Here is a 115343-nt window from a genome sequence, read left to right as displayed (position 1 = left end):
ATGATTATTATGACAGCAGTGCTCCCCTTGCATCACGAAAGGATACAGAAGCTAAATTTAAGAATCTGGTAAACGGTATCTATCCGCAGATATGTTCAAAGAATATCAAGCAGGTCATGCGGAAACAGGCAGAAGCGGGAAAGTACCATGGTTCGGTTCCTCCTTATGGTTATATGTTTAAAAATGAGGATAAGACGGTACTGCATCTGGACAGAGAGGTGTCCGGAAATGTACGTTTTATCTTTGATAAAAGATTAGAAGGTGAAAAGTATTCAGAAATTGCTAAAATGATGAACGAAAAGGGAATAGAAACCCCTACGGCGTATCTTCTTAAAAAGGGATATTCATTATATAATACACAATGCCTTCCGGTATGGAACAGCCATATGGTAAGGAAAATTCTATTAAATCCAATCTATGCAGGCATCATGACAAACCATAAAAGTGAAAAAAAAGATTTGAGCACAAAATCCTGTGTCCGTCTTCCAAGAAAAGATTGGATCTATGTTCCAGGAACTCACGAAGCCATTGTGACAGCAGATGAACTTGATAAGGTTATGGGAATGGTGGAAACAGGTGCTGCGTATCATGGACCGCAGAAAATACCCAAAAATATATTCCGATATAAGCTGAAATGCGGATATTGTGGACGTGCCCTCCGGGTAAGAAGCGAGAATAAAACGCCTGCGATGGGCTGCAGTACATCCAAAGTCAGTCAAAACACAAAATGTTATGCCGGACAATATAAAACAGCAGAGTTTGAAAAGCTTTTCTTAAAGCTGGTTCAGCGGGAAGCTGCCCTTGCAGAAGATACATTGAAACAGATAAAACAGGTCAGTAAAACCCAGAATCTTTCAAAACTGAAAAGCCGTAAAAAAGGCTGTGAAGAAAAGGTGCAGAAAGTAAAACAGCAAAAGATGGAATTCTATGAAGCTTTCGTGGATGGTAAAGTGACAAAAGAAGGATATTTAAGGAAGAAAGAGCTGCTTACACAGAAGGAACACCGGTATAAAGAATTAATAACCGAGCTTCAGGAACAGATTATTCAAGCAGAGGAAAAAAGAAAACTTGCGAAATCACCGGAACTTCTTGCTTTTTCTAAATGCAAAGACCTGACAGAGCTTTCTTATGAAGTGATACAGGAACTGGTGGAGGTAATCTATTTCTATGACCCGGAACATATTGAAGTAATCTGGAAATACCGGGACGAATTTTTAGAGGCAGAAAAAGCTTTGGCTGAATGAAAAATAGTATGGAATATAGGCAGAGAAAAGGGAAGAACGCAGTGCGGACTTCCTTTTTTCTGCCTATAAAGTCAAATAGAGGATAGTAAAAATGGAAAGGAAGGTTTTCCTATGTATCTTGAAAAACCTATTGAAGAACTGATGAAACTTATTGAGGAAAGCGGGTATTCAACTTATGCTTCCTGGAAAATACAGCATGAGATGGAGGAAGCTAAACGGCTTTATGATTATTTGATTGAAGTTCAGGGGGTACCGGATGAAGAAACCCTTAAAAGGGGTATGTCCGTTGTGGTGGTACGGTATTATTTGTTTCTACTTAACCGTTTAAAATATATTCTTCCCTATGATGCCATGGGCTGCCAGTTTTCGGTTCCTTTATTTTTACTGGAAGAATTCCGGGATGAAAATATTCTTGAAAAAATCAAAAATTTTGGTGGTATATACACCTGGTTGGAAAGTTGTGAGTTGGAACACGAAATTCAGAAGTTCATTACAGTGCATCTTGATCCACGTGGAATCATCCTTTATATGGACATACTAAGCCACCGGCAGGATAAGAATGATATTATGCCGGAACCGGCAGTTAAACTCTCAATGGAAAAATGGATAACAAAGAAGAATGGAACAGAGTATGCTTGTTCGTAAAATTTCTGGCTGAAAACAGCAGACTAAAATAAAAAATGAGGAGGAAGGTCATGGTCAAGGAAAGAATACTTGCAGTTCCCTATACAACGGTTTTTATTGCACAGCTTCCAAAAGAAACACAGGATATCATCCGGGAGGATATGAAGCTGCACGCAAGGGAAAACGGATACCGCCTGGAATGGGATGCCGAAGCCAGGGATTATATTGGAATGACCCGGCGGTTTTGTGACATTGAAGAGATATATGCACATACGAAAGTGGATTTTTGTGAACCGGGTGAGGATATCGAACCATATGAAAGAAGCCAGCAGCGGAACATTGTTTTAAAACTCCCGGAGGATGATATAAAAGATTTATGTGCGAAAGCAGGAAGAAACGGTATGACTGTATCGCAGCTTCTTGAAAATTTTGTTTCAGACCTTGTAGGCGGTTCCAGAACAAACGGCTCAGATGAGAGAATGTATGCAAACCAATGGTTTGAACGGTGCTGGTTCAGTTTTGAACCGGAGCAGACATTTCTTAGTTACCTGCTTGACTGGGGACAGATTGAATATGCAATAGAGGACTGGACGGAGCTTGAGGATTACAAAGGTCAGGATACCCTGGATGAATATGATAAGGAGGAGATGGAAAGCCTCAAAGAATCTTTGGATGAACTGTTTGAGGAATATCAAAGTGCCAATAAGAATCCAGCAGATTCCACTTTGGAAGAGGGTATGCAAAAGGTTATAAAATGGGATAAGGAACGTCAGATGCTTCTGGCAGGAAACCCGGTGGAAAGAAGAAAAGAAAGATAAAAACGTCTTAATTGGGTTGGAAGGAGAATAAGAAATGAGCTTTATTAGTAGTGCGGAACTTGTTATTTTACGAAAGATGTATCCGGAGGGATGCAGGGTGTCCCTGGAAAGAATGGTTGATGAACCGTATGCAAAATTGCACCCTGGTGATCTTGGGACTGTAAGGAATGTTGATGATGCGGGGCAGATACATATTTCCTGGGATCAGGGGAGCAGCGTAGCCGTTATATATAAAGTAGATAGCTGTAACTGCTTGATGACGAAAGAACAGATGGATGAAACCCTTGCACAGATGAAAAGAATACCATTTGAGAATATGGACAGACTGCAGGCATGGATGGAAGAGAAACTTCTTCCGGTATTTCCAAAACTGTTTTTCAGACCGGCAATAAATGGTGAATTGTTGGTGGAGATGGGGTGCAGTGCATTCACATTGAAAAATGCAAGGATAACGGTTGGATTCACTCAGGATGCACAGGGACATATTTTCATAGACAGATGTAAACTTGGAATGGCGGTAACAGAAAAAAAGGAAATAGGAAAGGCAGCAAAACAAAAATAGCTTATGCAAAAGAAGGAGTTAAATGCAGTTTGGGAAGAAATGTTGACAAACTGGTAAAACCAACGTAAACTTTATTTTGCAGAAAGTGACAATTTTTTTTGGTAATTACTTGACACAATGGGGCAAGTCTACGGTGGCGAAGCTGATTGCCGGGTATTGGGATGTTACATCCGGCAGCATTACCCTCGGCGGCCATGAGCTGAAGGATATGCCGCTGTCTGAAATTGCAGACCAGATTTCCTATGTATCTCAGGACAACTACCTGTTTAACCGCAGTATCCGGGAGAATATCCGCATGGGAAGACCCAGTGCCACGGACGCAGAGGTGGAGCAGGCAGCCAAACAAAGCGGCTGCGACGCCTTTATCCGCAAGCTGAATAATGGCTATGATACGGTTGTCGGCAGCGCCGGTTCCCATCTTTCCGGCGGTGAACGCCAGCGGATTGCCATCGCCCGCGCCATGCTGAAGGACGCACCGATCATCATTTTGGATGAGGCAACAAGCAGCGTTGACCCGGAGAATGAGGATGAATTGCAGCGTGCTATTGAGGCACTGACCCATGACAAGACTATCATCATGATTGCCCACCGGTTGAAAACCGTTCGCAACGCCGACCAGATCCTTGTGCTGGACAATGCACACATTATCCAGCGCGGCACTCATGCAGAGCTGATTCGGCAGAATGGCCTGTATGCCGATTTTGTATCGGCCAGACAGGAGGCCATCGGCTGGAAGCTGGCTCAGTAAAGGAGGACTTATGAACCTTTATGCATCTGGAGAAGATTATTTAGAAGCAATTTTGGTTCTCTATAAAAAATTTGGAAGCGTCCGCTCGGTAGACATCGCTCGACATATGGAAGTATTAAGTGAGCTGTATACATTAACCAAAGATTTTTGTAACATTATATTCTCAAAAAATGCTGCAAAATTAGACGAATGGATCAATACAGCACAAAAATATGATATTTCTGAATTTCAAACATTTATAAACGGTGTAAAAAAGGACTTAACTGCTGTAAAAAACGGAATCATATATTCGTATAATAACGGCTTGCAGAAGGTAGTGTAAATAAAATCAAAATTATAAAACGAATAATGTATGGCAGAAACAGTTTTGAATTATTGAAAGCGGAAGTGTTATTTGATGAACTTTTTCACGATAAATTCAACGCTTACGTTTTTCCAGCTTTTCCAGGAGCAGGTGGAAGCATAAACGATGGAATATTGGATGCTGCACTCACACCGAAGCTAATACGGCCAACAACATTTGCAGAGATATCGGGAAATACATCTGAAAGAGCGAAACAGTTTTCAAAGATATTAAAACATTCCCATATACCATATCAGCAAGGTAAAAGATATGTATATGTGGCAGCTTTGCCATCTGGCTATGGTAGTTCCGATTGCAGATGCATATTATGAAGCAGATTGCCTGGAAAAAGCAGGAAAAGAATGGAAGACCGAGAGAAAAACAGCAAAAAGACTGAAAAGAAATTTTTGCTTTTTAAAGAAAAAGTTTACCTGCCGATAAGATTGCTAAAGCCGTTAAGATTGGTGTTGATATTGTACAGAAATGGATTGATGAGAGCATGAGAGTCGCACATTAGAGCGTGTCTGAAAAATCATTCCCGCAATCTGCACGCCCCACTTTGCGGTATATTTTGCCCGAATTCAGTTGCCGTAGCCCGCTACGGCGCCCTCATCCGGGCAAAATTTCCCACAAATTGTGACATACATCTTGCGGAAAGCATTTTTCAGACACACTCTAGCAAATACTGAATTACAATGAAGCTGCCAGAAGATATAATTTTCTGGTGGCTTTTTTTCTGATATCACTGTATATAAAAATATGATAGAATGCAGGTCCTACGATGTCAATTCCTTTTGTAGATGATTCCGGAAACATCAGGAGGCAGGTATCAGACATTGTATTTGCAAATTCTGTTGGACGTGTCTGGAATGAACCTGGTAAGACAAAAAGATGGCAAATCAGAGAAGCGTTGATTTTACGCAGGATAACACAAGACAAAACAAGATAAAATTTAGTTCGTCAAGATAAAATGCTTGACAGCACATTGTAAATAGGTTAATATAGTCAAGGTGATTACAGATGGAGAAGTTTGTAGAGCAAGGTTATTTATATGATTTTTATGGAGAACTTCTGACAGAGAGACAGCAGCAGGTTTATGAGAGCGTGGTGCTGGAGGATTACTCGCTGAGTGAAGTCGCAGAGGATCTGGGCATCAGCAGACAGGGTGTGCATGATATGATCAAGAGATGCAACAAGACCCTTGAAGAGTATGAACAGAAGCTTCATCTTGTAGAGAAATTCCTGAATATACGGGCGCAGGTAAAGCAGATCCGTGTACTTGCCCGGGAATATCATTCCGATGAAATTGTAAATATTTCCAATGAGATTTTAGAGGAGTTATAACATATGGCATTTGAAAGCTTGACAGATAAACTGCAGAATGTATTTAAGAAGTTGCGAAGCAAGGGCCGCCTGACAGAGGAGGACGTTAAGCTTGCCCTTAAGGAAGTAAAGATGGCTCTGTTAGAGGCAGACGTAAACTTTAAGGTTGTGAAGCAGTTTACTAAATCTGTACAGGAGCAGGCAATCGGACAGGACGTTATGAGCGGTCTGAATCCGGGTCAGATGGTGATCAAGATTGTTAATGATGAACTTGTGAAATTAATGGGAAGTGAGACAACAGATCTGCCTCTTCGCCCGGGAAATGAGATCACAGTGTTCATGATGGCAGGTCTGCAGGGTGCAGGTAAGACCACCACAGTTGCGAAGCTTGCAGGTAAGCTGAAATCCAAAGGTAAGAAACCTCTTTTAGTAGCCTGCGATGTTTACCGTCCGGCGGCTATCACACAGTTGCAGGTCAACGGCGAGAAACAGGGCGTGGAAGTATTTTCCATGGGAGATAAGCAGAAGCCTGTGGATATTGCGAAAGCAGCCATAGAGCATGCGAAGGCAAATCAGCAGAATGTCGTACTTATCGATACAGCCGGTCGTCTTCATGTTGATGAAGATATGATGCAGGAACTTGCAGATATCAAGGCGAACATTCAGGTAGATGCAACCATCCTCATTGTAGATGCGATGACCGGACAGGATGCGGTAAATGTGGCAAGCACATTTGCTGATAAAGTAGGAATCGACGGTGTTATTCTTACCAAGATGGATGGTGATACCCGAGGCGGTGCAGCCCTTTCTATCAAGGCAGTAACCGGTAAGCCTATTCTGTATGTAGGTATGGGCGAGAAACTTTCTGATCTGGAGCAGTTCTATCCGGAACGTATGGCTTCCAGAATCCTTGGTATGGGTGATGTCATGAGCCTGATCGAGAAAGCAGAAGCTTCCATCGATAAAGAACAGGCGCAGGACATGCAGAAGAAGTTAAAGAAAATGGACTTTGACTTCAACGATTACCTTACCAGTATGGAACAGATGAACAAGATGGGCGGTATCGGCAGTATCCTGAATATGCTTCCAGGTATGGGCGGTAAGATGAAGGATATTGAGGGAATGATCGATGAGAAAGCCATGGACAGAACCAAGTCAATTATCCTTTCCATGACACCTCAGGAGAGAAGTAATCCGTCAATCCTGAACATTTCCAGAAAGAACCGTATTGCCAGAGGTGCAGGAGTAGATGTCTCTGAAGTAAACCGTCTGGTGAAACAGTTTGAGCAGAGCAAGAAGATGATGAAACAGATGCCTGGTCTTATGGGCGGAAAAGCCGGTAAGCGCAGCGGTGGATTTAAACTTCCGTTCGGACTGTAATTGATAAGTTAGCGAAGCGGATAACGCTTTGACATAAAAGTTACTGTTTCATAGCTGAACAGTAATATAACATAAGAAAACAATATATTTTATTTAATGGAGGAAAAGAAACAATGGCAGTTAAAATCAGATTAAGAAGAATGGGACAGAAGAAAGCACCTTTTTATAGAATCGTAGTTGCAGATTCCCGTTGCAAACGTGATGGAAGATGTATCGAAGAAATCGGAACATACGATCCAAACCTTGAGCCAAGCGCTGTAACAGTTGATGAAGAAGCAGCTAAAAAATGGCTTGCAGCAGGAGCTCAGCCTACAGATGTTGTAGCAAAAATCCTCAAAGATGCCGGAATTGAAAAATAATTCAGATATACCAGGATAAGGTATTTCTGCAGCGTCCGTAGGGGACGGGTCAGGGAGGTATGTAATGAAAGAATTAGTGGAAGTAATTGCAAAATCTCTTGTTGAAAATCCGGATGAAGTAGTTGTTACTGAGACAGAAAAGGAAGACGCGATCATCGTTGAACTGAAAGTCGGACCTGCTGACATGGGCAAGGTTATCGGACGGCAGGGAAGAATTGCGAAAGCGATCCGAACTGTGGTAAAAGCAGCTTCTTCAAAAAGCAGCAAAAAAGTGATTGTAGATATTCTGCAATGAAAATAAGGGTCAGGAGCTGTGGAACATCCCATGGCTCCTGATTTGGGTTTAAGCGGATTTGGAATATGGATCAGCATTCGCTGTGAGCAGGTATAAAAGCAGAATGCAAATGACGTATGATATGAAAATTATAGGAGTCAGCAGATGGAAGATTTATTAAAAGTTGGTGTGATCACTACGACACACGGAATACGCGGGGAAGTAAAAGTATATCCTACCACAGATGCAGACAGATTTCTGGATCTGGAATATGTTCTGCTTGACACAGGCAGAGAGAAAAGAAAGCTTGAAATAGAGAATGTTAAGTATTTCAAGAACCTTGTAATCCTGAAATTCAGGGGAATTGATAATATTAATGATATAGAGATGTATAAAAAAAGAGAACTCTGGATCCCGAGAGAAGAAGCGCAGGAGCTGGAAGAAGATGAATATTACATTGCAGACCTGATCGGTATGGATGTAGTTCTCGAAGACGGAAGCAAATTTGGAACTCTGAAAGATGTAATGGAAACAGGCGCTAATGATGTCTATGTAGTAGAGGATGCCAAAGGCGAAGAAATTCTGCTCCCTGCTATCAGGGAATGTATCCTTGATGTGGATGTGGAGAAGAATGTAATGACCATTCATCTGATGAAAGGATTAATATAAATGAATTTTCATGTTTTAACCCTGTTTCCGGAGATGATTGAAAATGGCATGAATACCAGCATTACCGGACGTGCGATCACAAAAGGTCTCCTCACACTGGAGGCAGTGAACATTCGCGATTATGCATTCAATAAGCACCAGAAAGTGGATGATTATACCTATGGTGGCGGTGCCGGAATGCTGATGCAGGCAGAACCGGTTTACCTTGCTTATGAGGCGATTGCAAATCGTACGGCAAAAAAGCCAAGAGTTGTATATCTGACTCCTCAGGGGCAGGTATTTAACCAGGCTATGGCCAGAGAAATGGCGCAGGAAGAGGATCTGGTATTCCTTTGTGGACACTATGAGGGAATTGATGAGCGTGTTCTGGAGGAAATCGTCACAGATTACGTATCTATCGGAGATTACGTGCTTACAGGCGGCGAACTTCCTGCAATGGTCATGATGGATTCCATTTCAAGAATGGTTCCGGGTGTACTGAACAATCAGGAGTCCGGTGAGACAGAATCCTTTGCAGGAAACCTTCTGGAGTATCCGCAGTACAGCCGTCCGGAAGAGTGGCATGGCAAAAAGGTACCGGAGGTTCTTATGTCCGGTCATCACGCAAACATAGAAAAGTGGCGCAGAGAGCAGTCAATTTACCGCACGGCAAAAAGACGCCCGGATCTTCTTAAGAAAGCTGATCTGACAAACAAAGAATGGAACTATGTGCGCCAGTTAAGGAAACAGTGGAAGGAAGAAGAGGAGCAGATAAAATGAAAACATCAGATTTTTATTATGACCTTCCTCAGGAACTGATCGCTCAGGATCCTCTGGAGGACAGAAGTTCATCCAGACTGATGCATCTGTCTTTAAAAGACGGCAGCATTGAACATCGTCATTTTACAGATGTTCTGGATTATCTGGAAGAGGGAGACTGCCTGGTCATCAACGATACAAAGGTAATCCCTGCCCGGTTATACGGACATAAAGAAGAGACAGGAGCACTGATCGAGATCCTGCTTCTGAAGCGAAGAGAGAATGATATCTGGGAGTGTCTGGTAAAACCCGGAAAGAAGGCACGCCCGGGTGCTAAGATCACATTTGGAAATGGTATTTTAAAAGGTGAGATCATTGATGTGGTGGACGAGGGAAACCGTCTGATCCAGTTCCATTATGAAGGAATCTTTGAAGAAATCCTGGATCAGCTTGGCGAAATGCCTCTGCCGCCTTATATTACACATAAACTGAAAGATAAGAACCGTTATCAGACAGTTTATGCAAAGAACGAAGGCTCCGCAGCAGCACCGACAGCAGGATTGCACTTTACTAAAGAGCTTCTTGAAAAAGTAAAGGAAAAAGGCGTCAATATCGCTCATGTGACTCTTCATGTAGGTCTCGGAACTTTCCGCCCTGTTAAAGTAGATGACGTGGAAAGCCACCATATGCATTCCGAATTCTACATAGTAGAGGAGGATCAGGCAAAGTTGATCAATGACACAAAGAAGGCAGGTAAACGTGTAATAGCAGTAGGAACCACAAGCTGCAGAACACTGGAATCTGCAACAGGAGAAGATGGAATTCTGAAATCCGGAAGCGGTTGGACAGAGATCTTTATCTATCCGGGCTATCATTTTAAAATGATCGATGCCCTGATCACAAACTTCCACCTGCCGGAATCCACACTTGTGATGTTGGTGTCTGCGCTGGCAGGCAAGGAGAACATCATGCATGCCTATGAGACTGCAGTGCAGGAAAAGTACAGATTTTTCTCTTTTGGAGATGCTATGATTATCATATAATGTCACCCAAATAATTATATCAATCAATTATCTGGTTATGAGCAAGTAGCGAAGAGGATGCTTTTATCTGCCTGATAAAAGCATAGTAAAAATATAAAAAAGAGCTGAGAAGTCCTTGACTGGATTTTTCAGCTCTTTTGAAGTATTGATGTGATTTTGGATGAATGAAGGCTCCATTTATTCGGCGTCCGAATTATCAGTATCATAGGATTCGTCGTATGTCTCTGCGTCTGTGTCATCTGAAGCTGAACTGTTCATATCAACGATATCGCTATCTGAAGCAGCTGTATCTGCAGAACTGCTCTGGGAGTCATTATTACTGTTATATTTTGCAGTAAAAGTACTGCCTTCTGCAGTAGAAATCCAGGAACTCCGCTCATTGATTTTTCCAAGGATTCTTGTTGCCTCATCACCTTCTGCCGGAGTTGGCTGATAATTATTATATCCATCATAGGCAGCAGAAGAAATGGAGCAGGGAATGATATTGGTCACGTTGTCTTTTTTTACCCCATCGGCATCAATAGTAAAGGTCTGCTGGTAGATCATGGTGTCCATATCACTTGGAGAACTGTTGCCGCCGAAGCAGAAGTTTCCGAGGCTGTATACAATATTTCTGCCTTTATAAGTTTCAATGCCCTGAAGTACATGCGGATGATGTCCGCATACAAGATCAGCGCCTTCATCGATCGCGATGCGTCCAAGTGTTGTCTGGTTGCTGTCCGGAACGGTTTCCGTTTCATTACCCCAGTGGAAGATCACAACGATCAGCTGTGCCCCGTCTGCCTTTACTTTTGCAATATTGTCTTTTAACTGCTGCTCGCGTTCAAGATGGTCATACAGTTCATAGATACCGACTAATCCCACTTTAATTCCCTTTACATCCATAACAGCAGTTTCATCATATCCGAAATGCACAATCCCTGCGTCGTCCAATGCTGCCAGAGTATCATTGAAACTCTGCTCACCATAATCATGACTGTGATTGTTAGCGGTATTTACGGCTTCTACAGATCCACTTGTCAGAATAGAGGCATAGGATGCAGGTGCTTTAAACGCAAATGTTTTATCCTCCCGTTCATCAGAATCGGTGAGTGTTCCCTCAAAATTCGCAATAGTCAGATCATCTGTGGAGAAAATATCTTTTACATTCTGCAGGAAATAATCTGCACCGTAATTTTCATAATAAGCATTTAAGCTGGTATCATAATCAAAAGTTTCATCTGTGCCAAGAGTGCAGTCACCGACAACGCTGAGTGTCAGAGAAACAGGAGAAGATACTGTAGCATTGGAGGAATCCGTGTTCTGAGAATCTGAGGATGCTTTCTGGCTGTTGTCCTTAGAAGCGTTCATGGAAACAGTTTTTTTGGCTGCTGCCTGTCTGGAACTCATATAGTTGCTGCATCCGCGGATACCTGCCAGAATAAGTATAAAAACCAGAACAAAGATACCGATACCTGTTGCAATCAGCAATTTTTGCCTTTTTTCCTGATAGTATTTTGATTTTTTGTAGATGTCTTTCCTGCGTGCAGAAGAAGATTTCGTCTGGCTTCGCTTGTTGGATTGTAGGCTCATATGTATAGTTCTCGCTTTCGTTTATAATAGATTAGAGATATAGTATTAAAAAAATATTAAAGAGACCGGGCAGTTAAAATATCTGAACAGATGATCAGAATTAACAAAAAATAAATCGTAATTGCTATAGGATATATTCAAAGTATATAGAGAATTCACAGAATCGTCAAGAAATAAGTCTTTTCATAAAACCGTATTTTTGTTATAATACCATGACAAAAGGTTACATAAATATTACAGACAGAAAAAAGAGATGTGTTATCCTAAAGCGTATGAAACATGCTCTGAAAGCACTCAAAGATAATGAGAGATGGGTACGTGAGATAGCACTTCTCAGGAAAGAATATGAGGAAAAATAAAGATGAAAACATTGATATTCAACGGTTCACCGCGAAAGAACGGTGAAACTGCATATATGATCCGGACTCTGCAGGAAAATCTTGGAGGGGATTTTAAGGTGGTTAATGCCTACAGGGCAGATATCCGCCCGTGTATAGACTGCAGATGGTGTTTTGACCATGCAGGATGCGCAGTCAAAGATGAATGGCAGGAGGTTCTTTCGTACATTGAAGAATGTGACCATATTATTATGGCATCTCCTGTATATTTTGAGGAGGTTACGGGAATGCTTCTTGCTGTGATGAGCAGACTGCAGACCTATTTCAGTGCAAGATATATCCGTAAAGAAGAACCTGTTCCTAAGAAGAAAACAGGAGCAGTTCTGCTGACAGCAGGAAGTATCGGACCCAGAGAAAAAGCGGAAAGTACGGCAGAGATGCTGCTTCGTCAGATGAGTTGTGACAGTCTGGGGACTGTATATGTGAACCGTACAGACAAAGTGCCGGTCAGAGACAGAGAAGATATCATACAGGAAATAAAAGATCTGGCAGGCAGATTGAGAACAGCAGAATAAATATTATCTGAAAATGAAACACCATTTGTGTTATGTGGAACAGACGAAAGGATGATTAAAATGAAAAAAATAAAATACTTTATGATTACAGGAATGCTTTTGGCATCCATCGGTCTTGCCGGATGTGGGAAGAAGTCAGAAGATGATATTACAAATAAGGAAATTTATCAGGATGATCTTGAACCGCTGACAGAAGAAGAGCTGAATGAAATGGATGCAGATACTTCTGACGAGGATATGAAACAGATTGATGAGCCTGAGGAAGAAACCGCTGACATTACAGATACTACAGATGCAACAGAAACTACAGATAAAGCAGAAACTTCAGATTCTTCTGCAAAAAAATCTGCGGATAAAACTGAAACATCAGATTTTGCAGATACAACAAAATCAGAAACTAAAACGAAAACTGAAAAATAATCACAAGGGGGCTGTCGCTGGAATTATTATTGCGACAGCCCCCTGATCATATTTCTGTAATTATCAGGAAAGAACCTCGTTCTTCAGTTCGTTCCCATCCATAAATGCTTTCGCATTTTCGAGAGTAGTCTCGGCAATGTTAGTCAGTGCTTCTTTTGTAAAGAATCCCTGATGAGAAGTCATCACTACATTCGGGAAGGAGAGCAGGCGCTGGGTAATGGAGCTCTGCAGAATACGCTCGGACATATCCTCGAATACGAAATCAGTTTCTTCTTCATAAACATCCAGTCCTACTGCAAAGAACTTATGATCACGGATTCCGGAGATCAGGTCCTCTGTCTTGATCAGGCCGCCGCGGGAAGTGTTTACAAGAATTACACCATCTTTCATTTTGGCGATAGTTTCTTCATTGATGATGTGTTTGGTTTCTTCTGTAAGCGGGCAGTGAAGACTGATGAGATCACTGGTTGCCAGAAGCTCATCCAGAGATACATATTCCAGATAATCCAGGCTCTTATTCGGGAAAAGATCGTAAGCGATAACTCTCATACCAAAACCTTTGCAGATTTTTGCCATTGCCTGGCCGATTTTTCCGGTACCAATGATTCCGGCAGTTTTCTGATAGAAATTAAGTCCCATCAGACCACTTAAAGAGAAGTTGTTTTCGCGGCATTTGATGTATGCTTTATGTGTGTGGCGGTTTGCTGTCAGCGCAAGTGCCATTGCATGCTCAGCCACAGCTTCCGGAGAATATCCCGGAACACGCAGAACCTTCATTCCGAATTTGTGAGCAGTTTCCAGATCTACATTGTTATATCCTGCGCAGCGCATAAGGATCAGTTTTACACCCTGAGCATTCAGCTCCTCGATAACAGGAGTGCTCAGATCAGCGTTTACAAAAGCGCAAATTGCCTCATATCCTTTTGCAAGGGAAGCAGTTTCTTCATGAATATTTGCTTCAGTAAATTTAATTGTAATTCCCGGATAGGAAGGAAGAAGCTTCTCGAAAAATTCTTCGTCGTAGTTTTTTGTGCCGTAAAATAAGATTTTCATAAATGTTAGCTCCTCTCTGGCTGTATACCTGTATGGTATACTCACCGTGAAAATTATAATATCAGTGTTTATAGCAATCCTCATAAATAATGCATCTTAATCCAGACCATCAGAGTGTGAAATCCTGCTATAGTAAAACAAATCGAATAATGTTAAAATAATAACAATCTTCTGACGATTCACATTATAACCGATTTATCGGAAAAAGAAAAGGCTATTTTGGATAAAATTTCTCAAGTATCTATAAAAATACAATCTGAGAGAGTATGAAGATACTGTAAATAGGAATTGCAAATTATGCTTTATTATGAAAAGTATGTACAGAAAGACAAAAGATATGCAGGATAAAAAAACATTTTGCGGGATATTACCGGTGAACAGTAAAAATTATGCTGCTGTCAACAAACATAAAAAAATGATATGTTGACAGCAGCATAATTATAAATGACAGTTGCTATTTTCCGAGAGAGTACAGATCTTCATAGAATTCCGGATAGGAAATTTTAACGCAGTCCCCATCTTTGATAGTAAGTGTACCGTCACAAATTGTACCTGCAACAGCAAAGGACATGGCAATACGGTGATCAAGATAAGAATTGATCTCGGCACCATGAAGTGGCTTTCCTCCATGGATGATCATTCCGTCATCAGTCGGCTGAATATCAGCTCCCATGCGTTTCAGTCCTTCTGTTACCACTGCGATACGGTCGGATTCTTTTACCTTCAGCTCCTGTGCGTCCCTGATAACAGTAGTCCCCTCTGCAAAAGCTGCCATTACAGCGATCATCGGGATTTCATCGATCAGTGTGGGGATGATCTCACCCTCAACAGTGGTTCCGTGAAGACTGCTTGTGCGGATCAGCAGGTCAGCGGTAGGCTCACCCTCTGTACTTGCATTCAGCAGAGTAATATCAGCCCCCATAGCCCTGCATACACGAAGCATTCCGTCTCTGGTTGGATTAATGCCTACATTTTTAAGAAGAATCTCACTTCCGGGAGTAAGAAGCCCTGCTGCGATAAAGTAAGCAGCAGAAGAAATATCTCCGGGAACTTTAATCTCGCGTCCGTTCAGTACAGGCTCCGGTTCAATAGAAGCAGTTGTTCCCTGGGAAGTCACATTTGCGCCGAAATAATTCAGCATGATTTCTGTATGATTTCTGGAAAGTACCGGCTCAGTAACGCTGGTGATCCCATCTGCATACATACCAGCCAGAAGCACGCAGGATTTTACCTGTGCGGAAGCAACCGGTGACTGATAATGAGCGGCATGTAAAGGCTTTCCTGTAATACGCAAAGGTGCGCATCCATTGCCCCTCAGACTTACGATATCAGCGCCCATAGACAGAAGAGGAGTCATAATCCTTTTCATTGGACGGGACTGAATGGAAGCGTCACCGTTTAATTCGCTGGTAAAAGACTGTCCTGCCAGAATTCCGGAGATCAGTCTTGTGGTAGTCCCGCTGTTTCCCACATCCAGAGTTTCAGACGGAGCACTGAGTCCGTGAAGTCCCTTTCCATGAACGAGGATTTCGGAAGCATTTCTTTCAATATCGATTCCCATTTTCCGGAAACAGGAGATTGTAGAGAGACAGTCAGCTCCCTCAAGAAAATGTGTGATCTTTGTAGTACCCTGTGCAAGAGAACCGAACATAACTGCACGATGAGAAATGGATTTATCTCCGGGTACAGTGAGTTCTCCTCTGAGGTTTGTCTGTTTTTTTATTTCCATGTTTGATTCCTGCCTGTTTTTATAATATTTCTGTATTTCCCTGCAGTTATTTATAGCAATCTGCTTTTGACAAAATATTTTTGAAATGAATGTCAAAGGGTGATCTGTTTAGAGCGTGTCTGAAAAAGGCTTTCTGCAAGATGTGCGTCACAATTTGTGGGATATTTTGCCCGGATGAGGGCGCCGTAGCGGGCTACGGCAACTGAATTCGGGTGAAATATCCTGCAAAGTGGGGCGTGCAGATTGCGGGAATGATTTTTCAGATACGCTCTAGCGTTCGTAGACAATATAATTTCTTTTTTTAAGGAGTGCGGCACCCTTTTCCATAGAGATTCCGTCGTAGAATTCAATTTTGAGGACACCTTCCTCGAATTCACGGTTGTGAATGATACCGATATTTTTAATGCTGATCTTCTCCATCGCAAGGATAGTGGCAATCGTAGCAATACCGCCGGCCTCATCCGCAATATCAAGATACAGGACATAAGCTTTTTTCAGCAGACCATTGTCTACCACATCAATAGAATCACGGTAATCCCTGGAACTTGCAAACATCTGATATAGACTCCTGGAGTCCTTGTTATCCACAAAACATTTGATCTGAACCAGCAGGCGGATGTAGTCATCCAGAACATTGGAGATATTCTGATTATTTTCCACACAGATCTGCTCCCACATAATTGGAGAAGAAGAAGCAATACGTGTGATATCACGGAAACCTCCGGCTGCAATCGTTTTCATGTATTCCTGATCACTGTCCAGCATATTGACAAGATTTACCAGTGCAGAAGCGATAATATGAGGCAGATGGCTGACTCCGGCAGTGATGAAATCGTGTTCTTCACTTGTAAGGACCATCGGGATCGCACCAAGGGAAGAAATCATCTCTGTGAAATCTGTCAGGCGTTCCAGTGCAACTTCACCGCCCGGAGTAATAATATAGTAAGCATTCTCAATCAGACGGTCACTGGAAGCTTCGAATCCGGTCTTCTCAGAACCGGCCATTGGATGACCTCCGATAAAACGGGATTCCATTCCAAGACGTTCTACTTCTTTATGGATAATGCCCTTGACACTTCCAACATCTGTGAGGATCGTGTCAGGACCGATATTGTCTTTGAAATATTCAAGATATTTTACATTAAATTCTACAGGAGCACACAGGAAAATATAATCGCAGCTCCTGAAACGTTCATCATGTTCTTCGCATACAGCATCGATCATATTGCTGCTTACTGCTGCAGCAAGTGTTTCCCGATCCTGGTCATAAGCAAGAAGTCGGTAGTCTTCATGGTATTTTCGGATGGCCTTGGCAATTGATCCGCCAATCAGTCCGAGACCGATAAAACCGATAGTTTTCATAGTGGTTTTTGCATCCTTTCAGGTAACATTATTCGTAACTGTGAAAATACGGAACAGTTACATGATTTCATAATTTACTATTTTAAAGGATATGATTTGAAAAGTCAATTCATACGGCACTTTTATACATAAATAATTTAAAGCAGCAAAGCGAACGCCGTATCATATGCAGATATCTTCCATGTCTTTCGCACTCTGGTTACTAGAGTGTGTCTGAAAAATCATTCCCGCAATCTACACGCCCCACTTTGCGGGATATTTCACCCGAATTCAGTTGCCGTAGCCCGCTACGGCGCCCTCATCCGGGCAAAATATCCCACAAATTGTGACGCACATCTTGCAGAAAGCCTTTTTCAGACACGCTCTAGGACTGCTATAGTCAACTGAAAAAACGATGCACTATAAATATTCGTACAATCAAAATCAGTCAGCCAGCTGCACGTTTGAGATAAAATTCACAGTCGCGATCCGTGAAAATTACTGAAAATATATAAAATGCTCATCAATTTACAAGAAGTTCACAAAAAAAGATGTTAAAATTTCATAAAATACTTGAAAAATATAAAAAAATTTAGTAATATATAGCCATATCGTTGCTGCGGACGTTGCAGGCGGCAATAACATAACAGACAAACAGGGAGGTACGCAACATGGATGTATTTAGAACTGACCGAATTAGAAATGTAGTCCTTTTAGGTCATGGGGGCGCTGGCAAAACTACACTGGCAGAAGCAATGGCTTACTTAGCAGGAATGACTAACCGTCTCGGAAGAGTAGAAGACGGAAATACTGTCAGCGATTATGACAAAGAAGAGATTAAGAGACATTTTTCCATTTCTACCACATTGATCCCGGTACCATGGGATAAGGTAAAGATCAATGTGCTGGATACTCCCGGATATTTCGATTTCGTAGGCGAAGTAGAAGAAGCAGTAAGCGCAGCAGATGCAGCGATCATTGTAGTTTCCGGTAAAGCAGGCGTTCAGGTTGGAACACAGAAGGCATGGAACTTATGTGAGAAATATAAACTTCCGAGAATGATCTTTGTCACAGATATGGACGTAGATGATGTCAGCTACCGTAAAGTAGTAGAACAGCTCACTGAACTCTACGGCAAGAAGATCGCACCGCTTCACTTCCCGATTCGTGAAGACGGCAAATTTGTAGGATATGTAAATGTTGTAAAACAGGCAGGACGTAAGTACATAGATAAAGGTAAGAAAGAGGAATGCCCGATTCCTGAATACCTGGATGAATATCTGGAGAAATATCACGATATCCTTATGGAATCTGTTGCAGAGACCAGCGAGGAATTCATGGACCGTTATTTTGAAGGTGATACATTCTCGGTAACAGAGGTTTCCGCAGCACTTGCAATGAACGTACAGGAAGCATCTATCGTACCTGTATGCATGGGCTCACCGATCAATCTTCGCGGTGTATCCAACTTACTGGATGATATCTGCGGATATTTCCCAAGCCCGGACAAACGCTCCTGCAACGGAATCGCTCAGAAGACAAATGAGATCTTTGAAGCAAACTACGACTTCACGAAAGTGAAATCCGCATATGTGTGGAAAACAATTGCAGACCCGTTCCTTGGCAAATATTCTCTTATTAAAGTATGCTCCGGTGTTATCAAATCCGATGACACTTTATTAAACGTAGAGAAAGGCGAAGAAGAACGTCTGAATAAATTATATGTACTTGAAGGATCCAAACCGATCGAGGTTCCGGAACTTCATGCCGGTGATATTGGTGCAATTGCCAAATTAAACAGCGTACAGACTGGTGACAGCCTTGCGACAAAAGCAAATCCGATTCTTTATCCGAAGGCACTCCTTTCCACACCATATACCTGCAAGAGATTTAAAGCAGTGAAGAAGGGTGATGAGGATAAGATTTCCCAGGCACTTGCGAAGATGATGAGTGAAGACAAGACACTTCGTGTAGTAAATGACAGTGCAAACCGTCAGAGCCTTATCTATGGTATCGGTGATCAGCATCTCGATATCGTTATGAATAAATTAAAAGAACGCTACAAAGTAGATGTTGAGCTGAGCAAACCGAAGGTTCCGTTCCGCGAGACGATCCGTAAGAATGCAGATGTAGAGGGTAAACATAAGAAACAGTCCGGTGGACATGGACAGTATGGACATGTTAAGATGCGTTTCGAGCCATCAGGCGATCTGGAGACACCTTATGAATTTGAACAGGTTGTAGTTGGTGGTGCAGTTCCGAAGAACTACTTCCCGGCAGTTGAGAAAGGTCTTCAGGAATGCGTATTAAAGGGACCTCTGGCTGCATATCCGGTAGTTGGTGTGAAAGCTACTCTGTATGATGGTTCCTATCATCCGGTAGACTCCTCTGAAATGGCATTTAAGATGGCTACCATCCTTGCATTCAAAAAAGGCTTCATGGATGCATCACCTGTACTCTTAGAGCCAATCGTATCCATGAAAGTAACAGTTCCGGATAAATACACAGGTGATGTTATGGGTGACCTGAACAAACGCCGTGGCCGTGTTCTGGGTATGACTCCTGACCATCAGGGAAATACGATCATTGAGGCAGATGTACCTCAGCTTGAGATCTATGGATATTCCACAGATCTGCGCTCCATGACAGGCGGAAGCGGAGAATTCTCCTATGAATTCGCACGCTACGAGCAGGCTCCGAACGATATCCAGGCAAAAGAGATTGAAGCAAGAGCAAGCAAAGTGGATAAAGCTGAAGAATAAAAAAGGGTAATTACTGATAGAGCAGTAATTTGTGTTAGCGCAGTAATTAAAATATAGTTAAGAAATAAAAATGGCAGGACATTTTGCAGAGATGCGGAATGTCCTGTTTTTTACGTTTTGTTGATACACTCTAGTGGTGTATTACTCGAAAATGCGAAATAAGTGCCATTTGTAAAGCAAAAACACTAGATACAACGAAACGTTACATTGACAAACAGCCTTTGTTGAATTAAAATAAATTTTTAGGATAAGATGTCCATAATCGGACTGAAACCGCCGGAAATAATAAAAGCAGCTGTGTAGCTCAGTGGAGCAAACAGTAGTGGTGTCATGGACGCACCCTGAAAAAGACGATATCTCGCCTTAAGTCAGATGCCCTGGTAACTCTGTTGCCGGGTAGTTCACATACAGCAAAATGTTGGAGGAAGTATAGAGATGAAATACTTGTTTAAAAAGATCGAGCCTAAGTGGCAGGCAAAATGGGAAGAGGCCAAAGTCTTCGAAGCCAAAGATAACAGTGACAAACCTAAATTCTATGGTCTGGTAGAGTTCCCATATCCAAGCGGTGCCGGTATGCACGTAGGACATATCAAAGCATATTCCAGTCTGGAGGTTATTTCCAGAAAACGTCGTATGGAAGGCTATAATGTACTTTTCCCGATCGGATTTGATGCATTTGGTCTCCCGACAGAGAACTACGCGGTAAAGACCGGAACACATCCACGTATCATCACAGATGAGAACATCAAGAGATTCTCAAACCAGTTAAAGAAAGTTGGATTTTCCTTTGACTGGAACCGTGTGATCGATACAACAGATGAAGACTACTACAAATGGACACAGTGGATTTTCCTGAAAATGTTCGAAAAAGGTCTTGTATTCAGAGACAGAACACTGGTTAATTACTGCCCGCACTGTAAAGTAGTCCTTTCCAATGAAGACAGCCAGGGCGGTAAATGTGATATCTGCCACAGCGATGTTGTTCAGAAATCCAAAGATGTATGGTATTTAAGGATCACCCAGTATGCAGATAAGCTTCTGGAAGGTCTGAAAGATGTAGATTATCCGGATAATGTAAAACAGCAGCAGATCCACTGGATCGGTAAATCAAAAGGTGCTTTCGTTAACTTCGATGTTGACGGAATCGATGAGAAACTTGAAATCTATACAACCAGACCGGATACTCTGTTTGGTGTAACATTCATGGTAATCGCACCGGAACATCCGATCATTGACAAATATGCAGATAAAATCACAAACATGGATGAGATCACTGCATATCGTAATGAGTGTGCAAAGAAAACAGAGTTTGAGAGAACTCAGCTTGTAAAAGATAAAACAGGTGTGAGAATCCAGGGACTTGAGGGAATCAACCCGGTTAACGGTAAGAAAATCCCGATCTACATTGCTGACTATGTAATGATGGGATATGGTACAGGTGCTATCATGGCAGTACCTGCTCACGACCAGCGTGACTATGATTTTGCGAAGAAATTCGGCATCGACATTATCGAAGTTATCAAAGGCGGAGATATTTCCAAAGAAGCCTATACAGGCGACGGCGAAATGGTAAACTCCGATTTCCTGAACGGATATGCAAAGAAGAAAGATTCTATTGAGCGTATGTTGGAAGAACTGGAGAAAAAAGGAATCGGTAAAGCCGGTGTTCAGTATAAGATGAAAGACTGGGCATTCAACCGCCAGAGATACTGGGGTGAGCCAATCCCGCTTATTCACTGCCCGAACTGCGGTGTTGTGGCAGTTCCGGAGAACGAACTTCCGCTGCGTCTGCCGGATGTAAAGGACTTCGAGCCGGGTGAAGACGGACAGTCCCCACTTGCAAAGATTGATTCTTTCGTAAACTGCACATGCCCGAAATGCGGTGCTGCAGCGAAGCGTGAGACAGATACTATGCCTCAGTGGGCAGGATCTTCCTGGTATTTCTTAAGATATACAGATCCGCACAATGCAAATGCACTGGCTGATATGGACAAACTGAAATACTGGATGCCTGTTGACTGGTACAATGGTGGTATGGAGCATGTTACCAGACATATGATCTACTCCAGATTCTGGCATCATTTCCTGTATGATCTTGGCGTAGTAAATACACCGGAACCATACGCAAAACGTTCCATCCAGGGATTGATCCTCGGACCGGACGGAGATAAAATGAGTAAATCCAAGGGTAATGTAGTTGACCCGCTGGATATTGTAGAAGAATACGGTGCAGATACTCTTCGTACCTATGTGCTGTTTATGGGTGACTATGGCGCAGCTACACCATGGAGCGAGAACTCTGTAAAGGGCTGTAAAAAGTTCCTGGACCGTGTTGCAGGTCTGACAGATATCCTTTCTGAAGAATCTGTATCTGATGAACTGGAGATGAAACTCCACCGTACCATCAAGAAAGTTTCTTCTGATATCGAGAACCTGAAATTCAATACAGCGATCGCCAGCCTGATGACACTCATTAATGAGATCACAGCAGAAGGACACTTAAGCAAAGATGACCTTACCATCTTTATCAAACTGCTTAGCCCGTTTGCGCCACATATCTGCGAAGAAATCTGGGAATTTATCGGAGGTGAAGGCTTACTGGCAGTTTCCGAATGGCCGAAATACGATGAAGGTAAAACAATTGCCAAGACCGTTGAGATCGGTGTACAGGTGAACGGTAAAGTAAGAGGAACAATCGTAATCCCTAACGGATGCGAAAAAGAAAAAGCATTCGAGATCGCAAAAGCAGACGAGAGAATTGCTTCCTTCCTGGAAGGCAAGAACCTTATCAAAGAGATTTATGTACCGAATAAGATCGTAAACTTTGTTGCGAAATAATAGAAACAGTAAAAAGAGGACTGACAGAAATTTTTCTGAACAGTCCTCTTTTGAGTTTGCCAGCTGTATTAAGAGACCTTTTCAGGCAACCGCCTGCTGATATGCCGGAATGTCAGTGTAAACACGATTCCCTTCACGATAGAAGAGATTGTAAGCGCCCACCATACACCATTTAATCCCATTCCCGCATGTGTCAGGATCAATGCCAGCGGGATTCGTGAGCCTGTCAGGATCACACTGATCGTACTGGATAATCTGGTGCGTCCAAGTCCTGATAATGCGCCCACTGTCATCAGCTCAATGGACATAAAGACTTCACTGAATCCGATAATGACCAGATAATTGACAGCAGTATCCAGAGCTTCTTTTTCGTGGAAAAATAACCTGGCAATTGGTTCCGGAAGAAAGACAAAAGCTGCAGTGACAAACAGGCCCCAAATTGTGAGAACGCGAAATGACAGACTGTAACCTTTACGGATACGGTCTTTTTTTCGTGCACCGTAGTTTTGGGCAATAAAAGCATTCAGTGCTGAAGCAAAACCATCAGCAGTATTCCAGGATACGGATTCAATCTGTCCGCCAACACGCTGCGTTGCAATAGCGGCAGCACCATAACCAGAAACCATACGGGTCAGAATCATGGAGATGAAACAGTAAATGCTTCCCTGTATAGCTGTGGGAAACCCGATCCTGAAAATGTGCTTATAATATTCTTTTGGAAAAACAGACAGCAGATTCAGATGCTGTAAAACATTGGGCTCCAGTCTGGAATGCCGGATACGCATAACCATCACCACAAAAACCAGAATCTGTGAACTTACTGTCGCAATAGCGGCTCCGGCAACCTCCAGCCTCGGGAAAGGTCCGATGCCAAGGATCAGCAGCGGATCCAGAATCATATTTCCTGCAAGCCCGATAAAATTTGCAAGCAGGGGAGTGCGGGAATCTCCCTGCGCAGTAGAGAGTCCTGTCAGCGTCAGATTCAGATAAGAAAAAAGGATCAGTCCACAGGTGATCAATGTATAAGATCTGGCAGCAGTATAAGTTTCTGCGTCGGTCAGATTAAAAAATCCCAGCAGAGGCTGTATGAAAATAACACAGACAGCAGCAAACAAGATGCCGGACAGTGCAGTGAGCTGCAGAGAACCGGCGGCATAGGAACGTGCCTGGTCATAATCTTTGCGCCCGCATGCCTGAGCTGTATTTACCTGTCCGCCCATTCTTGACAGGGATGCAAGCCCCTGGGAGAGCCAGACATACATTCCGCCTACTCCCACGCCTGCAACCGCCTTTGCACCAAGCAGTCCGATCCATGCCATATCCATAATACTGTATGCTGTTCCCAGCATGGAAGAAATCATGATAGGCAGAGCCAGCTCTGCCAGAGTTTTCAGGATCGGACCGGAAGTCAGATCCACAGTTTTTGATTTACTCATTTGTAATAACCCTTCATGTACCAATTATTATAATACTTTTGTAGTCCATTTACTGCAGTCCCATACCTGAGAAACCACATCGCGGTAAAACTCCGGTTCATGGCAGATCAGGAGAATGTTTCCCTTATATTCGATCAATGCCTGCTTCAAAGCTTCTTTTGCATCCACATCCAGATGATTGGTAGGCTCGTCCAGAAGCAGAATGTTCGTTTCTTTATTCACCAGCTTACACAGACGCACCTTCGCCTGCTCCCCGCCACTCAGTACACGTACCTGACTTTCAATATGCTTGGTAGTCAGACCGCATTTGGCGAGAGCAGACCGCACCTCATACTGAGTATAAGACGGAAACTCCGCCCAGATCTCATCAATACAGGTAGTCTTGTTATCACCCTTTACTTCCTGCTCAAAATATCCAATCTGAAGATTCTCCCCAAGTTCGCAAGAACCCTTCAGAGACGGGATCAACCCCAGAATACTCTTCAGTAAAGTCGTCTTACCGATACCGTTTGCACCAACCAGCGCAATCTTATTTCCTCTTTCCATAGAGAGAGTAACAGGTCTGGAAAGAGGTTCATTATAACCAATAACCAGATCCTTCGTTTCGAAAATATATTTCCCCGGAGTGCGTCCGTATTTAAAATGAAACTCAGGCTTCGGCTTCTCGGCAGCAAGCTCGATCACATCCATCTTATCCAGCTTCTTCTGTCTGGACATTGCCATATTTCTTGTAGAAACCCTGGCCTTATTTCTTGCAACGAAATCCTTCAGTTCACTGATTTCCTGCTGCTGGCGTCTGTAAGCAGCCTCAAGCTGAGCCTTCTTCACCTCATACACTTCCTGGAAATGGTCATAATCCCCGACATAACGATTCAGTTCCTGATTCTCCATATGATAAACCAGATTGATAACAGAATTCAGAAACGGAATATCGTGGGAGATAAGGATAAATGCATTCTCATAATCCTGCAGATAACGCTTCAGCCATTCGATATGTTCCTCATCCAGATAGTTGGTAGGCTCGTCCAGAAGCAGGATATCCGGCTTCTCCAGAAGCAGCTTGCCAAGCAGAACCTTGGTTCTCTGACCACCACTCAGGTCTGTAACATCACGTTCCAGTCCGATATCCAGAAGTCCCAGGGCTCTGGCAACTTCCTCCACCTTCGCATCGATCACATAGAAATCATGCATGGTAAGGGTATCCTGAATAGTTCCCAGCTCCTCCATCAGAGTATCCATCTCCTCAGGAGAAGCAGTGCCAAGAGAGTCACAGATCCCATTCATTCTTTCCTCCATCTCAAAGAGATAAGAGAACGCAGACTTCAGCACGTCACGGATGGACATACCCTGAGAAAGGACAGAATGCTGGTCCAGATAGCCGACACGTACATTCTTTGCCCATTCAATCTTACCCTCATCCGGCATCAGCTTTCCGGTTACAATATTAAAGAAAGTAGATTTACCTTCCCCGTTGGCACCAACCAGTCCAATATGCTCGCCCTTTAACAGGCGGAAAGACACATCATTAAAAATCGCCCTGTCTCCGAAACCATGTGTCAGATGTTCAACATTCAAAATACTCATAAAAAGAAATTCTCCTTAATTATTGTTATATAATGTCAGGGTCCAAAGGTATTTCACCCCTGACCTGACATCCACGAATTACTTACTCCGCTGCAAAGCAGCTCCCGCAATTCTTTTAATATTTGTAACTATACAACAGTATGATCAGACTTCCCTGACTCCTTTTAATGACGGCTCAGCCATCAGCGAATAATTTGTATAATAAACCACAAATCCAGGCTTCGCCCCTGCAGGCTTTTTCACCTGCTTCTTCTGGATATAATCAATCTCCACCTTAGGAGCAGTACGTCCTTTGGAATAATAAGCAGCAAGCTGTCCCGCAATCTCAAAGATATGATCCGGCAGTTCGCCGTCCTTAGACTTCACGACCACATGCGAACCGGCCATCTTCTTGGCATGAAACCACCAGTCATTCCCTGTGGCAAACTTAAAGGTAAGCTCATCATTCTGGAAATTATTTTTTCCCACATAAATATCATACCCATCCTCAGTCACATAATGGAACGGCTTAGACTTACTCTGTGCCTTCTGTCCCTTCCTGCGGTCATAATGCTTCTTAATATATCCATACTCCATCAGCTCTTCCTTGATCTGTGCCAGATCACTCTCAGCCAAAGCAATATCCAGAGCATTGGAAACAGACTCCAGATGCTCAATCTCACTTCTCGTATCTGCAATCTGCTCAGTCAGAGCCTCCTCCGTACGCTTCAGCTTTCCATACTTGTCAAAATACTTCTTGGAATTCTCCGCCGGAGTCATAGTAGGATCAAGAGGAATAGTAATCTCCTCATTGGTATAATAATTCAGAGCCTTAAACGACTTACATCCATCCTCCAGCCCATACCCATAAGTATTGATCAGCTCCCCGTAAACCTTATACTTCTCTTTCTTCGCAGTATCCTTCATCTGCTTCTCCTGCAGACTCAGCTTCTTACGGTTACGCTCCAGCGCAGTCTGCACGATCCTCCTCAGATCCGAAGACTTCTGATGGATACGCGTCAGCGTATTCTTCGTCGCATAATAAGTCTCCAGCATCTGTGAAACACTGTCAAACTCCACAGAATGATACTCCGGTCCATACTGCTGGAACGCAAACACACCATACTCCACAGGTTCTTCCCCCCGGTAAACAATATTCGGAGAAAAATCCCCCTCCACAACCTGATCCATCAGCCTGCGGAACGTATGATACAAATGCACCCTCGCCGCCTCATCCAGAGACTGCGCTGCATCACTTCCGTCGATCGAAGCCCTGAAACAGATCTCCTCCGCAACAACCGGACTGATTCCAGTAAGAGAAGAGTAAACAGCCCTGGAAACATTACATGGCTTCCTGCACACAACATCATAGAATTCCTCCTCACTCACAGTCAGCGGATCCAGCTTATCCTGCGTCTTCGGAATAAAATACTCCCTTCCCGGAAGCACCTCACGCACAGAACTCATATGAGAAGAAACATGCTTGATACTATCCAGGATCATCCCTTTATCATCACAGAAAATAATATTACTGTGCTTGCCCATCAGCTCCATGATAAGAACCTTCTTACAGGGATCTCCCAGCTCATTCAGATGCTCCAGCTCAAACATCACCACACGCTCCATCCCCGGCTGCCTGATATCCGAAACCCTCGCACTTCCAATATGCTTACGCAGCAGCATACAGAAATTAGGCGCAGTCATAGGACTGGGCTTATTCTTGGAAGTAAAATAAATCAGCGGAAGAGAAGCACTGGCCGAAAGCAGCAGCCTGCACTGCCCATTCGCCCCCTTCCCCGTAATCAAAAGCTCATCCGCCTCCGGCTGAGCAATCTTATTAAACCGTCCTCCATCCAAATTCAAATGCAGCTCCTTCACCATAGCCGCAATCGTAATTCCATCAAAAGCCATATAAAAACACTCCTTTAAAAAATAATCAGTAAAAATAATCAAAACTCAATCAATACGACAGTACGATCAAGAAAAGAAAAAATAAATCAGTTAGTCAGAATAATTAACGTTTTACGTCAGAAAGGCGAAGCCCTTTCTGACAAACAAACTATAATAAGCTTTTCTGAAAGCCGTTCAATTTAAAGGATATACCATATACCTCCAACAGCCAGTCACCAGCAGGAGAAAATAAATAGTTCCGGGCGCATTTGCAGGGGTTGTAGTAACTCTTAGGCTTCGGGAATCTGCGTTATGAAAAAAACAGCAACCTGTCTGAGCGAAGCGAGTTTTGCTGTTTTTTTCATGCCTTTAGCAGATTTCCGAAGCCTTAGAGTTGACTAAACCCCGAAACCGCGCCCGGAACTATTTATTTTCTCCTGCGTCCTACCTGCGTCCCACCTGCGGCGTCCCTTCTGCTAGTATACCACACATTTCCTACCGCCATCAACGAAAAAATGTTTGACTCCCATTCTATAATGAACTATAATAAATCTGTATGTAAACCAGAACAGGCACACATACCCCGACACTAATAGACAGACAAAGAGAGAAAAACTATGATAAAAAGCATGACAGGTTTCGGCCGGGCAGAAGTCGTGACCAAAGAAAGAAAAATAACAATCGAACTAAAATCTGTCAACCACAGATACCTGGACCTCAGCATCAAAATGCCCAGAAAACTCAACTTCTTGGAAGGCGCAGTCAGAAACCTGATGAAAACCTACATCCAGAGAGGCAAAGTTGATGTATACATCACATACGAAGACTACACCATGGACAACGGAGCTCTCAAATACAACAGAGAACTCGCATCCGAATACATCACCTGTCTTAAACAGATGCAGCAGGACTTTGACCTTGACTACGATATCAAAGTCAGCACTCTGTCACGCTATCCGGAGGTACTTGTCATGGAAGAACAGTCTGTTGATGAGGAAGCACTCTGGGAATCTCTGGAACCGCCCCTTCGCGAGGCATGTGAGAAATTTGTCCAGACAAGGATACTGGAAGGCAGAAATCTTGAGAAAGACCTTATCGGAAAACTGAACAGCCTTGAAGAAAAAGTATTACGTGTAGAAGCCCGCTCTCCGGAAGTAGTCAATGCCTACAGGACCAAACTGGAAGCAAAAGTTTCCGAGCTGCTGGAAGATACACAGATCGACGACAACCGCATCGCAGCAGAAGTCATCCTGTTTTCAGACAAAATCTGCAATGATGAGGAAACCGTCCGCCTTCACAGCCACATCAGGAACATGAAAAAGATGCTCACAACAGAGAAAGAAGGCATCGGACGCAAACTGGACTTCATGGCACAGGAAATGAACAGAGAAGCAAACACGATTTTATCCAAATCAAGTGATCTGGAGATCTCCAACATTGCCATTGATCTGAAAACAGAGATCGAGAAAGTCAGAGAACAGATCCAGAACGTAGAATAGAGGAAGAAAACGTGGCAAGACTTATTAATATCGGTTTTGGAAATGTAGTCAATTCACAGAAAATCGTGGCAGTGGTAAGCCCGGATGCGGCACCTGTAAAACGAATGGTGCAGAGCATAAAGGGAACCCGGTCACTGATTGATGCAACTCAGGGGCGAAAGACAAAAGCAGTGATCGTCACAAGCGACGATTATCTGGTGCTCAGCGCACTTCAGCCTGAGACCATTGCCCGGAGATTTGCAGAAATATATGAAAACGAGGATAAGGGAGAGACCCATGAATAAAGGAATTTTAGTAGTGGTTTCCGGATTTTCCGGTGCAGGAAAAGGCACAGTAATGAAACGCCTCATGGAGAAATATGATGGTTATGCATTATCTGTCTCCGCAACAACCAGAAAACCCCGTCCCGGTGAAGAGGACGGCAGAGAATATTTCTTCCGTACAAGGGATGAATTTGAGAAGCTGATCGAAGAGGATGCATTGCTTGAATATGCCCAGTATGTGGAAAATTATTATGGTACCCCACGCTCTTATGTCGAAGAGCAGCTTCAGGCAGGCAGAAATGTAATCCTTGAGATCGAAATCCAGGGCGCAATGAAGATCAAAGAGAAAATACCGGAAGCACTTCTGGTGTTTGTAACTCCGCCGACTGTGGAGGAACTGGAACGCCGTCTCACAGGCAGAGGAACAGAAACCGCACAGGTGATCGCAGACAGACTTGCAAGAGCCGGTGAAGAGGCAGAAGGTATGGGACAATATGACTATATTCTTGTCAACGATACTGTAGAGGAATGCGTAGACCATCTTCATCAGATTATTGTGAGTGAACATTCCAGAGTATCCAGAAATGCAGAATTTATCGCAGATATCCAGAAACAGACAAAAGCATTTCAGAAATGATAAACATGCGGCCCAGACCGCTTAAAAGAAAGGAGAAAATACATGATACATCCGTCTTATACAGAATTAATCGAAGCAATCAATACAAACAGTGAGGACGACGATACAACAATGTCCCTTAACAGCCGTTATTCCCTTGTACTTGCTGCAAGTAAACGTGCACGCCAGATCATTGCAGGTTCCAAACCAATGGTAGAGGGTGCGGCAGGCAAGAAACCTCTCTCAGTTGCGATCGACGAGCTCTACAAAGGAAAAGTAAAGATCCTTGCTCCGGAAGAAGAGGATGAAGAAGGAACAGAACAGACAGCTGAGGCACAGGCAGAAGAATCAGCACAGGCTTCTGAAATCACAGAGACTGCTGAAACAGCAGAAGAAACAACTGCAGAAACAACTGCAGAAACAACCGAAGAGTAAGAACTGATGGTAACACAATAGATAAACAAAAGGATGTGTCTGAGAATTACAGAGGTATATTTTCAGGCACATTCTTATAGGAGAATTTATGAAATTATTATTCGTATCATTAGGCTGTGACAAGAACCTTGTAGATTCCGAAGAAATGCTTGGACTTCTTACAGGTAACGGGTTCGAGATCGTAGATGATGAAACTGAAGCAGAGGCCATTGTGGTGAACACCTGCTGCTTTATCAATGACGCAAAGGAAGAGAGCGTCAACACCATCCTTGAGATGGCAGAATACAAGAAAATCGGGAGCTGTAAAGTCCTGGTTGTCACAGGATGTATGGCGCAGCGTTATAAGAATGAGATCATTGAGGAAGTACCGGAAGTAGATGCAGTACTTGGAACAACTTCCTACGGAGACATCCTTAAGGCAATCCGTGAAGCAATGGAAGGAAAACATTTCCAGGAATTTAAAGATATTGATTATCTTCCGGAAAAGCTTGGCAAACGTGTTCTCACAACAGGCGGACATTTCGGATATCTCAAGATAGCAGAAGGCTGTGATAAACACTGCACCTACTGTATCATCCCGAAACTTCGCGGTAAATTCCGAAGCGTTCCGATGGAACGTCTGGTAACACAGGCAAAGGAGATGGCAGAGGAAGGCGTAAAGGAACTGATCCTTGTCGCCCAGGAGACAACCGTATATGGAACTGATATATATGGAAAGAAATCTCTTCATATCCTCCTGAAAGAGTTATGCAAGATCAAAGGAATCCGCTGGATCCGCGTGCTTTACTGCTATCCGGAGGAAATTTACGATGAACTGATCCAGACCATGAAAGAGGAGAAGAAGATCTGCCATTATCTGGATCTTCCGATCCAGCATGCAAGTGACCGTATCTTAAAGAGAATGGGAAGAAGGACAACACAGGCAGAGCTGGTGGAGATTGTAAATAAGCTTCGCCGGGAGATTCCCGACATCGTGCTCCGTACCACTCTGATCTCCGGATTCCCCGGGGAAACACAGGAAGACCACGAAGAGCTGATGAGCTTTGTGGATGAGATGGAATTTGACCGTCTGGGAGTATTTACTTACTCATCGGAAGAAGATACACCTGCAGCAACGATGCCTGATCAGGTTGCGGAAGAAGTCAAAGAGGCCAGACGTGACGAGATCATGGAGCTTCAGCAGGAGATTTCCTATGATAAGGGAACTGACCGTATCGGACAGGAACTTCTCGTGATGATCGAGGGAAAAGTTGCAGATGAGAGCGCATACATTGGCAGAACTTACGGAGATGCACCAAAGGTCGACGGTTATATTTTTGTGCAGACAGGAGAACTCCTGATGACAGGAGATTTTGCAAAGGTACGTGTGACCGGTGCACTGGAATATGATTTGATAGGAGAGTTGGCAGATGAATACACCGAATAAACTTACAGTAGCCAGAATGATCCTGGTTCCGTTTCTTGTACTGTTTATGCTTACAGACCTGGGCGGTGAGGCAAACCGCTATATAGCACTTGCTATTTTTGTTGTTGCAAGTGTGACCGACTGGTTTGACGGAAAGCTTGCCAGAAAATACAATCTGGTGACAAACTTTGGTAAATTCATGGATCCTCTTGCAGACAAGCTTCTTGTATGTTCTGCAATGATCTGCTTTATTGAACTGGAAAAACTTCCGGCATGGTTTGTTATCATTATTATAGGAAGAGAATTTATTATCAGCGGATTCCGTCTGATCGCAGCCGAGAACGGTGTTGTGATCGCGGCAAACTACTGGGGCAAATTCAAGACGGTTTCCCAGATGATCATGATCATTTTACTGCTGATCGATCTGGGCGGAGTGTTTGATATTCTGGAACAGATATTTATCTGGCTTTCTCTGGCACTTACCGTTATTTCCCTGATCACATATATCTGGCAGAACAGGAGTGTTCTGTCCATGCAGGATTAGAAAGAAGGCTTTAATATGGCTTCAGAAAAGGAAGCATCAGAAGAATCAGCATTAGAGAAAACAGCATTAGAAGAAACAGTTGTAGGACTTCTGAAAAAAAAGAAAATGACACTGTCTCTTGCCGAGTCCTGTACAGGCGGTGCGGTAGCAGCGGACATCGTAAATGTACCGGGGGCTTCTGAGGTATTTATGTGTGGTTATGTTACATATACAAACCGCGCCAAAAGAAAATGTCTTGGAGTAAAGAAGAGCACACTGAAGAAAGAAGGTGCTGTCTCAGCCAAATGTGCCAGACAGATGGCAAAAGGCGGTGCGAAAGCAGCCAAAACCGATGTCTGTCTCTCTGTGACAGGGCTTGCAGGTCCGGGCGGTGGAACAGAGGAGACACCGGTGGGAACCGTATTTATGGGATGTTACTGTGCAGGAAAGACAACTGTGAGGGAATTTCATTTCGAAGGTGACAGAAAAAGTATCAGAGACCAGGCAGTTGTACAGGCACTGACATTCATCTGCGACAGATTGCACAAATGTGACAGATAATAATTGGTGACAAGTTACATTACTGAACATAAGAGTACATTTCGGAAAGTTGATGAAATGTACTCTTTTTGTTATCATAGCAATTCGTATTAACCGAATCAGGTAAGTTTCCTGCGGAGTCTGCGAAAAGCAATAAGCAGTGGGTGGGGGCTTGGTCACCGCATCATTTTCATAAGGTTCACCACTTTATCAAGTTTTTGTGCCTCTGCGGGAGATTTCCCCATCTTCAGCACTTCAATGATCGCAGAAATCTCATCAGCATTAAATTTCAGACCGCCTTTTTTCCCCTGAGCAGCTGCACTCATCAGGAAAGGCAGCATCTCATTTGCACCCTTTGAACTTCCCTGGGAAGCCAGATTCTGAAGCATATCAAGCTTGGAACGATCCATGCCTGCAAGCTTCGGGTTGTTGCGCCAGTCATCATTCATGGGAATCCTCCTTCTCACCATCTGCAGGCTGATTCATGAGCTGCAGCATCTGAACCATAGCCATCATATTTACCATCTGATTTAATTTATCCCTGCTGGGACCATAACAGAAGCTGCGGATATCATTGACGATATCCACTGGATTCTGGGCCGGCATGCTCATGGCACACAGATCGCTGCCGGAACTTCTTTTGCTGAAAACAGAAACCGTATTGATAAATTCAACCGCTTTTTCATAGACTGAGAAAATCTGCTGTCCTTTTGGCGGAAGATAAGGAATGGCGGCTTTTATCATCTGTCCGCGGTCAGAACTGACCATCTGATCCAGCAAAGTCTGGGAAATCTGCTCTTCATTCATAATATCTGCTTCCATTTTATGTTTTTTATTAACAGAATATGACGGGGAGAAGGATTCTGACATATAATAAAGTAGAATTTAAATAACTGTGAGACTGCTTTACTGCACGCTGCCTCAAATTTTATGGAATTGCTGCAGGTATCATGCGTTTGCAGTTGCAAAAAATGGAGAATCAGATATGGGATCAGAGTCAGAAGAAAAGAAAGAAATGCTTATTATAGATGGAAATGCTTTTTATGAGATAGATCTGGAGTGTGTGAAAAAGAAAAAACAATGTGCTCAGACAGTGCACCAGGAAAAGAAAACAGACAGGATCAATTCCCGGAATATGAAAGATAAGGATAATATCAGGCAGCATGAATAATAAGGACGAAGTTATAATCCTGTAAAATATAAAGAGGCAGAGGGAAAGCTCCCCCTGCCAACAGAAAATGATTGTCAGCAGCCACATCCACAGCCATTGTTTCCGCATAACAGAAGCAGCACGATAATGATCCAGCAGTTGTCGCCGTTGCCACATCCGCCGCAGCCATTGCCGCATCCGCAGTTATTGTTTCCGCACAGGCACAGAAGGATGATGATCCAGAGGATATTACAGCAGGAGTTATTTCCGCCTGAAAGACCCCATCCACTGTTACATCCACATCCGTTATTACATCCGCAGCCATTGTCGCATCCGCATCCGCTGTTATTAGCGCAGCCACATCCGCATCCTCCTCTGTCCTCACATCCGCAATTTGTAGCAGCTAAGTCGCTCATATTAAATCCTCCGTTTTTTTTCTTTACAATCCTATCATATGTGGAACCGCAAAAAGTGTTACAGTTTCATCATTGTTCATTATGTTCACAGTAACCAATAACCTTAAGTTCGATGCGAATTGTTGCTTTTCACAAGTTGACAATAATATATGAATCCGATATAATATACCACGTAACAAATCTGTAATGATTGAGAAAGAAATGCAACAATAACCCAATTAAAACGTAAAACAATACGTATAAAAAGAGAGGAAACGGAGAATAAGAATGAAGAAACATGGGAAACTATTGTTAAAGTATCTGCTCCTTTTTGTGATGACCGTTTTTGTAATGGGCTGTTTTAGTGTATCCGCGGCAACAAAAACAGGATTTGTCACTCAGAAAGGGAAAACCTATTACATAAACAAAGACGGTTCCAAACAGAAAGGCTGGCTGGAACTTAAGGGTAAGAAATATTACTTTAATAAGAAAACAGGAGTTCAGGTAAAAGGCTGGGTAAAAGACTCCAGCGGACAGGCAATCCGATACTTTACCAGCGGAGCCGGATATATGGTGACAGGATTTATCACTGATTCCAATGGAAATACCCGTCATTTTGATGAGACAACAGGCCTGCTGACAAGAGGCTGGCTCACAGATACAGATGAATATAAATATTATTTTTACAGCGGTTCCGGCGTTATGGCCAAAGGCTGGGTGGAGAACAAAAAAGAACAGAAACGCTATTTCAGTCAGGCCAATGGACGTATGTGTACAGGCTGGGTGAAGAGCAGTGCCGGAAATTACAGATACTTTAAGCCGTCAAATGGAATAATGTATACAGGTCTGGAGAAAATTGACTCAGACTATTACTATTTTTCAAAATCAACTGGTGTTCGTTATCAGAAAGGTTTCGGAACCGTAGGAAGTAAGAAATATTATTTCAACCCTTCAGATGGTAAGGCGAAGACAGGCTGGCTTGAGCTTGATGGAAAGAAATATTATTTTGATACATCAGGAGTGATGCTGGCAAATACCATCGCTTCCATTGACGGAACTACATACAGGTTTGATTCTGACGGTGCTGCAACAAAGACTTCCGGTAATGATTACACAGTAGAGGGCAAATATGTCAAGGTCTTTGATGCGAAGAATAATAAATACTACTATATGGAAGAAGAGTTCCTGGAACATCCGGGAATTGCAGACGGAAAGGTGTCAGATCTGGATCTTCTGGCAGCAGTGTGTGATGCAGAAGCAGGAGATCAGGGAGTCGTGGGAATGGAGGCAGTTGCGCTTTGCGTATTAAACTGTACCATTGACCAGTATAAAGAATTTCCGTCACAGATCCGTTATGTGGTATATCAGGGAAAACCTACCCAGTATGCGGTTGTCACAGACGGAGCACTTCTTAAAAGACTGAAAGGCCAGTTTGAGGACAGGACCAATGCCTATGCGGCAGCAAAGGCAGCCATGGAAGTGTTCAGTAACTATGTGAATCATGGCACAAAGAGAACACTCCCGGGATTTAAGACAAAGGATTTCAATTACAAATTCTTTATGACTCCGGCAGCATTTAAGGCACAGAACCTTAATTTCAGCAAGCTGGAATATGAACAGTACAAAGGACATGTATTCTTTGTGGACTGGATTTCAGGGTGAGTACATTAATGCTTTAAGTTGGTGAAATATGAAGAGGATTGTTATAAATTCCTTGACAAATAAATTTTGTATTTGTATACTTGCAGATATATGATATAAAAAAGCACAGATGGGAAAGAGTAACATAGGGAAAACAGACAGAGAGCTGCCGGCAGGTGAGAGGCGCGTGGGGAACTTATGTGAATACCTCCCGGAGCTCTGCACCGAACACCTCAGAGATATTGTAAGGTAAGTAGGCTGCAGCGGAGTGGCATCCGTTAACATGCTTAAGTAACAGAGAGAACCGTTGTTTATCATAACAATGGCATGGTTTGTTACTTATTGAGGCAGAGAATGCGAGTTTTCTGCGAATTTAGGTGGTATCGCGGGACCCGGTTCTCGTCCTAAAGGGACAGGAACCGGGTTGTTTTATTTTATTACGAGGAGGAAACAAACAATGACAGTTTGGGACGAGCTGAAAGCCCGTGGTCTGATTGCTCAGGTAACAGACGAAGAAGAGATCAAAGAAATGGTAAATAATGGAAAAGCCACATTTTACATTGGCTTTGACCCTACCGCAGACAGCCTTCATGTGGGACATTTCATGGCGCTCTGCCTGATGAAACGTCTGCAGATGGCGGGAAATAAACCAATCGCATTATTAGGCGGTGGAACCGGTATGATCGGTGACCCGTCCGGAAGATCTGATATGCGTCAGATGATGACAGTGGAGACCATTCAGCACAACATCGACTGCTTCAAGAAACAGATGGAGCGTTTTATCGACTTCTCAGACGGCAAGGCATTAATGGTAAACAATGCAGACTGGCTGATGAATTTAAATTATGTGGAAGTACTTCGTGATGTTGGACCACATTTCTCTGTAAACCGTATGCTCTCTCACGAGTGCTACAAACAGCGTATGGAACGTGGACTTACATTCCTTGAGTTCAACTATATGATCATGCAGAGCTACGACTTCTACATGCTGTATCAGAAATACGGCTGCACCATGCAGTTCGGCGGTGATGACCAGTGGGCAAATATGCTTGGCGGTACAGAGCTGATCCGTCGTAAACTTGGAAAAGACGCTTACGCCATGACGATCACACTTCTTCTGAACTCCGAAGGTAAGAAGATGGGTAAAACACAGTCCGGTGCTGTATGGCTTGACCCGGAGAAGACTTCTCCTTTCGATTTCTATCAGTACTGGAGAAACGTGGATGATGCAGATGTTATCAAATGTATGCGTCTCCTTACCTTCCTTCCGTTAGAAGAAATCGATGAGATGGCGAAATGGGAAGGAAGCCAGTTGAATAAAGCAAAAGAAATCCTTGCATACGAGCTGACAAATCTGGTTCATGGCGAAGAGGAAGCAAAGAAAGCGCAGGAAGGCGCAAGAGCACTTTTTGCAGGCGGCGCTGATACAGCACACATGCCGACAACTGAGCTTGCAGACGAGGACTTCTCAGAGGAAGGAACAATCGACCTGATCTCCATGCTTGTAAAAGCAGGAATGGTTCCAACACGTTCCGAGGGACGTCGTGCCATTGAGCAGGGCGGTGTTTCCATTGACGGTGAGAAGATCACAGATGTGAAATACACAGTTGCCAAAGATGCACTTACAGGTGAAGGTGTAGTGCTGAAAAAAGGCAAAAAGAAATTCAATAAAGTTCTGGCAAAATAAAAAATTCATTATAGAAATATCGGCGGATACTGCTGAACCGGTGCCGCCGATTTCAGGAGGAAAAGATTATGAAGAAATACGGAGTAAACGAACTTCGTCAGATGTTCCTGGACTTCATGGAGAGCAAAGGACATCTGGTAATGAAAAGCTTTTCCCTGGTACCACAGGGAGATAAGAGTCTTCTGCTGATCAACGCAGGTATGGCTCCGCTGAAACCATATTTTACAGGTGCTGAAATCCCGCCAAGAACAAGAGTAAGTACCTGCCAGAAATGTATTCGTACAGGTGATATCGAGAATGTAGGTAAAACCGCACGCCACGGTACATTCTTTGAGATGCTTGGTAACTTCTCCTTTGGTGATTATTTCAAGACAGAAGCCATCCACTGGTCCTGGGAATTCCTCACAGAGGTAGTAGGACTGGATGCAAACCGTCTGTATCCTTCCGTATATCTGGAAGATGATGAAGCATTTGACATCTGGAACAAAGAAATCGGAATCCCTGCTGACAGAATTTTCCGTTTTGGAAAAGAAGATAACTTCTGGGAGCATGGCGCAGGTCCCTGTGGTCCATGTTCAGAAATCTACTATGACCGTGGAGAGAAATACGGCTGCGGAAAACCTGGCTGTACAGTAGGATGTGACTGTGACCGTTACATGGAAGTATGGAACAACGTATTTACCCAGTTTGAGAACGATGGAAACGGAAATTATACAACACTGAAACAGAAGAACATTGATACAGGTATGGGTCTGGAACGTCTGGCAGTTGTTGTGCAGGACGTAGATTCCATCTTCGATGTAGATACTATCTGCGCACTGCGTAACCTGGTATGTAAGATCTCCGGAAAAGAATACGAGAAGAATTATAATGATGACGTATCCATCCGTCTGATCACAGACCATATCCGTTCTGCAACATTTATGATCTCCGACGGTATCATGCCTACAAACGAAGGCCGCGGTTATGTACTCCGCCGTCTGATCCGTCGTGCAGCACGTCACGGACGTCTTCTTGGAATCGAAGGCACCTTCCTTGCAAAATTAAGTGAAGAAGTGATCAATGGTTCCAAAGCAGGATATCCGGAGCTGGAAGAGAAGAAAGAATTTATCTTTAAAGTTCTCACAAATGAAGAAAACCAGTTCAACAAGACCATTGACCAGGGTCTTCGTATCCTTGGAGAGATGGAAGATGAGATGAAAGCAGCAGGAGAGAAAACACTTTCCGGCGAAAATGCATTCAAATTATATGATACTTACGGATTCCCGATGGATCTTACAAAAGAGATCCTTGAGGAAAAAGGATATGATATTGACGAGGCAGGCTTCCAGAAATGTATGGAAGAGCAGAGAAACAAAGCACGTTCTGCACGTGAAGTGACAAACTATATGGGTGCTGACGCAACTGTATATGATGATATTGATGTAAATGTTACAACAGAATTCGTAGGATACGATCATCTTACCTTTGATTCCAAAGTAACAGTCCTTACAACAGAGACAGAGATCGTAAACTCCCTGATGGAAGGACAGAAAGGAACAGTCTTTACAGAGCAGACTCCATTCTACGCAACTATGGGTGGACAGGTCGGAGATACAGGTGTGATCGAAACTGCAAACGGTAAGTTCGTAGTAGAAGACACCATCAAGCTTCGCGGCGGTAAATTCGGACATGTAGGTCATATGGAATCCGGTATGATCTCCACAGGCGAAACTGTTTCCCTGAAAGTGGATGAAGCTGCAAGAAGAGACACTGAGAAGAACCACAGTGCAACACATCTTCTTCAGAAAGCATTAAAGACAGTTCTTGGAAGTCATGTAGAACAGAAGGGTTCTCTGGTAACACCGGACAGACTTCGTTTCGACTTTGCTCATTTCCAGGCTATGACAGCTGATGAGATCGCGCAGGTAGAAGCGCTTGTTAATAAAGAAATCCAGGCTGGTCTTGAAGTCCGTACAGATGTTATGGATGTGGAAGAGGCTAAGAAATCCGGAGCAATGGCTCTGTTCGGAGAGAAATATGATCAGAAGGTACGTGTGGTATCCATGGGCGACTTCTCCAAGGAACTCTGCGGTGGTACTCATGTGGCAAACACAGGCAACATCATGCTGTTCAAAATTGTTTCCGAATCCGGTATTGCAGCAGGTGTGCGCCGTATTGAAGCTCTGACAGGAAATGGTGTTCTGGAATACTATAAGAAACAGGAAGAACTGCTTCATGAAGCTGCAAAAGCCCTGAAAGCAAATCCTGCAGAGATCGTAGAGAAGATCGGACATCTTCAGGGAGAAGTAAAGGCACTCTCCAGTGAGAATGAATCCTTAAAGAGCAAACTGGCTCAGGGAGCTCTGGGAGATGTTATGGATAAAGTAGTAGAAGTCAAAGGTGTGAAACTTCTTGCTGCAAAAGTAGACGGAGTGGATATGAACGGACTTCGTGACCTTGGCGACCAGCTGAAAGGCAAACTTGGTGAAGGTGTTGTCCTTCTGGCAGCAGTAAACGGTGAGAAAGTAAACCTTCTTGCAATGGCTACTGATGCAGCACAGAAAGCAGGCGCTCACGCAGGTAACCTGATCAAAGCAGTGGCAGCTATCGTAGGCGGTGGCGGCGGCGGACGTCCGAACATGGCTCAGGCCGGCGGAAAGAACCCTGCCAAAGCTCAGGAAGCCGTAGATGCAGCAGCAGGAATCCTTGAAGGTCAGATAAAGTAAAAATTGTTACTGCTCACTTTGTGACCAGCAACACGCTTCGCGATGCAGGAAATATGAACCTCCTTGTGCAATGCCCAAGGAGTATCGTTTGCTTCGCAAACTTAATTTATGCTAATCGCATAAATTCGCGCGGTATGTCTCGGGATTTTGGCATATACATGCCAAAACACCTCGCGGGATAGTGGCGTGTGAATAGTAACTAAAAAAATCTGCAAAATTTAACCAAAAAAATGTTGACGAACCCACAGGCAATGATATATAATATCACTTGTGCAAGAAAAAATACCCAGACAGTTGTATTTTAGCACAATCTACAACTGGAGGGAGGTTAGGTGTGAGTCTATGTCAAACGTAATCGTAAAAGAGAACGAGACTTTAGATAGCGCTCTTCGCAGATTCAAGAGAAGCTGTGCAAAAGCAGGAATCCAGCAGGAAATCCGCAAAAGAGAGCATTACGAGAAACCAAGCGTTCGTCGTAAAAAGAAATCTGAAGCCGCAAGAAAACGTAAATATAATTAATTGTGCGCAAAAATCCCTGGCAGTTTTGTCAGGGATTTTTATCATAATTTGGACAATAATCAGGGGAAGGAAGTAATCTTGAAGGCAGAAAATAACAAAATACTTAAAGAAAAGAAAAACTGGATCCTTTTACTGTTTAAAAAACTGGCAAAGCTGATTTTCAACAGAATCTTTTATGTTGCGGTTGCAATGCTTGTCCAGCTCGGATGGATCTTAATGATGGTACTGCGTCTGGCCGCTTATTCCAGATATATTGATATCGGATTGAGGCTGATAGGTATTGTGCTGGTATTGTGGATTTTGAATAAGGAAATAAATCCTTCCTATAAACTGGCCTGGACCATGCTGATCCTGATCCTGCCAATCCTTGGAGTGGTATTATATTTTGTATTTGGACGTTCCAGGATCGCTGCGATCATGCAGCAGCATTTTGAACAGAGGATTGAGGAGAGCAGGGAGTATCTGCGGGATCGGCCACAGACGAGGCAGAAGCTGGAGGCTCTGGATCCCTCGGCTTCAAATCAGTCCAGATATATTTCGGATGTTTCCAGATTTCCGGTCCATGAGAACACAACTGCAGAGTATTTTCAGGTAGGAGACGATATGTTTCCGGTGCTTGTGAGGGAACTGAAACAGGCGAAGAAATACATTTTTATTGAATATTTCATTATCAATGATGGGGTGATGTGGCAGACAATCCTGAATATTCTGGAAAAGAAAGCTGCGGAGGGTGTGGATGTGCGCCTGATCTATGATGGATTTGGCTGTCTCACAACACTTCCCCATAAATATTATGAAGAGCTTCAGAAAAAAGGAATCAAATGTCAGGTATTTAATCCTTTCCGTCCCATTTTGAATATTATCCAGAATAACCGGGATCACAGGAAGCTCTGTATCATTGACGGATGGGTTGGATTTACGGGAGGCATCAATCTTGCAGATGAATATATCAACCAGAAAGAGCGTTTCGGACACTGGAAGGATACCGCTGTTATGCTCAAGGGAGAAGCTGTCTGGAATATGACGGTAATGTTTCTCCATATGTGGGCGGTGATCGGCAGATCTGAAGAAAGTATTGATTATGAAGCCTATTTTCCCCACAGATATCATGAGGGAGAATTTGAGAGTGACGGATTTGTCCAGCCATTCTGTGATACACCTCTGGATGAGGAGGTTGTCGGTGAAGATGTATATCTGAACATTATCAACAAAGCAAAAAAATATGTATATATCTGTACTCCCTATCTGATCATAGATAATGAGATGATGACTGCCCTCTGTCTGGCAGCCAAAAGCGGGGTGGACGTGCGTATTATGACGCCGGGAATCCCTGACAAGAAGCTGGTATTTATCCTTACCCAATCCTATTACAGACAGCTTCTGGAAGCCGGTGTAAAGATTTATGAATATCAGCCCGGTTTCCTTCACGCAAAATCCTTTGTGAGTGATGATGAGATTGGAGTTGTGGGAACCATCAACCTGGACTATCGAAGTCTTTATCTTCATTTTGAGGATGGTGTATGGATCTACAGAAACAGAGTAATACAGGATATCAAAGATGATTTTATCCAGACTATGGAATATTGCAGGCAGATAGAACCGGAATTCTGCCTGAACAGAAATATAGGGCTGCGTATCATGCAGAATATTTTCCGCGCATTTGCGCCACTGATGTAAAATGAGCACTGAAAATCGTATTTTTATGGTTTTCAGTGCTTTTTATCTGATTATGATCAGGTATCGGATTGGATTAAGATGCATTATTTTATTGGATTGCTATATAATGAATAAAGAAAGTAGTCTTAGAGCGTGTCTGAAAAAGGCTTTCTGCAAGATGTGCGTCACAATTTGTGGGATATTTTGCCCGGATGAGGGCGCCGTAGCGGGCTACGGCAACTGAATTCGGGTGAAATATCCCGCAAAGTGGGGCGTGCAGATTGCGGGAATGATTTTTCAGACACGCTCCAGAGCGTGCGCCGGCAGCCTGCCGGTACATTGATCGGAGAGAGAATATGCGAAAAAAATGGATCTCCATAATATGCGCTGTGATCATCATGGTCTGCACTATCATTACCCCTGCTTATGCCGCCGGAATCTTTTTGCCCGAGGAAAGCAATACCAGACAGGCAGAATCCACAGATCTTATTGAAGCACCATCAGGAATCTTAATGGAAGCGCAGACAGGAACAGTCGTTTATCAGAAGGATGCGGATACCAGACGAAGCCCTGCCAGTATCACGAAGATCATGACTCTGATCCTGATCTTTGATGCTCTGGATAAAGGCAGCCTGAAAATGGACGACACAGTCACAACCAGTGCACATGCAAAGTCAATGGGCGGTTCTCAGGTGTTTCTGGAGGAGGGGGAAATCCAGACAGTGGAAACCCTGATCAAATGCATTGTAATTGCGTCAGGAAACGATGCCAGTGTAGCAATGGCAGAGCATATCTGCGGCAGTGAACAGGAATTTGTCCGCCACATGAATGAACGGGCAGAAGGACTTGGGATGAAAAATACTCATTTTGAAGACTGCTGTGGTCTGACAGAATCTCCCGATCATTACACAACAGCCAGGGACATTGCCATCATGAGCAGGGAACTGATCACAAAATATCCGAAAATTCTGGAATATTCTTCCATATGGATGGAAAATATCACCCATGTGACCAGGCAGGGGACAAAAGAATTCGGACTTACCAATACCAACAAACTGATCCGCAGCTATGAGGGCTGTGTCGGTCTGAAGACAGGAAGCACCAGCATTGCAAAATACTGCCTCAGCGCAGTTGCCAAAAGAAATGACATTACTCTGATCGCAGTAGTGATGGCAGCCCCGGACTATAAAGTGCGATTTAAAGATGCAGCCTCCATGTTAAATTATGGATTTTCAAAATGCAGCCTGTACATAGATAAGAAAATGGAAGCTCTGCCTGAGATCCCGGTCAGAAATGGAAAGAAAAAGACGGTTTCCCTGGTTTATGAAGAACAGTTCCACTATCTGGACACCACAGGACAGAATATCGGAAATGTAAAAAGAAAGCTGAGGATCCACAGGGAAGTAAAGGCCCCGGTGAAAAAGAACACCCTGGCAGGGGAGATGATCTATTCCGTCGATGGGAAGGAACTGGGAAGAGTGCGGATCCTTTATGGGGAAAATGCAGGAAAAGCCACATATCCGGACTGCCTGAAAAAAGTCTTCATGAGATTGTAAACGTTACTGAGAACAGAGTGAACAGTAACCTGTAAACAAAAAGTATTTTGGACAATTCTATAATTTTTTGACAAAGGACAGCAATCCGATGTATAATAAAATCCAAATGGGTATTGAGGGAAATAAAAAACAAAAGGAAGGTACTATATTAATGAAAGAAATCCGTACAGAAGATGCCGTAGGGCACATTTTGTGCCATGACATCACACAGATTATCAAAGATGTAAAAAAAGGGGTGCTTTTTAAGAAAGGTCATATTGTCAGAGAAGAGGATATTCCTCTGTTACTCTCTGTAGGAAAAGAACATTTATATGTGTGGGAGAAGAAAGAAGGAATCCTTCATGAGAATGAAGGCGCAGAGATCCTTTATAAGATCTGTGCCGGAGATTCGGACACCATGCATGGTTCTGATATAAAAGAGGGAAAGATCGAGCTGATCGCAGACATTGACGGAGTGCTTAAGATCCGCAGAGAAGCTCTGCTGGCTGTCAACTCACTTGGAGAGATGATGATCGCATCCCGCCATGGAGATTTTCCTGTAAAGAAGGGCGACAAACTGGCAGGAACCAGAATTATCCCTCTGGTGATCGAGAAGGAGAAAATGGATCGTGCAGCAGAGGTGGCAGGCACAGAGCCGATCTTTTCCATTTTGCCATATAAGAAGAAAAAGGTGGGTATCGTAACAACAGGAAGTGAAGTGCAGAAAGGTCTGATCACTGACACCTTCACTCCTGTACTGAGAGATAAATTTGCAAAATTTCCATCAGAGGTCATCGGTCAGACAAAACCGGGTGACGATATGGAACAGATAACAGCCGACATCCTGAAATTTATTGAAGAGGGAGCCGATATGGTAGTCTGCAGCGGTGGAATGAGCGTAGATCCGGATGACAGAACTCCGGGTGCGATCAAAGCAACAGGAACCCGCATCGTATCTTACGGTGCACCCGTACTTCCGGGAGCTATGATGCTGGTTTCCTATTATGAGAAAGACGGCAGGCAGATACCGATCCTTGGGCTTCCGGGATGTGTTATGTATGCAAAGAATACCATCTTTGATCTGCTTCTGCCGAGACTGATGGCAGATGATGAGATCACATTATCAGAGATTAACCAACTTGGAGAGGGTGGACTCTGCCTGAACTGTGATGTCTGTACATTCCCGAACTGCGGATTCGGAAAATAATATCCCGCAGAATGCGTTGTCAGACACAAAGTGAACATAAAGGGAAAAGAAAACTTGCATGAAAAGATTTAAAACCGTACATTATACAATCCATTCTAACAAAATAAAGGATGCGAGAGGCATCAGATTTGCGGTGCTCGCAGATCTTCATGGCATGGAATTTGGCCCTGATAACAGAAAGCTTCTGGAGACGATCCACCGGTACAGACCGGATGGGATTCTCATTGCCGGTGATATGATCGTGAGAAATGATTCTGCTTCTTTAAAGACTGCATCATCTCTTCTGAGGAGCCTTGCTCAGCAGTATCCGGTTTATTATGCATTGGGAAACCATGAATATAAGCTGTACAGGACAGATCCTCAGGAGAACTGTATGGCAGCCCGATATCAGGAATATGAAAAGGAGCTGAAGACAGCCGGGATCCATATCCTGCATAATGAATCCTGCAGCCTGCAGGTGGGAAAAACCAGCCTTACTGTCTATGGTCTGGAAGTACCTCTGATCTATTATAAAAAGCCATTTTCTCCACAGCTTAAAAGAGAGGAAGTCAGGGAATTGATCGGAGAACCATCTTCCGATTCCCTGAATATTCTTCTGGCCCACAGTCCCAAATATGGAGAAACCTATTTTGACTGGGGGGCAGATCTGATCCTGAGCGGGCATTATCATGGAGGGATTGTAAGAATTGGCAGGCACAATGGGCTGCTTTCCCCACAGCTTCATCCATTTCCGAAGTTCTGCTGCGGAGATTTCCACAGGAAGGAACAGCATATGCTGGTAAGCGCAGGAGCAGGGGAACACACCATACCTGTAAGGATCCATAATCCCAGGGAATTGCTAATGGTGGATCTGAAACCGAATGTCTGAGAATATTGTTACTGTCTGCTGACTGTATGGCAGCGAAATATTTACTTGAAAAGGAAAAGACTGTGCTATGGGAATTCCGGTAAAGCTGGAAGTATTTGAAGGTCCTCTGGATCTCTTACTGCACCTTATCGAAAAAAATAAAATAGATATCTATGATATCCCCATCGTGGAGATCACAGATCAGTATATGGAATACATCCATGCCATGGAGCGGGAAGACCTTGGAATCATGAGTGAGTTTATGGTTATGGCAGCCACATTGCTGGATATCAAGTGTAAAATGCTTCTCCCGAAAGAAGTCAATGAGGAGGGAGAAGAGGAAGATCCAAGAGCGGAACTGGTGGAGAAACTTCTGGAATATAAGACGTATAAGTTTATGTCCTATGAGCTGAAGGACAAGATGGACGATGCGGCAAATGTATTCTTTAAAGAGCCCACTCTTCCCGATGAGGTACTGCAGTACAGAGAGCCTGTAGATCCAAAGGAACTTCTGGCAGGTCTCACACTGGAGAAGCTGAATGCAATCTACAAGTCCATCATCCGCAGGCAGGAAGACAAGGTCGATCCTATCCGAAGCAAATTCGGAACCATCGAGAAGGAAGAGGTCAGTCTGTCTGATAAGATGATAGAGATCAAAGATTTTGCCCGTACCCATCGGAAATTCAGCTTTCGAAATCTCCTGGAGAGTCAGTGCTCGAAAGTACAGGTAATCGTCACCTTTCTATCCATACTGGAACTGATGAAAATGGGACATATCCATGTGGAGCAGGACGGGCTGTTTGACGATATCTCTGTTGAAGTACAGACAGACCCGGATACATGGAAGAATCTTACAGAATTTGCGGAAGATGAACCATAGAATACAGAGATCAATATGTAATAAAAGGAATGAGGAAGACTGAGTGAAGATTAAGGAGACAGAAGCTGCGATAGAAGCAATACTTTTTGCAATGGGCGGTTCCGTAGAACTGCCCCGGATCGCCAGAGCCATCGGTGTGGACGAGAAGACAACAGGAAGGATCATCCGCAATATGATGGACCGTTATCAGGAAGAGAACAGAGGCATCCAGATCATAGAGCTGGAGAATTCTTTCCAGATGTGTACAAAGAAAGAATATTATCAGTATCTGATCAATATTGCCCTGCATCCTCAGAAACCGGCACTGTCAGATGTTATGCTGGAAACCTTATCCATCATTGCATACAAACAGCCGGTTACAAAGGCGGAGATCGAGAAGATCCGAGGGGTAAAATGTGACCACGCCATCAACAAGCTGGTAGAATACAGTCTGGTCAGGGAATTGGGGCGTCTGGATGCCCCCGGACGTCCGATCCTGCTTGGAACTACGGAAGAGTTTCTGCGTTGCTTCGGCGTACAGGATCTTGAATCCCTGCCTGTCCCTGACCCTGTCCAGATAGAGGACTTTAAGGCAGAGGCAGAGGAAGAAATCCAGCTGAAACTGGATATGTAAGATAAAGGAGAAAAAACTAATGCCAACCACATATGCGCATGATTTATTTGGAAAAGAAGTATATAAGAGACTGCCTTCAGATATGAAAGCCCTGATCCGCAGACATGGGGACTTGTACAGGATCGGTTTACATGGGCCGGATATCCTGTTCTACTATATGGTTTCAAAGAATCCTGTCACCCAGTTCGGGATTGAGATGCATCATGAGAAGGCAAGAGCCTTTTTTGAAGAAGGGATGCGGCAGGTCAGAAGAAATGATGATGAGGCACTTTTTGCATATCTTCTTGGGTTTGGCTGTCATTATATTCTGGACTCCGCATGCCATCCCTATGTAAATAAGATGGCTGCAGAAGGCGTCATTCCTCACATTGTTCTGGAGAAGGAATTTGACCGTGTGCTTATGGAAGAGACAGGCAAAGATCCTGACCATTATTATCCGGCCTGCGGGATCATGCCGAAGATGGAATATGCCAGAGTGATCCACAGGGCCATTCCTCTGGTGAAAACCATAAACATTTATATTTCTGTCAGGATGATGAAAATTCTTACCAATTTCATGGTGTGTGATGACCATGGAAGAAAACGCAGGATTCTGGGGAAACTTCTGAGACTGGGAGGAGAGTCCATCGGCTCTGTCATTGAACATTTCATGACTGCCGAAGCAGTAGAGCAGGCAAAAGCTCCCATGCCTGAACTTGAGAGGCTTTACAGAGAGGCGGTTCCTGAAGCTGTGGAATATCTGGGAGAACTTTATACCTTAAGAGAGGGAGCTTATCATCTGAGCAAAAGATGGGACCGGACTTATAACGGGTAATGGGCATATCCCGATATTTTTCGGAACTGTGACAGTCATATTCCGGACATGCAGGCATAAATTATCTTATAGGGTGAAGCAAAATCCTGCAGATATCCTGTAAACAACAGATCTGTGAATAACCGTAAATTATGAACAGTGATATTCATGGATTGCCAGCATGTGAGGTGGAGTATGAGAATGAAACATATTGCCGCTGTCATTGTTGTGACGGCGGTATTATTGTTTACGCAGACATACACCTCCGCCCGGGGAGCGGAGTACAAAATACCTCAGACAGTAGACATGACACCTGTTGCAGAAGAACCGGCAGAACTGTACGCATTATCAGCAGTCCTCATGGACGGAGAGTCCGGCAGAGTACTCTATGAAAAGGACGGGGAGCGTCCTCTGGCAAATGCCAGCACAACCAAGGTGCTTACCTGTATTGTGGCACTGGAGAACTCTCCGGGGGATGATTATGTTCAGGTTTCTCAGAATGCGGCATCCCAGCCGGAAGTAAAGCTGGGACTTCAGAAAGGAGAACAGTATTATCTGGAGGATCTTCTGTATTCCCTTATGCTGAAAAGCCACAATGATACAGCGGTTGCCATTGCAGAACACTGCGGGGGAAGCGTGGAAGGCTTTGCCAGAATGCTTAACCGGAAAGCAAAACAGATAGGATGTAAGGATACGTATTTTATCACACCCAATGGTCTGGATGCTGAGGATGAGAATGGAAAACATCACACAACAGCCAGAGATCTGGCACTGATCATGCGATATGCTGTTAAAAACGAAACATTCCTGCACATTGCACAGACCAGAGACTATACATTCTCTGAGATCACAGGAAAGAGAACCTTTTCCGTACATAATGCCAATGCATTTCTCGACATGAGAGACGGAGTTCTTGCCGGAAAAACAGGCTATACTTCCCAGGCTGGCTACTGTTATGTATGTGCATGGGAAAAAGAGGGCAAAACATTTATCGTCAGTCTCCTTGGCTGTGGGTGGCCCAACCACAAAACCTATAAATGGAGTGACACAAAGAAACTGCTGGACTTCGGAGATTACAACTATGAGTACGAAACCTACTGGAAAGAACCACAGACCGGAAAAATTCTGGTGACAGACGGTGTGGAAGATGATCAGGATATAGGAAAGAAAATCTATCTGAGGGGTAAATGCAGTGTAACTGCATATGACAGGGAAAAAGAAGTCCTTCTGAAAAAAGGGGAAACTGTAACCTGTAAAATAGAAATTCCGCAGAAAGTCAGTGCGCCGGTTCTTAAGGGGGAGAAGCTTGGCCGAATAGCCTATTACCTGGATGGAAAACTGATAGATTCTTATCCGGTCTATGCGGAGAAATCAGTGGAAAAAATCAGTTTTAAATGGTACACTGAAAAAGTATTTCATGATTTTTTCCATTAGATACATTTATATGGGAACCTTAAAGAACCGTCATCAGAGTCTTGCCATAGAATTGTTTGTCGAATTCATAGAAAAAAACTATCGAACAGATGAAACAATTTAATGGTTTAAAGGGTTGCTATACAAAAGCGATATTGATATAATAAATCTTAACAGTCGGCATTCATATATTGCCGTTCGTGAATAGTTTATGTCAGTCTGTGGCTGATCTGCGGTCTGCTGCAAGCTGACATAGGAAAGACAGAGGAAAGAGATATGAATCAGTTAGAAATACTCAGAGAGAGTCTTGGCCAGTGTGATGAGATCATTCTGGATGCACTTATCATGCGTAACAGGATCGTGGAGGACATTATGGCATATAAAGAAGCCAACGGACTCCAGATCTTACAGCCTGAGCAGGAAGCGAAGCAGAAAGAATGGCTGGAGAAGAGAATGGAAGGCAGACGCCATAAGGATGAGGTTTCCGATGTATTTGAATGCATCCGCACAAACAGTAAACGGATCCAGGCAAGAAAACTCTTCAACTACAACATCGTGCTGATCGGTTTCATGGGTGCGGGAAAGTCCACAATTTCTGATTTCCTTAAGAATGTATTTGCCATGGATGTGGTAGAGATGGATCAGATCATTGCCCAGAGACAGGGAATGAGTATTTCCGATATCTTCGAGACATACGGTGAGCAGTATTTCCGTGATCTTGAGACAAATTTGCTTATCGAAATGCAGTCACGCAGCAATGTTGTGATCTCCTGCGGCGGTGGTACTCCAATGAGAGAGTGCAATGTAGTAGAGATGAAGAAGAATGGCCGTGTTGTTCTCCTCACAGCAAAACCGGAGACAATCCTTGACCGCGTCAAAAATAATCATGACCGTCCGCTGATCGAGAACAATAAGACTGTTCCATTTATCGCAGATCTGATGGAGAAACGCCGCGCCAAATACGAGGCGGCAGCAGACATTATCATCGAGACAGACGGCAAGAACGAACTGGAAATCTGCGAAGAACTGGTACACAGACTTCGTACTATGGATGAGAAATAATTAAGAAATACAATAACGGGGATTGCTTTACATAGCTTGATGATAAGTTATGGAGAGTAGTCCCTGTTTTTTATACGGATACTTTCGTATGTTTAATTGAATCAAGTAAGTACTTTGCTTTAATTGCAAGTATACAGTTGCCTGGAGGACATTATGTAAGTGAAAATTCTATGAAATTCCGTACTCTAAGGTTGACGACAGTAAAAAACTACTATATAATTCCTATCGAAATAATATGATAACAAAAAACTGTGATGATAGAAATATAAAATCTATGGTTACAGTTTTCTTTATGTCATAAGAAAGGACAAACTATGAAACAGGCAAGAATATATATTGATGGAATGACCTGCATAAACTGCCAGATAAGGATAGAAAATGAACTAAAAAAAGAGCCGGCTCTGACAGATATATCTGTAAGCTATGAGACAGGTGAAGCCTCTTTTTCCTATAATCCGAATCGGATATCTCTAAGGCAGATCACGGATATCATAAATAAAATGGGGTATTCTGCAACCTCTGAAAAGCTGTCCTGCAAAAAGAAGATACTACAGTCAATCGCAGAGATCCTGCTGATTGTTGTACTGTTTGGAATATTACAGTATCTCGGGATTCTGAACTATCTTGTACCTGCTTCGCTTGCGGATTCGGGGATGAGTTATGGAATGCTGTTTGTGATCGGACTGCTCACTTCTGTACATTGTATCGCTATGTGTGGAGGTATCAATCTGTCCCAGACATTGCAGAAAGATATATCTGAGGAAATATCAAGAGCCATGTTCAGAAATTCTTTTCTTTACAATGCAGGACGGGTAGTTTCCTATACGGTAGTCGGCGGTATCCTGGGAGCAGTAGGTGGACTGGCCGGATTTGGCACAGATCTGCAGACCTCATCATTGATCCAGGGAATCCTGAAACTGGCAGCAGGAACTGTTATGATTGTTATGGGAATTAATATGCTGGGGATTTTTCCATGGCTTCGAAAATTTCGGATTCGAATTCCTCTTTTATATAAAAGGGTAGGAAATAAGAGAAAGACTCCCTTTATTATAGGTTTGTGCAATGGACTTATGCCATGCGGTCCATTACAGTCTGTACAGATCATAGCGCTGGCATCCGGGAGTCTACTGGCAGGTGCATTCTCCATGTTTTGTTTCAGCATTGGTACAGTTCCTCTGATGCTGGGATTTGGCTCTGCGATAGCTTTTTTGGGGAAACGCTTTACGGGACTGGTATTGAAGGCGGGTTCGATTTTAATTGTGGTCATGGGGCTTTCAATGGTGACACAGGGAACTGCGCTGGCTGGACTGAATTCTCGGCAGATATCCCGGATGGCAGACACAGGTTCACAGACAACAGGAGATACAGCAGTTGAAAAGAACGGAACACAATATGTTTATAGTCAGCTTCAGTCCGGCAAATATCCGGATATCACTGTCAGAGCAGGTGAGCCGGTAGAGTGGGAGATTGAAGCATCAGAAGACAACATCAACGGATGTAATTACAAGATATTTCTGCAGGATTTCGGTCTGGAGCATACTTTTACAGAGGGAAAAAACATAATAAAATTCACACCTGAACAGGCAGGAACTTATACTTATACCTGCTGGATGGGAATGATCACAGGGAAAATCCATGTGGAAAATAATTAATATGAGGAGACAGAAGAATGAAAAAAATAATTGCAGCATTTATGACAACAGCGATACTGCTCACAGCATTTGCGGGATGCGGAAAAGAAAAAGCAGCAGAAACATCGACAACAGCACAAACTTCTGAAAATACGACAAATGAGGTAACAAAAGTAACTTCTGGCAATGCGCTGAGCATTCCGACAGATGAACTGTCTGAAAATGCAGAATTTTACCCAGTAGATGTAGACGGCACAGAAATGGAAGTGATTGCAGTAAAAGATTCCACAGGAACCATACGCACAGCATTCAACACCTGCCAGATATGCTATGATTCCGGCAAAGGATACTATAAACAGGAAGGCGATAAGCTGGTCTGCCAGAATTGTGGAAATTCCTTTACCATGGATCAGGTAGGAGAAATCTCCAGAGGATGCGATCCATGGCCGATCTTGGATGAGAATAAAACAGTGACAGATGAAGAAATAGAAATTTCCTATGATTTTCTGAAAGCCTCCGCTGATATTTTCGCAAACTGGAAAAAGGCATAATCCAGCGAGGGCAATAACATAAACAAAGACCGTTTTCTATATACATGTGCCTATAAAGATACAACGCTGTATATAAAAACGGTCTTGTTGTATTTAGCTTGTCTTATAATCCCATTCCTTCTGTGCCTGCTCGACTACATAATTCTTAAAAGCCTCCACAACAGGCGGATGATAAACATTCTTTAACATTGCCATATAGAAGTTTCTCTGCCAGCTTGGAGATACAAGAGGCAGAATCTTTACATTCAGTGACTGCAGGATAGGAATATTGGGAGCCACACAGATACCAAATCCATTGGAGACAAAGCCTGCAGCAACCTGATCTTCATCAATCTCATAGGCAACATCCGGTTTCTGACCGATGCGCTCAAACAATCCGTCAATAATATGTCTCAGACCACTTCTTTTCTTAAATATGATCTGTTTATAAGGAATAGTATCCTCCAGACAAACCTCCTCTTTTGCTGCCAGCGGATGGTCAGAAGGCACGATCACCACCAGTTCCTGTCTGGCAACAGGTATAAATTCAATCAGTGGTTCATTATCAATCATAGAGCAGAAACCCAGATCATATTTTTTCTCTTTTAAACCATTTAAAATATCAGCTGTTAAAACTTTGTCACAATACAGATTAAAATCAATCTTTTTCGTTGGATTTGCCGCGAGAAATCCTCTCATGATCTTCGGGAGAAAGTCAATTCCCAGAGTGCGCAGGAATGCAACATCAATACAGCCCTCTCCCTTACCTGCCAGCTTCAGGCTGTTTACAGAAGAGTCCAGACGGTTCAGCACTTCTTCAACGTCTTTGAGAAAAACCTTTCCATACTTGGTAAGAGTAACATTCCTTCCATTTTTTTCAAACAGTTTTACGCCCAGTTCTTCCTCGAGAGTGGAGATCGCATAACTCAGCGAAGGCTGGGTGATCGCCAGAATATCAGCGGCTTTTGTGTAATGTTCAATATGAGCCAGCGTAGAAAAGTACCGCAGATGATACAGGTTCATAGAAAAACTCCTTTCTCTGATAAGTATTTTATAAGTGACTATATTTTATGTGCAGGCTTTTACAGTCCTTTAATGCTTCGGAAAACTATAATTATAGTCACTCTTGCACAAATAATCCGCGCTGTATTTGTCATATACGTAGATTATATCATGATGTATTGAAAAAATCTATGAATTTAAAGGATAGAACTAATTTGTTTTATATTTAACAAAGATATATAATGCTTATATCAAAAAGATACAAAATATTATCAAAATAAATAGAAAAATTATGCGATTTTATCAGGAGGACAAAAAGATGTCAAAAGAATTTCCAATTACTATCAGTTCCTGGACACTGGGAGATCAGTGCAAATTTGAAGACAGAGTGATCACTGCAAAGAATGCAGGATACGAAGGAATCGGCCTTCGTGCAGAAACTTATGTAGATGCGTTGAATGAGGGACTTTTTGACAAAGACATTCTTGCTATTCTGGACAAACACGGTATGAAAGTAACAGAAGTTGAGTACATCGTACAGTGGGCAGAAGAACACAGATCTTACGAACAGAAATACAAAGAACAGCTCTGCTTCCATATGTGTGAATTATTTGACGTAAAACAGATCAACTGCGGTCTGATGGAAAACTACTCCGTAGAATATACTGCTCAGAAATTAAGAGAATTATGCCAGAGAGCAGGAAAATACATCATCGGTGTTGAGCCAATGCCATACAGCGGAATCCCGGATATGAAAAAAGGCTGGGCAGTTGTAAAGGCAGCTGACTGCGAGAATGCAAAACTGATCATGGATACCTGGCACTGGGTAAGAGCAAATCAGCCGGTTGACCTTTCTGTGATCGAAGACATCCCGGCAGACAAGATCGTATCCATCCAGATCAACGATGTATGGGAAAGACCATATGCAACAACAATCTTAAGAGACGAATCCATGCATGACCGTCTTGCTCCCGGAACAGGAATCGGATGTACAGCAGCGTTCGTTAAGATGGTAAAAGAAAAAGGAATCAAACCAAACGCAATCGGTGTAGAAGTCATCAGCGATGCAATCCTTGCAAAAGGACTTGAATATGCTGCAAACCATACATATGAGAACACAAAGAAAGTGCTTGAGGAAGCATGGCCGGAGGTTCTTCAGTAAGTCTCTGACGGATAAACCAACAGATTAAAGGATCAGGCAGAAATCTCCACGCCTGCCTGATCCGCATTTTTGATGAGATAAAAAATACTGAAAATATAAATAAAATCCAGAGAAAAAGGAGAAGGTCACATGAAATTCAATGCAATGTTTCAGCCGATCAACATCGGTCCAATGACAGTAAAGAACCGCTTCGTAGTTCCGCCAATGGGAAACAACTTTGCAAACACAGACGGAAGCATGAGTGAACAGTCCGCAGCTTATTATCGTGAAAGAGCAAAAGGCGGCTTCGGTCTGATCACAATCGAAGCAACAGTAGTACATAAAGGCGCAAAGGGCGGCCCTCGCAAGCCATGTCTTTATGATGACTCCACAATCGAAAGCTTCCGCAAGGTAGTAGATGCCTGTCATGCAGAGGGAGCAAAGGTTTCCGTACAGCTTCAGAATGCAGGTCCTGAAGGAAATGCAAAGAACGCAGGTGCACCGATCGAGGCAGCTACAAGCATTCCCTCAGACTGCGGAAGAGACACACCAAAGGAAGTTACAACTGAAGAAGTTTATGAACTGGTAAAAGGCTATGGCCTCGCAGCAAAGAGAGCCATGGAAGCAGGCGTAGATGCAGTTGAGATCCATATGGCACACGGCTATCTGGTAAGCACCTTCCTTTCTCCGAGAACGAACAAGAGACTGGATGAATTCGGCGGTTCTTTTGAGAACAGAATGCGTTTCTCCCGTCTGATCATCGAAGAAGTTAAGAAGATGACAGAAGGAAAGATCGCAGTTCTTGCAAGAATCAACAGCTGTGATGAAGTACCGGGCGGTCTTGATGTGCATGACAGTGCTGCAATCGCTGCATATCTGGAAGGATGCGGACTGGATGCCATCCATGTATCCAGAGCTGTTCACATCCGCGATGAATTTATGTGGGCACCGACAGTCACACACGGCGGTTTCTCCGCTTCTCAGGTAGAAGAGATCAAACGTGCCGTATCTATCCCGGTAATCACAGTAGGACGTTATACAGAACCGCAGTTTGCGGAATTAATGGTAAAAGAAGGACGCTGTGACCTGGTTGCATTCGGACGTCAGAGCCTTGCAGATCCTTATATGCCATTAAAAGCGCAGGAAGAAAGACTGGAGGATATGATTCCATGTATCGCATGTCTTCAGGGCTGCGTGGCAAACATGTATGCAGGAAACCCTGTATGCTGTCTTGTAAACCCATTCCTTGGACATGAAGCTGAGGGCATTGCTCCTGCAGAAAAAGCTAAGAAAGTAATGGTAATCGGCGGCGGTGTTGCAGGTCTTTGCGCTGCATTTATCGCACAGGAAAAAGGTCATCAGGTAACACTTTATGAAGCAAGTGATAAACTTGGCGGAAACATGCGTCTTGCTGCTTATCCTCCGGGAAAAGGCGACATCACAAACATGATCCGCAGCTATATCGTACGCTGCCAGAAAGCAGGCGTAACAATCAAAATGAATCAGGAAGTAACTCTGGATCTTATCAGGGAAGAGAAACCAGACAGCGTAATTGTTGCTTCCGGTTCCAGAACACTGATCCTTCCCATCGAAGGTATCGACAATCCTGCAATTATCCATGGCTCTGATCTCCTTGACGGAAAGAGAGCAGCAGGAAAGAAAGTACTGGTTGTAGGCGGCGGAATGGTGGGATGCGAGACAGCAGCATTCCTCGGTGAGCAGAACCATGATGTAACAGTCATTGAGTTCAGAGACACTGTAGGTGCCGACGTGATCCACGAGCATAGAGTTTACCTGATGAAAGATTTCGAAGATTACAAGATCAAAGAGATCACAGGTGCAAAGGTATGCAAATTCTATGAGGACGGCGTAGAGTACGAGACAGCAGACGGACAGAGACATGAATCCAGAGGCTATGATTCTGTCATTCTTTCCATGGGATTCAGAAACTACAACCCATTCGGCGAAGAGATCAAAGCCATCGTACCGGATACCTATGTGATCGGCGATGCCACCCGCGCAAGAAGAGCACTTGATGCTACGAAAGAAGCGTATGAGGTAGCTTCTGCATTATGATGATATCAGGGTCAAAAGTTCAAAAAGTCGTTCGTGCTTGCACGATAAGATTTTTGAACCTGGGACCCGCCAAACATGAGAAAGTAGCGATTTACGCAGTAAATCAGCGAATTTCGAATCTTATAATTTATTCGTTTTATAGTTGCAGTTAAGAGACGCTGTATGATATTATCAGCGGACAGCAGCTTGAAAATGATTTTACAAAAAAATTCAGGAGGCAAAAAGGAAATGGAACAGAGAATTAAAGGAACAACAGGATTAATGGCACTTATCGGAAGCCCGGTAGGACACTCAGGATCACCGGCAATGTATAACTTCAGCTTCCGTTATCACAACCTTGATTATGCTTACATGGCGTTTGACATCAAGGAAGACCAGGTTCCGGCTGCTCTGGATGCAATCCGTCTTTTCAAAATGAGAGGCGCAAACGTAACAATGCCATGCAAGAACGAAGTTGCAAAACACATGGATGAGCTTTCACCTGCAGCAAGAATCATCGGTGCAGTTAACACAATCGTTAATGAAGACGGCAAATTAGTAGGACATATCACAGACGGTATCGGATTTGTCCGCAACTTAAAAGAACATGGCGTTGACGTAAAAGGCAAAAAAATGGTAGTTCTCGGTGCAGGCGGTGCTGCAACAGCAATCCAGGTACAGTGTGCATTAGACGGAGCAGAATCCATTTCTATCTTCAATCCGAAAGACCCATTCTTTGCACGTGCAGAGTCCACAGCAGAGAAACTGAGCAAAGAAACACCGGATTGTAAAGTTTCTGTATTTGATCTGGCAGATGAGGCAAAACTGAAAGAAGAGGTTGCAAACGCAGACATCCTCGTAAACGCAACACTTGCAGGAATGAAACCTCACGAAGAGCTTACTCTGATCAAAGATAAATCCATGTTCCGCCCTGACCTTGTAGTAGCAGACGTTGTTTACAATCCTGCTGAAACAAGAATGGTAAAAGAAGCCAAAGAAGCAGGCTGCAAGCTTGCAATCGGCGGAAAAGGAATGCTGTTATGGCAGGGAGCTGCAGCTTACAAACTCTACACAGGACTGGAAATGCCAACAGCTGAATACCAGAAATTCCAGGAAGAAAACGAAAACAAGTAATAATAACCTAGGAGACCAAAATGAAACAGAAAACAAATAAAATGCTCATTTTCACCTCCCTTGCAGCATATTTCACTTATTTCATCCATGGAATCGGTGCTTCTATCCTGGGGCAGTACAAACCGGAGTTTGCAGCTGCCTGGGGTGCGAAGCCCCTGGCTGATGGCACCTTGGATGTAAGTATGGTAGTATCTGTAATTGCAGCACTTGGACTGGGGCGTCTGATTTCTCTTCCTTTCTCCGGTCCTCTGTCTGACAAATACGGAAGAAAACTGAGCGGAATTATCGGTGTGCTCTGTTATGTAGCATACTTCTTTGGAATGGCCAATTCCACATCCATGGCAATGGGATATGCCTTTGCAGTGATCGGCGGAATCGCGAACTCTTTCCTCGATACCTGCGTAAGCCCTACCTGTATGGAAATCTATGTAAACAACCCGTCAGTAGCCAACCTGTTTACAAAATTTTCCATCTGCCTGAGCCAGTTCCTGCTTCCATTCCTGATCGGAATCGTAGCATCTGCAAATATGTCATATAAGACAATCTTTATTGTTGCAGGTATTGCAATCCTCATTGACGGAATCCTGATCCTGATTCTTCCTTTCCCTGAGAGAGAGAAGAAAGTACAGGCTAAAGCTGATAAGAAGAAATCCGGACACAAGATTTCCCCTGCAGCGATCGCAGCAATCCTGATCGGATTCACCAGCTCCTCAACCTTTATGTTATGGCTGAACTGTAATCAGGAACTTGCCCGTTCCTACGGTATGGCAGACCCTTCAAAGATTCAGTCCCTGTATGCCCTGGGAACTGCAACTGCCATCCTTGCAACAGCAGCATTTATCAAAAAAGGTCTGAAAGAGATTAACGTCCTGATCCTCTATCCGTTAATCTCTACAATTATGCTGGCTCTCTGCTACTTTATCCAGGCTCCGTTTATTTGTCTGGTAGGTGGTTTTGTGATCGGATATGCAGGTGCAGGCGGTGTTCTCCAGCTGGCAGTTTCCACAACAGCAGAGTTCTTCCCCGAGAACAAAGGAACAGCAACCTCACTGGTAATGATCGCATCCAGCATCGCGAACTACACAATCTTAAGCCTTGCAGGGTACATTACCAAAGTTGGCGGAAGCAGCGCTCCGAGAATGATTCTTCTTCTGAACATGGCAGTGACCATCGTCGGTATCCTGCTCGCTCTTTTTGTAAAGAAAAGCAGAAATCAGTAAGGCAGTGTGCCAACAAGTTGATTTCCTGAATAATCTCACATCTAAATTTCTTATTTTCGCATTGTTGTCGGGTGTCGTAGCTACCGCTATGCCTTGAAATAAAAAATTATTAAAATCCAATCCAACTGAAGATATGTTTGGACGTTACAAGTTTCAGATTTTTTCCGGTGGGATTGGATTTTATTAAAATCATGATTGTCTAAAAATTAACAAAAAGATAGAATATACAAGGTAAAACATAGAAGTAATCTAACAATTCACTGAAAAGGAGAATTTGTATGGCAAATACAAGAACACAAAGAAGAGAAAATGAACTGCCCTACATCCCCTTTGGACCATTTCAGATAAGACTTCCATTCATACACTACAAGATAGAATCTGTTGAGTTCATTCAGGGTCTGATCCTGGGCGTTACTGCGCTGGCTGCTGTTCCGTATCTGGAGCAGTATCTGGGGCTTCCTTATGAGCTGGCGTGGAGCTGTGTAATTATTGAAACCTTCCTTTATCTGCTTCACAGTCTGCTTGGCGATCCGGTAGTACCGGGGTGGATCACACCGACCCTGCCGCTGACTATTGTATTTCTGGAAGGCTTCCCCATGGGAAAAGAGCGAATACAGGCTATGATCGCACTACAGATGCTGGTAGGTCTGGTATTTATTTTTATGGGTGTGACCAGACTGGCGGATAAATTTGTTCATGCAGTTCCCAATTCTGTCAAAGGCGGAATCCTTCTTGCAGCACCTGTTACAGTTATGGCAGGACAGCTGGGTGAGAATGGAAATATGCACAAATATCCTCTGGCTATTGTTGCAGGTGTAGGCCTCCTGATCCTGATCAGCTTCTCTGACAAATATCAGGAGAAGAGAAAAACAAATAAGTTTCTTGATCTTGTTGCGAGATACGGAAATCTTTTCCCCTATCTTATCGCAATGGTAGTAGGACTTCTGGTTGGCGAACTGGATGCCCCGGGACTGGAGATTGGTACTTTTATCAAGATTCCTCAGTTTAAAGATATCATTGATCAGGTGAGCATCTTTGGCGTAGGGATTCCTCCTGCATCTATGTTTATCAAAGCACTGCCGCTGGCACTGGTGTGCTATGTTATTGCATTTGGTGATTTTGTTACTACAGAGACCCTTGTATCAGAGGCACGTCAGGCAAGAGATGATGAGTATATTGATTTCAATTCCAGCCGTTCCAATCTGGTCAGTGGTCTGAGAAACCTGATCCTGTCCATCATCGCACCATTTCCTCCCCTTTCCGGTCCGTTATGGGTTGGAATGACTGTATCCGTATCCATGCGTTATAAAGAAGGAAAGAAAGCGATGAAATCTCTTCTCGGAGGAATGGCTTCTTTCAGACTGGCTACCTTTTTAAGCGTGCTGATCATTCCTGTAGTAAGTTTCTTCCGCCCCATTTTCGGAGTAGGATCTTCTATCACTCTGATGTTCCAGGCATTTGTATGTGCAAGGATCGGTATGGACTACTGCAAGAGCGACAGAGACAAGATGATCTCAGGCGTAATGGCAGCAGTCCTCGCAACCCAGGGAACCGCATGGGCATCTGCATGGGCACTGGCAGTAGGCTTCGGACTGAATATCTTCCTGTCCAACTGGAATCCCCTTGAGAAAAATCATAGATGATTAATGGAATCTGTGTTATAATCAGGTAAATTAGATGAAGAAGGGGTGAATGCAATTATGATGTATCCGTTTATGACATTGAATGATAATACTGAAATTACTCATTCGGAAATGAAAGCAGATGGGAAAGTAAAAGTCTATATAGAAACTCCTGATGAATTTGGAGGATTTCACAATGCCACATGCTGGCTTCCTGATTATAAGTGGGAGGATATTGAGGGATATTCTGATACAGAGATGGCATATTTTAAACAATTAATCAGAAATAACGCTCATCTTATTATTGAATTTTCGCAGGAAGGAGGCATTTTAAATGCCGCAGGATGATAGAAGCCAATAGTTCGGATATTATTGATGAGTGGTTAAACCATTTTGGAGAAATTCGCTATTTTTGTTAAAAAAGAGCTGTCGGAAATAGTCGTATTATCCGGCAGCCTTTTTTAGATTAGGAAAATTTCTCAAAAGAGATATTCATGTATGAGTTGATTGAGATTTTACATATGCTCAATAGGATCAACCAAAATATCATTTACATTGACTTTATTTTTCAATTTCTATTTTAGGTCAACTATAATTTTGATTATAGTTGACTGCAATTGCACTTATCTCAAATATGGTCACCCCCGAAGCGAATTACAGTTGACCGAGATTGCGCTTATATTAAATGCGGTCATCCCCGAAGCGAATTGCAGTTGACCGAGATTGCGCTTATATTAAATGCGGTCATCCCCGAAGCAAACTACAGTTGACCGAGATTGCGCTTATATTAAATGCGGTCATCCCCGAAGTGAACTACAGTTGACCGAGATTGCGCTTATATTAAATACGGTCATCCTTGAAGCGAATTACAGTTGACCGCCACAGCGCTTATCTCATATACAGTCACTCCTAATCATATTATCAGTTCCTTGGCGCGTACTTGAAAAACCATTCCCGCAATCTGGCGCTGGAATATAAGCAATGTTATACTATTTACAAGTCAAGAATAGCCATATTTTGAATTATCCCCAGATACCTTAACCAAATCAAGCAAATCCCCTGCTGCTCGCAATTGAGGCAGGGGATTTGCTTGATTTGATTAATATCTATTGCCATTTCATAAGATGACATAAGATATTATAAGATAATACTCTTCTGCTGTCAGATATGAGTGATATCAGACAACTATGGGCAAGAATAACATCTGATATCACATCATTCATCAACAGATCACAGGCTACTGTGAATGATATCCAGCACCTTTTTTAATTCATGCACACCGACCTGTCCCGGAGCAGAAGCTTTGGAAGCAGCACCGAAAGTGAGAGCGGAGCCAAATGTCTCACCTGTCAGGCGACTTACAACGCCTGTTCCTGCCATGGACATGGTAATGATCGGGCGGTCTGCATATTTCTCAGACATTTCCAGAGTAGCAGAGAGGAGCGTAAGAACATCCTGTTTGCAGGTCGGCATAACAGCCATTTTCGGAATATCAGCACCGAAATCCTGCATCATACGAAGGCGTCTGATGATCTCCTCCTTCTCAGGAGTCTTAAAGAAATCATGGTTGGAAGCAATTACCTTCACACCTGCCTCATGAGCAGCGTCAATGATCGTTTTTACAACATCATCGCCTGTAAATGCTTCTACATCGATTAAATCTACATAACCGCTCTGAGCAGCTGCGATATTTAAAGCAGCGTAATCACTTACGGAAATCTCTTTTTCCCCGCCCTCTTTGGAAGTACGGAATGTAAGGAGAACAGGGATATCTTTTAAGACTTCCCGAAGCTCTTTTGCGGTTTCTAATACTTTTTCAGTAGCAAAGACATCATCGAACCAGTCAACACGCCACTCAACCACATCAACCGGAAGAGCAGTGATCTTTTTGGCTTCTTCGAGAATGTCTGTTTTTGTTTTTCCAACGATCGGAATGCAGATCTTAGGTCTGCCTTCACCGATCACAGTGTTTTTTACCTGAACTGTGTTCATTTTCTTATCCTCATATTTCTTATCATATTAAGAATAACCGGGGTATCAGTCATCATAGGAGATGTGAAGAATCTCTTTCATATGTTCGATAGGCATTGGTTCACCTGTCCATAACTCAAATGCAGCGGAACCCTGGAATAACATCATTCCCAGACCGTTCATTGTCTTGCATCCTACCTCTTTGGCCATGGAACGCATCTTTGTTTCCAGCGGAGAGTAAGGAACATCAATAACAATCAGTTCAGGACGGAAGTAAGACTTGTCCGGAACAACGGACTGTCCTTCCAGTGGTTTCATTCCCACACCTGTAGCATTGACAAAGATAAAACTGTCATCCATCTCAGCTTTCAGTTTATCAAGATCTGCCAGATCATAAAGAACTGCATGGCAGGATGTCTTTGTGTTGATCTTCTCTACTGTAGATACTGCACGATCCCAGAATTCATCCCTGCGGTTGAAGATTGTGATCTCGGCAACGCCGTCCAAAGCAGCCTGGATCTCGATAGCAGTGGCAGCACCGCCTGCACCGACGATAGTCATTTTCTTTCCGATCACATCAATATCATTATCTTTCAGGGCAGACATAAATCCGATACCGTCAGTGATATGACCTGTAAGATGACCGTTGTCATTTACGATCGTATTAACAGCACCGCATAATTCTGCTGCAGGAGAAAGCTCGTCCAGGTATTTTCCAACCAGAGTTTTGTTTGGCATGGAAACATTGGAGCCTCTCATTTTCAGAGTGCGGATTGCTTTTACTGCATCCTCAATTTCATCTGCGCCAACCTCGAAAGCAAGGTAAGCGTAGTCATACCCGAGTTTTGCAAAAGCCTCATTCTGCATTGCAGGAGAGCTGGAGTGACGGATCGGGTAAGCCATCAGACCGATTAATTCAGTATGTCCGGTAATTCTTTCAGCCATTATAATATCCCCTTTCGTATTTTGTTGTAAAGGTTTTTATTGAAGGTATCCCATCTGAGTCAGTGTATTAAGGATATTTCTTCCTTCCAGAGTTCCGTCGATGATCCTTCTTGCACGTTTGCTGTCTCCGATGTTCAGGATCTCAACATCATCAGAAACAAAAGCATCGGAAAGCTCTGCGAAAAGCTGTCCCTGAGCTCTCATACCAAGGCATACGAATCCGTAGTCAAATGGAAGCTCGCGTTCACCTTCTGCATCTCTTACAAGGAAAGAGCTGTCTTTTACTTCCTGAAGAGCTGTCTTTGTAAGCTGGGTCACATGATGTTTCTTCATCTGGTCCTTCATGTCATTCTTTGTAACAGGATCCAGGTCACGTCCGATCTGATCCATCATTTCCACAATAGAAATCTCAGCATTTCTTGCTGCAAAGAATTCCACAACATCAAGACCAACAGCGCCGCCGCCCACAACAACAACCTTCTTGTCTGTCATATCTTCCGGATAGTCATTGATGTGATTGATCATTCCCAGGATAGAAGCAACCTTGCTGCCTTCTTTGTCAATGCGGTCGTGAAGTCCCCTGATCGGAGGAAGCAGTGGTGCGGAACCTGTGGAGCTTACGATCAGGTTCGGATGGAACTTGCGGATATTTTCCGGTGTTCCTTCTGTGTTTGTGAAGATATAAAGATTCTCAAGCTGCTCTGCTCTGTGGATCAGATAGTTCGGGAAATCAGCCAGACGCTTCTTTGCAGGGATCTTAGAGATCACAGAAGCAAGACCGCCAAGAGTCTCACCCTTTTCCAGAAGGAAGGTATTACAGCCTACTTCTGCGGCTGTACAGGCAGCTTCCAGTCCGGCAGTACCGCCTCCGATTACTACAACGTTACAGTTTTTGTTCACTTTCTGATTCTTATAAACATCACCTTCCAGAACAGCCGGGTTTACAGTACAGCGGATCGGACGGTTAAAGCCGATTCTGTTTCCTGCACATCCGATGTTACAGGAGATACATTTGCGAAGGTCACATTCTCTGCCTGTAGCTACTTTGTTTACCCATGCAGGTTCTGCGATAAGACCACGTCCCATACCGATCAGGTCTGCATCGCCGTCAGCGAGGATTTGCTCGGCAACCTTCGGGTTACGGATATTTCCCATGGAGATACATGGTTTGCCGAATTTCTCTCTGACAGCTTTAGGCATATAGGAACGCCATCCGTCTTTCATGTAGTTGGCATCGATCTGATACTGGATAGAACCGTTTAAACCGCAGGAAACATCGAAGATATCAACTTCATCCTGAACATATTCCAGATATTCAAGAGTATCCTCAAGAGTGTTGCCGCCTTCCATCAGCTCATCTGCGCTGAGACGGAGCATGATCGGGAAGAAAGGTCCGACCTGTTTTCTTACTTCTTCAATGACCATACGGCAGAAACGTGTTCTGTTTTCCACAGATCCGCCGAACTCATCTGTACGTTTGTTTGTAAGAGGAGAGAGGAACTGGCTGATCAGATAGGAATGTCCCGCATGGATCTCTACCGCGTCAAAACCTGCAGCCTGTGCCCTCTTTGCAGCCTCGCCGTATTTCTTTACAATGTGATGGATTTCTTCCACTGATAATGGACGCGGGATTTCTCCGCCTTCTTTGGACGGAACATCAGATGCGGAAACCGGCTGCATATTTGTACGTGCGGAAACAGCGGAAGCACCTGCGTGGTTGATCTGGATCGCAATACAGGTACCATATTTGTGGATCTCTTCACAGAATTTGTACAGACGTGGCAGATAGTTGTCGTGGTCAATACGAAGCTGAGTAGTTCCGTTGGAACCCTGCGGAGAATCTACGCTTGCATTCTCTACGATGATCAGACCTGTGCCGCCTTTGGCACGCTCTTTATAATAATTAATGTGAAGAAAACTCATTTCGCCGTTCTGTTCCCCGTAATTGGTTCCCATAGGCATCATAACGATACGGTTTTTGATAGTCATATTTTTTACTGTGAGTGGTGTGAAAATATGCTGGTAATTGCTTTTCATTACGTCTTTCCTCCTGAAATTTTCTGTTGGATCTATAATTGTTCAGTGCTTTAGCTGTGGCCTGAATTTCTTTGATGTGTTAATTATATAACGGGATAATCCATAAATCTAATTGATAATTCGTGCTATATAATAAAAAACATCTATGGTTTTCCGTGCACTGTCTGCGTACTGAATGAAAGCATTCGCAACTGCATCCACATCATGGGAAAATCCTGCTGAACCTGTATGGCTATAGTATTTTTTCGCCGAGCTGCGCTGAGACTTTTATACCCGTGCAGTCGGATTCGCAGACAAGTGAGTGATATAGTTACTTCAAACACGCTCTGGTGTGCCGACAAGTTGATTCTTGAAACAATCTTGCAGGATAGAAATAAGAAATTCAGACGCAGGATTGTTCAAGAAATCAACTTGTCGACACACTGGTTTACAGGAGAGGGTGAAATACGGGACAATACAAAATAACCGTAATACCCTCTATTAAATAGGAAGAAATACTCAAAAAAACAAAATTTGGAGAAACCTGACAAATTTTTCTGCTATATTTTTAACGAAAATGACAAATAAATGTTGAAATTTTCTGCCGGAAAAGGTAAAATTAAAATCGGCTAAATTTTTGGGTTAACTTTTAAATATTCTCATAAAGATGGAGGGCAAACAAGAATGAGTAATGCAACACAAAGCTTAGCAGGCACAAGAATTACTTCTTTGCTTGACGCAAACAGTTTTGTCGAAATCGGACAGGGTGTAACAGCCAGATCCACAGATTTCAACATGACTGCAAACAAGGCACCATCTGACGGTGTTATCACCGGATATGGTGTGATCGATGACAAACTGGTTTATGTATACAGCCAGGATGCATCTGTATTAAACGGTACTGTTGGTGAAATGCATGCAAAGAAGATCACAAGACTTTATGATCTTGCCATGAAAACAGGCGCTCCGGTTATCGGACTTGTTGACTGTGCAGGTATCCGTCTTCAGGAAGCAACAGACGCACTGGAAGCTTTCGGACAGATCTATCTGAAACAGACACTGGCATCCGGTGTGATCCCGCAGATCACAGCAATCTTCGGAACATGCGGCGGTGGTATGGCAGTTATCCCGTCCCTGACAGATTTCACATTCATGGAATCCAAAAAAGGAAAAATGTTCGTCAACACACCAAACGCACTGGAAGGAAACAACACAGACAAATGCGACACAGCAGCAGCTGATTTCCAGAGCAAAGAGACAGGTGTGATCGATGGCGTTGGTACAGAGGATGAGATTCTTGGCCAGATCCGTTCCTTAGTATCACTTCTTCCTTCTAATAATGAAGACACAGACAATTACACAGAGTGTACAGATGATCTTAACCGCGTATGCGCAGATCTTGCAAACTGTGCAGGTGACACAGCAATCGCACTTTCCCAGATCGCTGACAACGGTGAATTCTTCGAGACAAAAGCAGACTATGCAAAAGACATGGTTACAGGCTTTATCCGTTTAAACGGCGCTACAGTAGGTGCTGTTGCAAACAGAAGCGAAGTATATGACGCAGAAGGCAAGAAAACAGAAACATTTGACGGAAGCATCTCTGCAAGAGGCGCAAGAAAAGCAGCAGATTTCGTGAAATTCTGCGACGCTTTTGATATTCCGGTACTTACACTTACAAACGCAACAGGCTTCATGGCAACCTTATGCAGCGAGAAGATGATGGCGAAATCCGTAGGTGAACTGGTAGCTGCATTCGCAGATGCAACTGTTCCGAAGGTAAATGTGATCATCGGCAAAGCTTACGGTACAGCTTACGTGGCAATGAACAGCAAATCTATCGGTGCAGACCTTGTATATGCATGGGATAACGCAGAGATCGGTATGATGGATGCTTCCCTGGCAGCCAAGATCATGTATGCAGATGCAGATGCTGCTGAACTGAATGAAAAAGCTGCTCAGTACAGAGAGCTTCAGAATGGTGTTGCTTCCGCAGCAGCAAGAGGCTATGTTGACACTGTGATCAGCCCGGCTGACACAAGAAAATATGTAATCGGTGCATTTGAGATGCTGTTCACAAAGAGAGAAGATCGTCCGTCTAAGAAACATGGAACGGTCTAAGCGGGGTGACGCATATGAAAATGATCAAAAAAATAACTTCTGTATTCATGACATTTCTCGTAATGGCTGCGCTGGTGATCGGCAGCACCTCTGTGGTATTTGCCGCAGATAAGGTTGATGATACTGTTAAGTCCACACTGGTAACTACAGCAGAAGGACTGACAGATGCCATTGTCCAGCTTAAAGATAAAGAAATCGAGAATTACATGAGTTCAGGAGATGACTTTACAACAAGTGCCATGCAGTCCTGGCAGACATCCAAGGATGAACTTGGCGCAAAGAAGGACAGCAATGGTGAAACTACTGTAACTTTCAAAGATGATCAGTACACAGTTACTGTTCCTCTTAAATTTGAGAAAGCAGATGCAAACTTTGTATATGTCTTTGACTCAAAGGGAACACCGACTTCCATGTCTGTAGATGTACAGTATGGTATGGGCAAGACTCTTCAGAGAGCAGGTCTTAATACTTTGATGGGTATTGGAACTGTATTCGTAATGCTGATTTTATTAAGCCTTCTGATTTCTCTGTTCAGATTTATTCCGAACCAGGAAGCAAAGAAAGCAGCAGAAGCAAAAGCAGCCAAAGCTGCAAAAGAGGCAGAGGCAGCAGCCATCGCACAGACAGCACCTGCACAGGCAGAAGAGAACCTTGCAGATGACGGAGAGCTGGTAGCTGTTATTGCAGCAGCCATCGCAGCAGCAGAAGGAACTACAACAGACGGCTTCGTAGTTCGTTCTATCCGTAAAGTAAAAAGAAATAGAAGATAATTGTCATTTATTTAGGAGGATTTTAAAATGAAAAGCTATACAATTACAGTAAACGGTACAGCATATGAAGTAACTGTTGAAGAAACAGGAAGCGTATCCGCACCTGCAGCAGCTCCGAAAGCAGCACCTAAGGCTGCACCTGCAGCAGCTCCGAAAGCAGCAGCACCTGCAGCAGGCGCCGGCGCAGTAAAAGTAACTGCTTCCGTACCTGGTAAAGTTGTCAAAGTAGCAGCAAGCGTTGGACAGGCAGTAAAAGCCGGAGACAGCGTAGTTATTCTTGAATCCATGAAAATGGAAATCCCTGTAGTAGCTCCTCAGGACGGTACTATCGCAAGCATTGATGTTGCAGAAGGTGCCTCTGTAGAAAACGGAGATACTTTAGCAACAATGAACTAAGACGGGAGGTAGTCAAATGTCTTATGTAACAGAAACATTGTCCAACCTGATTCACCAGACAGCATTCTTCAATCTGACATGGGGCAATTACCTGATGATCGCAGTAGCCTGCGTATTCCTTTATCTTGCTATCAAGAAGGGATTCGAGCCGCTTCTGCTTGTTCCTATCGCATTCGGTATGCTGCTTGTAAATATCTATCCGGACATTATGGCAAATCCGGAAGATATGTCTAATGGTGTAGGTGGACTTCTTCATTATTTCTACATCCTTGATGAGTGGAGTATCTTACCATCCCTGATCTTCATGGGTGTAGGTGCCATGACAGACTTCGGTCCGCTGATCGCAAACCCGATCAGCTTCCTGATGGGTGCTGCAGCACAGCTTGGTATCTATGCAGCTTACTTCCTTGCAATCTTTCTTGGATTCAACGGAAAAGCAGCAGCAGCTATCTCCATCATTGGTGGTGCTGACGGCCCGACTTCCATTTTCCTTGCAGGTAAACTTGGACAGTCTGCACTGATGGGACCGATCGCAGTGGCAGCATATTCCTATATGTCACTGGTTCCGATCATCCAGCCGCCTATCATGAAACTCTGCACAACAGAGAAAGAACGTAAGATCAAAATGGACCAGCTTCGCCCTGTTTCCAAACTGGAGAAGATCCTGTTCCCGATCGTTATCACAATCGTTGTCTGCCTGATCCTGCCTACAACAGCTCCGCTGGTTGGTATGCTCATGCTTGGTAATCTGTTCAGAGAGTGCGGTGTTGTAAAACAGCTGACAGAAACAGCTTCCAATGCCCTGATGTATATCGTAGTTATCCTTCTGGGTACATCCGTAGGTGCTTCCACAAGTGCAGAAGCATTCTTAAACGCAGATACTCTGAAGATCGTAGTTTTAGGTCTTGTTGCATTCGCAATCGGTACATTCGGCGGATGTATGCTTGGTAAACTGCTCTGCAAACTGACTCATGGAAAGATCAACCCGCTGATCGGTTCCGCAGGTGTATCCGCAGTACCTATGGCAGCCCGTGTATCCCAGAAAGTGGGTGCAGAGGCAGATCCTACAAACTTCCTTCTGATGCACGCAATGGGCCCGAACGTTGCCGGTGTTATCGGTACAGCCGTAGCAGCCGGAACATTCATGGCTATTTTCGGAGTATAACCAAATCAAGCAAGCTATCTTGCTTGTATCAGGAGGAGTGCAACTCCTTCTGATAAGCTGCGGAGCAGCTATTTGGTTATGAGCAAGTAGCGAAGCGGATTGCGAATATCCGATTAAACAGAACTATAAAGGAGATTTAATAATGGCAGAATTAGAGAAAAAACCTGTTAAAATTGTGGAAACCATTCTCCGTGATGCTCATCAGTCCCAGATCGCAACACGTATGACCACAGAACAGATGCTTCCGATCGTAGATAAACTTGACAAAGTCGGCTATCACGCAGTAGAGTGCTGGGGTGGTGCAACATTCGATGCATCCCTTCGTTTCCTTCACGAAGATCCATGGGAAAGACTTCGTAAATTACGTGACGGCTTCAAGAACACAAAACTTCAGATGCTTTTCCGTGGACAGAACATCCTTGGATACCGTCCATACGCAGATGACGTTGTAGAATACTTCGTACAGAAATCTGCTGCAAACGGAATCGACATCATCCGTATTTTTGACTGTCTCAATGACCTTCGTAACCTTCAGACAGCTGTAAGCGCTGCAAACAAAGAGAAGGCTCATGCACAGGTAGCTCTTTCCTATACATTAGGAGATGCTTACACAATGGAATACTGGACAGATATTGCAAAACGTATCGAAGATATGGGCGCTGATTCCATCTGTATCAAAGATATGGCAGGTCTTCTCCTTCCAAACAAAGCTACAGAGCTTGTTACAGCATTAAAAGAAACAGTTAAGATCCCGATCGACCTTCATACACATTACACCTCAGGTGTAGCTTCCATGACTTACTTAAAAGCAGTAGAAGCAGGTGTAGATATCATCGATACAGCAATGTCTCCATTTGCACTGGGAACATCCCAGCCTGCAACAGAGGTTATGGTTGAGACATTCAAAGATACACCATACGACACAGGATTTGATCAGAAGCTTCTCTCCGAGATCGCTGACTACTTCCGTCCGATCCGTGACGAAGCTCTTGACAGCGGACTGCTCAATCCGAAGAACCTTGGTGTTAACATCAAAACTTTACTGTACCAGGTACCGGGCGGTATGCTCTCCAACCTGACTTCCCAGCTGAAAGAACAGCACGCAGAAGACAAATTCTACGATGTTCTCGAGGAAGTTCCGCGTGTACGTAAAGACCTTGGTGAACCGCCGCTTGTTACTCCGTCTTCCCAGATCGTTGGTACACAGGCTGTATTCAACGTACTTATGGGCGAGAGATACAAAATGGTTACAAAAGAAACAAAAGATATCCTGTTAGGAAAATACGGCGCAACTGTAAAACCGTTTAATCCGGAAGTACAGAAGAAGTGCATCGGCGATGAGAAACCGATCACATGCCGTCCTGCAGACCTTCTTGACAACGAGCTTGAGAAACTTGAGAGCGAAATGGCTCAGTACAAGGAACAGGATGAAGACGTATTAACATACGCACTGTTCCCACAGGTAGCTATGGACTTCTTCAAATACCGTCAGGCTCAGAAAACAAAAGTTGACGAGAAAGCAGCTGACAAAAAGAACGGAGCATATCCTGTATAATTGATCAGTAATTAAATATGTCCAAACGAAAAAAGGAGCTTGCGTAAGCAGGCTCCTTTGCGTTATTATGAAAGAATATGATACCCGGGAATATAATGTGCCAATGGGTATATGATGCCAGAGGTACATATCTATATTGATCGTAGCGAAGCGGAGACGTGGAACCATGATGAAATAGACAATCTGCAGGGTAAAATAAATACAGGAGAATATTCCATGAGCAAAGTTATAATAATCGGCGGCGGAGCCGCCGGAATGATGGCAGGGGTTTTTGCAGCCCGTAACCATCATGAAGTTCATATATTAGAGAAGAACGAGAAACTGGGAAAGAAAGTCTTCATCACAGGAAAAGGCAGATGCAATGTGACAAATGCCTGCGACACAGAAGAACTCTTTCCTGCAATGATGAGCAATCCCAAGTTCCTCTACAGCAGTTTCTATTCATTTACCCCTCAGGATGTAATGGAGTTCTTTGAGAAAGCAGGTGTCCCTCTGAAGGTAGAGCGTGGAAACCGCGTATTTCCACAGTCTGACCATTCCTCAGACATCATCCGCGCATTGGAACGTGAACTGAAGAAAGCAGGAGCAAAGATTCATCTTCACACTGCTGTACAGGAAATTGTAAAGAAACCTGTAACGGAATCTGTAACAGATTCCGTAAATACCCTTGAATCAGAAGCTGCATTAACAGAATCAGGATCAGGATCTGATGCAGGAAAAGGCAGAAAAGGAAAAAAATCACCTGACATACCGCAGGAGAAGATCACAGGGGTTATCCTTACAGACGGAACCTTCATGGAAGGAGATGCAGTCATCGTAGCCACAGGTGGATTCTCTTATCAGAGTACCGGTTCCACAGGTGACGGATACCGCTTTGCAAGAGAACTGGGACTGAAAGTCACAGACATTGCACCTTCTCTTGTCCCATTAAAGACAAAAGAAGACTATATCCCTAAGCTTCAGGGACTTTCCCTTAAGAACACAGGACTCACCATAAAGAATGGAAAGAAAGTACTTTACGAGGATTTCGGAGAGATGATGTTCACCCATTTCGGAGTCACAGGTCCCATGATTCTCTCCGCCAGTGCCCACATTGGTGCAAAACTGGCGAAAGCACCAAACGGCGAACTGTCCGCATATCTGGATCTGAAGCCTGCACTCACCAGAGAACAGCTGGATGCCAGGATCCTGCGTGAATTTGAAGCAGGACCAAACAAACAGTTCAAGAACGTGATTGGCGTACTTTTCCCGTCATCTCTGACTCCGGTAATGCTGGAACTGGGTGGAATCCCCGCAGAGAAGAAAATCCACGACATCTCCAGAGAAGAACGCCAGCACTTCATTGACCTTATCAAAGCCTTCCCCTTCACAATCACAGGAATGGGTGAGTTCAAAGAAGCCATCATCACCAGAGGCGGCGTCTCTGTCAAAGAGATCAACCCCGGAACAATGGAAGTAAAGAAGATATCTGGTCTTTACTTCGCAGGCGAGGTACTGGATCTGGATGCAGTGACAGGTGGATATAACTTACAGATTGCCTGGTCTACCGCATATCTGGCAGCGCAGGCGATACAGTAAGCAAATTAAGCAATTACACAAAATAATGCAATCAGGACAGTTCGGCAGAGTGCAAAGGACAAGGAAGATATCTGCAGGCGTGCTGATGCACGACAAAGATATCTGACGCAGGACTTCACGCTATGATGGACTGGATTGCCTGCAGTATTTTATGGAATTGCTATATAACTATGATATGATTCGACTATACGTTATTAAATAATAGAAACAGGAGGAATCACAAAAATGGGATGTAACATAGCCATCGACGGACCTGCAGGAGCAGGAAAGAGCACCATCGCAAAGAAAGTAGCGAAAGAATTATCATTTATCTATGTAGATACAGGAGCCATGTACAGGGCAATGGCTTTATATCTTCTGAACCATGGCGTAAACGGAGAAAATCAGGAAGAGATCGAGGCGGTATGTTCCGGCGCTGACATTTCCATCGAATACAAAAACGGAGAACAGATTGTCATCCTCAACGGAGAGAACGTAAATGCTATGATCCGCACCGAACAGGTAGGAAACATGGCATCCAAAAGCTCCGCAAACCCGAAAGTCAGAGCTCATCTTCTGAAACTTCAGAGAACTCTGGCAGAGAAAAACGACGTAGTCATGGACGGCAGAGATATCGGCACAACCATCCTTCCAAACGCAGAAGTAAAAATCTACCTCACAGCAAGCGCAGACACCAGAGCAAAAAGAAGAGCACTGGAATATGAACAGAAGGGAGAATCCTTCGACCTGGACCAGATTCGAAAAGACATCATCGAGCGCGACGAACGCGACATGAACCGCGAAATCTCCCCTCTGAAACAGGCAGAGGACGCAGTGCTCGTAGATTCCTCGGAAATGGGAATTGATCAGGTTGTAGATGCTATTCTTGATGTGTATAATAAGAAGATACAGAAATAACGGTCAGGCGGACAGATTATCTGTTTCAGACTACGCTATTTGCCCGTCAACTACCTATCACCTAAAGTGGTGCTGCATCATAGGGTGGTTGACAGCACCCTTTACAGACAAGATATACTCATCTGTAACTGTAAACTTCCCATGCTATACAGCAAACATTCTTTTACGGGTAAGGAAAGGATTTATTTATGAAAGTTAAAGTAGCAGAGACAGCAGGCTTCTGCTTCGGCGTCAAACGGGCAGTAGACAAAGTCTACGAACTGATCGGCACAGAACAGAAACCAATCTACACTCTGGGTCCGATCATCCACAACGAAGGTGTAGTAGCGGATCTGGAAGCCCGTGGCGTCCACGTTATCACAGAAGCAGACCTGGATTCCCCGGATGACACCCTGCAGAACGGAACAGTAGTCATCCGCTCTCACGGTGTAGGCAAAGCCATCTACGATAAGCTGAAAGAAAAAAACATCTCTTATGTAGATGTGACCTGCCCCTTCGTTCTGAAAATCCACAGGATCGTGGAAAAAGAAAGCCTTGCAGGAAACCACATCATCATCATCGGCGACAAAGACCACCCCGAAGTACAGGGCATCTGCGGCTGGTGTCAGGGACCGTACACGGTGATCAGAAACAAAGAAGAAGCCGAAGTATTTGTACCCCCAAAAGGCAAAAAAATAAGTATTGTGTCCCAGACGACATTTAATTACAACAAATTTAAAGATTTAGTTGAAATTCTTTGCAAAAAGAGGTATGATAATAATGTTTTAAATATTCTCAATATTTTAAACACTATTTGTAATGCTACCGAAGAACGGCAGAGAGAAGCAAAAAACATAGCCGGAGAGGTAGACACTATGCTGGTCGTAGGCGGCCGGCACAGTTCCAATACTCAAAAGCTGTTTGAAATATGTAAAAAGGAATGTGGAAATACTTACTATATACAAACACCTGTAGACTTGGATTCTGAAATGTTCCAATGCAGTAGTTATGTAGGTATTACAGCAGGGGCTTCCACCCCAAACAAAATTATTGAGGAGGTTCAAGAACATGTCAGAATTAAGTTTTGAACAAATGCTGGAAGATTCCGTAAAGACTATCAGAAATGGAGAGATTGTACAGGGTACTGTCATCGATGTAAAAGAAGATGAGATTATTCTGAATATCGGTTATAAAGCAGACGGTATTATCACAAAGAACGAATACTCTAACGATGCAAGCCTTGTACTCACAGATGCTGTCCACGTTGGAGACACAATGGAAGCAAAAGTTCTCAAAGTCAATGACGGAGAAGGTCAGGTAACTCTTACTTACAAGAGACTGGCAGCAGAGAAAGGCAACAAACGTCTTGAAGAAGCATTTGAGAATCAGGAAGTATTAAAAGCTCCTGTAACTCAGGTACTTGACGGTGGACTTTGTGTAAACGTAGACGAAGCAAGAGTATTCATTCCTGCAAGCCTCGTTTCCGACACATATGAGAAAGACCTTTCCAAATATGCAGATCAGGAGATTGAATTCGTTATCACAGAATTCAACCCGAGAAGACGCCGCATCATCGGTAACCGTAAGCAGCTTCTTCTTGCTGAGAAAGCAGAGAAACAGAAAGAATTAATGGAGAAGATCCATGTTGGCGACACAGTTGAAGGAACAGTTAAGAACGTTACAGATTTCGGTGCATTCATCGATCTTGGCGGAGCAGACGGACTTCTTCACATCTCCGAAATGTCCTGGGGCAGAGTAGAGAACCCGAAGAAAGTATTCACTGTTGGCGATAAAGTTAAAGTTCTTATCAAAGAGATCAACGGAGAGAAGATCGCACTTTCCCTTAAATTCCCGGAAGCAAATCCATGGCTCACAGCAGCTGAGGACTTCGCTGTAGGAAACGTAGTTAAAGGTAAAGTTGCACGTATGACAGACTTCGGTGCATTCGTAGAGCTTGCACCTGGTGTAGATGCACTTCTTCATGTATCCCAGATTTCCAGAGAGCACGTTGCCAAACCAGCAGACGTACTGTCAATCGGACAGGAGATCGAAGCTAAGGTTGTTGACTTCAACGGCGAAGATAAGAAGATCAGCCTGAGCATGAAAGCTCTTGAGGCACCGGCTGAGGAAGCTACAGAAGAATAATTAAGAGAATACTCATAAATATTCAGCAACCGGCTTTGTATGAGGATGATCATACAGAGCCGGTTGATTATTTTTTTAGATTACGAATGTGGTCAGCAGTTACAGGAGCATCAGAAATGCTGCAGACAGTCAGGAAGGAATGATAGGATGTCCATAAAAGGAATTTATGATATACACTGTCATATTGTACCCGGTGTAGACGATGGAGCCACAGATATAGGAGAAACCGTAAAATTACTCCGGATGGAATATGAACAGGGTGTGCGGACGGTTATTGCAACTCCCCATTTCCGCTTTCGGATGTTTGAAACACCTGCGGAGAAAGTCAGAGAGCAGTTCAGACTGGTGGAGAAAGCGGCATCAGAGATCAGCCCGGATCTCCATGTGTATCTGGGATGTGAGTTTCACGCCAATATGGAGATGCTTCCCATGCTCAGAGAACAGAAAGTAATGACAATGGCCGGTTCGCGGTATGTTCTTACAGAATTTTCCCATAACTCGGAAGAAAGCTATATACGGGAACGTCTCGGTGCATTGCTCTCCGGAGGATATAAGCCGATCATGGCACATATAGAACGTTACGAAGCCACACGTAACAGTCTGGATTTTGTGGAAGAACTGGCAGATATGGGCGTCTATATGCAGATCAATGCAGACAGCATCACAGGAAAAGATGGATTTTTTACTAAACGGTACTGTAATAAAATCATGAAAGACGGACTCCTTCATTTCGTCGGATCAGACTGTCACAACAGTACAAAGAGGAGCAGCAGGATTGGAGAGGCATATCGTATGGTTTCAGCGAAATTCGGGCAGGACTATGCAGATGAACTGTTTATTCATAATCCTGCAGAAATTCTGAAACAGAAACAAAAACATGAGGCTACAGATTGACTTTTTTTATTGGCTGATATACAATAAAATCGGTTTATGTCAATTTTGCTGTTTACTTTCAGAAATACATAAGACAGAATATTACCTGTGAACAGTAATGTACAAAACTATAAAGAAAAAAGGGAAAAGGAAATTATCAGATGTTAGACAATTTGAACAGTAACTTTGAGAGCAGCAAAGCACAGAGACCCGATGCAAATGATGATGAAGTCGAAATCGACTTACTGGAAATATTTTATGCGCTCAAGAAAAAAATCCTTCTGGTACTGATGGTTGCTCTTGCCGGAGGCTGTATTGCAGCAGCATATACGCAGTTTTTAATGACACCGATCTACAGCTCCACATCCAGTATCCTTGTACTTTCGAAAGAAACCACACTGACATCACTGGCGGATCTGCAGTTAGGTGCCAGCCTGACCAGTGATTATACAGTTCTGATCACAAGTACCCCTGTGATGGAACAGGTGATTTCAGATTTGGATCTGGATATGACTGCAGAACAGCTGAAAGGAAGCGTAAGTATCAATAATCCTACAGATACCCGTATCCTTGAGATTACTGTCAATAATACAGATTCTAAAATGGCAAAGAAGATCGTAGATGAGATTGCGAATGTTTCTTCATCCTATATTGGCGATAAAATGGAAGTTATTCCGCCAAAGATTATTGAAGTTGGTAAGATTGCTACTGTAAGAACTTCTCCAAGCGTAAAGAAGAATGCAGCACTCGGCTTCTTACTCGGTTTCCTTGCATGTGCGGCAATCGTGGTTGTATACGCTGTAATGGATGATACTATTAAGACAGAGGAAGATATTGAGAAATACCTGGGAGTTTCTGTTCTTGCCAAGGTTCCTGACAGAAAAGATTTTATAAATTCGAAGAACAGGAAATCAAAGAACAAGAATAAGAAGCACCATTAAACTGATGGAGGAATCTGAGCAATGAAGAAACTCAATTTAACAGATAAAAGAAATCCGGATTATTTTTACAGTGAGGCGATCAAAACTCTGCGTACCAATATTCAGCTGTCGGGTCAGAGCATAAAGACAATTCTGGTTACAAGCTGTTATCCAAACGAAGGTAAGAGTGATATAGTACTCAGTCTTGCCCAGGAGCTTGGGAGTATTGGCAAGAAGGTTCTCCTTCTGGATGCGGATATCAGGAAGACTGCATATGCCGGACGACTGGGTGTGGAAGAGGAAGTGAAAGGTCTCTCACAGCTTCTGAGCGGTCAGGTGGGATTACAGGAGGTTATTTATTCTACAAACTTTCCGAATATGGATATCATATTCGGAGGCCCAAGTGCACCGAACCCGTCAGGACTTCTCAGTGAGAATATCTTTAAGGTATTCTTAAAGGAAATCAGAGAATATTATAATTATATCCTGATCGATACACCGCCTATCGGAACAGTAATTGATGCGGCAGTGATCGGAAGATGCTGCGATGGTGCAGTCTTTCTGATTGAACCGGGAAATGTCAGGTACCGGGACGCACAGAAAGCATTTAAACAGCTGGAAAGAAGCGGATGCCGTATTCTTGGAGCTGTTATGAACAAGATAGATACCAGTGATGACAAATATTATTCTTCCTATTATAAGCATTATGGAGAGTATTATCGCAGAAGCGACGAAGAAGCCCAGATTAAATAATACGGGCAGTTATCTGGCAGTAAGACAGAAACCATGATCAATGATAAAGGAGAATTTGGAAAAGTGAGCAAAATAAGGAATAAAAAAATAAAAAAGACGAATATCTTACTGGGCTTTATCTGCATTCTGCTGGCAGTTCTCCTGGGCTTTATTCTTGTGACCAGTTATAAATCGGAACAGAAGGAATCCAGACACCTGTCAGAAATTGCGGACGACCAGCAGAGTGGGATTGAAGATTACGAAGCAGTAAAAGAACGTGCAAAAGAGCTGGAGGAGGTATCTTCCGAAGAAGCAGAAGATACAGAAGACATTAAATCAAAGAACACAGAAGACACAAAAGACACAGAAAAAACGGATACAGCTGACACAGAAGATGCAGATAAGACAGAAGATACAAAAGATAAGACGACAGCTGCTTCAGGTATTGTGTGCTGGGGAGATGATCTGATCAATGGGGAAGAATCCAATACATATTCCTATATGACAGTACTTCAGAAGCTTCTGACCGATAATGGCTATAATATGACAGTAGTCAATAAAACGCTTCAGGGAGGCGGCACTCTCTCCATGATGAAGATGGCTGGTGTAAGTGATGAAACTATTCAGAGCTATATTACCAGACATCAGCAGGCTGCAAACGGTGCCCAGTTGAATGTAACAGAGACCGGAATACGTGATCTGACAGAAGAACAGACTACAAGAAATGATATGGATTGTATTCCAGTTATTTTCATGGGATATTATGGCGGCTGGAATCATGATCCTGCAGAACTGGCAGACCAGCAGGAACAGATTTTAAATACATTTCAGAATAAAGATCAGTTTATTGTAGTAGGAACACGCCCTATGGACGGAAGCGTAACCTCTGAAGCACTTGATCAGGTGCTCAGCCAGAAATGGGGAGAACACTATATCAGTCTTGCAGATGTGACTGCACAGCCGTCTTCTACCTATGAGGCTCAGCAGGCAATGGCAGAGGCAATATTACAGAAACTGCAGGAGCTTAATTATATCAGCAAAAACTGATGAGATAACTGAAATACAGAGATTGAAGGAATGAAAATGAAAAAAACCACAAGAAAAGCCATCAGACAGCGTAAGATTTGTATGCTTTTGATTATTATCCTGATTATAGTTCTTTCCATTCTTGGCGGCGGTTATTATCTGTTAAGTCAGAAAAATGCTACATCGTCAAAAGCCGGCGGTCAGAACAGTGACAGCCGGAATCAGACGGATTTGAACCAAAACAGTGCTACTGTGGAATATAAAGGTGAGACATACAAATATAACGATCATCTCAGCAATTATTTATTCCTGGGAATTGATACAAGGGAAGCTGTAGATACTTATCAGTCACAGGCAGATGCCGGGCAGGCAGATGCAATTTTCCTGGTGTCCATGGATCGTGCAACAGAGAAGATAAAGGTTCTGTTTATTCCACGAGATTCCATGACCAGGATAGAAGTATTTAATCCATATGGTCAGAGCCTTGGAGAGACAACAGATCATCTGAATATACAGTATGCCTTCGGGGATGGAAAAGAGAAAAGCTGTGAACTGATGAAAACAGCAGTTTCCAATATGCTGGACGGACTTCCGATTCAGGGGTATTGCTCCATGAATATGGATGGCATTTCAGTGATTACAGATTTCGTAGGTGGAATACAGCTCACAATCCCTGATGACAGTCTCGCAGATGTGAATCCGGAATATAAAAAAGGTGCTGTTGTGGATATCACAGGGGAAACTGCAGAACAGTTTGTAAGATATCGTGACATTGACAAAACCCAGAGTGCTCTGGTCCGTCAGGAGAGACAGAAAACCTTTCTTCAGGCACTGGTGCAGAAGGCTCAGGAAAAAGCAGGAGAGGACGCCGGATTTGTGACAGGTCTCTATGACAGTGTTAAAAGCTATACAGTTACAAATATGGGTAATGATATATTTGCCAAATTGCTGGCTGCATCACAGAATGGAATCACTGATACAGAGACAGTACCGGGTGAGGGAACACATGGGGAGAACTTTGATGAGTATCATATCGATGAAGATGCATTGTCGGATTTGATTATTTCCATGTTTTATGAGAAAATTTGATTGTATTAGTCATAGTATGATGAATACAGAATACACTGTACTGTGATAAATAATTATCACTGTTATTATTCAGAGATAGTCCGTGCAGACATTCTGTACGGTTATCTATATAAAAATTAATCCAAAAGGAGAGGTGCATTATGAAAATCGCGAAGAAATTTATGACACTTGCTTTAGTAGCTGCCCTTGGAGTAGGATGTGCTACTGTAGGTGTCGGTGCAGCGCCAAGCAACACGAGTGATTTGGCCGCGGTAGCGCCAAGTAAGACAAGCGAAATTACTGTGGATTCTAAACAGTCTTCAATTTATGAAGTTGTTAAGGAACTTGAGAAAACACAGGGCTTTGCTGATCTGCAGGCAAAATATAAAGATCTGGCAGATGCTTTTAAAAAAATCAATGATGGTACAATGAAGATGGAAGATTTCATAAAAGTATTGAAATCCCTTTCTGTAGATGAAGCAGACAAGGCAGACCTTGAAGATGCCATTGCTAAACTCGAAGGAAAAATGATTGTTACATTTGTCTATGAATTCAACGTACTGAAGCCGGAAGAAGCAAAGCCTAATGATGACGGAACATATGAAGTAAAGCTTAATGTTCCGAGTCTTACAGACACTATGGAAGGTATTCAGCTTTGGGTCTACAGCAAAGACGGCACAAAGAAGTTTGTAGTCATTGATCCGGTTAATATTGACAAAGAGGGCAAAACTCTTACTGTTACCTTAAACGATGGAGATTTCTTCATGGTAATCGCAGACGCAAAATAATCAATAATTCGGAATCAGAACGCAGTCGCCAGAGATGGCGGCTGTTTTTTTGTAGAAATATGTTGCATTTTTTTATTGATGTAGTTATAATAAAATACGGCGTAAATCTTTTGTCTTTAAATCGTCGCTTTGCCGCGTTTGAAGATATGGATAATACATATCTTGAAGTATGAGTCTGCCTTGAAACACAGGCAGAATGGCGAAGCATACCCAGAATACGGAGGTAAGATATCCAGTGTGGTATGTGATGCAAGTGCGCACAGGCACCGAAGAAAACATCCGCTGTCAGTGTCAGCGGTTAATAAGCAGCAATGTCTTAGAACGCTGCTTTATCCCATATTACCAACAGAAGAAACGATTTCAGGGCGAATGGCATATCCAGGAAAGAATCCTCTTTCCCGGGTATGTCTTTTTAATTACCCAAAATCCGGAAAAACTGGTAAATGGACTCAAGAAAGTCATCGGACTGACGAAGCTGATCGGAACCGGCGATGAGATCGTCCCACTGGTTCAGGAAGAAATAGATTTGCTTATGAAAATAGGCACGGACAAACAGCTTGTAGAGATGTCTTCCGGCATTATCGAGAATGACAGAGTGCAGATCCTGGCAGGTCCTCTGATGGGAATGGAAGGAAATATCCGCAGGATAGACCGACATAAAAGAACAGCATATCTGGAAATAGAAATGTTCGGAAGAACAGTAGAAATGAAGGTGGGATTGGAAATTATAAGAAAAGAATAATAAAAAATGATGGCATATTTACAGGAAAACGATTCTGTAAATATGCCTTTTTGAATAAAAAAGAAGGAGAGGTTAGGAAAACGTATGTACAGGAAAAAATCAAGAGGATGGTATAAACACAAAGATTTCATATTAATTGATCTTGCGTGTTTATTTATGGCTTTAATACTGGCGTATCTGATTCGAAACGGTTCTGTCAGGAACCTGTTTACACTGGGAATTTATCGCAATGTGATGATATTTGTCATATTGGTGGATCTGTTCCTGATCATTTTGTTTGAATCTTATAAAGGAGTTCTGAGAAGAGGACGTTATCAGGAGCTGCGTTCTGTTATCCGGCAGATGATCCTGATCGAACTGGCAAGTGGTCTGTACCTGTTTACTGTCAGTGGCGGACGTACATTTTCAAGAATAATCCTTTATCTTATGGGAATTTTCTATGTGCTTTTATCCTATTGTACAAGAATAATATGGAAAAAACGTCTGCTGCATAAAATGGCAGAAGGTGGAGAGCATTCTCTCTACATTGTAACCAATTATGACCTTGCATCAAAAGTAATCCAAAATGTAAAAGAACACAATTATAACCGCTACAACATCAATGGTCTGATACTCATTGATAAAGATATGACAGGGAAAGAAATTGTAGGAGTCCCGGTAGTAGCAGACTTAAATAACGCACTATCCTTTATCTGTCAGCAGTGGGTAGATGAGGTCTTTGTAAATGTAGATGAAACATATCCATACCCTCAGGAACTGATAGAAGAGTTGCTGGAAATGGGAATGCCGGTCCATGTAAACCTGGCAAAAGTCAGAAGTACTCCCGGACAGAAACAATTTGTGGAGGCAATTGGCGGATATACAGTTCTGACAACCACCATGAACTATGTCACAGACAGACAGGCACTTGCCAAAAGAGTATTGGATATTCTTGGGGGACTGGTGGGCTGCTTCCTGACAGGAATCATTTTTATTTTCATAGCACCGGCTATCTACATCAGTTCTCCGGGTCCGATTTTCTTCTCACAGACAAGGATTGGAAAAAACGGAAAGCCATTTAAGATGTACAAATTCCGGAGTATGTATATGGATGCAGAAGAACGGAAAGCAGAATTGATGGCTCAGAACAAAATGAGTGATGGACGTATGTTCAAACTCGATTTCGATCCCCGAGTAATCGGAAATAAGATTTTGCCGGACGGAACCAGAAAAACCGGAATCGGCGAATTTATCAGGAAAACATCCCTTGATGAATTTCCACAGTTCTGGAATGTGCTAAATGGGAGCATGAGCCTTGTAGGAACTCGTCCGATCCTTCAGGACGAACTGCGTCAATATGAATTACATCACAGGGCTCGAATCGCTATTAAACCGGGAATCACTGGTATGTGGCAGGTAAGCGGACGAAGTGACATTACAGACTTCGAAGAAGTTGTAAGACTGGATACAGAATATATCAGTAACTGGAATTTTGGCCTGGATATTAAAATACTGTTTAAAACAGTAATTATGGTTCTGAAGAGGGAAGGATCGGTATGAAGAAAATTAGGCAGAGTCCGCACATGGAATGCAAAGGAGCATGAAGTGGAGCGGATTTTGTTGTTATTGTGGATGGGTTTATCTGTAAAATATGGATTGAAAGATGTGTACAGTTTTAACAAAATTCATATGCCAACAAGTTAGGTGAGTAGCCCATGACAGGTCTACATCAAAGACTCAGTGACGGTCGGAAAAATAGATGTCACTGTGAGAAAAATGATAACCACAGTGCGATAGATTATCCGGCATGGATGATAACCACACTGTTTTATATAAATTGCTCGGCTCAATATGAGCCTTCCGTATAAGTAGAAAAAGAGGGAAAGGTGCGAGAAATGGAGTATAAGAGAAAGGTTGATAAAAAATGCATTCCAACTTGCAATATTATGGGAGTTAATATTGCGGCAATCAATATGGAGTGGTTGGTAGACTATCTCGAAAAAAATATTTCGGAAATAAAAGGAGACTACGTATGTGTCTCAAATGTACATACAACGGTAACAAGTTTTGAAGATGCGGATTACTGCGCAATTCAAAATGGCGGGTTAATGGCAATTCCAGATGGCGGTCCTCTTTCTACTGTTGGTCAGAAACGCGGTCATAAGAATATGGAGCGCACAACAGGTCCAAGTTTAATGGGAGAGATTTTTGAGATCTCTGCAAAGAAAGGGTATCGCCATTATTTTTATGGCAGCAAAGAAGAAACTCTTGAATTGCTACAAAAGAAGTTGATGGAAAAATATCCAGAAATTCAAATTGCTGGGATGTACAGTCCTCCGTTTAGACCTCTGACGGAAGAGGAAGATAAGGTAATTATAGAGAGAATTAATGAAACTAAACCGGACTTTGTCTGGGTTGGGCTTGGAGCGCCAAAACAGGAAAAGTGGATGGCCGCCCATCAGGGAAAAATTGATGGACTGATGCTTGGTGTTGGAGCTGGATTTGATTATTATGCAGAAAATATTAAGCGCGCTCCGATGTGGATGCAGAAACATAATCTGGAGTGGGTGTATCGTTTAGTACAAGATCCGAAGAGACTGTTTAAGAGATATTGGAGCACTAATACGAAGTTTATTTGGAACGCGATGATAAGGGGAAAGTGAATATGAAAAGAGTATGTATGATTGTTCCAAATAGAATGGTAAAAGGTGGAATAGCTGCGGTCGTAAATGGATATAGGGGATCACAACTAGAGAAGGACTATGAAATAACTTATGTAGAGTCATATAAAGATGGAAGCAAATTTGATAAGCTTTTAAAAGGTATTTGCGGATATTTTCATTTTGCATATGTATTAATGTTTCATAAGCCGGATGTGGTTCACATTCATTCTTCTTTTGGACCTTCATTTTATAGAAAGATGCCATTTATTTATATGGCATCCTGGCGTAAAATTCCGATTGTTAATCACATACATGGTGCTGATTTTGACGAATTCTATGTAAATGCACCGGAAGAAAAAAAGGCTAAGATTAAAAAAGTATATAGTAAATGTAACGTGTTGATTGCTCTTTCTGAGGAATGGAAAGAACGATTGAGCCAGATTGTTCCGGAAGATAGAATTGAAATAATTGAAAACTATAGTGTCCTTCATGAAGATGCTTTAGAGGAAAGGATGCAGAGGGAATGTAATAATACAGTTCTGTTCCTTGGAGAATTAGGAAAAAGAAAAGGCTGTTATGATATTCCGGCGGTTATAGCACAGGTGAAAAAAAGTATACCGGATGTGATTTTTGTTTTAGCTGGAGCAGGAAGCGAAGCTGATGAGAAAGCAATCAAGGAGTTGATTGCTGAAAAAGGTATATCCGATAATGTGAAATTCCCTGGATGGGTTCGTGGTGATACGAAGGATAAACTGCTTAGGGAAGCAGATGTATTCTTTTTACCATCTTATAACGAGGGAATGCCAATGTCGGTGTTGGACGCAATGGGGTATGGTCTTCCAGTTGTAAGTACAAATGTGGGTGGAATTCCCAAGATTGTGCATGATGGAGAGAATGGTTACTGTTGTGATCCGGGTAATGTTAATCAATTTGCGAAAGGGATTACGGAAATACTTTTAGATAGAAAAGAAAGAAAATCATTCGGGGAAGCTTCTTGGAAAATCGTAAAAGAGGGATATTCGCTAGAAGCACACTTAAATCGAATTGAACAAGCTTATAAGCAAGTCTTGTTAATGGATGTATAAGAGGAAAAGTATATGAAAATTGGTATTTGTACATGTTATGACAATCATAATTATGGCAGCATGTTGCAAGCTTATGCAACATATGTGAAATTTGTGGAATTGGGATATGACTGTGAGTTTTTGTGCTATAGAAAAAAACTTAATACGATTCAAAAAATCAAGTGGTTACCCAGATTGTTGAATAAGTATCTTATGAAGGAAAAATTTCGCCTGATTGAAAAAAAGATTCAATTAAAGAAACATCCTGATATCAAGATGAAAGATGCGATTCGTCAAAGAGCATTTGATAGATTTCTGGAGAATTTTTTGAAAGATAAAGTATCAGCTCCATATATTGGTTTTGAAGCACTTAGGGCAGGAAGTAAAAACTATGATGTTGTAGTTGCCGGTGGCGATCAGCTGTGGATTCCAGCTGGATTGCCAACAAATTTTTTCAATTTGATGTTTGCTGATGAAAAAGTAAAACGTGTTTCATATTCAACTAGCTTTGGTGTTACAGAGGTGCCTTTTTATCAGAAAAGAAGAACAATCGAATATTTAAATAGAATAGAGATGCTTGGAGTTCGCGAGAAAAGCGGTGCGGAACTCATTGAGCGATTAACAGGAAGAAAAGCCGTAGTCGTTCTAGATCCAACTTTATTACTGAATAAAGAAGAATGGGCACAAGCAATTCCTGTAAAACCTGTATTAGAAAATGATTATATCTTTTGTTATTTTTTAGGAGCAAATTCCGAACATCGAAAGGTTGCGGAAGAACTATCTAGGAAAACAGGTATTCCTCTTTATGATATGCCGCATATAGATGAATTTGTTCCGTACGATCTGCAATTTAATGCGGAACACTTGTATGATATAGATTCAGAGCAATTTGTGAATTTAATTCGCTATGCAAAATATATATGTACCGACTCGTTCCATTGTACTGTTTTTTCAATATTGCATCATAAGCAATTTTTAGCATTTGACCGTTATAGTGATCCTTTAATGATGTCACGTAATTCAAGAATAGCTAATCTTTGTGACATAACTGGACTGTCATCTAGAAGATATACTGGTGATGTGTTGGAGCAAATGAAAAAGCCTATAGATTATGACAGAGTCGATGAAAGATTGGAAAAAGAAAAAGCCATATCGGTTGCTTATATTAGAGAGGCGCTTGGGAAGAATGATTGAAATCAATGATAAGGTGAATTGTAGCGGATGTACAGCCTGCTATGCTGTTTGCCCGCAGAGTGCAATTGAAATGAAGCTTGATGAAGAAGGGTTTAAATATCCCCGGGTAGATAAAAATAGGTGTGTAGAATGTGGGTTATGTAATAGTGTATGTCCTATATTAAATAAAAGAAAAATAGGAGAAGAAACCACATCTGGTTATATTGTACAGAATAAGAATGACTCCATTAGATTGAAGAGTACATCAGGGGCGGCTATAAATGCAATTGCAGAATATGTTATTTCATGCGGTGGAGTCGTATTTGGCTGCGAGTTTTCGGATGATAGAGTTTGCAGACATACAATGGCGACAGATATAAGTGATCTGGGGAAATTTCAAGGTTCAAAGTATGTTCAGAGCGAACTGGGAGATTGCTTTAAAAGTATAAAAGAACAGTTAGATGCAGATAAAAAAGTACTTTTTATAGGTATGCCCTGTCAGGTAGCTGGCCTTGAATCTTATATTAAAAGAAATAAAGAAAATTTATATTTAATAGACTTAGCTTGCCATGGAGTTCCTTCACCAGGAGTGTTCAAAGATTTTATTCAGTTTTTAGAGCATAAGTATAAAGGTAAAATTTCCAATTTTGTCTTTAGAGATAAAACATATGGGTATTCAGCAACCAATATTAAAGTCTATTTTGCCAATGGAAAGACAATTGATTGTAGAAATGATATAAAAACTTTTACAAGGCTTATGTTCAAGGGAATTACATTGCGACCATCGTGTTATGAATGTGCTTTTAAAACAAAACATCGTGTAAGCGATATAACCATATTTGATTGCGCATTAGTAGGTTCTTATAATAAAGATATGGATGATGATATAGGAACAACTAGTATCTTATGTCATAGTGATAAAGGTAAAAAACTATTAGAGCAACCTGATGTAATAGATAAGATGAGAATAAAATCAGTTGATAGCGAAGAGTTGATTTTAACAGAGGGTTCTATGCTTATTGCGTCGGCAAAGAAAAGTGAAAATCGGGAAGCATTTTTTCATGATAGAGAGTTAATGACATACGAACAATTAACAAATAAATATGCACCTATTACATTAAAAATGATTATTGGAGATATTGTTAAAAGATCTCTTCGTTATACTGGCCCAATAGGAAAAGCAGTAATTTTATATAATAAAAAGAAAAGTATAGAGAAGTATCAAAGAGAATTTATGGGAAGGAGTGGTGAGAATGAAACAGCAGATTAATGGCAATAATCCAATTCGAGTATTGCATATGGCTCCTATTCGCATGGGCGGTATAACAGAACTCGTTCTCACATTGTCCGAAAAAATTGATTTTGAAAAGGTTCAGTTTGATTATTTAACATTTGAAGATACTTTTGATCAGGCCTCTAAAAGGGCAAAAGAAGCACATAGTACCATTTATCGAGTGGATTTACAAACTGTTAAAAATCCGATTGTTAGAGGCTTGAAGAAATTTTTCGGTATTATTAAATTAGTTCATTCTGAGCAGATTAAAATAATACATATAAATTCGTCCACACCATATGAAGTATTGGTTGCATTTGCTGCAAAAATCGGAGGTGCAAAAAAAATAATTTATCACTCTCATAATAGTAGCTACTATCCTGGCCAGAAACTCGTAAAATTATCAGAAGTATTCAAGTGGTTTATGCCTTTTGTGATTACAGATTATTTAGCATGCTCAGATGCAGCAGCAAGGTTCATGTTTCCGAAGAAAATCGTTGACGCGGAAAATTATACCGTTATCAAGAATGGCGTAGATTATGATAAACACAGTTTTAAGCCCGAAGTTCGCACTGAATTACGAAAAAAATATGGATTAGAGAATAATTTTGTTTTGGGCCATGTGGGAAGGTTTAATGTACAGAAAAATCATGAATTTCTGATTGATATCTTTTATGAAGTCTATAAGCATGATAATAGTGCAAGATTGTTTTTGGTTGGCATTGGAGAAACAGAAAATCAAATAAAAGAAAAAGTAAAGCGATTAGGAATAGAGGAAGTTGTTATTTTTCATGGTCTATCAGATGAAGTGAATCGGCTTTGGAATATGTTAGACGTTTTTGTAATGCCTTCTCTATATGAGGGATTACCAGTTGCAGGAGTTGAAGCACAGGCAAATGGATTGCCTTTGATCGTGTCTAATACTATAACGCAAGAGTTAAAAATAACAGATGCTGTAGAATATATAGGTTTAGATGAGAAAACATCCAAGTGGTGCGAAGTAATTGAAAGGTATAACGGATACAAACGAAAGAATACACGTATGGAAATTACGAATGCGGGGTTCAATATTGATGATACAGCAATACGGCTAGAGAGGATATATCTATCTTAAAAGAAGAAAGCACAGGTAAGCTTTTTCAATGATATAATTTTGCAAAAAAATATTTGAGTTAAGCGAAAGTAGTTTGGAGAAAGTAAGAACTTTTGAAATAGAACTACTTCTGAAAGACGTAGGAGGAACTATGAAAATTATTGCATTTTATTTGCCTCAATTTCATGACATTCCAGAGAATGATGAATGGTGGGGAAAAGGATTTACTGAATGGGTCAACGTCAAAAAGGCACAACCTTTATATAAAGGACATGAACAACCACGAATTCCAATGAATGAAAATTATTATAACTTATTGGATGATAATGTTAAAATCTGGCAAGCCAACATTGCTAAAGAATATGGCATTTATGGATTTTGTTATTATCATTATTGGTTTGGAGGAAAATTGCTTTTGGAAAAACCGATGGAGCAAATGCTTGCAAATCCAAAAGTTGATATACCGTTTTGTATTAGTTGGGCTAACGAACCGTGGACAAAAGCTTGGGTAAATGAAAGTAAGGTACTGATACCTCAGTTTTATGGTGGAAAGAAGGAATGGAAAGAACATTTTGATTATTTACTTCCTTTTTTCAAAGATAATCGATATATTAAGGAGGATAATAAACCATTATTTATTATATATAGGGCAGAGGTCATTGATTGTCTGAATGACATGCTTGATTATTGGACAGAGTTAGCACGACAAAATGGTTTTTCTGGGATGAAATATGCTTATCAGAATTTAACTTTTGATCTTATGCCGAATAGGGATGATAGTAGATTTGATTATAACATTGAATTTCAACCTAGTTATGCGTGGAATGATTTGAACAACAAATCAGCAGTACAAAAATCTAAATTGTGGAATTTTTTGAGAAATATTAAAAGACGGATTTATGCTGAAACTGAAAAGAGGTTAGGTTTTGATCTGCAGAGATATTTCAACCATAAAGGGAAAGAAAAAAATGCGTCTGTTCTTAAAACCGATTATGATGAAGCCTGGAAGGCAATTTTAGAACATATTCCAGAAAATGAAAAGAATATACCGGGTGCTTTTGTTGGATGGGATAATACGCCTAGAAAAGGGCATAGAGGGCAGGTATATATTGGCGACACACCTGAAAAGTTAAATAAATATATGAGCAAGCAGATTCAACGTGCAAAATCGATATACAAAAAAGATATGATTTTTATGTATGCTTGGAATGAATGGGCTGAAGGTGGATATTTAGAACCTGATGAAAGAACTGGATACAAGAATTTAGAGGCTATTCGGGATGCTTTGAAGGCGAATAATGAATTTCCATGGTAAGTTCAGGATATCATTATTAGAAAAGGCTAGAAAGGTTAGTAGATAAGATGAAACTTAACATCCGAAATACTATAATATTTTTGGTGTTTGGTATTTATCCCATTATTCCACAATATTTTGGAATAATGGGAATAAGTGCTTTTAAACTTATGTGTTTAGGAATCGTGCTATTTGCATGTGTGGCTTTGGGAATTTCAAAATCAGTTGCTACTTCATGCAGGAATATCCAGATTGCTTTTGGAATCTGGCTAATTATTATGTTTATAAACGCAATACTTTTTAAAGGCGTTGTTGAATATTTTTATGAGATATTATGTTATTACTTGGTGGGTTTTGTGATAATTAAATGTTTGAATACCAGAAAACGATTTCTCCGTGCAGTTGATTTATTAATTATTGGAGCAGTAGTTGCTTCAATAATTGGTATTGTGGAAAGTATAACGGGGTTTAACGTTTTCCATTTGCTTAATAATATGGGGGCACAGATTACATTACAGCCATTAAGATTTGGTTTTAGACGAATTATTTCTTTTACATATCAAACAATATCATTTTGTAACTATTGTATGTTTGCATTGGGACTGATAGTTTATCGTATTAGTGTTTGTAGTAAAGGAAATGAAAGAAAACAAAAATATGGTATAGCATATGGTTTTGTTTTTATTGCTGCATTATTAACACTTTCAAGATCAATATTAATATGTATCATAATAAGTCAGCTTATTCTTTTGTATTTATGTGGCTATAAAGTTTTATTAAAGAAATTATTAATTATTACATCAGTGGGTATGTTAGCGGTAATTATTTGTTCAATTGTTCTTCCAGAAATTTTAAATATATTACAGAATGTTGCATATATGTTACTCGCAGTGTTTGATGATAATTATGCAGCAATGCTAGGAAATGTTGATGGAACAGGAAGTGGGGATAGGAAAGAATTATTGAAATGGGTTTGGGAGTCGATAGATAATAAATGGATTGGAATGGGAGGCAGTGCGGAGTTCGCTTATTCACTTACAGAACGTTCTGGAATTTATTCATATATTAGAACCAAAACAAGTATTGAAAATCAGTATTTGAATTTATTATATCATTATGGAATTATTGGATTAATTTCTATGATATGGGTTTATATACAGGTGTTTATAAAATCGATAATTCAAGCTGTAAAGAATCCTTCAGAGTGGGAAGGACGTATATCCTTTCCAAAGATGTTAGTAGTAATCTTGGGCACGTATTATATATCCTTTTTTGGTGTTCATCAAATTGATGAAAAAAGAATTTTTTTCTGTTTGATATTTTTATTGATAGCATATTGTAATAATAAAGCATATTTAACAGCATATGAATAATAGTAAAGGGGTAGAACTTAATGATTATTGGATTATTTGGATTTGATTTTATTAGTTCAAATAAAGGATGTGAAGCTTTAACTTATACGTTTCTTTCTATGATGGAAAGAATATGTGATGAGAAAAAACTTTATGTATATAATTTTACATATAATAAAACTTTAGGAAGGATTCCTGAACAATTTCCAGAAATAGAATTTAAGCAGTGTAATATTAATTTAAAAAATCCTAGATATTGGAAAAATGCATTTAAACTTTTAAAAACATGTGATGTATTTTTTGATGCAACATTTGGAGATGGATTTTCTGATATATATGGAAAAAAATGGAATATAAAAACAGATTTAATAAAACAAATGGTCATTTGGAGTGGGACTCCTCTAGTATTGGTGCCTCAGACATACGGTCCTTATAACAATCTGGTACTAAAAAAATGGGCAATGAGACTGATTAGAAAGGCAGATTTAGTATATTCTCGTGATAATTTATCAGCAAAAGTTATCAAAGAACAAAGTGGTGTGGAAATAAAGGTTGGTTCAGATATGGCTTTTAAACTTCCATACGATAGAACCAAATATAAAATCGATAATGAAAGAATAAATATTGGAATAAACGTATCATCCTTGCTATGGGATAGCCAGTGGGCTAAAGAAAATCATTTTGGTCTTACAGTTGATTATAAACAATATCATATAAAAATTTTGGAATGGTTAATAGAACAGTCAAAATATAAAATTCATATCATTCCACATGTGATAGATCTTGAACAGCCAAATGCTAGAGAAAATGATTATCGTGTATGTTTGCAACTGAAGAAAAAATATGGTGATAAAATTGAGATTGCACCACCGTTTAATACGCCGATTGAGGCAAAGAGTTATATTGCTAACATGGATGTTTTTATTGGTTCAAGAATGCATGCAACGATAGGTTCAATTTCGTCAGGGGTTGCAACAATTCCTTTTTCATATAGTAGAAAGTTTGAAGGTCTATTTGGAAATCTTGAGTATCCATATGTTATTTCAGCTCGGAATTTTTCTTTGGAAGAAGCATTAGAAAAAAGTAAATCATGGATTCAAAACTATGAAATATTAAAGGGGTGTGGACAAAAGTCAGTGGTGGAATCGTATGCAAAGTTAGAATTGCTTGAAAATGATATTAGGTGTCTTTTGGAGAAAAGAAAATGATAGGTGTTATAAGAAAATTTAAAACGGCATCTCCGGCAGTTAAAGCATCTATGGCATTATTATTTGCAAATTTGATTTTAAAAGGGATTTCCTTAATAAGTGGACCTATATTTACGAGAATTATGTCAGCTGATCAATATGGGATAGTTTCAACATTTCAATCTTGGCAGAGTCTGCTGACAGTAATCGTAACATTAAATTTATCGCAAGGTGTGTTTAATAATGGAATGTTAGAGTTTAAGGAAAATAGAAATCAATTTCAATTTGCATTAGTTGTTATAACAGCTGTTTGTACAGGTTTGTTTTTTTTGATTTTTGAGATATTTAAAACGCCATTATTAAATATGTTTGAAATACCTCCGGTTATGGTGTATGTAATGGTTTTATATTTTTTGTTTGTTCCAGCATATCAATTTTGGAGTGGGAGACAACGGTATGAATATAAATATAAAGCATTATCAATTATTACTGTATGTATCGGATTATTTTCATTACTTCTTGGAGTCCTGTTTGTTCTTAATGCATCTTCAGAAAATGAAGCAATCGCACGAGTATGTGCCATGGAAGGGGTAAATATCGTAGTCGGAATTTTCTTTTTTATGATAATTGCGATGAAAGCTCAATTTAAATTAAGAATAGATTATTGTATCTATGCTTTAAAGTTTAATATACCACTTATACCACATTATATGTCAATGTACATATTAGCAAGTTCTGACAGAATCATGATAACAAAAATGATAGATACAACATCTACAGCTATTTATTCAGTAGCATATACGGTTGCTTCTGTCATTCAAATTCTTTGGACGTCAATTGAGGCATCATTGTCACCTTGGATTTATGAACGCTTAGATGTTCAAGATGAGGAGAGTGTAAGAAAAACTAGTGGTCAGATAATGCTTACTTTTGCTGTATTTTGCCTGGGATGTACATTATTTGCTCCGGAAATAATGACAATACTGGCTCCTGATTCTTATAAAGCGGGCATTTACGCGATACCAGCGATTGCAGGAGGAGTTTATTTTACAGCAGTATATTCATTATATATGCGAATAGAGTTATTTTATAAAAAGACAACATTTGCTACGGTAGCATCAACGATTGCAGCAGTATCAAATATTATTCTGAACTATATATTTATTAAATTGTTTGGATTTGTGGCAGCCGGATATACGACAATGGTATGTTATGCATTGTTAGCATTACTTCATTATATAAATGTCAAAAATAAAAAATATGATGATGCAATTGATAATAAAAAAATATTGGCGATTTCAATAGTTGTCATAGTTGTTTCTATATTGATTTCTATACTCTATTCACATAGATTATTAAGGTACAGTTTTATTCTTATTATTTCTTTGGCAGCATTTATTAAGAGAAAAGCAATAATAGTTATGTTGAGAAAAAGTTGAATGTATGTTAATTCTGCGTTGTCTGACAATAAGTGTATATGTCGAAAAGACTTATTTAAAGTATATATAAATGATAAAAAATGACATTTAGAAAGTGAAAGTTAGATATGAAAGAGTCGAGTAAATACATAAATACATATTGTACCGGGTGTGGTCTGTGTCATTCAGTACAAGGAACAGAATTAAAAATGATAGATGGTGGTTTTCCTAATGTTGATGTAAAAAAAGGAGAATCGTTAGAATTTTATCATTCTGTTTGTCCTGTTTTTTATTATAAAGGCAAGCAGAAGCATGATATATGGGGAAATATAGAAAAAGCTTTGATAGGTTATTCATCTAATAAAAAAATTAGATTTAAAGCGGCTTCAGGAGGAGCATTAACTGAAATATGTTGTTATTTATTAGAAAATAAAAAAGTCGATGCAATAATTCATACAACGTATGACCCGGATGATCAGACTAAAACGATTAGTTGCGTTAGTACTACAGTTGAAGAGGTGATAAGCAGATGTGGTTCAAGATATGGAATATCTGTACCACTCAAAGATATTTTACAGATAGTACAAAGTGACAAAAAGTATGCATTCGTTGGAAAACCGTGTGATGTAATGGCACTTAGAAGATATTTAAATAAAAATGAGAAATTGACAAAAAATATTATTTATTTGTTATCTTTTTTTTGTGCAGGGGAGCCTAGTGTTAATGCACAGGATGAACTTTTGAAAAAAATGGGAACTTCTAGGCAGGGATGTGATACGCTAGTATATCGAGGAAACGGATGGCCTGGTTTTACAACGGTTAATACCAAAGATGGTCGCGAACTCAAGATGGAATATAAAGTAGCGTGGGGTCAATATTTAGGACGAGATATAAGATATATTTGTAGATTTTGCATGGATGGAACAGGAGAACTGGCTGATATTGTATGTGCTGATTTTTGGCAGTTGGATAATAATAATCACCCAGATTTTTCAGAACATGAGGGTCGAAATATTATAATTGCAAGAAATGAGCTTGGAAAACAATTATTGGATGCGACTGTTAAAAGTGGAAGAATTAACGTTGAAGAGGATTTTACTACTAAAATTGACTCAGAATTTTATTTATATCAACCAGCGCAATTAAAACGGAAAGGTACAATGAAAACTACCATAACTGCAATGAAATTATGTAGACGTGATACACCGAAATATAGTAAGAGCTTTCTTAATAAATACGCTTCACATGTTGATTTAAAAGTAAAATTCGATTTTTTTATTGGGATTATTAAAAGAGTAATAAAAGGAAGGTTATGAGTATATGAAGGGCATTATTTTAGCAGGAGGATCAGGCACTCGTCTGTACCCATTAACGAAAGTTACGAGCAAGCAGCTTTTACCAATTTATGATAAACCGATGATTTATTATCCGATGTCTGTTCTGATGAACGCTGGCATCCGCGATATTTTGATTATTTCCACACCGCAGGATACTCCTCGTTTCGAGAATCTGCTGGGGGATGGACACCAGTTTGGTGTGAATCTGACCTATGCGGTTCAGCCGTCTCCGGATGGACTGGCACAGGCCTTTATCATTGGTGCCGACTTTATCGGTGACGATTCTGTGGCTATGGTGCTGGGCGACAACATCTTTGCGGGTCATGGTCTGAAGAAGCGCCTGCAGGCAGCAGTCCAGAATGCAGAAAACGGCAAGGGTGCAACGGTGTTTGGCTACTATGTGGACGATCCAGAGCGTTTTGGTATCGTTGAGTTCGATAAGAACGGTAAGGCCATTTCTATCGAGGAGAAGCCAGAACATCCGAAGAGTAACTACTGTGTGACTGGCTTGTACTTCTATGATAATCGTGTGGTCGAGTTTGCCAAGAACCTGAAACCGTCTGCCCGTGGTGAATTGGAAATTACCGATCTGAACCGTATTTATCTGGAAGACGGCACCCTGAATGTAGAACTGCTGGGTCAGGGCTTCACTTGGCTGGATACAGGTACACATGAGAGCCTGGTGGATGCCACCAATTTCGTAAAGACTGTCGAGCAACATCAGCATCGTAAGATTGCTTGCCTGGAAGAAATCGCATATCTGAACGGATGGATCTGCAGAGATGAGTTGATGGAAGTCTATGAGGTCATGAAAAAGAATCAGTACGGACAGTATCTGAAGGACGTCATGGACGGCAAGTATCAGGAACATCTGTATTAATTAGAAAACGAGAACAAGATACATACACCAGTTTACAATTTTATAATTAATAGACTTGCTGACGAATCAGCTGTTTTAAAGCCTTTATGATAACATTTGATTTTATATGTGTTTCGATGTTTCTAACGAAATTGGTCAAAAATATCTGGCTGCGAATACCCTGACTTAATTCAAAAAGAAACTCCTGTACACTTTTTGTACGATATTCGGAAAACTGCTCATCCTGATAGGGTAAGATCTTCATTGCACAATAACAGATATTGATCAGATTTACCAGCATTTCAATACCCTTGCAGCTTCGTACCATATAACTGCAAAGTGACCAGATGGTTTTCTGCTCATAGTAGCTTGTTTCAATATTCCACTGGAACGAGTACAAAAACAGCGGAATATATTTCATCCTGTCACTTCCTGTCTGGTTTAATGGTTCTTTTTCCTGATAGGCACAGAAAATCTGCAAGTCTTCCGGGAAAATGGTGCTGAAAAACAGGCGTTTTGTACCGTGTTCTTTTTCAGTAGCGGTCACATAAGCCTGAATTTCCCGACATCCAAAAAGGTTGGTGATCACACGGTGTGCTCCGATATAGTAATCGCCGATCTTTTCATTGGAAAAAGCAAAATCTGTTTCAACAGAAAGTCTCTTCCCATGTTTGGCGGGACGTCCTCTGCGGCCGGTATGTGCAGGAGCAGGATCATACATGACAGAATCAATCCTGGCATTGCCGATAAGATCCAGATTCTGGTATTCATCAACGATTGAACCCAGATTTTGCTTTGTGTACCAGCTGTCACAGAGGATAATAGCCTGCTTTTTCTCCTGAAATTCAGGCATGACCTGACGGATCATGGATGCAGCAAGTTCCAGCTTTGATTCTTTTTTCTGCCACATGCGATATCCAAGAGGAAGTGAAAGATAAGATACCCTGTCATTCTTCCATACAGGTATGCAAAGCATAATATTTACAAAGCAGTGTCCATTCAGATAATTGGAACCATTATGTGCGGCATGGTCAAAGAGTTTTGAAACATTCTCAAACCGAGTTCCGGTCTTTGCTACCATGGTATCATCCACACAAAGAAATATCGGCTGTGTTGCCAGTGAATCCGGTATCATTCTCAAAGCAACTTTAGCTGTGATATTCATAAAGTGGGAATAATCAACTTTTGCATAGGAATATGCGTGGTAAAAGGTATTGAGGGATTTTGTGGTAATCCCAGACAAAAAGTGCTGATATAAAAATCGAATGGAATGTACAGATTCCAATGTTAGTATTGATAAAACGAGTAAAAACAAAGTATCTGCTGTTGGAGCAGAAAAAGTTTCAAAATAAATCAAAAAATATTTGTGAAGTCTACCAGTCAGAGTCTTTTCGTTGTATAATGTCTTTGTCGTACAGGATCACTTTCCTTTGTAATGTTTTGGAGCAAACTCATTATACATCAGAAAGCCCTGTACGATATTTTTTTATGAAAAAGTTGTAAAGTGATGATACATAGATAAGTGTAGAGGAGAATAAATCATGAATATTATTGTTACCGGCGGCGCTGGGTTTATTGGTAGTAACTTTGTATTCCATATGCTGAAGAAGTATCCGGATTACCGGATCATCTGTCTGGACAAGCTGACCTATGCAGGCAATCTGTCCACACTGGCACCTGTTATGGATAACCCGAATTTCCGCTTTGTGAAGGCAGATATCTGCGACCGCGAAGCAGTGGATAAACTGTTTGAAGAAGAACATCCGGACATCGTGGTCAACTTTGCGGCAGAATCTCATGTTGACCGTTCCATCGAAGATCCGGGTATCTTCCTCCAGACCAATATTATCGGTACCAGTGTGCTGATGGATGCTTGCCGCAAGTACGGTATCCAGCGTTATCATCAGGTTTCTACCGATGAAGTTTACGGTGACCTGCCGCTGGATCGTCCTGATCTGTTCTTCACCGAGGAAACTCCGATTCACACCAGCTCTCCGTACAGTAGCTCCAAGGCTGCCGCTGACCTGCTGGTTCTGGCTTACCACCGTACCTACGGCCTGCCTGTGACCATTTCCCGTTGCTCCAACAACTATGGTCCGTATCACTTCCCGGAGAAGCTGATGATTGCTAATGCTCTGGCTGACAAGCCGCTGCCTGTTTACGGCGAGGGTCTGAACGTCCGTGACTGGCTGTATGTGGAAGATCACTGCAAGGCCATTGATCTGATCATCCACAAGGGTCGTGTTGGTGAAGTCTACAACGTCGGTGGTCATAACGAGAAGCAGAATATTGAGATCGTGAAGATTATCTGCAAGGAGCTTGGCAAGCCGGAAAGCTTGATCACTCATGTTGGTGATCGCAAGGGTCACGATATGCGTTATGCTATTGATCCGACCAAGATCCACAATGAGCTGGGCTGGTTGCCGGAGACCAAGTTTGAGGACGGCATTAAAAAGACCATCCAGTGGTATCTCGATAATCGTGAGTGGTGGGAGACCATCATCAGCGGTGAATATCAGAACTATTATGAGAAAATGTACAGCAACCGCTAACAGGAGGAAAGAACATGAAGTTTTTTGTAACAGGCGTTGGCGGTCAGCTGGGACATGATGTGATGAATGAGCTGCTGAAGCGCGGTCATGAAGGTGTTGGTTCTGATATTCAGGAAAACTACAGTGGTGTTGCTGATGATTCTGCGGTGACGAAGGCTCCGTATATAGCACTGGATATTACTGATAAGGACGCTGCTGAAAAAGTAATTACAGAAGTAAATCCGGATGCCGTGATCCATTGTGCAGCATGGACTGCTGTGGACATGGCAGAGGATGATGATAAAGTAGCGAAGGTTCGTGCTATCAATGCAGGCGGCACGCAGAACATTGCAGATGTTTGCAAGAAACTGAACTGCAAGATGACCTATATCAGCACGGACTATGTGTTTGATGGTCAGGGTACAGAGCCTTGGCAGCCGGACTGCAAGGATTATAAGCCTTTGAATGTATACGGTCAGACAAAGCTGGAAGGTGAGTTGGCAGTCAGCCAGACACTGGAGAAGTATTTCATTGTCCGCATTGCTTGGGTGTTTGGGCTGAATGGTAAGAACTTTATCAAGACTATGCTGAATGTCGGCAAGACACATGACACTGTCCGTGTGGTCAATGACCAGATCGGCACACCGACCTATACATACGATTTGGCTCGACTGCTCGTTGATATGAATGAAACCGAAAAATATGGTTATTATCATGCAACCAACGAGGGCGGCTATATCAGCTGGTATGATTTCACGAAAGAAATTTATCATCAGGCTGGCTATAAGACAGCAGTGCTTCCGGTAAGTACGGAAGAGTACGGTCTGAGTAAAGCAGCTCGCCCATTTAACAGCCGCCTGGATAAGAGCAAGCTGGTGGAAGCTGGTTTTACTCCGCTTCCGACTTGGCAGGATGCACTGAGCCGTTACCTGAAAGAAATTGAGCAGTAATAGAGGAGATAGAAGAAATGGGACAGATTAAAGTTGAGAAAAATGTAGGTGGCATTGAGGGGCTTTGCGTGATTGAGCCTGCTGTTCATGGTGATGCCCGTGGCTATTTTATGGAAACCTACAACGAAAAAGACATGAAGGAAGCTGGCATCGACATTCATTTTGTACAGGATAATCAGTCCATGTCCACGAAGGGCGTGCTGCGCGGTTTGCATTTCCAGAAGCAGTATCCGCAGTGCAAGCTGGTACGCGCTGTGCGCGGAACTGTGTTTGATGTCGCTGTTGATCTTAGAAGCAATTCCGAAACTTATGGTAAGTGGTATGGTGTGACTTTGTCTGCTGAGAATAAGAAGCAGTTCCTCATTCCGGAGGGATTTGCACACGGTTTCCTTGTTCTGAGCGATGAAGCAGAGTTCTGCTATAAGGTTAATGACTTCTGGCATCCGAACGATGAAGGTGGTATGGCTTGGAACGACCCGGAGATTGGTATTGAATGGCCGGAACTGAAGGGTGAGTACAAGGGAAGCGCAAGTGCAGAAGGCTACACGCTGAAAGATGGTACTGCGCTGAATCTGAGTGATAAGGATCAGAAGTGGCTTGGATTGAAAGATACTTTTAAATTCTGATTAGAAGGCTGTGTGAGAAATCGTACGGTAGCTGCTCAGAAATGCACACTGCGACTGGTGAGCAGTAGGTGATGTTTATCAAAGGATAAGCGGCTAAGATGTAGAAGCAGATATCATAATAAAAGGAATATTATATAAATGAGTGAGGCAATAGGAACACGGGAATTTGCAGAGAAATTTGGCGTTACTCCGGCCACGGTATCAAAGTGGTGCAGGGAAGGTAAAATTCCAAACTGCAATCAAGATGGAAAAGAATCACCGTGGCATATTCCAAAGGATGCCGTTCCACCAGTTGGATATAAGCGAAGGAAAAAGTGATATTGGAAAGGAGCAGCTTATAGATCAAGAACTATTTAATCCACAATCTTCTTACGTAAGCTCCTCCCGAATCATTTACACCCCATCAACCTTTGCCCGGACATCCTTGCTCCATCTGCAGGAGGTCGGCTCTTTGCAGGCTGTTCATCCACATATATCCCAGAGATCGGATCTGGTGTCTTTCCTGTGTTTCGTTGTCTTGTCTGGCGAGGGGCAGACCTATCAGCTGAGCGAGGGAGACTGAGGGCATGCGGTGTCAGATACTATGAAATACTGATAAAATGAGTGAACATATCCTAAAAGCTTCCTAAAGAAAGTATAATATGAATTTTTAGTGGGTGCTTGAGTCGGAACCTATGAATATAGCTGGTCGGAACAAATAATCATAAGATAAATATACGAATCTGTATGTGTTAAGGGATACCCAGTTAAAGCAATGTAAGCACAGTAAGGAGAGATTATGAAAACAACATTACTTATCATGGCGGCCGGAATCGGCAGCCGATTTGGAACAGGAATAAAGCAGTTGGAACCGGTCGATGATACTGACCATATCATCATGGACTACTCAATCCATGATGCGATTGAGGTTGGATTCAACCATGTAGTATTTATCATCCGTAAGGATATTGAGAAGGAGTTTAAAGATGTTATTGGTGATCGTATTGCTTCTGTCTGCTCCGCTCATGATGTAACTGTAGACTATGTTTTCCAGGATATTAAGGATATTCCGGGAACTTTACCGGAAGGTCGTACAAAGCCGTGGGGAACCGGACAGGCTGTACTTGCTGCAAAGAAGGTTATCAAGACTCCCTTTATTGTGATCAATGCGGACGATTACTATGGCAGGGAAGGCTTCAAGGCTGTTCATGAGTATCTGATGAATGGTGGCAAGTCCTGCATGGCAGGCTTTGTGCTGAGTAACACTCTGTCTGATAACGGCGGTGTGACTCGTGGTATCTGCAAGATGGATGAGAATGGAAACTTGACTGAGATTGTAGAAACTAAGAATATCGTGAAGACTGCAGATGGCGCAGAAGCAGGCGGAGTGTCTGTTGATGTGAATTCTCTGGTTTCTATGAACATGTGGGGGCTGACACCGGGATTCCTGGATGTGCTGGAGAACGGATTTAAGGAGTTCTTCGATAAAGAAGTACCGAGCAATCCGCTAAAGGCTGAGTATCTGATTCCTGTCTTCATCGGTGAGCTGTTGGAGCAGGGAAAGATGTCAGTGAAGGTTCTGAAAACCAACGATACCTGGTACGGTATGACCTATCACGAAGATGTCGCATCTGTGAAAGACAGCTTCAGGAAGATGCAGGAGAATGGTGTGTACAAAGCTGATCTGTTCAGTGATCTGTAAAAAATGATGAAAGAAACAATTGATTTACTCGGAAAGATCCTCACTAACATCCTGACTGCTCTCTACGAGCCGTTTGGTTTTTCACTCCTGCTTTCATTCCTTGCTATGTTTTTCTATCTATATGCTTATAAACCAATCGAAGCAGGAAAAGGCTGGAAGAATGCTATGGTGACATGGTACAGGGAGTTCAAAGAGAGTATATTCTTCAGAAAATTGTTTTTCTTAGCCTTTGTAACTTCCCTTATTCTGTTCCGGACATTATTGAATCGAAACCTGTGGATGAACCCGTTGTCTAATATTATGGGTGGCTGGGGCATCTGGGAGATCGTAAATGGAGAGCAGCAACTTACCACGGAGTGCATTGAGAATGTGATTATGATGGTTCCGTTTTCTGCAGTAGTGATGTGGACATTTCATGGCAAAGCAGGCAATGGTTGGAATAATATATTGTGGCTAAGTGGGAAGATAGCGTTTGGCTTTTCGTTGATGATAGAGATGTTGCAACTGCTATTACGGCTCGGCACATTCCAATTATCAGACATCTTCTATAACACAGTTGGTGGAGTGCTTGGAGGTATGTGCTACTGGGGAATAATAAAAATTAAGAAAGGTCTGTAAAAGAAAAAACTTCATGGTGTACTGGGAGAGGTTAAACGGTATGTTTGGTTATACATGGGGCAGACACTATGAAATATCTTGATTTACGCTCTCTTTTGATCCACTTTTACACTGAATATTGCCTCATTATCATTTCCATAAGCAGCTGGCAAGACATCATTTCGTTTGATAGAAAACAGCCTTGACTTGTGAAAAATCTATACCCAAGGAGGACTCCCAAATGACAAACTTAAATTCCCTTTTCCTGTCCCAGGCCTACAATGACTGCTGGGACGATTACAACAGATCTTTAAAACTCCGCAGCTTCCCACGTTGGGACTATGTGATCCTGACTGCTTCCAATGAACAGCAGGCAGAAGGCTTCCGTAAACAGATTGCGGACAGGCAGAACTTCCTGCCGAGAGGCACGAAGTTTATTGCCATCCCGGACCGTGATGGCAGGCGTGTCGGATCCGGCGGGGCTACGCTGGAGGTTCTGAGATATCTTCATGAACAGGAAGAATCTTTTGACAGCCTTCGTGTGCTGGTGATTCATTCCGGCGGGGACAGTAAGCGTGTTCCTCAGTATTCTGCGCTGGGTAAGCTTTTTTCGCCGGTGCCTCATGAATTACCCAATGGACGCAGTTCCACTTTATTTGATGAATTCATGATATGCATGAGTTCTGTTCCTTCACGGATTCGTGAAGGGATGGTGTTGCTGTCGGGAGATGTACTGCTTTTATTTAATCCTCTTCAGATTGACTACAACAATGTGGGTGCAGCTGCCATATCCTTTAAGGAAAACGTAGAGACCGGCAAGAACCATGGTGTTTATCTGAATGGACCGGACGGAAATGTGAAGTGCTGTCTGCAGAAGAAATCTGTGGAGGTCCTGCGGGAAGCAGGAGCAGTCAATGAATCCGGTTGTGTGGATATTGATACCGGGGCACTGATCTTTAGTACTGACATTATGAAATCTTTATATTCACTGATTGAAACAGACGCGGACTATGACAGAAATGTCAATGAGAGAACGCGTCTTTCTCTTTACGCTGATTTTCTTTATCCTCTGGCTTCGGATTCTACGCTGGAGGATTTTTACAGGGAGAAGCCAGAGGGTGAATTCTGTCCGGAACTGACGGCTGCCAGAACCCGTGTGTGGGAGGTGCTGCGTCCCTACAGGATGAAGCTTCTGCGTCTGGCACCTGCGAAGTTTATTCATTTTGGAACGACCAGGGAGATACTGGAGCTGATGAACGGAGGTGTGGATGAGTACCATTATCTGGGATGGAACCGGAAAGTGGGCAGCAGTATCCGTAGTGATGTGTCTGGCTATAACAGTGTACTGAGCAGCAGGGCATCTGTTGGGAAAGACTGTTATCTGGAGGTTTCTTATGTGCATGGAAATTCCAGGATTGGCAGCCACAGTGTGCTCTCTTACATAGATGTGCAGGATCAGGTTATTCCTGATAATGTTGTCCTTCATGGGCTGAAGCAGAGAAACGGAAAATTTATTGTTCGTATTTTTGGCGTAAATGATAATCCTAAGGAGAACCGGCTGTTTGGCAGGGATCTGGATGAACTGGAAGATACACTTGGAGTGAGATTCTGGGAGGAGAACGGACAGGCACATACCTTGTGGTCTGCTGCGCTGTATCAGGAGGCAGATACGATCCGGGAGGCAACAGATGCGGCACTGGAACTTTATGAGATTGTCACAGGAGGGAAAGATTTTGACAGATCTTTATGGACTGCAGTTTCCCACAAGTCTCTTTGCGCCGGATTTAATGAGGCGGATCCGGATGCTATCATAGCGTGGAATAAGCGGATGGCAGATCTGGTAACTATGGACGGGATTGCAAAGGCAATCAGAGATCAGGTTCCTGCAGGGAGTATAAGAAAGCTGCAGTCTCTGACAAAGATTCAGAAGGAATGGCTGAGAAAGCGTCTGAGAAAAGCAGATTTCGGTGAAAAAATGCGTCTGCATTATTATTTGGGAGTGATCCTTGAGGATGAGAATGAGGTGCAGGAATGTTTCCGCATTATTCAGTCGGAGGTTCTGGAAGCGACAATCAAAAGTCTTGCTTATAATGAACAGGCAAGGATTGTTACAGATCGTCATACAGTCAGGCTGCCGCTCCGTGTGAACTGGGGAGGTGGCTGGAGTGATACGCCGCCCTATTGTAATGAAAAGGGCGGGACTGTATTAAATGCCGCTATTCTTTTGAACGGGGAGAAGCCGGTAGAGGTGACACTGGAGAGGATTCCTGAGCAGAAGGTTGTTTTTGACAGCCGGGATATGGATGTTCATGGAGAGTTTGACACGATTGAGCCTTTGCAGGCCACAGGTGACCCTTATGATCCTTTTGCCCTGCAGAAGGCCTGCCTTCTTGCCTGCGGAATAATTCCCAGGGAGGGACATACTCTGGGTGAAATACTGGAACGCCTTGGCAGTGGTTTTGTTATGCATTCTGAGGTAACAAATGTCCCCAAAGGTTCCGGTCTTGGCACCTCATCTATTCTTTCGGCAGCCTGTGTGAAGGCAGTGTTTGAATTTATGGGAATCGCATATACAGAAGAAGATTTATATGCCCATGTACTGGCAATGGAACAGATCATGTCTACAGGAGGAGGATGGCAGGATCAGGTCGGAGGCATTACGCCTGGTCTTAAATATATAACCTCCATGCCTGGGCTTCAACAGCAGCTTCAGGTAGCACATATAGAGCTTTCACCGCAGACAAAGAAGGAGCTGGATGAAAGATTTGTCCTGATCTATACAGGGCAGAGGCGTCTGGCGAGAAATCTTCTCCGTGATGTGGTGGGACGCTATGTGGGTAATGAACCGGACAGTCTGTTTGCGTTGGAGGAGATCCAGAAAACAGCAGCACTGATGCGCTTTGAACTGGAGCGTGGAAACGTAGACGGTTTTGCAAAGCTTCTGGATTATCACTGGGAACTGAGTAAGAAAATAGATGCCGGAAGCAGTAACACTTTGATTGAGCAGATTTTCAGCAGTATTGAGGAGCTGGTGGACGGAAAGCTGGTATGTGGTGCCGGTGGCGGTGGTTTCCTTCAGGTGATACTGAAAAAGGGTGTGACAAGGCAGATGGTAGAAGAACGTCTGAAAGAAGTATTTATGGACAGCCTCGTTGGCGTAGCTGACTGTAATCTTGTATGGGAATAGAAATTCCGAAGGAAAAGATCAGATGAAAGATTTATTTGTTAATACACAATTACCGGTTGTCACCTCTGACAGGATTTTATATACACCGTCAAATTTTGCTAGGACTTCTTTACTGTATCTGCAGGAGATTGGCTCTCTGCAGGTACATAAGCCTCACAGCACAGGGCGCAGTAACCTGTCCTCTTATTTGTTTTTTACAGTGACAGATGGCGAGGGTGAGCTCATCTGTGAAGGCAGAACTTATTCTCTTCGTACAGGAGACTGTGTGTTTATTGACTGCAGAAAACAGTATGCACACAGTAGTTCGGAGAAGCTGTGGAGTTTATCCTGGATACATTTCTATGGTCCGAATATGACAGCAATTTATGACAAGTATTTAGAGCGGGGTGGAAGAGTAGTCTTCCACCCCGTTTCTGTTTCCGGGTTTCTGGAAATCTGTCACAGGATTTATGAACTGGCAGATTCCGATGATTACATTCGGGATATGAAGATAAACAGTGAGCTGAATTATCTGCTGACGCTTCTGATGAATGAGTCCTGGCACCCGGGAGAAAAACACAGAGATGCAGATCTGAAAAAACAGAATGTACTTCCTGTAAAGCAGTACCTGGATGAGCATTATCAGGAGAAAATAAGCCTGGATTTTCTGGCAGAGCATTTTTTTATCAGTAAATACTATCTGACCCGCGTGTTCAGGGAGCAGTTTGGTGTCAGTATCAGCAGCTACCTGATGAACAGGAGAGTCACGAAGGCAAAATATATGCTCCGCTTTTCCAACGAAAAGATAAAGACCATCGGCTATAAATGCGGTCTGGGGGAGCCTCATTATTTCAGCCGGGTTTTCAGACAGATGGAAGGCATGAGCCCTTTAGAGTACAGAGAGAAGTGGGAGAAGTGAGAAAAGAGAGCAAGATAATGTAAGAAAACAGGGAGAAAGGGCAATATCGTGAATTCAGGCTTTCCGGATTTTTTACTAAAATAAATGCAGTAACTGTGGAGGTATTGAACAGTTGCTATTGATCAAAACAGAAAGTAAATCAAAAGGAAAGTTGAGGTTAATATATGTCTAAGGTTGCATTGATTACCGGTATTACCGGTCAGGATGGTTCCTATCTGGCTGAATTTTTACTGGAGAAGGGTTACGAGGTTCACGGTATTGTACGTCGTGCTTCCATTTCAAATACTGCCCGTATCGATCATCTGATCGAAAAAAATGTGATTAAACTTCATGACGGAGATCTGTCTGATTCTTCAGGACTGATCCGTCTGGTGGGAGAGATCAGACCGGATGAAATTTACAATCTGGCTGCCCAGAGCCATGTGCAGGTATCCTTTGATGCGCCGGAATATTCCGGTGATGTGGATGCACTGGGTGTCCTGCGTGTGCTGGAAGCTGTCCGTGTCTGCGGTCTGACAAAGACCTGTAAGGTATATCAGGCATCTACCTCTGAACTGTATGGCAAGGTAGAAGAGGTTCCGCAGAAAGAAACCACACCGTTTCATCCATATTCCCCTTACGCTGTGGCAAAGCAGTATGGCTTCTGGATGGTGAAGGAATACCGTGATGCTTATGGAATGTTCGCTGTTAACGGTATTCTGTTCAATCATGAGTCTGAGCGTCGTGGTGAAAATTTCGTTACCCGTAAGATCACACTGGCTGCAGGACGCATTGCAGAAGGTCTGCAGGATCATCTGGAACTGGGCAATATGGATTCCCTGCGTGACTGGGGCTATGCCAAAGATTATGTTGAGTGTATGTGGCTGATCATGCAGCAGGAGAAACCGGAGGATTTTGTCATTGCGACCGGTGTACAGCACACTGTCCGCGATTTCACTGAGAAGGCATTTGCAGCTAACGGTATGACCATCCGTTGGGAAGGTACCGGCATTGATGAGAAGGGTTACGATGCAGCTACCGGCAAGATGTTGGTATGCGTAAATCCCCAGTGGTTCCGGCCGACTGATGTGGACAATCTGTGGGGCGATCCGACTAAGGCGAAGACGGTTTTGGGATGGAATCCACAGAAGACGAGCTACGAAGAACTGGTGGAGATTATGGCAAAGAATGACCGTGAGCTTGCAAAGCGCGAGAAGGCCATGAAGGCTGTTATGTAAGAAAGAAGGCATACGATTATGATGGAAAAAAATGCAAAAATTTATGTTGCAGGTCATCGCGGAATGGTAGGCTCTGCCATTGTACGTGAGCTGCAGCGTCAGGGATATACGAATATTCTGACACGTACTCATAAGGAGCTGGATCTGACCCGTCAGGATGCAGTGGAGAAGTTTTTCGCTGCAGAAAAGCCGGAGTATGTGTTTCTCGCAGCTGCCAAAGTAGGCGGCATTGTGGCAAACCAGAATGCACTGGCTGATTTCATGTATGATAATATGATTTTGGAAATGAATGTGATTCACTCTGCATGGAAGAACGGCTGCAGGAAGCTGGAATTCTTAGGTTCTTCCTGTATTTATCCGCGTATGGCACCCCAGCCGATGAAGGAAAGCTGTCTGCTGACTTCTGAACTGGAGAAAACCAATGAGGCATATGCACTGGCAAAGATTTCCGGGTTAAAGTACTGTGAGTTTCTGAACCGCCAGTATGGCACAGACTATATTTCCGTAATGCCGACAAATCTGTACGGTCCAAATGACAACTATCATCCTACACACAGTCATGTGCTTCCGGCGCTGATCCGCCGTTTCCATGAGGCGAAGGAGAGCGGTGCTGCAAGTGTAACCTGCTGGGGGGATGGTTCTCCGCTGCGTGAGTTTCTGTATGTGGATGACCTGGCAAATCTGTGTGTGTTCCTGATGAACAACTACTCAGGTAACGAGACTGTCAATGCCGGTACCGGTAAGGAACTGACTATTAAGGAGCTGACTGAGCTGGTTGCGAAGGTTGTAGGCTATGACGGTGAGATTAAATGGGATCCTGATAAGCCAAACGGCACACCGCGTAAGCTTCTGGATGTTTCCAAGGCAACGAACCTTGGCTGGACGTATAAAACCGAGCTTGAGGATGGCATACGCCTTGCGTATGAGGACTTCCTGAATAATCCCATGCGCGCTGAACGCTGATCTTATTTTTGCGAGGAGAAGATTATGAATATCATTTTGTTGTCCGGCGGTTCCGGCAAGCGTCTGTGGCCCCTTTCCAATGACATCCGTTCCAAACAGTTTATCAAGATTTTCAAAAAGGAGGACGGCACCTATGAGTCCATGGTGCAGCGTGTCTACCGACAGATCAAGAAGGTGGACACAGATGCGACCGTGACCATTGCTATCGGTAAGACACAGGTTTCTGCAATCCACAACCAGCTGGGTGAGGACGTGGGAATCAGCGTAGAGCCGTACCGTCGTGATACATTTCCGGCAATTGCGCTGGCAACAGCTTATCTGGTGGATGTGATGCATGTTGCCCCGTCTGAGTCTGTGGTAGTCTGCCCGGTTGACCCCTATGTGGAGGATGGTTACTTTGAAGCACTGAAGGAACTGTCAGAGCAGGCAGACAAGTGCGAGGCAAATCTGGTGCTGATGGGCATTGAACCGACTTATCCTAGTGAGAAATACGGTTATATCATCCCAGAGAGTACAGACCATGTAGCTGAGGTAAGGACCTTTAGGGAGAAACCGACAGCGGACGTGGCAGAACAGTATATTGCACAGGGAGCACTCTGGAATGGTGGTGTGTTTGCTTATAAACTGGGTTATGTGATGGATAAAGCCCATGAGCTGATGGATTTTACAGACTATCAGGATTTGTTCGACAAGTACGATACCATGAAGAAGATTTCTTTCGACTATGCTGTGGCAGAGCATGAGCCGAAGATTCAGGTTGTCCGTTTTGCCGGTATGTGGAAAGACCTTGGTACATGGAATACGCTGACTGAGGCAATGGACGAAAGTATTATTGGTAAGGGAGAGTTGAACGACAAGTGCTCCGGAGTCCATATCATCAATGAAATGGATGTGCCGGTACTGGCAATGGGTTTGCATGATGTGGTGATTTCCGCATCACCGGAAGGCATTCTGGTCTCGGATAAAGAGCAGAGTTCTTACATTAAGCCGTTTGTAGATAAGTTTGAACAGCAGATTATGTTTGCTGAGAAGTCCTGGGGCAGTTTTAAGGTGGTCGATGTGGAAACCACATCCCTGACGATTAAGGTAACCTTAAATCCCGGCCACAGTATGAATTACCACAGCCACAAGAACCGGGATGAGGTGTGGATAGTCATATCCGGTGAAGGAAAAACCATCGTGGATGGTATGGAGCAGATGGTAAAGCCAGGTGACGTTATAACTATGTCCGCAGGCTGCCGTCATACTGTGATAGCTGATACGGAACTGAAGCTGATTGAGGTACAGCTGGGCGCGGATATCAACGTCCACGATAAGCAGAAGTTTGAGCTGGAGCAGTAAATAAGATAGAAAATACGACTGGTAAGAAAGACAGAAATGGTGATCAATGGACGTATGCATGGAAAGAAGAAATGAACCCCTTTTGCTCCGCCCGGCAGGTAAGGATTACCTGTGGGGTGGAAAAAGGCTGAATGATGAATATGGGAAGAATATTGAGTTGTCTCCGTTGGCAGAAACATGGGAATGTTCCACGCATCCGGATGGGGTAAGTACTGTGTGTTGTGGAACGTTTGACAAAATGGAGCTGACTGCGGTCATAAAAGCCCACCCGGAGTATCTGGGAGAACGGCATAAGGGCGAAACAACGCTGCCAATCCTGGTGAAGCTGATCGATGCAAGAAAGGATCTGTCTGTGCAGGTGCATCCGGATGATGACTATGCAAAGATGAAGGAACATGGTCAGCTTGGAAAAACGGAGATGTGGTATGTGCTGGATGCAGCCAGGGATGCAAAACTGATCTACGGTTTGCGGCAGGACTGCACAAAGAAAGAAATGCAAAAGGCACTGGCAGAAGGTACGGTGATGAAGTATCTGCAGAAGGTACCTATTCACAAGGATGACCTGTTTTTTATCCCTGCAGGCACGATCCATGCCATTGGGGCAGGTGCGCTCGTGGCAGAAATCCAGGAAAGCTCGAACCTGACCTATCGGCTGTATGATTACGACCGCATAGGAAAGGATGGGAAGAAAAGGGAACTGCATATCGACAAGGCGTTGGATGTGGCAGATCTTCACGGCAGTGCAGAGCCGAGACAGCCGCTGCGGGTTCTGAAGTACCGTCCGGGGATGGCATCGGAGCTATTGATACGCTGCAAATATTTTGAAGTATACCGGATGCTTATCAATACAGAACGCCGACAGACGGTGCATTACCGTGCGGACAGGATGGCATTTCGGGTATTACTGTGCATGGATGGCTGTGGCACGATATCCTATGATGAGGGAACTGTTAATTTTTATAAGGGAGACTGTGTGTTTGTGCCGGCGGATTCAGAAGTCCTTACGATTCACGGACAGGCGCAGTTCCTTGATATCAGAGGATAAAATACAGAACTCCAGGGTATGGGGAAAGACAGGTAGGTAAGATGAAGATTAAGAAGGAATATGAAAGATGGCTGGCAAATGCAGTGGCAGATACGGATGTTGCTGCGGAACTGAAGGCAATGGACTATGTGGAAGTCGAAGATGCGTTTTATCGTGATCTGGCATTTGGAACAGGAGGTCTGCGCGGTGTGATCGGTGCAGGAACAAACCGTATGAACATTTACACAGTTGCAAAGGCTTCTCAGGGATTAGCAGACTATTTGAAGAAACATTTTAAAGAACCTTCTGTTGCAATCGGCTACGACAGCCGTATCAAGAGCGATGTGTTTGCAAAAGTCGCAGCAGGGGTGTTTGCAGCAAATGGTGTCAGTGTCAATATCTGGCCTGTCCTGATGCCGGTACCGACCGTATCTTTTGCGACTCGCTATCTGCATACTTCTGCAGGTGTCATGGTGACAGCTTCCCACAATCCCGGCAAATACAATGGTTACAAGGTCTATGGTGCTGACGGCTGTCAGATCACGACCGAAGCAGCGGTGGAGATTCTTGCTGAGATTGAAAAACTTGACATCTTTGCGGACGTTAAGACCAGCAACTTTGAAGCAGGCGTGGCAAACGGCAGCATCCGGTATATTCCGGACGAGGTTTACACCGCATTTGTAGAGCAGGTCAAGAGTCAGTCAGTCTTGTTTGGCGAGAACGTCAACAAGAATGTAGCCATCGTGTACAGCCCGCTGAATGGTACGGGGTTGAAGCCAGTGACCCGCACCCTGCAGGAGATGGGTTACACTAACATTACGGTGGTCAAGGAGCAGGAGCAGCCAGACGGACACTTTCCGACCTGTCCTTACCCGAATCCTGAGATCAAGGAAGCAATGGCACTGGGCATGGAGTATGCCAGGAAGTGCAACGCTGACCTGCTGTTGGCAACTGACCCGGATTGTGACCGTGTGGGTATTGCTGTCAAGAATAGGGCTGGGGAGTATGAGCTGCTGACCGGCAACCAGACAGGTATGCTGTTGCTGGATTACATTTGCAGTCAGCGCATCAAGCACGGTAAGATGCCTGCCGACCCGGTCATGATCAAGACTATCGTGACGATGGATATGGGCGAGCAGATTGCCGCCCATTACGGACTGCGTACTGTCAACGTGTTGACCGGCTTTAAGTTCATCGGCGAGCAGATTGGCAAGCTGGAACAGCTGGGGAAAGCAGACAGTTATGTGTTCGGCTTCGAAGAAAGCTATGGTTATCTGACCGGCTCTTACGTCCGCGACAAGGACGGCGTGGATGGTGCGTATATGATCTGTGAGATGTTCAGTTACTATGCCACCCAGGGCATCAGCCTGTTGGACAGGCTGGATGAACTGTATAAGATATATGGTTACTGCCTGAACACCCTGCACAGCTATGAGTTCGATGGCAGCGCCGGTTTTGCCAGGATGCAGAGCATTATGCAGGCATTCCGCGGTGGCATTAAGGAGTTTGGCGGCAAGAAGGTTGTCAGGCTGCTGGATTATGTACAGGGACTGGATGGACTGCCCAAGTCTGATGTGCTCAAGTTCCTGTTGGAGAATAACTGCTCTCTGGTGGTACGTCCTTCTGGTACCGAACCCAAGCTGAAAATTTATATTTCTGTCAGTGCTGAGAATAAAGAAATGGCAGAGGAAGTAGAAGATGAGATTGCTAAAACTGCAGAAAAGTGGATTTGTTGATTTTGAAAGGCTCCGTAAGGAGCCTTTCGGTGATAATTGGAGAAAAGTATACTGTTAATGTTTGAGAAGTAACGACAGTACACGAGGTCGTGCTCCTCTTTCGTATCGAAATCCAAGTGCGTGACGTATAATTTCCGGTAAATATAATTTTTCTCCATCGCGTGTCAGATAACCTGACTGAATCATAGATTTCTCTTCAGAAGCGGTAAGAGCATCTTCTTCCAAATTCATGGGAAGTGTCTTTTTTTCAGAGTTTTGTTCCTTTTTTAATTCTTCATTTAAATGGGCAAAAGAATCTAATGAGAAATTGACAGATTTTACAAATAATTGTTCCCAAAAACTCATCCAGTCAAGTTCTTTGACTGCATTGGAATTCAAATCAATAGTATTATCAATGTAATCCGGTTTATAAATATAGGATCTAAGCAAAGAAAATTGTGTTGACTCTGCGCCAATATTGACGTATAATTGGCACAGGAGGAGTTGACATGGTTAAGATAAAAGAGTGGAGACAAGGACTGGGAATTACCCAAAAAGCTCTTGCTGATGCAGCAGGGCTGGATCTTCGCTGGGTTCAGAAATTGGAAGCCGGTGATATTGATATTCAAAACGTTACAGTAAAGAGATTTTCTCTTCTCATGAAAGGAATCAGCGAACTCTCCCAGCAGGTTTCGTGTCCATGTTCAATGAAATCAGATATAGAAACAGTGAATGAAATCCATGAAATGGTGGACAGACTTTTTAAGGAGGATTCAGCATGACTGGTGAAGCTACTCTTAGCAATGAGAAAAATTATACAGTATTTCGTTTTGGTAATCATGTGATTCGCTTTGCTGCACCGTATTCTTT

106 protein-coding genes, 8 pseudogenes and 1 other annotated feature (2 of these 115 cut by a window edge) are annotated in these 115343 nt (G+C 42.7%); of the genes and pseudogenes, 95 read left to right on the top strand and 19 right to left on the bottom strand.

Annotation, left to right across the window (positions count from 1 at the left end; genetic code table 11):
• The 7 genes and pseudogenes from ACESZG_RS03480 to ACESZG_RS03450 all read left to right on the top strand — a co-directional run.
• On the top strand, positions 1–1244 hold the 3' portion of the coding sequence (locus tag ACESZG_RS03480; RefSeq protein ID WP_161233675.1) for a recombinase family protein. The gene continues 343 nt to the left of window position 1, outside the view; the window shows 1244 of its 1587 coding nt (coding positions 344–1587); its start codon lies beyond the left edge, outside the window; the stop codon is at positions 1242–1244.
• Between the two features lie 111 nt (positions 1245–1355).
• Positions 1356–1889: a hypothetical protein gene (locus ACESZG_RS03475; protein WP_119242579.1), complete on the top strand. Its 534-nt coding sequence runs from the start codon at positions 1356–1358 to the stop codon at positions 1887–1889.
• Between the two features lie 50 nt (positions 1890–1939).
• On the top strand, positions 1940–2686 hold the full coding sequence (locus ACESZG_RS03470) for a hypothetical protein (protein WP_055057487.1): 747 nt from the start codon (positions 1940–1942) through the stop codon (positions 2684–2686).
• 34 nt (positions 2687–2720) lie between these two features.
• Positions 2721–3248: a DUF4314 domain-containing protein gene (locus tag ACESZG_RS03465; protein WP_070102656.1), complete on the top strand. Its 528-nt coding sequence runs from the start codon at positions 2721–2723 to the stop codon at positions 3246–3248.
• Positions 3249–3369: 121 nt separating this feature from the next.
• Positions 3370–3996 (top strand): annotated as a pseudogene (locus tag ACESZG_RS03460) (ABC transporter ATP-binding protein); the annotation flags it as partial.
• A gap of 10 nt (positions 3997–4006) precedes the next feature.
• Positions 4007–4318 (top strand): hypothetical protein, encoded by a 312-nt coding sequence (locus ACESZG_RS03455; protein WP_373217563.1) that lies wholly within the window; start codon positions 4007–4009, stop codon positions 4316–4318.
• Between the two features lie 291 nt (positions 4319–4609).
• A complete protein-coding gene (locus tag ACESZG_RS03450) occupies positions 4610–4780 on the top strand; it encodes a hypothetical protein (RefSeq protein ID WP_242833516.1) in 171 nt (56 codons plus the stop codon).
• Between the two features lie 14 nt (positions 4781–4794).
• On the opposite strand, the pseudogene ACESZG_RS03445 reads toward ACESZG_RS03450, so the two are convergent.
• Positions 4795–4947: pseudogene (locus ACESZG_RS03445) on the bottom strand (DUF6783 domain-containing protein); the annotation flags it as partial.
• Here ACESZG_RS03445 and ACESZG_RS03440 point away from each other — a divergent pair.
• From ACESZG_RS03440 to queA, 9 genes and pseudogenes are all read left to right on the top strand, one after another.
• Positions 4924–5028 (top strand): annotated as a pseudogene (locus tag ACESZG_RS03440) (DUF6783 domain-containing protein); the annotation flags it as partial. The pseudogenes ACESZG_RS03445 and ACESZG_RS03440 overlap by 24 nt on opposite strands.
• Positions 5029–5120: 92 nt before the next feature.
• A complete protein-coding gene (locus tag ACESZG_RS03435; protein WP_172730309.1) occupies positions 5121–5288 on the top strand; it encodes a hypothetical protein in 168 nt (55 codons plus the stop codon).
• 71 nt (positions 5289–5359) lie between these two features.
• Positions 5360–5683: a YlxM family DNA-binding protein gene (ylxM, locus tag ACESZG_RS03430; protein WP_008704687.1), complete on the top strand. Its 324-nt coding sequence runs from the start codon at positions 5360–5362 to the stop codon at positions 5681–5683.
• Between the two features lie 3 nt (positions 5684–5686).
• Complete coding sequence (gene ffh, locus ACESZG_RS03425; protein ID WP_055057849.1) at positions 5687–7042, top strand: signal recognition particle protein; 1356 nt, start codon at positions 5687–5689, stop codon at positions 7040–7042.
• Positions 7043–7155: 113 nt separating this feature from the next.
• Positions 7156–7401, top strand: coding sequence for a 30S ribosomal protein S16 (gene rpsP / locus ACESZG_RS03420; RefSeq protein WP_008704685.1), 246 nt, complete (start codon positions 7156–7158; stop codon positions 7399–7401).
• 64 nt (positions 7402–7465) lie between these two features.
• On the top strand, positions 7466–7696 hold the full coding sequence (locus ACESZG_RS03415) for a KH domain-containing protein (RefSeq protein WP_008704683.1): 231 nt from the start codon (positions 7466–7468) through the stop codon (positions 7694–7696).
• Between the two features lie 144 nt (positions 7697–7840).
• On the top strand, positions 7841–8344 hold the full coding sequence (rimM, locus tag ACESZG_RS03410) for a ribosome maturation factor RimM (RefSeq protein ID WP_008704681.1): 504 nt from the start codon (positions 7841–7843) through the stop codon (positions 8342–8344).
• Entirely contained in the window at positions 8345–9103 is a 759-nt protein-coding gene (trmD, locus tag ACESZG_RS03405; protein WP_008704678.1) for a tRNA (guanosine(37)-N1)-methyltransferase TrmD, read from the top strand.
• Positions 9100–10125 (top strand): tRNA preQ1(34) S-adenosylmethionine ribosyltransferase-isomerase QueA, encoded by a 1026-nt coding sequence (gene queA / locus ACESZG_RS03400; protein ID WP_118330284.1) that lies wholly within the window; start codon positions 9100–9102, stop codon positions 10123–10125. Before trmD ends, queA begins: the two co-directional genes overlap by 4 nt.
• 177 nt (positions 10126–10302) lie before the next feature.
• Here the strand turns inward: queA and ACESZG_RS03395 are convergent, their stop codons facing one another.
• A complete protein-coding gene (locus ACESZG_RS03395; RefSeq protein ID WP_373217559.1) occupies positions 10303–11697 on the bottom strand; it encodes a CapA family protein in 1395 nt (464 codons plus the stop codon).
• A gap of 361 nt (positions 11698–12058) precedes the next feature.
• On the opposite strand from ACESZG_RS03395, the gene ACESZG_RS03390 reads away from it, so the two are divergent.
• A complete protein-coding gene (locus tag ACESZG_RS03390; RefSeq protein ID WP_025576904.1) occupies positions 12059–12610 on the top strand; it encodes a flavodoxin family protein in 552 nt (183 codons plus the stop codon).
• A 60-nt stretch (positions 12611–12670) separates the two neighbouring features.
• On the top strand, positions 12671–13030 hold the full coding sequence (locus tag ACESZG_RS03385) for a hypothetical protein (RefSeq protein ID WP_161276404.1): 360 nt from the start codon (positions 12671–12673) through the stop codon (positions 13028–13030).
• Between the two features lie 63 nt (positions 13031–13093).
• Here ACESZG_RS03385 and ACESZG_RS03380 read toward each other — a convergent pair whose 3' ends face one another.
• The 3 genes and pseudogenes from ACESZG_RS03380 to ACESZG_RS03370 all read right to left on the bottom strand — a co-directional run.
• A complete protein-coding gene (locus ACESZG_RS03380) occupies positions 13094–14083 on the bottom strand; it encodes a 2-hydroxyacid dehydrogenase (RefSeq protein WP_008704545.1) in 990 nt (329 codons plus the stop codon).
• Positions 14084–14537: 454 nt separating this feature from the next.
• Positions 14538–15812 carry a 3-phosphoshikimate 1-carboxyvinyltransferase gene (gene aroA / locus ACESZG_RS03375; protein ID WP_373217556.1) on the bottom strand — a complete coding sequence of 425 codons (1275 nt, stop codon included), beginning with the start codon at positions 15810–15812 and terminating at the stop codon, positions 14538–14540.
• Positions 15813–15904: 92 nt separating this feature from the next.
• A pseudogene (locus tag ACESZG_RS03370) lies at positions 15905–16015 on the bottom strand (DUF6783 domain-containing protein); the annotation flags it as partial.
• Between ACESZG_RS03370 and ACESZG_RS03365 the strand changes: the two are divergent.
• Positions 15965–16117, top strand: a pseudogene (locus ACESZG_RS03365) (DUF6783 domain-containing protein). The pseudogenes ACESZG_RS03370 and ACESZG_RS03365 sit on opposite strands and share 51 nt — an antisense overlap.
• Here the strand turns inward: ACESZG_RS03365 and ACESZG_RS03360 are convergent.
• Complete coding sequence (locus ACESZG_RS03360) at positions 16083–17174, bottom strand: prephenate dehydrogenase (protein ID WP_025576901.1); 1092 nt, start codon at positions 17172–17174, stop codon at positions 16083–16085. The pseudogene ACESZG_RS03365 and the gene ACESZG_RS03360 sit on opposite strands and share 35 nt — an antisense overlap.
• A gap of 207 nt (positions 17175–17381) precedes the next feature.
• Here ACESZG_RS03360 and ACESZG_RS03355 point away from each other — a divergent pair.
• From ACESZG_RS03355 to leuS, 3 genes and pseudogenes are all read left to right on the top strand, one after another.
• A pseudogene (locus tag ACESZG_RS03355) lies at positions 17382–17489 on the top strand (DUF6783 domain-containing protein); the annotation flags it as partial.
• Positions 17490–17824: 335 nt separating this feature from the next.
• A complete protein-coding gene (locus ACESZG_RS03350) occupies positions 17825–19915 on the top strand; it encodes an elongation factor G (RefSeq protein WP_373217554.1) in 2091 nt (696 codons plus the stop codon).
• A 435-nt stretch (positions 19916–20350) separates the two neighbouring features.
• Complete coding sequence (gene leuS, locus ACESZG_RS03345) at positions 20351–22753, top strand: leucine--tRNA ligase (RefSeq protein ID WP_022381115.1); 2403 nt, start codon at positions 20351–20353, stop codon at positions 22751–22753.
• Positions 22754–22821: 68 nt separating this feature from the next.
• Here leuS and ACESZG_RS03340 read toward each other — a convergent pair whose 3' ends face one another.
• From ACESZG_RS03340 to ACESZG_RS03330, 3 genes are all read right to left on the bottom strand, one after another.
• The gene (locus tag ACESZG_RS03340) at positions 22822–24189 is read right to left on the bottom strand and encodes an MATE family efflux transporter (RefSeq protein ID WP_373217552.1); all 1368 of its coding nucleotides are present in this window, start codon (positions 24187–24189) and stop codon (positions 22822–22824) included.
• Positions 24190–24216: 27 nt separating this feature from the next.
• A complete protein-coding gene (locus ACESZG_RS03335) occupies positions 24217–25773 on the bottom strand; it encodes an ABC-F family ATP-binding cassette domain-containing protein (protein ID WP_373217550.1) in 1557 nt (518 codons plus the stop codon).
• Positions 25774–25917: 144 nt separating this feature from the next.
• Positions 25918–27663, bottom strand: coding sequence for an NFACT family protein (locus ACESZG_RS03330; RefSeq protein WP_055059422.1), 1746 nt, complete (start codon positions 27661–27663; stop codon positions 25918–25920).
• A 596-nt stretch (positions 27664–28259) separates the two neighbouring features.
• Between ACESZG_RS03330 and ACESZG_RS03325 the strand changes: the two genes are divergently transcribed.
• From ACESZG_RS03325 to ACESZG_RS03295, 7 genes are all read left to right on the top strand, one after another.
• Positions 28260–29141, top strand: a complete 882-nt coding sequence (locus ACESZG_RS03325; RefSeq protein WP_373217548.1) for a YicC/YloC family endoribonuclease — start codon at positions 28260–28262, stop codon at positions 29139–29141.
• Between the two features lie 11 nt (positions 29142–29152).
• Positions 29153–29425 (top strand): DUF370 domain-containing protein, encoded by a 273-nt coding sequence (locus ACESZG_RS03320; protein ID WP_008704535.1) that lies wholly within the window; start codon positions 29153–29155, stop codon positions 29423–29425.
• A complete protein-coding gene (gmk, locus tag ACESZG_RS03315; protein WP_008704533.1) occupies positions 29418–30041 on the top strand; it encodes a guanylate kinase in 624 nt (207 codons plus the stop codon). Before ACESZG_RS03320 ends, gmk begins: the two co-directional genes overlap by 8 nt.
• Before the next feature lie 42 nt (positions 30042–30083).
• A complete protein-coding gene (gene rpoZ, locus ACESZG_RS03310) occupies positions 30084–30455 on the top strand; it encodes a DNA-directed RNA polymerase subunit omega (RefSeq protein WP_195382612.1) in 372 nt (123 codons plus the stop codon).
• 88 nt (positions 30456–30543) lie between these two features.
• On the top strand, positions 30544–31881 hold the full coding sequence (gene rimO, locus ACESZG_RS03305) for a 30S ribosomal protein S12 methylthiotransferase RimO (protein WP_373217545.1): 1338 nt from the start codon (positions 30544–30546) through the stop codon (positions 31879–31881).
• Entirely contained in the window at positions 31865–32404 is a 540-nt protein-coding gene (gene pgsA, locus ACESZG_RS03300; protein WP_008704529.1) for a CDP-diacylglycerol--glycerol-3-phosphate 3-phosphatidyltransferase, read from the top strand. Before rimO ends, pgsA begins: the two co-directional genes overlap by 17 nt.
• 15 nt (positions 32405–32419) lie before the next feature.
• Positions 32420–32944 carry a CinA family protein gene (locus ACESZG_RS03295; protein ID WP_173681286.1) on the top strand — a complete coding sequence of 175 codons (525 nt, stop codon included), beginning with the start codon at positions 32420–32422 and terminating at the stop codon, positions 32942–32944.
• A gap of 155 nt (positions 32945–33099) precedes the next feature.
• On the opposite strand, the gene ACESZG_RS03290 is transcribed toward ACESZG_RS03295, so the two are convergent.
• Positions 33100–33372, bottom strand: a complete 273-nt coding sequence (locus tag ACESZG_RS03290; protein ID WP_008704527.1) for a hypothetical protein — start codon at positions 33370–33372, stop codon at positions 33100–33102.
• Positions 33365–33730, bottom strand: a complete 366-nt coding sequence (locus tag ACESZG_RS03285) for a hypothetical protein (protein ID WP_055150147.1) — start codon at positions 33728–33730, stop codon at positions 33365–33367. Before ACESZG_RS03285 ends, ACESZG_RS03290 begins: the two co-directional genes overlap by 8 nt.
• Before the next feature lie 178 nt (positions 33731–33908).
• Between ACESZG_RS03285 and ACESZG_RS03280 the strand changes: the two genes are divergently transcribed.
• Complete coding sequence (locus tag ACESZG_RS03280) at positions 33909–34094, top strand: hypothetical protein (protein ID WP_173681285.1); 186 nt, start codon at positions 33909–33911, stop codon at positions 34092–34094.
• A 74-nt stretch (positions 34095–34168) separates the two neighbouring features.
• Here ACESZG_RS03280 and ACESZG_RS03275 read toward each other — a convergent pair whose 3' ends face one another.
• The gene (locus tag ACESZG_RS03275) at positions 34169–34489 is read right to left on the bottom strand and encodes a hypothetical protein (protein ID WP_008704523.1); all 321 of its coding nucleotides are present in this window, start codon (positions 34487–34489) and stop codon (positions 34169–34171) included.
• A gap of 267 nt (positions 34490–34756) precedes the next feature.
• Here ACESZG_RS03275 and ACESZG_RS03270 point away from each other — a divergent pair, with 267 nt between their 5' ends.
• From ACESZG_RS03270 to cls, 5 genes are all read left to right on the top strand, one after another.
• Positions 34757–36130 (top strand): cell wall hydrolase, encoded by a 1374-nt coding sequence (locus tag ACESZG_RS03270; protein ID WP_243104626.1) that lies wholly within the window; start codon positions 34757–34759, stop codon positions 36128–36130.
• A 97-nt stretch (positions 36131–36227) separates the two neighbouring features.
• Positions 36228–36519, top strand: a binding site (T-box leader).
• 47 nt (positions 36520–36566) lie between these two features.
• Positions 36567–37796 carry a tyrosine--tRNA ligase gene (gene tyrS, locus ACESZG_RS03265; protein WP_008704520.1) on the top strand — a complete coding sequence of 410 codons (1230 nt, stop codon included), beginning with the start codon at positions 36567–36569 and terminating at the stop codon, positions 37794–37796.
• A 68-nt stretch (positions 37797–37864) separates the two neighbouring features.
• Complete coding sequence (alaS, locus tag ACESZG_RS03260) at positions 37865–40504, top strand: alanine--tRNA ligase (protein WP_055059416.1); 2640 nt, start codon at positions 37865–37867, stop codon at positions 40502–40504.
• Positions 40505–40846: 342 nt separating this feature from the next.
• Positions 40847–41023 (top strand): 30S ribosomal protein S21, encoded by a 177-nt coding sequence (gene rpsU / locus ACESZG_RS03255; protein ID WP_004222305.1) that lies wholly within the window; start codon positions 40847–40849, stop codon positions 41021–41023.
• 189 nt (positions 41024–41212) lie between these two features.
• Positions 41213–42700 carry a cardiolipin synthase gene (gene cls / locus ACESZG_RS03250; protein WP_173684455.1) on the top strand — a complete coding sequence of 496 codons (1488 nt, stop codon included), beginning with the start codon at positions 41213–41215 and terminating at the stop codon, positions 42698–42700.
• 88 nt (positions 42701–42788) lie between these two features.
• Here cls and ACESZG_RS03245 read toward each other — a convergent pair.
• A pseudogene (locus tag ACESZG_RS03245) lies at positions 42789–42920 on the bottom strand (DUF6783 domain-containing protein); the annotation flags it as partial.
• Between ACESZG_RS03245 and ACESZG_RS03240 the strand changes: the two are divergent.
• The 11 genes and pseudogenes from ACESZG_RS03240 to ACESZG_RS03190 all read left to right on the top strand — a co-directional run bounded on the left by ACESZG_RS03240 (position 42858) and on the right by ACESZG_RS03190 (position 53211).
• Positions 42858–43022 (top strand): annotated as a pseudogene (locus ACESZG_RS03240) (DUF6783 domain-containing protein). The pseudogenes ACESZG_RS03245 and ACESZG_RS03240 sit on opposite strands and share 63 nt — an antisense overlap.
• 13 nt (positions 43023–43035) lie before the next feature.
• Positions 43036–44235 (top strand): D-alanyl-D-alanine carboxypeptidase family protein, encoded by a 1200-nt coding sequence (locus tag ACESZG_RS03235; protein WP_195382611.1) that lies wholly within the window; start codon positions 43036–43038, stop codon positions 44233–44235.
• A 151-nt stretch (positions 44236–44386) separates the two neighbouring features.
• Positions 44387–45421, top strand: a complete 1035-nt coding sequence (locus ACESZG_RS03230) for a molybdopterin-binding protein (RefSeq protein WP_055053455.1) — start codon at positions 44387–44389, stop codon at positions 45419–45421.
• A 58-nt stretch (positions 45422–45479) separates the two neighbouring features.
• Complete coding sequence (locus ACESZG_RS03225) at positions 45480–46289, top strand: metallophosphoesterase (RefSeq protein ID WP_373217541.1); 810 nt, start codon at positions 45480–45482, stop codon at positions 46287–46289.
• 67 nt (positions 46290–46356) lie between these two features.
• The gene (locus tag ACESZG_RS03220) at positions 46357–47148 is read left to right on the top strand and encodes a ScpA family protein (RefSeq protein ID WP_373217539.1); all 792 of its coding nucleotides are present in this window, start codon (positions 46357–46359) and stop codon (positions 47146–47148) included.
• A 43-nt stretch (positions 47149–47191) separates the two neighbouring features.
• The gene (gene scpB, locus ACESZG_RS03215; RefSeq protein ID WP_373217537.1) at positions 47192–47761 is read left to right on the top strand and encodes an SMC-Scp complex subunit ScpB; all 570 of its coding nucleotides are present in this window, start codon (positions 47192–47194) and stop codon (positions 47759–47761) included.
• A 19-nt stretch (positions 47762–47780) separates the two neighbouring features.
• Positions 47781–48575 (top strand): zinc dependent phospholipase C family protein, encoded by a 795-nt coding sequence (locus ACESZG_RS03210; protein WP_055150133.1) that lies wholly within the window; start codon positions 47781–47783, stop codon positions 48573–48575.
• A gap of 180 nt (positions 48576–48755) precedes the next feature.
• Positions 48756–49988 (top strand): D-alanyl-D-alanine carboxypeptidase family protein, encoded by a 1233-nt coding sequence (locus tag ACESZG_RS03205; RefSeq protein ID WP_243135397.1) that lies wholly within the window; start codon positions 48756–48758, stop codon positions 49986–49988.
• Between the two features lie 255 nt (positions 49989–50243).
• Positions 50244–51029 carry a shikimate kinase gene (locus tag ACESZG_RS03200; protein WP_118633075.1) on the top strand — a complete coding sequence of 262 codons (786 nt, stop codon included), beginning with the start codon at positions 50244–50246 and terminating at the stop codon, positions 51027–51029.
• 314 nt (positions 51030–51343) lie between these two features.
• A complete protein-coding gene (locus tag ACESZG_RS03195; protein WP_118633076.1) occupies positions 51344–52681 on the top strand; it encodes a sulfite exporter TauE/SafE family protein in 1338 nt (445 codons plus the stop codon).
• Positions 52682–52698: 17 nt separating this feature from the next.
• Positions 52699–53211, top strand: coding sequence for a DUF2318 domain-containing protein (locus ACESZG_RS03190; protein WP_118633077.1), 513 nt, complete (start codon positions 52699–52701; stop codon positions 53209–53211).
• Positions 53212–53304: 93 nt separating this feature from the next.
• On the opposite strand, the gene ACESZG_RS03185 is transcribed toward ACESZG_RS03190, so the two are convergent.
• Positions 53305–54213 (bottom strand): LysR family transcriptional regulator, encoded by a 909-nt coding sequence (locus tag ACESZG_RS03185; protein ID WP_118633078.1) that lies wholly within the window; start codon positions 54211–54213, stop codon positions 53305–53307.
• Positions 54214–54511: 298 nt separating this feature from the next.
• Here ACESZG_RS03185 and ACESZG_RS03180 point away from each other — a divergent pair, with 298 nt between their 5' ends.
• The 6 genes from ACESZG_RS03180 to ACESZG_RS03155 all read left to right on the top strand — a co-directional run bounded on the left by ACESZG_RS03180 (position 54512) and on the right by ACESZG_RS03155 (position 61712).
• Entirely contained in the window at positions 54512–55354 is an 843-nt protein-coding gene (locus tag ACESZG_RS03180) for a sugar phosphate isomerase/epimerase family protein (protein ID WP_373217534.1), read from the top strand.
• A 129-nt stretch (positions 55355–55483) separates the two neighbouring features.
• Complete coding sequence (locus ACESZG_RS03175) at positions 55484–57409, top strand: FAD-dependent oxidoreductase (protein WP_118331293.1); 1926 nt, start codon at positions 55484–55486, stop codon at positions 57407–57409.
• 228 nt (positions 57410–57637) lie between these two features.
• Positions 57638–58522 carry a shikimate dehydrogenase gene (aroE, locus tag ACESZG_RS03170; protein WP_118633080.1) on the top strand — a complete coding sequence of 295 codons (885 nt, stop codon included), beginning with the start codon at positions 57638–57640 and terminating at the stop codon, positions 58520–58522.
• Between the two features lie 20 nt (positions 58523–58542).
• The gene (locus ACESZG_RS03165; RefSeq protein ID WP_373217532.1) at positions 58543–59742 is read left to right on the top strand and encodes an MFS transporter; all 1200 of its coding nucleotides are present in this window, start codon (positions 58543–58545) and stop codon (positions 59740–59742) included.
• A 278-nt stretch (positions 59743–60020) separates the two neighbouring features.
• On the top strand, positions 60021–61385 hold the full coding sequence (locus tag ACESZG_RS03160) for a hypothetical protein (RefSeq protein ID WP_368211068.1): 1365 nt from the start codon (positions 60021–60023) through the stop codon (positions 61383–61385).
• A 57-nt stretch (positions 61386–61442) separates the two neighbouring features.
• Positions 61443–61712: a hypothetical protein gene (locus ACESZG_RS03155; protein ID WP_368211069.1), complete on the top strand. Its 270-nt coding sequence runs from the start codon at positions 61443–61445 to the stop codon at positions 61710–61712.
• Positions 61713–62594: 882 nt separating this feature from the next.
• On the opposite strand, the gene aroD is transcribed toward ACESZG_RS03155, so the two are convergent.
• The 3 genes from aroD to ACESZG_RS03140 are packed head-to-tail and all read right to left on the bottom strand — an operon-like array spanning position 62595 to position 66317.
• The gene (aroD, locus tag ACESZG_RS03150) at positions 62595–63356 is read right to left on the bottom strand and encodes a type I 3-dehydroquinate dehydratase (RefSeq protein ID WP_173680965.1); all 762 of its coding nucleotides are present in this window, start codon (positions 63354–63356) and stop codon (positions 62595–62597) included.
• 45 nt (positions 63357–63401) lie between these two features.
• Positions 63402–64280, bottom strand: coding sequence for a shikimate dehydrogenase (locus tag ACESZG_RS03145; RefSeq protein WP_161233654.1), 879 nt, complete (start codon positions 64278–64280; stop codon positions 63402–63404).
• Positions 64281–64316: 36 nt separating this feature from the next.
• On the bottom strand, positions 64317–66317 hold the full coding sequence (locus tag ACESZG_RS03140; RefSeq protein WP_373217529.1) for an FAD-dependent oxidoreductase: 2001 nt from the start codon (positions 66315–66317) through the stop codon (positions 64317–64319).
• A gap of 663 nt (positions 66318–66980) precedes the next feature.
• On the opposite strand from ACESZG_RS03140, the gene ACESZG_RS03135 reads away from it, so the two are divergent.
• The 28 genes from ACESZG_RS03135 (at position 66981) to rfbA (ending at position 97764) form a co-directional block, all read left to right on the top strand.
• Positions 66981–68417: an acyl-CoA carboxylase subunit beta gene (locus ACESZG_RS03135; protein ID WP_008704469.1), complete on the top strand. Its 1437-nt coding sequence runs from the start codon at positions 66981–66983 to the stop codon at positions 68415–68417.
• Positions 68418–68431: 14 nt separating this feature from the next.
• The gene (locus tag ACESZG_RS03130) at positions 68432–69187 is read left to right on the top strand and encodes an OadG family transporter subunit (RefSeq protein ID WP_373217527.1); all 756 of its coding nucleotides are present in this window, start codon (positions 68432–68434) and stop codon (positions 69185–69187) included.
• A 27-nt stretch (positions 69188–69214) separates the two neighbouring features.
• The gene (locus ACESZG_RS03125) at positions 69215–69583 is read left to right on the top strand and encodes a biotin/lipoyl-binding carrier protein (RefSeq protein ID WP_008704467.1); all 369 of its coding nucleotides are present in this window, start codon (positions 69215–69217) and stop codon (positions 69581–69583) included.
• Positions 69584–69599: 16 nt separating this feature from the next.
• Positions 69600–70748 (top strand): sodium ion-translocating decarboxylase subunit beta, encoded by a 1149-nt coding sequence (locus ACESZG_RS03120; protein WP_008704466.1) that lies wholly within the window; start codon positions 69600–69602, stop codon positions 70746–70748.
• Positions 70749–70890: 142 nt separating this feature from the next.
• Complete coding sequence (locus tag ACESZG_RS03115) at positions 70891–72303, top strand: oxaloacetate decarboxylase subunit alpha (RefSeq protein WP_025578367.1); 1413 nt, start codon at positions 70891–70893, stop codon at positions 72301–72303.
• A 216-nt stretch (positions 72304–72519) separates the two neighbouring features.
• Complete coding sequence (locus ACESZG_RS03110) at positions 72520–73881, top strand: NAD(P)/FAD-dependent oxidoreductase (protein WP_055152439.1); 1362 nt, start codon at positions 72520–72522, stop codon at positions 73879–73881.
• A 225-nt stretch (positions 73882–74106) separates the two neighbouring features.
• On the top strand, positions 74107–74778 hold the full coding sequence (gene cmk / locus ACESZG_RS03105; RefSeq protein WP_173701253.1) for a (d)CMP kinase: 672 nt from the start codon (positions 74107–74109) through the stop codon (positions 74776–74778).
• Positions 74779–74966: 188 nt separating this feature from the next.
• On the top strand, positions 74967–75845 hold the full coding sequence (ispH, locus tag ACESZG_RS03100) for a 4-hydroxy-3-methylbut-2-enyl diphosphate reductase (RefSeq protein WP_329282403.1): 879 nt from the start codon (positions 74967–74969) through the stop codon (positions 75843–75845).
• Entirely contained in the window at positions 75826–76902 is a 1077-nt protein-coding gene (gene rpsA, locus ACESZG_RS03095) for a 30S ribosomal protein S1 (RefSeq protein ID WP_118341712.1), read from the top strand. The genes ispH and rpsA overlap by 20 nt, the downstream gene beginning before the upstream one ends.
• 147 nt (positions 76903–77049) lie before the next feature.
• A complete protein-coding gene (locus ACESZG_RS03090) occupies positions 77050–77796 on the top strand; it encodes a CpsB/CapC family capsule biosynthesis tyrosine phosphatase (RefSeq protein WP_008704461.1) in 747 nt (248 codons plus the stop codon).
• A gap of 140 nt (positions 77797–77936) precedes the next feature.
• Positions 77937–78716, top strand: coding sequence for a YveK family protein (locus tag ACESZG_RS03085; RefSeq protein ID WP_008704460.1), 780 nt, complete (start codon positions 77937–77939; stop codon positions 78714–78716).
• 21 nt (positions 78717–78737) lie between these two features.
• Positions 78738–79448, top strand: coding sequence for a polysaccharide biosynthesis tyrosine autokinase (locus tag ACESZG_RS03080; RefSeq protein WP_022380917.1), 711 nt, complete (start codon positions 78738–78740; stop codon positions 79446–79448).
• A 63-nt stretch (positions 79449–79511) separates the two neighbouring features.
• Complete coding sequence (locus ACESZG_RS03075) at positions 79512–80474, top strand: hypothetical protein (RefSeq protein WP_022380918.1); 963 nt, start codon at positions 79512–79514, stop codon at positions 80472–80474.
• 30 nt (positions 80475–80504) lie between these two features.
• A complete protein-coding gene (locus tag ACESZG_RS03070; RefSeq protein ID WP_373217523.1) occupies positions 80505–81542 on the top strand; it encodes an LCP family protein in 1038 nt (345 codons plus the stop codon).
• A gap of 140 nt (positions 81543–81682) precedes the next feature.
• Positions 81683–82309, top strand: a complete 627-nt coding sequence (locus ACESZG_RS03065; protein ID WP_055052976.1) for a hypothetical protein — start codon at positions 81683–81685, stop codon at positions 82307–82309.
• 235 nt (positions 82310–82544) lie between these two features.
• Positions 82545–83051: an antiterminator LoaP gene (gene loaP, locus ACESZG_RS03060; RefSeq protein ID WP_227292020.1), complete on the top strand. Its 507-nt coding sequence runs from the start codon at positions 82545–82547 to the stop codon at positions 83049–83051.
• A gap of 84 nt (positions 83052–83135) precedes the next feature.
• Positions 83136–84590: a sugar transferase gene (locus tag ACESZG_RS03055; RefSeq protein WP_373217520.1), complete on the top strand. Its 1455-nt coding sequence runs from the start codon at positions 83136–83138 to the stop codon at positions 84588–84590.
• A gap of 335 nt (positions 84591–84925) precedes the next feature.
• On the top strand, positions 84926–85693 hold the full coding sequence (locus ACESZG_RS03050; RefSeq protein WP_044952063.1) for a WecB/TagA/CpsF family glycosyltransferase: 768 nt from the start codon (positions 84926–84928) through the stop codon (positions 85691–85693).
• 2 nt (positions 85694–85695) lie between these two features.
• Positions 85696–86778: a glycosyltransferase family 4 protein gene (locus ACESZG_RS03045; protein ID WP_020993806.1), complete on the top strand. Its 1083-nt coding sequence runs from the start codon at positions 85696–85698 to the stop codon at positions 86776–86778.
• A gap of 12 nt (positions 86779–86790) precedes the next feature.
• A complete protein-coding gene (locus ACESZG_RS03040; RefSeq protein WP_008704449.1) occupies positions 86791–87951 on the top strand; it encodes a polysaccharide pyruvyl transferase family protein in 1161 nt (386 codons plus the stop codon).
• Positions 87944–89200, top strand: a complete 1257-nt coding sequence (locus ACESZG_RS03035; RefSeq protein WP_008704448.1) for a Coenzyme F420 hydrogenase/dehydrogenase, beta subunit C-terminal domain — start codon at positions 87944–87946, stop codon at positions 89198–89200. The genes ACESZG_RS03040 and ACESZG_RS03035 overlap by 8 nt, the downstream gene beginning before the upstream one ends.
• Positions 89184–90317: a glycosyltransferase gene (locus ACESZG_RS03030; protein ID WP_008704447.1), complete on the top strand. Its 1134-nt coding sequence runs from the start codon at positions 89184–89186 to the stop codon at positions 90315–90317. The genes ACESZG_RS03035 and ACESZG_RS03030 overlap by 17 nt, the downstream gene beginning before the upstream one ends.
• A gap of 130 nt (positions 90318–90447) precedes the next feature.
• Entirely contained in the window at positions 90448–91611 is a 1164-nt protein-coding gene (locus tag ACESZG_RS03025) for a glycoside hydrolase family 99-like domain-containing protein (protein ID WP_008704446.1), read from the top strand.
• 47 nt (positions 91612–91658) lie between these two features.
• Entirely contained in the window at positions 91659–92963 is a 1305-nt protein-coding gene (locus ACESZG_RS03020; protein WP_055201518.1) for an O-antigen ligase, read from the top strand.
• A gap of 20 nt (positions 92964–92983) precedes the next feature.
• The gene (locus tag ACESZG_RS03015; protein WP_008704443.1) at positions 92984–94150 is read left to right on the top strand and encodes a polysaccharide pyruvyl transferase family protein; all 1167 of its coding nucleotides are present in this window, start codon (positions 92984–92986) and stop codon (positions 94148–94150) included.
• Complete coding sequence (locus tag ACESZG_RS03010; RefSeq protein WP_008704442.1) at positions 94147–95568, top strand: lipopolysaccharide biosynthesis protein; 1422 nt, start codon at positions 94147–94149, stop codon at positions 95566–95568. Before ACESZG_RS03015 ends, ACESZG_RS03010 begins: the two co-directional genes overlap by 4 nt.
• Positions 95569–95756: 188 nt before the next feature.
• Positions 95757–96863: a Coenzyme F420 hydrogenase/dehydrogenase, beta subunit C-terminal domain gene (locus ACESZG_RS03005; RefSeq protein ID WP_055058526.1), complete on the top strand. Its 1107-nt coding sequence runs from the start codon at positions 95757–95759 to the stop codon at positions 96861–96863.
• Positions 96864–96867: 4 nt separating this feature from the next.
• Complete coding sequence (gene rfbA / locus ACESZG_RS03000) at positions 96868–97764, top strand: glucose-1-phosphate thymidylyltransferase RfbA (RefSeq protein WP_008704440.1); 897 nt, start codon at positions 96868–96870, stop codon at positions 97762–97764.
• Positions 97765–97810: 46 nt separating this feature from the next.
• Here the strand turns inward: rfbA and ACESZG_RS02995 are convergent, their stop codons facing one another.
• On the bottom strand, positions 97811–99028 hold the full coding sequence (locus ACESZG_RS02995) for a transposase (RefSeq protein ID WP_055058525.1): 1218 nt from the start codon (positions 99026–99028) through the stop codon (positions 97811–97813).
• A 256-nt stretch (positions 99029–99284) separates the two neighbouring features.
• Here ACESZG_RS02995 and rfbB point away from each other — a divergent pair, with 256 nt between their 5' ends.
• The 13 genes from rfbB to ACESZG_RS02930 all read left to right on the top strand — a co-directional run bounded on the left by rfbB (position 99285) and on the right by ACESZG_RS02930 (position 114494).
• Positions 99285–100295, top strand: a complete 1011-nt coding sequence (gene rfbB / locus ACESZG_RS02990; RefSeq protein ID WP_055058524.1) for a dTDP-glucose 4,6-dehydratase — start codon at positions 99285–99287, stop codon at positions 100293–100295.
• Positions 100296–100309: 14 nt separating this feature from the next.
• Positions 100310–101224 (top strand): dTDP-4-dehydrorhamnose reductase, encoded by a 915-nt coding sequence (gene rfbD / locus ACESZG_RS02985; RefSeq protein ID WP_008704437.1) that lies wholly within the window; start codon positions 100310–100312, stop codon positions 101222–101224.
• Positions 101225–101241: 17 nt separating this feature from the next.
• A complete protein-coding gene (gene rfbC, locus ACESZG_RS02980) occupies positions 101242–101850 on the top strand; it encodes a dTDP-4-dehydrorhamnose 3,5-epimerase (protein ID WP_008704436.1) in 609 nt (202 codons plus the stop codon).
• Between the two features lie 138 nt (positions 101851–101988).
• Positions 101989–102168, top strand: coding sequence for a helix-turn-helix domain-containing protein (locus ACESZG_RS02975; protein ID WP_020993809.1), 180 nt, complete (start codon positions 101989–101991; stop codon positions 102166–102168).
• Positions 102169–102628: 460 nt separating this feature from the next.
• Positions 102629–103531 carry a sugar phosphate nucleotidyltransferase gene (locus ACESZG_RS02970; protein WP_055058523.1) on the top strand — a complete coding sequence of 301 codons (903 nt, stop codon included), beginning with the start codon at positions 102629–102631 and terminating at the stop codon, positions 103529–103531.
• 3 nt (positions 103532–103534) lie between these two features.
• Positions 103535–104149, top strand: a complete 615-nt coding sequence (locus tag ACESZG_RS02965) for a VanZ family protein (RefSeq protein WP_081026514.1) — start codon at positions 103535–103537, stop codon at positions 104147–104149.
• 220 nt (positions 104150–104369) lie between these two features.
• The gene (locus ACESZG_RS02960; protein WP_055058522.1) at positions 104370–107315 is read left to right on the top strand and encodes an L-fucokinase; all 2946 of its coding nucleotides are present in this window, start codon (positions 104370–104372) and stop codon (positions 107313–107315) included.
• A 22-nt stretch (positions 107316–107337) separates the two neighbouring features.
• A complete protein-coding gene (locus ACESZG_RS02955; protein ID WP_055058521.1) occupies positions 107338–108213 on the top strand; it encodes an AraC family transcriptional regulator in 876 nt (291 codons plus the stop codon).
• Between the two features lie 164 nt (positions 108214–108377).
• Positions 108378–109430 (top strand): GDP-mannose 4,6-dehydratase, encoded by a 1053-nt coding sequence (gmd, locus tag ACESZG_RS02950; protein WP_008704427.1) that lies wholly within the window; start codon positions 108378–108380, stop codon positions 109428–109430.
• Between the two features lie 21 nt (positions 109431–109451).
• Positions 109452–110393: a GDP-L-fucose synthase gene (locus ACESZG_RS02945; RefSeq protein WP_334309805.1), complete on the top strand. Its 942-nt coding sequence runs from the start codon at positions 109452–109454 to the stop codon at positions 110391–110393.
• A 24-nt stretch (positions 110394–110417) separates the two neighbouring features.
• Positions 110418–111734, top strand: coding sequence for a sugar phosphate nucleotidyltransferase (locus ACESZG_RS02940; protein WP_329287838.1), 1317 nt, complete (start codon positions 110418–110420; stop codon positions 111732–111734).
• Positions 111735–111792: 58 nt separating this feature from the next.
• Positions 111793–112779 (top strand): type I phosphomannose isomerase catalytic subunit, encoded by a 987-nt coding sequence (locus tag ACESZG_RS02935; protein ID WP_227567168.1) that lies wholly within the window; start codon positions 111793–111795, stop codon positions 112777–112779.
• A 41-nt stretch (positions 112780–112820) separates the two neighbouring features.
• Entirely contained in the window at positions 112821–114494 is a 1674-nt protein-coding gene (locus tag ACESZG_RS02930) for a phospho-sugar mutase (protein ID WP_373217514.1), read from the top strand.
• Positions 114495–114548: 54 nt separating this feature from the next.
• Here the strand turns inward: ACESZG_RS02930 and ACESZG_RS02925 are convergent, their stop codons facing one another.
• Positions 114549–114839: a hypothetical protein gene (locus tag ACESZG_RS02925; RefSeq protein ID WP_195981338.1), complete on the bottom strand. Its 291-nt coding sequence runs from the start codon at positions 114837–114839 to the stop codon at positions 114549–114551.
• Positions 114840–114982: 143 nt separating this feature from the next.
• Here ACESZG_RS02925 and ACESZG_RS02920 point away from each other — a divergent pair, with 143 nt between their 5' ends.
• On the top strand, positions 114983–115255 hold the full coding sequence (locus ACESZG_RS02920) for a helix-turn-helix domain-containing protein (RefSeq protein WP_055052913.1): 273 nt from the start codon (positions 114983–114985) through the stop codon (positions 115253–115255).
• Positions 115252–115343 carry the 5' portion of a hypothetical protein gene (locus ACESZG_RS02915; protein WP_055052912.1) on the top strand. The gene runs 181 nt beyond the window's last position, so 92 of the gene's 273 nt are visible here — the first part of the coding sequence; its start codon is at positions 115252–115254; its stop codon lies beyond the right edge, outside the window. The genes ACESZG_RS02920 and ACESZG_RS02915 overlap by 4 nt, the downstream gene beginning before the upstream one ends.

This window comes from Blautia sp. Marseille-P2398 (assembly GCF_964240315.1).
Taxonomy (GTDB): domain Bacteria; phylum Bacillota; class Clostridia; order Lachnospirales; family Lachnospiraceae; genus Blautia_A; species Blautia_A wexlerae.
This window is presented reverse-complemented; position numbering and strand designations above follow the sequence as displayed.

Coding starts and splice junctions, on each gene's coding strand:
- ACESZG_RS03220 (WP_373217539.1), top strand. CDS start 46,357: ATGGGAATTCCGGTAAAGCTGGAAGTATTTGAAGGTCCTCTGGATCTC.
- rfbC (WP_008704436.1), top strand. CDS start 101,242: ATGGGACAGATTAAAGTTGAGAAAAATGTAGGTGGCATTGAGGGGCTT.
- ACESZG_RS03120 (WP_008704466.1), top strand. CDS start 69,600: ATGTCTTATGTAACAGAAACATTGTCCAACCTGATTCACCAGACAGCA.
- ACESZG_RS03360 (WP_025576901.1), bottom strand. CDS start 17,174: ATGAAAACTATCGGTTTTATCGGTCTCGGACTGATTGGCGGATCAATT.
- ACESZG_RS03210 (WP_055150133.1), top strand. CDS start 47,781: ATGCCAACCACATATGCGCATGATTTATTTGGAAAAGAAGTATATAAG.
- ACESZG_RS03135 (WP_008704469.1), top strand. CDS start 66,981: ATGAGTAATGCAACACAAAGCTTAGCAGGCACAAGAATTACTTCTTTG.
- rpsU (WP_004222305.1), top strand. CDS start 40,847: ATGTCAAACGTAATCGTAAAAGAGAACGAGACTTTAGATAGCGCTCTT.
- ACESZG_RS03165 (WP_373217532.1), top strand. CDS start 58,543: ATGAAACAGAAAACAAATAAAATGCTCATTTTCACCTCCCTTGCAGCA.
- cls (WP_173684455.1), top strand. CDS start 41,213: ATGCTTGTCCAGCTCGGATGGATCTTAATGATGGTACTGCGTCTGGCC.
- ACESZG_RS03335 (WP_373217550.1), bottom strand. CDS start 25,773: ATGAGTATTTTGAATGTTGAACATCTGACACATGGTTTCGGAGACAGG.
- aroA (WP_373217556.1), bottom strand. CDS start 15,812: ATGGAAATAAAAAAACAGACAAACCTCAGAGGAGAACTCACTGTACCC.
- ACESZG_RS02935 (WP_227567168.1), top strand. CDS start 111,793: ATGGAAAGAAGAAATGAACCCCTTTTGCTCCGCCCGGCAGGTAAGGAT.
- ACESZG_RS03155 (WP_368211069.1), top strand. CDS start 61,443: ATGATGTATCCGTTTATGACATTGAATGATAATACTGAAATTACTCAT.
- ACESZG_RS03205 (WP_243135397.1), top strand. CDS start 48,756: ATGAAACATATTGCCGCTGTCATTGTTGTGACGGCGGTATTATTGTTT.
- ACESZG_RS03195 (WP_118633076.1), top strand. CDS start 51,344: ATGAAACAGGCAAGAATATATATTGATGGAATGACCTGCATAAACTGC.
- ACESZG_RS03035 (WP_008704448.1), top strand. CDS start 87,944: ATGATTGAAATCAATGATAAGGTGAATTGTAGCGGATGTACAGCCTGC.
- ACESZG_RS03275 (WP_008704523.1), bottom strand. CDS start 34,489: ATGAGCGACTTAGCTGCTACAAATTGCGGATGTGAGGACAGAGGAGGA.
- ACESZG_RS03030 (WP_008704447.1), top strand. CDS start 89,184: ATGAAACAGCAGATTAATGGCAATAATCCAATTCGAGTATTGCATATG.
- leuS (WP_022381115.1), top strand. CDS start 20,351: ATGAAATACTTGTTTAAAAAGATCGAGCCTAAGTGGCAGGCAAAATGG.
- ACESZG_RS02945 (WP_334309805.1), top strand. CDS start 109,452: ATGGAAAAAAATGCAAAAATTTATGTTGCAGGTCATCGCGGAATGGTA.
- ACESZG_RS02965 (WP_081026514.1), top strand. CDS start 103,535: ATGATGAAAGAAACAATTGATTTACTCGGAAAGATCCTCACTAACATC.
- ACESZG_RS03385 (WP_161276404.1), top strand. CDS start 12,671: ATGAAAAAAATAAAATACTTTATGATTACAGGAATGCTTTTGGCATCC.
- ACESZG_RS02960 (WP_055058522.1), top strand. CDS start 104,370: ATGACAAACTTAAATTCCCTTTTCCTGTCCCAGGCCTACAATGACTGC.
- ACESZG_RS03465 (WP_070102656.1), top strand. CDS start 2,721: ATGAGCTTTATTAGTAGTGCGGAACTTGTTATTTTACGAAAGATGTAT.
- ACESZG_RS03470 (WP_055057487.1), top strand. CDS start 1,940: ATGGTCAAGGAAAGAATACTTGCAGTTCCCTATACAACGGTTTTTATT.
- rpoZ (WP_195382612.1), top strand. CDS start 30,084: ATGATACATCCGTCTTATACAGAATTAATCGAAGCAATCAATACAAAC.
- ACESZG_RS03415 (WP_008704683.1), top strand. CDS start 7,466: ATGAAAGAATTAGTGGAAGTAATTGCAAAATCTCTTGTTGAAAATCCG.
- aroD (WP_173680965.1), bottom strand. CDS start 63,356: ATGAACACAGTTCAGGTAAAAAACACTGTGATCGGTGAAGGCAGACCT.
- ACESZG_RS02925 (WP_195981338.1), bottom strand. CDS start 114,839: ATGAGTTTTTGGGAACAATTATTTGTAAAATCTGTCAATTTCTCATTA.
- ACESZG_RS03185 (WP_118633078.1), bottom strand. CDS start 54,213: ATGAACCTGTATCATCTGCGGTACTTTTCTACGCTGGCTCATATTGAA.
- alaS (WP_055059416.1), top strand. CDS start 37,865: ATGAAGAAATACGGAGTAAACGAACTTCGTCAGATGTTCCTGGACTTC.
- rpsA (WP_118341712.1), top strand. CDS start 75,826: ATGTCAGAATTAAGTTTTGAACAAATGCTGGAAGATTCCGTAAAGACT.
- ACESZG_RS03280 (WP_173681285.1), top strand. CDS start 33,909: ATGGGATCAGAGTCAGAAGAAAAGAAAGAAATGCTTATTATAGATGGA.
- gmk (WP_008704533.1), top strand. CDS start 29,418: ATGAATAAAGGAATTTTAGTAGTGGTTTCCGGATTTTCCGGTGCAGGA.
- ACESZG_RS03005 (WP_055058526.1), top strand. CDS start 95,757: ATGATAGATGGTGGTTTTCCTAATGTTGATGTAAAAAAAGGAGAATCG.
- aroE (WP_118633080.1), top strand. CDS start 57,638: ATGGAACAGAGAATTAAAGGAACAACAGGATTAATGGCACTTATCGGA.
- rfbD (WP_008704437.1), top strand. CDS start 100,310: ATGAAGTTTTTTGTAACAGGCGTTGGCGGTCAGCTGGGACATGATGTG.
- ACESZG_RS03085 (WP_008704460.1), top strand. CDS start 77,937: ATGTTAGACAATTTGAACAGTAACTTTGAGAGCAGCAAAGCACAGAGA.
- ACESZG_RS03040 (WP_008704449.1), top strand. CDS start 86,791: ATGAAAATTGGTATTTGTACATGTTATGACAATCATAATTATGGCAGC.
- ACESZG_RS03435 (WP_172730309.1), top strand. CDS start 5,121: ATGTCAATTCCTTTTGTAGATGATTCCGGAAACATCAGGAGGCAGGTA.
- ACESZG_RS02975 (WP_020993809.1), top strand. CDS start 101,989: ATGAGTGAGGCAATAGGAACACGGGAATTTGCAGAGAAATTTGGCGTT.
- ACESZG_RS03455 (WP_373217563.1), top strand. CDS start 4,007: ATGAACCTTTATGCATCTGGAGAAGATTATTTAGAAGCAATTTTGGTT.
- rimO (WP_373217545.1), top strand. CDS start 30,544: ATGAAATTATTATTCGTATCATTAGGCTGTGACAAGAACCTTGTAGAT.
- ACESZG_RS03125 (WP_008704467.1), top strand. CDS start 69,215: ATGAAAAGCTATACAATTACAGTAAACGGTACAGCATATGAAGTAACT.
- ACESZG_RS03295 (WP_173681286.1), top strand. CDS start 32,420: ATGGCTTCAGAAAAGGAAGCATCAGAAGAATCAGCATTAGAGAAAACA.
- pgsA (WP_008704529.1), top strand. CDS start 31,865: ATGAATACACCGAATAAACTTACAGTAGCCAGAATGATCCTGGTTCCG.
- rfbB (WP_055058524.1), top strand. CDS start 99,285: ATGAATATTATTGTTACCGGCGGCGCTGGGTTTATTGGTAGTAACTTT.
- ACESZG_RS03180 (WP_373217534.1), top strand. CDS start 54,512: ATGTCAAAAGAATTTCCAATTACTATCAGTTCCTGGACACTGGGAGAT.
- ffh (WP_055057849.1), top strand. CDS start 5,687: ATGGCATTTGAAAGCTTGACAGATAAACTGCAGAATGTATTTAAGAAG.
- ACESZG_RS03230 (WP_055053455.1), top strand. CDS start 44,387: ATGAAAGAAATCCGTACAGAAGATGCCGTAGGGCACATTTTGTGCCAT.
- ylxM (WP_008704687.1), top strand. CDS start 5,360: ATGGAGAAGTTTGTAGAGCAAGGTTATTTATATGATTTTTATGGAGAA.
- ACESZG_RS03450 (WP_242833516.1), top strand. CDS start 4,610: ATGTATATGTGGCAGCTTTGCCATCTGGCTATGGTAGTTCCGATTGCA.
- ACESZG_RS03325 (WP_373217548.1), top strand. CDS start 28,260: ATGATAAAAAGCATGACAGGTTTCGGCCGGGCAGAAGTCGTGACCAAA.
- ACESZG_RS03290 (WP_008704527.1), bottom strand. CDS start 33,372: ATGAATGATGACTGGCGCAACAACCCGAAGCTTGCAGGCATGGATCGT.
- rfbA (WP_008704440.1), top strand. CDS start 96,868: ATGAAGGGCATTATTTTAGCAGGAGGATCAGGCACTCGTCTGTACCCA.
- ACESZG_RS03390 (WP_025576904.1), top strand. CDS start 12,059: ATGAAAACATTGATATTCAACGGTTCACCGCGAAAGAACGGTGAAACT.
- ACESZG_RS03090 (WP_008704461.1), top strand. CDS start 77,050: ATGTCCATAAAAGGAATTTATGATATACACTGTCATATTGTACCCGGT.
- cmk (WP_173701253.1), top strand. CDS start 74,107: ATGGGATGTAACATAGCCATCGACGGACCTGCAGGAGCAGGAAAGAGC.
- ACESZG_RS03395 (WP_373217559.1), bottom strand. CDS start 11,697: ATGAGCCTACAATCCAACAAGCGAAGCCAGACGAAATCTTCTTCTGCA.
- ACESZG_RS03285 (WP_055150147.1), bottom strand. CDS start 33,730: ATGAATGAAGAGCAGATTTCCCAGACTTTGCTGGATCAGATGGTCAGT.
- ACESZG_RS03050 (WP_044952063.1), top strand. CDS start 84,926: ATGGAGTATAAGAGAAAGGTTGATAAAAAATGCATTCCAACTTGCAAT.
- ACESZG_RS03380 (WP_008704545.1), bottom strand. CDS start 14,083: ATGAAAATCTTATTTTACGGCACAAAAAACTACGACGAAGAATTTTTC.
- ACESZG_RS03330 (WP_055059422.1), bottom strand. CDS start 27,663: ATGGCTTTTGATGGAATTACGATTGCGGCTATGGTGAAGGAGCTGCAT.
- queA (WP_118330284.1), top strand. CDS start 9,100: ATGAAAACATCAGATTTTTATTATGACCTTCCTCAGGAACTGATCGCT.
- ACESZG_RS03160 (WP_368211068.1), top strand. CDS start 60,021: ATGGCAAATACAAGAACACAAAGAAGAGAAAATGAACTGCCCTACATC.
- ACESZG_RS03065 (WP_055052976.1), top strand. CDS start 81,683: ATGAAAATCGCGAAGAAATTTATGACACTTGCTTTAGTAGCTGCCCTT.
- ACESZG_RS03140 (WP_373217529.1), bottom strand. CDS start 66,317: ATGAAAAGCAATTACCAGCATATTTTCACACCACTCACAGTAAAAAAT.
- tyrS (WP_008704520.1), top strand. CDS start 36,567: ATGACAGTTTGGGACGAGCTGAAAGCCCGTGGTCTGATTGCTCAGGTA.
- ACESZG_RS02970 (WP_055058523.1), top strand. CDS start 102,629: ATGAAAACAACATTACTTATCATGGCGGCCGGAATCGGCAGCCGATTT.
- ACESZG_RS02920 (WP_055052913.1), top strand. CDS start 114,983: ATGGTTAAGATAAAAGAGTGGAGACAAGGACTGGGAATTACCCAAAAA.
- ACESZG_RS02930 (WP_373217514.1), top strand. CDS start 112,821: ATGAAGATTAAGAAGGAATATGAAAGATGGCTGGCAAATGCAGTGGCA.
- ACESZG_RS02955 (WP_055058521.1), top strand. CDS start 107,338: ATGAAAGATTTATTTGTTAATACACAATTACCGGTTGTCACCTCTGAC.
- ACESZG_RS03175 (WP_118331293.1), top strand. CDS start 55,484: ATGAAATTCAATGCAATGTTTCAGCCGATCAACATCGGTCCAATGACA.
- ACESZG_RS03020 (WP_055201518.1), top strand. CDS start 91,659: ATGAAACTTAACATCCGAAATACTATAATATTTTTGGTGTTTGGTATT.
- ACESZG_RS03045 (WP_020993806.1), top strand. CDS start 85,696: ATGAAAAGAGTATGTATGATTGTTCCAAATAGAATGGTAAAAGGTGGA.
- ACESZG_RS03475 (WP_119242579.1), top strand. CDS start 1,356: ATGTATCTTGAAAAACCTATTGAAGAACTGATGAAACTTATTGAGGAA.
- ACESZG_RS03070 (WP_373217523.1), top strand. CDS start 80,505: ATGAAAATGAAAAAAACCACAAGAAAAGCCATCAGACAGCGTAAGATT.
- ACESZG_RS03025 (WP_008704446.1), top strand. CDS start 90,448: ATGAAAATTATTGCATTTTATTTGCCTCAATTTCATGACATTCCAGAG.
- ACESZG_RS03055 (WP_373217520.1), top strand. CDS start 83,136: ATGTACAGGAAAAAATCAAGAGGATGGTATAAACACAAAGATTTCATA.
- ACESZG_RS03110 (WP_055152439.1), top strand. CDS start 72,520: ATGAGCAAAGTTATAATAATCGGCGGCGGAGCCGCCGGAATGATGGCA.
- gmd (WP_008704427.1), top strand. CDS start 108,378: ATGTCTAAGGTTGCATTGATTACCGGTATTACCGGTCAGGATGGTTCC.
- ACESZG_RS03010 (WP_008704442.1), top strand. CDS start 94,147: ATGATAGGTGTTATAAGAAAATTTAAAACGGCATCTCCGGCAGTTAAA.
- ACESZG_RS03190 (WP_118633077.1), top strand. CDS start 52,699: ATGAAAAAAATAATTGCAGCATTTATGACAACAGCGATACTGCTCACA.
- ACESZG_RS03235 (WP_195382611.1), top strand. CDS start 43,036: ATGCGAAAAAAATGGATCTCCATAATATGCGCTGTGATCATCATGGTC.
- ACESZG_RS03200 (WP_118633075.1), top strand. CDS start 50,244: ATGAATCAGTTAGAAATACTCAGAGAGAGTCTTGGCCAGTGTGATGAG.
- trmD (WP_008704678.1), top strand. CDS start 8,345: ATGAATTTTCATGTTTTAACCCTGTTTCCGGAGATGATTGAAAATGGC.
- ispH (WP_329282403.1), top strand. CDS start 74,967: ATGAAAGTTAAAGTAGCAGAGACAGCAGGCTTCTGCTTCGGCGTCAAA.
- ACESZG_RS03130 (WP_373217527.1), top strand. CDS start 68,432: ATGAAAATGATCAAAAAAATAACTTCTGTATTCATGACATTTCTCGTA.
- ACESZG_RS03145 (WP_161233654.1), bottom strand. CDS start 64,280: ATGGCTGAAAGAATTACCGGACATACTGAATTAATCGGTCTGATGGCT.
- ACESZG_RS03115 (WP_025578367.1), top strand. CDS start 70,891: ATGGCAGAATTAGAGAAAAAACCTGTTAAAATTGTGGAAACCATTCTC.
- rpsP (WP_008704685.1), top strand. CDS start 7,156: ATGGCAGTTAAAATCAGATTAAGAAGAATGGGACAGAAGAAAGCACCT.
- ACESZG_RS03080 (WP_022380917.1), top strand. CDS start 78,738: ATGAAGAAACTCAATTTAACAGATAAAAGAAATCCGGATTATTTTTAC.
- ACESZG_RS03015 (WP_008704443.1), top strand. CDS start 92,984: ATGATTATTGGATTATTTGGATTTGATTTTATTAGTTCAAATAAAGGA.
- ACESZG_RS02940 (WP_329287838.1), top strand. CDS start 110,418: ATGAATATCATTTTGTTGTCCGGCGGTTCCGGCAAGCGTCTGTGGCCC.
- ACESZG_RS03340 (WP_373217552.1), bottom strand. CDS start 24,189: ATGAGTAAATCAAAAACTGTGGATCTGACTTCCGGTCCGATCCTGAAA.
- ACESZG_RS03225 (WP_373217541.1), top strand. CDS start 45,480: ATGAAAAGATTTAAAACCGTACATTATACAATCCATTCTAACAAAATA.
- ACESZG_RS03270 (WP_243104626.1), top strand. CDS start 34,757: ATGAAGAAACATGGGAAACTATTGTTAAAGTATCTGCTCCTTTTTGTG.
- rimM (WP_008704681.1), top strand. CDS start 7,841: ATGGAAGATTTATTAAAAGTTGGTGTGATCACTACGACACACGGAATA.
- ACESZG_RS03350 (WP_373217554.1), top strand. CDS start 17,825: ATGGATGTATTTAGAACTGACCGAATTAGAAATGTAGTCCTTTTAGGT.